The 115,343-nt window shown below is 74.0% G+C and carries 82 protein-coding genes (1 of these 82 running past the window's edge); 25 read left to right on the top strand and 57 right to left on the bottom strand.

Annotated features, from left to right (window positions below; translation table 11 throughout):
• The 4 genes from POF43_RS00410 to POF43_RS00395 form a co-directional block, all read left to right on the top strand.
• Positions 1 to 672 carry the 3' portion of a beta family protein gene (locus POF43_RS00410; protein ID WP_271322252.1) on the top strand. Its footprint begins 381 nt before the window's first position, so the window shows 672 of its 1,053 coding nt (coding positions 382-1,053); the start codon falls outside the window, past its left edge; the stop codon is at positions 670 to 672.
• Positions 673 to 1,057: 385 nt separating this feature from the next.
• Positions 1,058 to 1,978, top strand: a complete 921-nt coding sequence (locus tag POF43_RS00405; RefSeq protein ID WP_271322251.1) for an aldo/keto reductase — start codon at positions 1,058 to 1,060, stop codon at positions 1,976 to 1,978.
• A 94-nt stretch (positions 1,979 to 2,072) separates the two neighbouring features.
• Positions 2,073 to 2,807, top strand: coding sequence for a hypothetical protein (locus tag POF43_RS00400; protein WP_271322250.1), 735 nt, complete (start codon positions 2,073 to 2,075; stop codon positions 2,805 to 2,807).
• Between the two features lie 45 nt (positions 2,808 to 2,852).
• Positions 2,853 to 3,749 carry an aminoglycoside phosphotransferase family protein gene (locus POF43_RS00395; protein ID WP_271322249.1) on the top strand — a complete coding sequence of 299 codons (897 nt, stop codon included), beginning with the start codon at positions 2,853 to 2,855 and terminating at the stop codon, positions 3,747 to 3,749.
• Between the two features lie 99 nt (positions 3,750 to 3,848).
• On the opposite strand, the gene POF43_RS00390 is transcribed toward POF43_RS00395, so the two are convergent.
• Complete coding sequence (locus tag POF43_RS00390; RefSeq protein WP_271322256.1) at positions 3,849 to 4,268, bottom strand: VOC family protein; 420 nt, start codon at positions 4,266 to 4,268, stop codon at positions 3,849 to 3,851.
• A 359-nt stretch (positions 4,269 to 4,627) separates the two neighbouring features.
• On the opposite strand from POF43_RS00390, the gene POF43_RS00385 reads away from it, so the two are divergent.
• A complete protein-coding gene (locus tag POF43_RS00385) occupies positions 4,628 to 6,394 on the top strand; it encodes a right-handed parallel beta-helix repeat-containing protein (protein ID WP_271322248.1) in 1,767 nt (588 codons plus the stop codon).
• 115 nt (positions 6,395 to 6,509) lie between these two features.
• Here the strand turns inward: POF43_RS00385 and POF43_RS00380 are convergent, their stop codons facing one another.
• Both POF43_RS00380 and POF43_RS00375 read right to left on the bottom strand, forming a co-directional pair.
• On the bottom strand, positions 6,510 to 7,400 hold the full coding sequence (locus tag POF43_RS00380; protein ID WP_271322247.1) for an LLM class flavin-dependent oxidoreductase: 891 nt from the start codon (positions 7,398 to 7,400) through the stop codon (positions 6,510 to 6,512).
• Positions 7,401 to 7,804: 404 nt separating this feature from the next.
• Complete coding sequence (locus tag POF43_RS00375) at positions 7,805 to 8,755, bottom strand: alpha/beta hydrolase family protein (RefSeq protein ID WP_271322246.1); 951 nt, start codon at positions 8,753 to 8,755, stop codon at positions 7,805 to 7,807.
• A gap of 322 nt (positions 8,756 to 9,077) precedes the next feature.
• On the opposite strand from POF43_RS00375, the gene POF43_RS00370 reads away from it, so the two are divergent.
• Complete coding sequence (locus POF43_RS00370; RefSeq protein ID WP_271322245.1) at positions 9,078 to 9,668, top strand: TetR/AcrR family transcriptional regulator; 591 nt, start codon at positions 9,078 to 9,080, stop codon at positions 9,666 to 9,668.
• A gap of 64 nt (positions 9,669 to 9,732) precedes the next feature.
• Here POF43_RS00370 and POF43_RS00365 read toward each other — a convergent pair whose 3' ends face one another.
• From POF43_RS00365 to POF43_RS00315, 11 genes are read right to left on the bottom strand one after another with little or no spacing between them, the layout of a single operon-like run.
• Positions 9,733 to 11,592 carry an ABC transporter ATP-binding protein gene (locus POF43_RS00365; RefSeq protein ID WP_372515734.1) on the bottom strand — a complete coding sequence of 620 codons (1,860 nt, stop codon included), beginning with the start codon at positions 11,590 to 11,592 and terminating at the stop codon, positions 9,733 to 9,735.
• On the bottom strand, positions 11,589 to 13,376 hold the full coding sequence (locus POF43_RS00360; protein WP_271322244.1) for an ABC transporter ATP-binding protein: 1,788 nt from the start codon (positions 13,374 to 13,376) through the stop codon (positions 11,589 to 11,591). The genes POF43_RS00365 and POF43_RS00360 overlap by 4 nt, the downstream gene beginning before the upstream one ends.
• A 36-nt stretch (positions 13,377 to 13,412) precedes the next feature.
• Positions 13,413 to 14,609: a nucleotidyltransferase family protein gene (locus tag POF43_RS00355; RefSeq protein ID WP_271322243.1), complete on the bottom strand. Its 1,197-nt coding sequence runs from the start codon at positions 14,607 to 14,609 to the stop codon at positions 13,413 to 13,415.
• A 47-nt stretch (positions 14,610 to 14,656) separates the two neighbouring features.
• Positions 14,657 to 14,926 (bottom strand): phosphopantetheine-binding protein, encoded by a 270-nt coding sequence (locus tag POF43_RS00350; RefSeq protein ID WP_271312705.1) that lies wholly within the window; start codon positions 14,924 to 14,926, stop codon positions 14,657 to 14,659.
• A gap of 47 nt (positions 14,927 to 14,973) precedes the next feature.
• Positions 14,974 to 16,161 carry an acyl-CoA dehydrogenase family protein gene (locus POF43_RS00345; protein WP_271312706.1) on the bottom strand — a complete coding sequence of 396 codons (1,188 nt, stop codon included), beginning with the start codon at positions 16,159 to 16,161 and terminating at the stop codon, positions 14,974 to 14,976.
• A complete protein-coding gene (locus POF43_RS00340) occupies positions 16,158 to 17,423 on the bottom strand; it encodes a type III PLP-dependent enzyme domain-containing protein (protein ID WP_271322242.1) in 1,266 nt (421 codons plus the stop codon). Before POF43_RS00340 ends, POF43_RS00345 begins: the two co-directional genes overlap by 4 nt.
• On the bottom strand, positions 17,420 to 18,919 hold the full coding sequence (locus tag POF43_RS00335) for a class I adenylate-forming enzyme family protein (protein ID WP_271322241.1): 1,500 nt from the start codon (positions 18,917 to 18,919) through the stop codon (positions 17,420 to 17,422). Before POF43_RS00335 ends, POF43_RS00340 begins: the two co-directional genes overlap by 4 nt.
• On the bottom strand, positions 18,916 to 20,016 hold the full coding sequence (locus POF43_RS00330; RefSeq protein ID WP_271312709.1) for a pyruvate kinase: 1,101 nt from the start codon (positions 20,014 to 20,016) through the stop codon (positions 18,916 to 18,918). Before POF43_RS00330 ends, POF43_RS00335 begins: the two co-directional genes overlap by 4 nt.
• On the bottom strand, positions 20,013 to 20,798 hold the full coding sequence (locus tag POF43_RS00325) for a hypothetical protein (RefSeq protein ID WP_271322240.1): 786 nt from the start codon (positions 20,796 to 20,798) through the stop codon (positions 20,013 to 20,015). The genes POF43_RS00330 and POF43_RS00325 overlap by 4 nt, the downstream gene beginning before the upstream one ends.
• Positions 20,799 to 20,814: 16 nt before the next feature.
• Positions 20,815 to 21,540: an adenylate kinase family protein gene (locus POF43_RS00320; protein ID WP_271322239.1), complete on the bottom strand. Its 726-nt coding sequence runs from the start codon at positions 21,538 to 21,540 to the stop codon at positions 20,815 to 20,817.
• Positions 21,530 to 22,639, bottom strand: coding sequence for a hypothetical protein (locus POF43_RS00315; protein ID WP_271322238.1), 1,110 nt, complete (start codon positions 22,637 to 22,639; stop codon positions 21,530 to 21,532). The genes POF43_RS00320 and POF43_RS00315 overlap by 11 nt, the downstream gene beginning before the upstream one ends.
• A gap of 537 nt (positions 22,640 to 23,176) precedes the next feature.
• Here POF43_RS00315 and POF43_RS00310 point away from each other — a divergent pair.
• Entirely contained in the window at positions 23,177 to 24,565 is a 1,389-nt protein-coding gene (locus tag POF43_RS00310; protein WP_282704348.1) for a condensation domain-containing protein, read from the top strand.
• 203 nt (positions 24,566 to 24,768) lie between these two features.
• Here POF43_RS00310 and POF43_RS00305 read toward each other — a convergent pair whose 3' ends face one another.
• From POF43_RS00305 to POF43_RS00290, 4 genes are all read right to left on the bottom strand, one after another.
• On the bottom strand, positions 24,769 to 26,559 hold the full coding sequence (locus POF43_RS00305) for a pectate lyase-like domain-containing protein (protein ID WP_271325798.1): 1,791 nt from the start codon (positions 26,557 to 26,559) through the stop codon (positions 24,769 to 24,771).
• Between the two features lie 543 nt (positions 26,560 to 27,102).
• Complete coding sequence (locus POF43_RS00300) at positions 27,103 to 27,225, bottom strand: hypothetical protein (RefSeq protein WP_271323833.1); 123 nt, start codon at positions 27,223 to 27,225, stop codon at positions 27,103 to 27,105.
• Between the two features lie 52 nt (positions 27,226 to 27,277).
• The gene (locus POF43_RS00295; protein ID WP_271323834.1) at positions 27,278 to 27,697 is read right to left on the bottom strand and encodes a hypothetical protein; all 420 of its coding nucleotides are present in this window, start codon (positions 27,695 to 27,697) and stop codon (positions 27,278 to 27,280) included.
• A 256-nt stretch (positions 27,698 to 27,953) separates the two neighbouring features.
• Complete coding sequence (locus tag POF43_RS00290) at positions 27,954 to 29,504, bottom strand: ArnT family glycosyltransferase (protein ID WP_271323835.1); 1,551 nt, start codon at positions 29,502 to 29,504, stop codon at positions 27,954 to 27,956.
• Positions 29,505 to 29,815: 311 nt separating this feature from the next.
• On the opposite strand from POF43_RS00290, the gene POF43_RS00285 reads away from it, so the two are divergent.
• Positions 29,816 to 30,553 carry a class I SAM-dependent methyltransferase gene (locus tag POF43_RS00285; protein ID WP_271323836.1) on the top strand — a complete coding sequence of 246 codons (738 nt, stop codon included), beginning with the start codon at positions 29,816 to 29,818 and terminating at the stop codon, positions 30,551 to 30,553.
• 182 nt (positions 30,554 to 30,735) lie between these two features.
• On the opposite strand, the gene POF43_RS00280 is transcribed toward POF43_RS00285, so the two are convergent.
• The 18 genes from POF43_RS00280 to POF43_RS00195 all read right to left on the bottom strand — a co-directional run bounded on the left by POF43_RS00280 (position 30,736) and on the right by POF43_RS00195 (position 52,743).
• Positions 30,736 to 31,227: a hypothetical protein gene (locus POF43_RS00280; protein ID WP_271323837.1), complete on the bottom strand. Its 492-nt coding sequence runs from the start codon at positions 31,225 to 31,227 to the stop codon at positions 30,736 to 30,738.
• A gap of 642 nt (positions 31,228 to 31,869) precedes the next feature.
• Positions 31,870 to 32,949, bottom strand: a complete 1,080-nt coding sequence (locus tag POF43_RS00275; protein WP_271323838.1) for an NADase-type glycan-binding domain-containing protein — start codon at positions 32,947 to 32,949, stop codon at positions 31,870 to 31,872.
• Positions 32,950 to 33,528 (bottom strand): phage tail protein, encoded by a 579-nt coding sequence (locus tag POF43_RS00270; protein WP_271315362.1) that lies wholly within the window; start codon positions 33,526 to 33,528, stop codon positions 32,950 to 32,952.
• Entirely contained in the window at positions 33,525 to 35,480 is a 1,956-nt protein-coding gene (locus POF43_RS00265) for a putative baseplate assembly protein (RefSeq protein WP_271323839.1), read from the bottom strand. The genes POF43_RS00270 and POF43_RS00265 overlap by 4 nt, the downstream gene beginning before the upstream one ends.
• Complete coding sequence (locus POF43_RS00260; protein WP_271323840.1) at positions 35,480 to 35,905, bottom strand: GPW/gp25 family protein; 426 nt, start codon at positions 35,903 to 35,905, stop codon at positions 35,480 to 35,482. The genes POF43_RS00265 and POF43_RS00260 overlap by 1 nt, the downstream gene beginning before the upstream one ends.
• Positions 35,902 to 36,213, bottom strand: coding sequence for a PAAR domain-containing protein (locus POF43_RS00255; RefSeq protein WP_271323841.1), 312 nt, complete (start codon positions 36,211 to 36,213; stop codon positions 35,902 to 35,904). The genes POF43_RS00260 and POF43_RS00255 overlap by 4 nt, the downstream gene beginning before the upstream one ends.
• Positions 36,214 to 36,275: 62 nt before the next feature.
• The gene (locus tag POF43_RS00250) at positions 36,276 to 38,099 is read right to left on the bottom strand and encodes a VgrG-related protein (protein WP_282704347.1); all 1,824 of its coding nucleotides are present in this window, start codon (positions 38,097 to 38,099) and stop codon (positions 36,276 to 36,278) included.
• Positions 38,096 to 38,818 carry a CIS tube protein gene (locus POF43_RS00245; protein ID WP_271315357.1) on the bottom strand — a complete coding sequence of 241 codons (723 nt, stop codon included), beginning with the start codon at positions 38,816 to 38,818 and terminating at the stop codon, positions 38,096 to 38,098. The genes POF43_RS00250 and POF43_RS00245 overlap by 4 nt, the downstream gene beginning before the upstream one ends.
• A 66-nt stretch (positions 38,819 to 38,884) precedes the next feature.
• A complete protein-coding gene (locus POF43_RS00240) occupies positions 38,885 to 39,313 on the bottom strand; it encodes a phage tail protein (RefSeq protein ID WP_271315356.1) in 429 nt (142 codons plus the stop codon).
• 127 nt (positions 39,314 to 39,440) lie between these two features.
• Complete coding sequence (locus tag POF43_RS00235; protein ID WP_282704346.1) at positions 39,441 to 39,647, bottom strand: hypothetical protein; 207 nt, start codon at positions 39,645 to 39,647, stop codon at positions 39,441 to 39,443.
• Positions 39,648 to 42,700: 3,053 nt separating this feature from the next.
• The gene (locus tag POF43_RS00230) at positions 42,701 to 42,859 is read right to left on the bottom strand and encodes a DUF6760 family protein (RefSeq protein ID WP_271318023.1); all 159 of its coding nucleotides are present in this window, start codon (positions 42,857 to 42,859) and stop codon (positions 42,701 to 42,703) included.
• Positions 42,856 to 43,332 (bottom strand): hypothetical protein, encoded by a 477-nt coding sequence (locus tag POF43_RS00225; RefSeq protein ID WP_271318024.1) that lies wholly within the window; start codon positions 43,330 to 43,332, stop codon positions 42,856 to 42,858. Before POF43_RS00225 ends, POF43_RS00230 begins: the two co-directional genes overlap by 4 nt.
• Complete coding sequence (locus tag POF43_RS00220) at positions 43,329 to 43,769, bottom strand: phage tail protein (protein WP_271318025.1); 441 nt, start codon at positions 43,767 to 43,769, stop codon at positions 43,329 to 43,331. The genes POF43_RS00225 and POF43_RS00220 overlap by 4 nt, the downstream gene beginning before the upstream one ends.
• A gap of 39 nt (positions 43,770 to 43,808) precedes the next feature.
• Positions 43,809 to 45,365: a phage tail sheath family protein gene (locus POF43_RS00215; protein WP_271318026.1), complete on the bottom strand. Its 1,557-nt coding sequence runs from the start codon at positions 45,363 to 45,365 to the stop codon at positions 43,809 to 43,811.
• Between the two features lie 432 nt (positions 45,366 to 45,797).
• A complete protein-coding gene (locus tag POF43_RS00210) occupies positions 45,798 to 47,906 on the bottom strand; it encodes an ATP-binding protein (RefSeq protein ID WP_271325718.1) in 2,109 nt (702 codons plus the stop codon).
• Between the two features lie 2 nt (positions 47,907 to 47,908).
• Positions 47,909 to 48,694: a Pvc16 family protein gene (locus POF43_RS00205; protein WP_282704345.1), complete on the bottom strand. Its 786-nt coding sequence runs from the start codon at positions 48,692 to 48,694 to the stop codon at positions 47,909 to 47,911.
• Complete coding sequence (locus tag POF43_RS00200; protein ID WP_282704344.1) at positions 48,691 to 51,855, bottom strand: hypothetical protein; 3,165 nt, start codon at positions 51,853 to 51,855, stop codon at positions 48,691 to 48,693. Before POF43_RS00200 ends, POF43_RS00205 begins: the two co-directional genes overlap by 4 nt.
• A gap of 168 nt (positions 51,856 to 52,023) precedes the next feature.
• Positions 52,024 to 52,743, bottom strand: a complete 720-nt coding sequence (locus POF43_RS00195; protein ID WP_271315172.1) for a LuxR C-terminal-related transcriptional regulator — start codon at positions 52,741 to 52,743, stop codon at positions 52,024 to 52,026.
• A 534-nt stretch (positions 52,744 to 53,277) separates the two neighbouring features.
• Between POF43_RS00195 and POF43_RS00190 the strand changes: the two genes are divergently transcribed.
• The 8 genes from POF43_RS00190 (at position 53,278) to POF43_RS00155 (ending at position 66,936) form a co-directional block, all read left to right on the top strand.
• Positions 53,278 to 54,597 (top strand): COG1470 family protein, encoded by a 1,320-nt coding sequence (locus POF43_RS00190; protein WP_271315173.1) that lies wholly within the window; start codon positions 53,278 to 53,280, stop codon positions 54,595 to 54,597.
• A gap of 1,419 nt (positions 54,598 to 56,016) precedes the next feature.
• Positions 56,017 to 57,438, top strand: coding sequence for a cytochrome P450 family protein (locus POF43_RS00185; RefSeq protein ID WP_271315174.1), 1,422 nt, complete (start codon positions 56,017 to 56,019; stop codon positions 57,436 to 57,438).
• Between the two features lie 108 nt (positions 57,439 to 57,546).
• A complete protein-coding gene (locus POF43_RS00180; protein ID WP_271315175.1) occupies positions 57,547 to 58,893 on the top strand; it encodes a cytochrome P450 in 1,347 nt (448 codons plus the stop codon).
• A 379-nt stretch (positions 58,894 to 59,272) separates the two neighbouring features.
• Positions 59,273 to 60,391, top strand: a complete 1,119-nt coding sequence (locus POF43_RS00175; RefSeq protein WP_271315176.1) for a selina-4(15),7(11)-diene synthase — start codon at positions 59,273 to 59,275, stop codon at positions 60,389 to 60,391.
• A 241-nt stretch (positions 60,392 to 60,632) separates the two neighbouring features.
• On the top strand, positions 60,633 to 61,871 hold the full coding sequence (locus tag POF43_RS00170) for a cytochrome P450 family protein (RefSeq protein ID WP_271325070.1): 1,239 nt from the start codon (positions 60,633 to 60,635) through the stop codon (positions 61,869 to 61,871).
• A gap of 324 nt (positions 61,872 to 62,195) precedes the next feature.
• Positions 62,196 to 63,416: a cytochrome P450 family protein gene (locus POF43_RS00165; RefSeq protein WP_271325071.1), complete on the top strand. Its 1,221-nt coding sequence runs from the start codon at positions 62,196 to 62,198 to the stop codon at positions 63,414 to 63,416.
• An 866-nt stretch (positions 63,417 to 64,282) separates the two neighbouring features.
• The gene (locus POF43_RS00160; RefSeq protein WP_282704343.1) at positions 64,283 to 65,920 is read left to right on the top strand and encodes a serine/threonine-protein kinase; all 1,638 of its coding nucleotides are present in this window, start codon (positions 64,283 to 64,285) and stop codon (positions 65,918 to 65,920) included.
• Positions 65,917 to 66,936, top strand: coding sequence for a hypothetical protein (locus tag POF43_RS00155; protein WP_282704342.1), 1,020 nt, complete (start codon positions 65,917 to 65,919; stop codon positions 66,934 to 66,936). The genes POF43_RS00160 and POF43_RS00155 overlap by 4 nt, the downstream gene beginning before the upstream one ends.
• A gap of 150 nt (positions 66,937 to 67,086) precedes the next feature.
• Here the strand turns inward: POF43_RS00155 and POF43_RS00150 are convergent, their stop codons facing one another.
• Together POF43_RS00150 and POF43_RS00145 are read right to left on the bottom strand one after the other, a co-directional pair.
• Complete coding sequence (locus POF43_RS00150) at positions 67,087 to 67,824, bottom strand: hypothetical protein (protein WP_271325036.1); 738 nt, start codon at positions 67,822 to 67,824, stop codon at positions 67,087 to 67,089.
• A 58-nt stretch (positions 67,825 to 67,882) separates the two neighbouring features.
• Positions 67,883 to 68,788: a LysR family transcriptional regulator gene (locus tag POF43_RS00145; RefSeq protein WP_271325035.1), complete on the bottom strand. Its 906-nt coding sequence runs from the start codon at positions 68,786 to 68,788 to the stop codon at positions 67,883 to 67,885.
• Between the two features lie 148 nt (positions 68,789 to 68,936).
• On the opposite strand from POF43_RS00145, the gene POF43_RS00140 reads away from it, so the two are divergent.
• Complete coding sequence (locus tag POF43_RS00140; protein ID WP_271325034.1) at positions 68,937 to 69,755, top strand: inositol monophosphatase family protein; 819 nt, start codon at positions 68,937 to 68,939, stop codon at positions 69,753 to 69,755.
• 42 nt (positions 69,756 to 69,797) lie between these two features.
• On the top strand, positions 69,798 to 70,394 hold the full coding sequence (locus POF43_RS00135) for an NADPH-dependent F420 reductase (protein WP_271325033.1): 597 nt from the start codon (positions 69,798 to 69,800) through the stop codon (positions 70,392 to 70,394).
• 371 nt (positions 70,395 to 70,765) lie between these two features.
• On the opposite strand, the gene POF43_RS00130 is transcribed toward POF43_RS00135, so the two are convergent.
• The 5 genes from POF43_RS00130 to POF43_RS00110 are packed head-to-tail and all read right to left on the bottom strand — an operon-like array spanning position 70,766 to position 87,907.
• Positions 70,766 to 73,777, bottom strand: coding sequence for a type I polyketide synthase (locus POF43_RS00130; protein WP_282704341.1), 3,012 nt, complete (start codon positions 73,775 to 73,777; stop codon positions 70,766 to 70,768).
• A 4-nt stretch (positions 73,778 to 73,781) separates the two neighbouring features.
• Positions 73,782 to 77,048, bottom strand: coding sequence for a non-ribosomal peptide synthetase (locus POF43_RS00125; protein WP_271323480.1), 3,267 nt, complete (start codon positions 77,046 to 77,048; stop codon positions 73,782 to 73,784).
• A gap of 49 nt (positions 77,049 to 77,097) precedes the next feature.
• On the bottom strand, positions 77,098 to 81,690 hold the full coding sequence (locus POF43_RS00120) for a non-ribosomal peptide synthetase (protein ID WP_271323481.1): 4,593 nt from the start codon (positions 81,688 to 81,690) through the stop codon (positions 77,098 to 77,100).
• A complete protein-coding gene (locus POF43_RS00115) occupies positions 81,687 to 82,742 on the bottom strand; it encodes a MupA/Atu3671 family FMN-dependent luciferase-like monooxygenase (RefSeq protein WP_271314689.1) in 1,056 nt (351 codons plus the stop codon). The genes POF43_RS00120 and POF43_RS00115 overlap by 4 nt, the downstream gene beginning before the upstream one ends.
• Positions 82,733 to 87,907: a non-ribosomal peptide synthetase gene (locus POF43_RS00110; RefSeq protein ID WP_282704340.1), complete on the bottom strand. Its 5,175-nt coding sequence runs from the start codon at positions 87,905 to 87,907 to the stop codon at positions 82,733 to 82,735. Before POF43_RS00110 ends, POF43_RS00115 begins: the two co-directional genes overlap by 10 nt.
• A gap of 779 nt (positions 87,908 to 88,686) precedes the next feature.
• On the opposite strand from POF43_RS00110, the gene POF43_RS00105 reads away from it, so the two are divergent.
• The 3 genes from POF43_RS00105 to POF43_RS00095 all read left to right on the top strand — a co-directional run bounded on the left by POF43_RS00105 (position 88,687) and on the right by POF43_RS00095 (position 91,702).
• Positions 88,687 to 89,457: a DeoR/GlpR family DNA-binding transcription regulator gene (locus POF43_RS00105; RefSeq protein WP_271316470.1), complete on the top strand. Its 771-nt coding sequence runs from the start codon at positions 88,687 to 88,689 to the stop codon at positions 89,455 to 89,457.
• A 428-nt stretch (positions 89,458 to 89,885) separates the two neighbouring features.
• The gene (locus tag POF43_RS00100; protein WP_271324487.1) at positions 89,886 to 90,812 is read left to right on the top strand and encodes an SIS domain-containing protein; all 927 of its coding nucleotides are present in this window, start codon (positions 89,886 to 89,888) and stop codon (positions 90,810 to 90,812) included.
• A gap of 44 nt (positions 90,813 to 90,856) precedes the next feature.
• Positions 90,857 to 91,702 (top strand): class II fructose-bisphosphate aldolase, encoded by an 846-nt coding sequence (locus POF43_RS00095; protein WP_271324486.1) that lies wholly within the window; start codon positions 90,857 to 90,859, stop codon positions 91,700 to 91,702.
• A gap of 372 nt (positions 91,703 to 92,074) precedes the next feature.
• On the opposite strand, the gene POF43_RS00090 is transcribed toward POF43_RS00095, so the two are convergent.
• The 12 genes from POF43_RS00090 to POF43_RS00035 all read right to left on the bottom strand — a co-directional run bounded on the left by POF43_RS00090 (position 92,075) and on the right by POF43_RS00035 (position 106,263).
• Positions 92,075 to 94,054, bottom strand: coding sequence for a B12-binding domain-containing radical SAM protein (locus tag POF43_RS00090; protein WP_271323345.1), 1,980 nt, complete (start codon positions 94,052 to 94,054; stop codon positions 92,075 to 92,077).
• A gap of 91 nt (positions 94,055 to 94,145) precedes the next feature.
• A complete protein-coding gene (locus POF43_RS00085) occupies positions 94,146 to 95,516 on the bottom strand; it encodes an MFS transporter (protein ID WP_271323344.1) in 1,371 nt (456 codons plus the stop codon).
• 67 nt (positions 95,517 to 95,583) lie between these two features.
• A complete protein-coding gene (locus POF43_RS00080) occupies positions 95,584 to 96,711 on the bottom strand; it encodes an inosamine-phosphate amidinotransferase 1 (RefSeq protein WP_271323343.1) in 1,128 nt (375 codons plus the stop codon).
• 46 nt (positions 96,712 to 96,757) lie between these two features.
• Positions 96,758 to 97,987 (bottom strand): MFS transporter, encoded by a 1,230-nt coding sequence (locus POF43_RS00075; RefSeq protein WP_271323342.1) that lies wholly within the window; start codon positions 97,985 to 97,987, stop codon positions 96,758 to 96,760.
• Positions 97,984 to 99,309, bottom strand: coding sequence for a pyridoxal phosphate-dependent aminotransferase (locus POF43_RS00070; protein ID WP_271323341.1), 1,326 nt, complete (start codon positions 99,307 to 99,309; stop codon positions 97,984 to 97,986). Before POF43_RS00070 ends, POF43_RS00075 begins: the two co-directional genes overlap by 4 nt.
• Positions 99,306 to 100,181 (bottom strand): class I SAM-dependent methyltransferase, encoded by an 876-nt coding sequence (locus POF43_RS00065; RefSeq protein ID WP_271314454.1) that lies wholly within the window; start codon positions 100,179 to 100,181, stop codon positions 99,306 to 99,308. The genes POF43_RS00070 and POF43_RS00065 overlap by 4 nt, the downstream gene beginning before the upstream one ends.
• 80 nt (positions 100,182 to 100,261) lie before the next feature.
• Positions 100,262 to 101,299 (bottom strand): adenine nucleotide alpha hydrolase family protein, encoded by a 1,038-nt coding sequence (locus POF43_RS00060; protein WP_271323340.1) that lies wholly within the window; start codon positions 101,297 to 101,299, stop codon positions 100,262 to 100,264.
• An 11-nt stretch (positions 101,300 to 101,310) separates the two neighbouring features.
• Positions 101,311 to 102,351 (bottom strand): S66 peptidase family protein, encoded by a 1,041-nt coding sequence (locus POF43_RS00055; protein ID WP_271314452.1) that lies wholly within the window; start codon positions 102,349 to 102,351, stop codon positions 101,311 to 101,313.
• Positions 102,348 to 103,898 (bottom strand): methionine--tRNA ligase, encoded by a 1,551-nt coding sequence (locus tag POF43_RS00050; protein WP_271323339.1) that lies wholly within the window; start codon positions 103,896 to 103,898, stop codon positions 102,348 to 102,350. The genes POF43_RS00055 and POF43_RS00050 overlap by 4 nt, the downstream gene beginning before the upstream one ends.
• Positions 103,898 to 105,154: a hypothetical protein gene (locus tag POF43_RS00045; RefSeq protein ID WP_271323338.1), complete on the bottom strand. Its 1,257-nt coding sequence runs from the start codon at positions 105,152 to 105,154 to the stop codon at positions 103,898 to 103,900. Before POF43_RS00045 ends, POF43_RS00050 begins: the two co-directional genes overlap by 1 nt.
• A gap of 1 nt (position 105,155) precedes the next feature.
• Positions 105,156 to 105,605 (bottom strand): hypothetical protein, encoded by a 450-nt coding sequence (locus POF43_RS00040; RefSeq protein WP_282704339.1) that lies wholly within the window; start codon positions 105,603 to 105,605, stop codon positions 105,156 to 105,158.
• Positions 105,606 to 105,726: 121 nt separating this feature from the next.
• Positions 105,727 to 106,263 carry a hypothetical protein gene (locus POF43_RS00035; RefSeq protein ID WP_271325938.1) on the bottom strand — a complete coding sequence of 179 codons (537 nt, stop codon included), beginning with the start codon at positions 106,261 to 106,263 and terminating at the stop codon, positions 105,727 to 105,729.
• Between the two features lie 2,330 nt (positions 106,264 to 108,593).
• Between POF43_RS00035 and POF43_RS00030 the strand changes: the two genes are divergently transcribed.
• From POF43_RS00030 to POF43_RS00020, 3 genes are all read left to right on the top strand, one after another.
• A complete protein-coding gene (locus POF43_RS00030; RefSeq protein ID WP_271314704.1) occupies positions 108,594 to 109,598 on the top strand; it encodes a hypothetical protein in 1,005 nt (334 codons plus the stop codon).
• A 459-nt stretch (positions 109,599 to 110,057) separates the two neighbouring features.
• Positions 110,058 to 111,359 carry an ATP-grasp domain-containing protein gene (locus tag POF43_RS00025; protein WP_271324376.1) on the top strand — a complete coding sequence of 434 codons (1,302 nt, stop codon included), beginning with the start codon at positions 110,058 to 110,060 and terminating at the stop codon, positions 111,357 to 111,359.
• Positions 111,356 to 112,588 carry an ATP-grasp domain-containing protein gene (locus POF43_RS00020; RefSeq protein WP_271324377.1) on the top strand — a complete coding sequence of 411 codons (1,233 nt, stop codon included), beginning with the start codon at positions 111,356 to 111,358 and terminating at the stop codon, positions 112,586 to 112,588. Before POF43_RS00025 ends, POF43_RS00020 begins: the two co-directional genes overlap by 4 nt.
• Before the next feature lie 218 nt (positions 112,589 to 112,806).
• Here the strand turns inward: POF43_RS00020 and POF43_RS00015 are convergent, their stop codons facing one another.
• Positions 112,807 to 113,235: a nitroreductase family deazaflavin-dependent oxidoreductase gene (locus tag POF43_RS00015; protein WP_271324378.1), complete on the bottom strand. Its 429-nt coding sequence runs from the start codon at positions 113,233 to 113,235 to the stop codon at positions 112,807 to 112,809.
• Between the two features lie 216 nt (positions 113,236 to 113,451).
• Complete coding sequence (locus POF43_RS00010; protein ID WP_271324379.1) at positions 113,452 to 114,387, bottom strand: NADP-dependent oxidoreductase; 936 nt, start codon at positions 114,385 to 114,387, stop codon at positions 113,452 to 113,454.
• 85 nt (positions 114,388 to 114,472) lie between these two features.
• Between POF43_RS00010 and POF43_RS00005 the strand changes: the two genes are divergently transcribed.
• Entirely contained in the window at positions 114,473 to 114,976 is a 504-nt protein-coding gene (locus POF43_RS00005; protein ID WP_271324380.1) for a MarR family winged helix-turn-helix transcriptional regulator, read from the top strand.
• The last annotated feature ends 367 nt before the right edge of the window (positions 114,977 to 115,343 follow it).

Here is a 115,343-nt window from a genome sequence, read left to right as displayed (position 1 = left end):
CGGGTCCGGGTACCGGGGGAGTGGGACTTCGCGGTGACCGAACAGGTGCGCGACCTGCTCGGGAGGGCGGGGCCGACCCTGCGCGTGGACCTTCTCCTGGACATGGCGGGTGTCCTCGCCGATCGGCCTGATGCCGGAAAGGAGGCGCTGCGGGCCCTGGACGCCCTCGTCCCCCTCGCGCCCTGGCGGACCGTCGCCACCATCGCCGGTGGAGTCCGCCCGGCCACCCTCGACATGGTGGACCCGGGGTTGCGCGAGGAGCCGCGCACGGAGTGGGAGATGTGGCGTGAAGTGGCCGACAGCGGTCGCGCCTGTCTGCCCCTGCTGACCTACGGTGACTACGGCGTTCTCTCCGCCGCGGCCCTGGCCCGTGATGCCCGGTCGGGGAACGGCGGACCGCCCTGGGGTGTCCTGCGCTATACCACCGAGCGGTCCCACGTCCTCGTCAAGACGCTGGCGAAAGGTGAAGGCCGTATCGCCCACAACCGCGCGGCGGCACAGCAGTTGACGGCGTTGCCTGATTTCCGCGGGGCGGTCGCCGGAGCCGCTGAAGTGTGGTTGCGCGATTGCGCGTCCGGCGTCGGCGGAACGGGAAACTTCGGGACCTGGAATTGGGTCGGCAACGCCCAACACATGACGTACGTCGTCAACAGCCTGCGCTTTGAGCAGTAGTAATCCTGCGGGCCCGCCGGCGCGGACGGGGCCGGCCGCCCGAGATGTGCTCACCGCGCTTCTCCCCCCACGGTGGGAGTCCGGCACACGGTCTCCTGCGCGGCGGTTCCGCGGCGCCGCCGACTCGCGGAAAGCCTGTCTTCGGTCCCCGGCGGAACAGGCGGTGCGACGCCGCCGGTCAACGGCAGAATCGCGACCCGCGACACCAGTTCCAACTCCCCCGGACACCTCCCGTGTTCCTGGCTTCGCTGTGACATTCCCACCAGCCTCCACACCTTTCGCTCCAGGCCGTCGCCTCTGCATAGTTCAGGGCCGCGTCACCTCGCGAAGAAGATGAACGAGAACGACGAACGAGAACGACGAACGAGGATGAGGAACGAAGAGGATGAACGGTGAGAGGGAACCGATGGACAGGGCGCCCGGGACGAGCCCCGCGGCTGCGGCGGGCAGTTGGCGGCTCGGCGACATGGAGGTCAACCGGATCGGCTTCGGCGCGATGCGTCTGACCGGGAGCGCGGCCTTCCATCTCGGCACCCCCAGCGACCGCGACCGGGCGCTGGAGGTGTTGCGCCGGGCCGTCGAACTCGGCGTCAACCACATCGACACCGCGGCGTTCTACTTCTCGCGGCTCCGCTCCGCCAACGAGCTGATCAACTCGGCGTTGTCGCCCTACCCGGACGACCTCGTCATCGCCACGAAGGTCGGGCCGGCCCGGACCGCCTCGGGGGAGTGGGCCGCCCCGGCGCGGCCCGACGAGCTGCGCGGCCAGGTCGAGGAGAACCTGCGCCAGCTCGGGCGCGACCACCTCGACCTGGTCAACCTGCGCGTCATGGGCCAGGACTCCGTCGCGGAACACTTCGGCGCCCTGGCCGACCTGCGCGAGGCCGGCCTCATCCGTCATCTCGGCGTCTCCGGCGTCCGGCCGCACCACCTCGCCGAGGCCCGGGCGATCGCGCCGGTGGTGTGCGTCCAGAACCAGTACGGGGTGGGCTCCCGGGACGCCGAGGAACTGGTGCGGCTCTGCGCGGCGCAACGCATCGCGTTCGTACCGTTCTTCTCCATCGCGGGGGACGGGCGCGCGGCGGGGGCGACCGGCACCGAGAGCGGTGAGGTGCTCGCGGTGGCCCGCGCGCACGGCGTGTCGCCCGCCCGGGTCCGGCTGGCATGGACCCTCCGGCAGGGCGACCACGTGCTGCCCATCCCCGGCACCGGCAACCCGGACCACCTCGTGGACAATCTCGCGGCGGCGACCCTGCACCTCACCGATGAGGAGGCGGCGCTCCTGTCCGCCGTTCGCGCGGCCTGAACCGCGCCCCGCCGACCCCTGATTGCCGAGCGCCGACCGGCTGGAGGTGCGAGGGTGGGCAGGAGTTCCGCCCATGGGTCGCAGGAGGTCGTTCGTGAGTACGCGTAGGTTGCGCCGGTCGCGGTGGGGAGTGCTCGTCGTCGCCGGTGCGGTGTCCTGTGCGGTGGCGGTCGCGCAGGCACCGCCGGCGGACGCACAGCCGGCCGGTGCCGGCGCGCGGGCGGAGTCCGGGCCTCCGGCGGGGCCGACCGGTCCCGGAGTGCCGATCCTGGAACCCGTCGTTCCGCCCGAGCAGGCAGGTGCGTTGATCGGCGGAGCCGTCCGGGAACTCGACTCCCGCCTGCCGCTCCGGGTACCGCAGCCGGACCCCGCTGATTCCTGTGCGGTGGTCGGCGCTTTCGGCGGCCGGGTGCAGCACGTGTCCGCGCTGCCACTGCTGCCGGAGCTGCTGTTCCTCCGCCCCGGGTACGAGTTCGGCCTGTCGGTGAACCTCACGATCGACTGCGAGGGCTTCAAGGCCGGGACTCCGCTCAGCGAACTTGCGGGCGATGTACGCCTGATCTGCCCGCAGCTGACGGCTCGTTACACGGTGGTCGTCAGCGACGGCACCGGGCGGGTCGTCAAGGGGGACACGCAACCGCCCACGCCGCAGGTGTGCCGGCTGACTCCGCACGGCTCGGCCGACTTCGACATCGCCGCAACCCGTGCCCACCAGGCCGGAGCGGACCTGGCGATTCTCACCGCGACCATGACGGCGCTCATCCCGGCCGCACTCAACCAGATCCTCCAGGACGAACCCGGCGTCTTCGCACCGCAGGCCCGAGGCTGATGGCCGGGCGGGGCATTCCGAGGGCACCGAGGAGTCGGAGAGTACATGGGCATGCACGATGACCAAGTGGACGTGACGGCGGAGACCGTGGCCGTCCTGGTCCAGGAGCAGTTCCCCCAGTGGGGCGACCAGGAGATCCGGCTCCTGAAGTCGTCCGGAACGGTCAACACGATCTTCCGTATCGGGGACGGCCTCTCGGCGCGTTTTCCGCTGCGCCTGGCCGACGCCGCCGAGAAACGGACGGTGCTTGAACAAGAGGCTCTGGCGAGTGCGGAGTTGGCACGGGTCTCGCCGTTCCCCACCCCGGAACCCGCGGCACTGGGGGAGCCCGGGGCCGGTTACCCCATGCCGTGGTCGGTCCAGACGTGGCTGCCGGGAACGGTCGCGTCGGAGGCCGATCCGAGCGGGTCGAACGCTTTCGCACGCGACCTCGCCACGTTCATCGCGGCCCTGCGGAAAGCCGGGACGCGGGGTCGGCGGTTCGGCGGCGAAGGCCGTGGCGGCGATCTCACCCACCATGACGAGTGGATGGCGGAGTGCTTCGAGCGGAGCGAGGACCTGCTCGACGTGCCCCGGTTGCGCCAGGTGTGGTGCCGGCTGCGGGAGTTGCCACGTAAGGGCGATGACGTGATGGCTCACGGTGACTTGATTCCGGGCAACCTACTGGTCACCGGCGGCCGGCTCAGCGGTGTACTCGACGCCGGCGGCTTCGGCCCGGCGGACCCCGCGCTGGATCTGGTCGGCGCGTGGCACCTGCTGGAACGGGGGCCGCGTGAGGTGCTGCGACGGGCCCTGGGCTGTGACGACCTGGAGTGGGAGCGCGGGAAGGCCTGGGCCTTCGAGCAGTCGATGGGTGCCGTCTGGTACTACGTTGAGAGCAATCCGACGATGAGCACGATGGGGCGGCGGACGCTCGACCGAATTCTGGGGTCGATGGAGTGATGGCGTCCCCGGGGTTCCCGTCGGGCCGGCCGGCCGTCCGGGGCGATGGAGCGATGGCGGTCGGTAACCGGCAGTACCGGCACGGCATATGACGCAGCGTCAGGCATCTGGTGCCGCATCGATGGCGACGAGTTCGACCTCGAAGCCGTCGTCGTTCTCCAGGTAGGCGGCGCAGTGCCCGGCGCCACCGGCGTGCGGGTGCCGGTCGGCGAACATCAAGTGCCATCCGTGGTGCACCGCTTCGGTGGCCAGCGCGTCGACCGCCGTCCTGTCCTCGACGTGGAACGCGAGGTGGTTCAGGCCCGGGCGGCACCGCTCGTGCCGGTCCGAGGTGAGGGCCGGGGACTGCTCGACGACCAGGTAGGCCGTTCCCAGCAGCCAACTGCGGCCGCCGTCCCACTCCTGGTGGAGCGTGTGCCCCAGGGCCTCCAGCAGCCAGCCGAAACTCACCACGGCACGGTCGAGGTCGGGCACCCACAGCTCGACATGATGCAGCGTCCCTGCGCGCGGACGACTCACGCCGCCGCCGCCACCACCCCCACCGCCGTTGCCGCCGCCAGCGCCGCGTCCGGCTTCCCCCGCGCTCCCGCGGGCCATCCCGTCGAGCAGGGAGCCGTCCCGCCCGGAGCTGTCGTCGTTGCCTGCCGTGTGCACGGGCGTGCCTTTCCTGGCCGGTGCTGCGAACGCCGGCCTGCTCGGTGATCGTCGGACGAAGTGCAACGCAGCCCTGTACGACCGCGTTCGCGGAGACACGCCGTTCGCAGCAGCCTCCGCCTCCATGGTTCCGTGCTCCAAAAGGGCGGAATCCCGGGGCCACGGTTTTCCCCGGACCACCGAAGGGGACACAAGCGGCCCGAGACCTTCAAGGACGGTGCACCGTGGCTCCACGACTGCCCGCGCAGGCGACGTTCGCGATGGGGGTGGCGGTGGCGATCCTGGCGGTCGGTGCCTGCGTCCCCGTCGCCGCGGCCCCGGGCGACCTGGTGGTGGGAACCGCCGGGCCGACGTGTGCGAACCCGCAGTTCGCGACGATCCAGGCGGCGGTGAACGCCGCCACCGCGGGCGCGACGATCCGGGTGTGCGCCGGAACGTATCCGGAGACCGTCGTGGTGGACAAACCACTGATCTTCCTCGGGGCCCAGGCCGGCGTCGACGCCCGTACCGGCCGTACGGTGGTGGGCGACGAGTCGGTGGTCGATTCCCCCACCGGTGACTTCAGCGTCCAGCCCGGCGTCGGCAACGTGACCATCGACGGATTCACCATCCGCGACGCCGGCACGCCCGTCCAGGACGCGGACGGCATCAGCGCCTTCCAGGGCGGCGGCAGCGGTTTCTCGTTCCTCGACAACATCATCGCCAACAACACCTACGGCATCAACTTCCAGTCGACCGGGGCGAGTCCGACGCTGGTGGAGCACAACCGCTTCGTGAACGACAACCAGACGGGAGCCGCCGGCGGAACGGGTGTCTTCGTCTCGAACGGGCCCGCCAACGAATCCACCATCACCCAGAACAGCTTCTCCGGCCACAGCTCCGCGGCGGTGAACACCACCGGAACCACGACGAACTTCTCCCGCGACCTGCTCATCACGGACAACACCAGCGTGGACGACGGCAACTTCGCGGTGGTGGTCAACACCACCGGCGGCGGTGTCGAGGGGAACACCATCACGCACACGGACCCCAACGACCCCACAGCGGGCAGTGCCGTCTTCATCGGCGGCAACACCGACGGACTGGTGGTCGACAGCAACACCATCGTCGGCGGTGCCGCGTCCGGCGTCCGGGTGACCAGCCTGTTCGGGGCACCGAGCACGGGTCTGAGCATCACCCGCAACAGCATCACCTCACGGCTCAACGGTGTCCGGGTCAGCGGCGGCCAGACCTCCGGACTGATCGACGGCAACTCCGTCACCGGCAGCAGCAACGACGGAATCCTGATCGACGCCGGCAACAGCGGACTGCGGGTCACGCGCAACACCGCCCACGCCAGCACGGTCTACGACTGCCAGGACAATTCCACCGGGACCGGCACGGCCGGCACGGCGAACCAGTGGACGGGCGACATCGGCGACACGAGCCTGCCGGTCGGCCTGTGCGCGGACCCGCCCGTGCTGACCATCGCCAAGACCCACAGCGGGGACTTCCGCCAGGGCCAGCGAGGTGCCACCTACACCCTCACGGTCGCCGACACCACCGGCGCGGGCCCGACCAACGGCACCACCGTCGCCCTCACGGACACCCTCCCCGCCGGGCTGACCGCCACCGCCGTCAGCGGCCCCGGCTGGACCTGCACGCTCGCCCCGCCGACCTGCTCACGGCAGGACGTCCTGGCCCCCGGCGCGGCGTACCCGCCCGTCACCCTCACCGTCCGCGTCGGGCGGCACGCACCCCGTCGGGTCATCAACACCGCGACGGTCTCCGGCGGCGGTGCCACCGCGGCCCGTACGGCACTGGATCCCACCACCGTCGAGCGCGACCGCCACCACCCCGACCATCACCGGCCCCAACGTCCGCGCCGCCGCCCGCACCACCACCCGGCCCGGCATCCGCACCGCCACCCGGTCCGCCGTCCGCACCGGCACCCGTACGGTCACCGACCCCACCGACTCCACCGACCCCACCGGCGGTCCGCGGGTGCGTAGCCGCCCTGGTCCGGGCTCCGTCGGATCGGTCCGAGCCGGGTTCGTCCGCACCCCGCCGGCGCCGGTTGCCCGGCAGGTCGTCCGGGGCCGCGGTGGCGTTCTTCGGGCTTCGGGCTCACGCCGTGTGGTGTGCGCGTGAGGGGGTGATCAGTTCCTCGGCGACCCACCGGGCCACGTTGTCGGGGTAGGGCGGTGCCAGTCCGAGGATGACGTGCGGGAAACCGGCGTCGAGCGCTTCACCGATCGCGTTCCGGGTCGCGCCGGGGTCGTCGTAGGAGACCGGCAGCACGATCGAACGGGTGATGGCGGCGGGGTCGCGCCCGATCTCGGCGCAGTAGCGGTCGAGCAACGCGCTGCGCTCGACGGCGTCGCGGATGTCGCCGCCGGGGATGTTCCACAGGTCGGCGTGCTCGGCGACCACGCGCAGCGTCGAGGACGCCCGTCCGCCGATGAGGATGGGCGGGTGGGGGCGCTGGACCGGCTTGGGGTTGCCGAACGCGCCGGTCAGCCGGACGTGGGTGCCGTCGAAGTCGAACGGCGCGGCCTCGGTCCACAGCCGCCGGATCACCGTGCACGCCTCGGCGAGGTCGCCCACCGCGTGCGCCGTGTCGTGGAAGGGCAGACCGTGGGCCGCGTACTCGCGCCGGGCGACCGGGTGGCCGGGGCGCGAGCCGACGCCGATGCCGAAGTCGAGCCGTCCGCCGGAGACGACGTCGACGGTCGCGGCGATCTTGGCCAGCACCGCGGGCGGCCGGAAGCGGTTGCTGGTCACCAGCACGCCCAGACGCAAGCGCCGGGTGTGCGCGGCGAGGGCCGACAGCAGCGTCCAGCCTTCGTAGGCCACCCCGTTCGGGTCGCCGCCGATCGGCATGAGGTGGTCGAACAGCCACGCGTGCTCGATCTCCGGGATGGCGTCGGCCTCCCGCCAGACCCGCAGGATGTCGTGGTAGTCGACCTGCGAGGGAGCCGTCATGATCCCGAAGCGGGGAGTGAGGGATGGCGTCATGGAAATGTGGGTCCTTCCAACTCGATGCCGGCGGTGCCGGACAGCACTGCGCCGCCGCCGGTGAGCGCGGTACGGCAGGTGTACGGGTCAGGCTTGATGTGAGTGGCGGGGGGAGGACGGTCGCCGCCTCGTAGCGGGTTCGGCGGAGGCCGTCCGGTGCGCGTAGGCGCGGGGGCCGCGCACCGGTATCGCGGCCGTACCGGCGCGGCCCACTCGCACCGCGCCCCCACGCCGTCTGCCGCCACCGTGCATCCCGCGCCGTCTGCCAGTACCGCGCACCCGCACCGCACCGCACCGCGTACCGTCGCCTCCGGCCCGCGCCGCGCATCCGCAGCGCACACCGTCGCCTCCGGCCCGCTCCGCATCCGCGCCGTGCAACGGCCCCCGCTCCCGGCCATACCCGCCTACTTGCTGTGCAGCGTTCCCAGCGCGTCGGGGTCCTCGTGCAGCGCGGTGGCCGCCGCCTGCCAGCCGGTGTCGCCGGGGGTGAGGGCGCTGCGCAGGAAGGCCGAAGTGAGTCGCTGGATCAGCGCGACGCGGGCGGGGCTCTCGTCGGTCGTCGCGGCGGCCTCGTAGCCGTTGACGCCGCCGAGCGAGTGCTCCGCCCCGAACAGCGTGAGCAGGCTCTTCCTGCCCGGGCTGTGGGTGTAGGCGTCGGTGAACCAGTCGGGTCCGCGGGTGGACAGCGCGGACTGGTCGTGGTCCCCGGCGACGATGAGAGCCGGCGCGGTCATCCGGTCGAAGGACGGCTTCATGAAGGAGAAGTTCTCCGCGGCGAACGGGGTCAGGTCGTCGCCCAGGCCGGGCAGGGCGAGCAGTACCCCCGCCGTGACGCGGGGGTCGGACATGTCCTCGCCCGGAACGCCGTCGGAGCCGAGGACGCGCGCGCCCAGCAGCGTGCTCGCCGTCTGGGCTCCCCAGGAGTGGCCGGCCACCGCGACGCGACCGTGGTCGAGGCGTCCGCCGAGGCCCGGTACGCGGGCCTGGAGAACGTCGAGTGCGTCCAGTACGCGCCGGAGGTCCTCGGTGCGGTAGCGCCAGATCCGCGGTGTGCGGGGGTCCTCGGCGGGCAGGGCGAGCGTCCTGGAGTCGAGGTGGGTGGGCCGCAGGACCACGAAGCCGTGTGCGGCCCAGAAGTCCGCGAGCGGCGCGTAGTCGTTCATCGACGAGCCGAAGCCGTGCGAGAAGACGACGACGGGCAGGTCACCGCCGGTCGCGGGGGCGGATACGCGGACCTGGAGCGCCTCGCCGCGGCCCGGCGCCGACAGGACGATCGGCCCCGCGGACACCACCGTGGCGGGTGCGTCCACGCTCTGCGGTGTCACGTGCGAAGGCGCGGTGTTCGATGCGGACATGGGAGTGCCTTCCGTAGCTTCGTTCTTCGTTCTTCGGCCCGGTGGTCCGGAAGTCCGGGGGGATCGCCGGCGTCCTGGGCCGGGCAGGTGCTGGTTCGGCGGTCGTTCCGACACCGGTCGTCGCCGGCCGCGGGTGTGCTGCGCCCGTGCGGAGCGGGACGGCGATGGCAGCGCGGTACCCCGGTCTGCCATCATGGGCGAAACGGAACCGTGTTCCACTAACAATACGGAACAGCGTTCCGCTTTGCAACGTCGTGGAGTGTGCGACGTCGCGGAGCGTGCGACAGCACAAAATGCGCAGCGTCACGGAAGGAGCGTCGCGGTGGACGACAGCGGGCGGGGTGCGGGAAGCGACGCCGGATCACGGCGCAAGGACGCCCGGCGCAACCGCCAGACCCTGCTGGAGGCGGCCGCCACGGTCTTCGTCGCCTCGGGCGTGGAAGCGCCGGTGCGCGACATCGCGGCCGAGGCCGGCGTCGGGATGGGCACGATCTACCGCCACTTCCCCACCCGGGCGGACCTCGTCATCGCCGTCTACCGCCACCAGGTCGACGCCTGCGCCGAAGCCGGCCCGGTCCTGCTGGCGGCCGGCCCGACACCGCACGCCGCGCTCGGACGCTGGGTCGACCACTTCGTGGACTTCCTGGTCACCAAGCACGGCCTCGCGTCGGCACTCCAGAACGACAACGCCGGCTTCGAGACGCTGCACGCCTACTTCCTCGACCGGCTCGTGCCGGTGTGCGCCCAGCTCCTCGCCGCCGCCACCGCCGCCGGTGAGATCCGCACCGACCTCGACGCCCTGCACCTCATGCACGGCATCGGAAACCTCTGCATCGGCGCCGACACCGACCCCCACTACGACGCGCGCCGCCTGGTCGCCCTCCTCATCGCCGGGCTGCGCCAACCGTGTTGAACGCGGCGCCGGCCAACGACGGTGCCCGACCGATCCGTTGCCCGGCCCGGCAAGCCGGTGCCGGTCAGCCCGTGCCCGTCCCCCGGCCGGCGTGGGCGGCGTGCAGGCGGGCGTACAGGCCGCCCAGGGCGAGGAGTTCGGCGTGCGTTCCGCGTTCGACGACGGCACCCTCGTCCATCACCAGGATGAGGTCCGCCTTTCTGATGGTGGACAGCCGGTGGGCGATGACGAACGTGGTGCGTCCCGCGCTCAGCCGTTCGGTGGCCCGCTGGATCAGCAGTTCGGTGCGGGTGTCGACGGCGCTGGTGGCCTCGTCCAGCAGCAGGATGGGCGGGTCGGCCAGGAACGCCCGTGCGATGGTGAGGAGTTGGCGCTCACCGGCGCTGACTCCGGCGCCGTCGTCCGCCAGGACGGTGTCGTAGCTGTCCGGCAGCGTGCGGATGAAGTGGTCGGCCGCCGCCGCCCGGGACGCCGCCTCGATCTCCTCCCGCGTCACCAGCCGGGAGACGCCGTAGGCGATGTTGTCGGCGACGGTGCCGGCGAACAGCCAGGTGTCCTGGGGCACCGTGCCGAAGTGGGAACGCAGCGCGTGACGGGTCATCGCGGCGGCGTCCGCGCCGTCGATCAGGATGCGTCCGCCGGTCACCTCGTAGAAGCGCATGAGCAGGTTGACGAGCGTGGTCTTGCCCGCGCCCGTCGATCCGACGACGGCGACGGTGCGGCCCGCCGGGACGTCCAGGTCGATGCCGCGCAGCAGCGGGCGCCCCGGTTCGTAGCCGAAGGAGACGTTCTCCAGGGTGACGCGGCCGCGCGGCTGCGGCGGTGCCGTGCTGGCGGGCGGGTCCGGGGTCTCCTCCGGTGCGTCGAGGAACTCGAAGATCCGCTCCGCCGAGGCGACACCGGACTGCATGACGTTGCCGAGCGCGGCCAGTTGGGACAGCGGGCCGCTGAACTGCCAGGCGTACTGGATGAACGCCTGCACCTCGCCGATGCTCAGGGTGCCGGAGGCCACCCGCAGCCCGCCGACCACCGCGATCAGCACGTAGTCGACGTTGTTGACGAAGCTCATCACCGGCTGGGTCAGACCGCTCAGGAACTGCGCCCGGAAGCCGGCGAGCAGCAGGGCGCGGTTGCGTTCGCCGAACTCCCGCACCGCGTCGGGCCCCCGGCCGGAGGACCTGACGAGGGCGTGGCCGCTGTACATCTCCTCGACGTAGGCGCTCAGTTCGCCGGTCGACTGCCACTGGCGGGCGAACTGCGGCTGGGCCCGGCGGCCGACCGCGAGCGCGCCGAGCAGGGCCAGCGGCACGGTGACCAGCGCGATCACCGCCAGCAGCGGGGAGATCCACATCATCATGACGATGATGCCGAGCACCAGCAGCAGGGAGTTGGTGACCTGGCTGAGGGTCTGCTGGAGCGACTGGGAGAGGTTGTCGACGTCGTTGGTGACCCGGGCGAGCACCTCGCCGCGCTGCTGCCGGTCGAAGTAGGACAGCGGCAGGCGCGACAGCTTCGTCCCGGCCTCCTGGCGCAGGGCCGACACGGCGTGCTGGATGACCCGGGTGGTCAGCCGCCCCTGGAGGATCCAGCACAGCCCGGAGACCGCGTACACCGCGAGCGTGACCGCCAGCGTCACGGTCACCGCGTGGTAGTCGATGCCCCGGCGGCGGTCGCCGCCGAGGGTGCCGGAGAAGATCAGGTCCGTGGTGTGGCCCAGCAGGCGCGGACCGCACACGTTGAGCAGGATGCTGGTCAGGCCGAGGGCCGCGATGCCGGTGATCAGCCGCCGGAAGGACACCAGGCGCCGCAGCACCCGGGCGGCCGACGGGCCGAAGGCGGCCGGCCTGGTCCGCGGCGTGCCGGTGGCGGGCCCCTTCGCGGGCACTGCGGGCGCCGCGGGCGCCGTGGCGCGTGGCCGTCTCATCGTGACACCGGCTCACCGGGACGCGACGGGTCCCCGTCGGGGAACTGCGAGACGACCATCTCGCGGTAGGTCGCGTTGTGCTCCAGCAGCTCGCGGTGCGTTCCCGCACCGCTGACGCGGCCCTCGTCGAGCACCACGATGCGGTCGGCCGCCATCGCGGCGCCGATGCGCTGGGTGACCAGCAGAACGGTGCCGTCGCCCACCTCACGGGCGAGCGAGGCGCGCACCGCCAGCTCGGTGGCCTGGTCGAGCGCGGAGAAGGGGTCGTCGAGCAGGTAGACGCGGGGCCGCTGCACCAGGACCCTGGCCATCGCCAGGCGTTGCCGCTGACCCCCGGAGAAGTTCGAGCCCCCCTGGGCCACCGCCGCGCCGAGTCCGCCGTCCAGCGCCCGCACGAAGTGCTCGGCCTCCGCCGCCCGCAGCGCCCGCCACAGGTCCTCGTCGGTGGCCGCGGGCCGTCCGTAGCGGAGGTTGGACGCGACCGTGCCGGACAGCAGCAGCGCGCCCTGCGGTACGAGCCCCACCGTGCGGGCCAGTACGGCCGGGTCGATGTCGCGCACGTCCTGACCGCCGACCAGCACCTGTCCGGACGTGACGTCGGCGAGCCGGGCGACCAGGGACAGCACGGTCGACTTGCCGCTGCCGGTCGATCCCACGACGGCGACGGTCCTGCCGGGTTCCGCGACCAGGTCGATGTCGCGCAGCACCGGCTCCTGGGCGCCGGGGTGGGTGAAGACCGCGCCGGTGATCCGTACGCCCCGGCCGGGATCGAGGTCGCGCACCGGGACCGCCGGGGGCGTGAGCTCCGGCGCGGTCGACAGCACCTGCGTGATCCGCTCGGCGCACACCTGGGCGCGCGGCAGCATGGCGAACGCGGTGGTGGCGGAGACGACCGCCACGAGGATCTGCGTGAGATAGCTGAGGAACGCGGTGACCGCGCCGAGCGGCATGCTGCCGGAGCCGACCCGGTGGGCCGCCCACAGCAGCAGCGGCACCGCGGTCAGGTTCACCAGCGTCTGGGCCAGCGGGAACATCAGCGTGGTGAGCCGGCCGGCCCGCAGCGCGGAGTCGGTGAGCGCGTCGTTGGCGGCGGCGAACCGGGCCCGCTCGACGTCCTCCTTCCGGAAGGCGCGGACGATCCGCAGGCCGGTGATCTGCTCGCGCAGAATCCGGTTGACCGTGTCGATGCCGCCCTGAAGGACGCGGAAGACCGGCTGCATCCGGCGCACGATCGCCAGGATCACCACCGTCAGCACCGGGACCTCGACCACCAGGACGCAGGCGAGCGGCACGTCCTGGCGCAGTGCCATCAGGATGCCGCCCACGCAGGTGACCGGCGCGGACAGCGCGACCGCCAGGCAGGTCTGGGTGAAGACCTGGACCTGCTGCACGTCGTTGATCGTGCGGGTGACCAGCGACGGGATGCCGTGCCGGGCGAACTCCCGGGTGGAGAAGGCGTGCACCAGCCCGAAGACCGCCTCGCGGATGTCGTGCCCGACGCAGCCGGAGATCCAGGAGCTGAGGCCGGCCACCGTGACGAGCGCCGCCATCTGCACCAGGGCCAGCGCGAGCATGAGCGGCAGCTGGGCGGTGATGTACCCCGTGTCGCCCCGCAGCACGCCGTGGTCGATCAGGTCGGCGTTGACCGCCGGCAGGTACAGCATGCAGGCGCACTGGAGCAGCTGCATGGCCAGCAGGGCGGCCAGCGGCAGCCGGTGGCGGCGCAGCAGCCGGCGCAGCAACGTGCCCAGCGGCGTGCCGGCGGCGGGGGGAGCGGTGGTCATGGTCTCCGTCAGGGCTCTCGTCTCCTCGTACCCGGCTCAGACGGCCGCGCGGGGACCGGGGACGTTGCTCCGCGCGGTGACGTCCTTGTTGCGGGCGGGGTCGAACAGCCGGGTGGTGAAGTCGCTCTCCCAGCGGTGGACCTGTCCGTCGAAGGCGCCGTACTCGTCGAGGGTGGCGGCGTCGGCCACCGGGAAGCCGTCGGCCAGGGCGGCGGGCACCGCGTCCGGGTACAGCAGCGCCGTGTGGTGCAGGGCCCAGGCGACCGACCCGGCGCAGTCGTAGACGTCGACCCGGCGCCGGAACTCCTCGGCGACGTCCTCATCCGCGGCGCGCAGCAGTTCGGCCAGCTCCAGGAACTTCAGCAGCGTCAGGTCCTTGCCGATCTCGATGTAGTACAACGTGGTGGCCTCGACGTGCAGTTGCACGCACGCGTCGATCAGCTGGTCGGTGCGGTCCATCACGAACGACGGCTCGCCGTAGACCGTGCGCCGCACCCGCCGGTCGAGGAAGTCGCCGACGTCCGCCTCGACGCCCGAACTGACCTGGAACAGGCTGGTGCACGGGTCGATGATGAACAGCTCGACGTCGTCACGGTGCGAGAGCTTGACGAACGGCAGGGCCACGTTGGTGAGTTTGGTGCGCCAGAACAACTGCGTCCTGCGGTCGAACGGTTCGATCCGCTCACCGTTCTGCGACTGGCGCCCCTGCGCGTAGCCGAGGTCGGTGAGCGCGTCGGCGACCCGGGCGAGGGTGTCGCGGCGCAGCAGCAGGTCCAGGTCCCCGACCCGCCGGGCCCCCGGGTCGCCGTACACCGTGTCGACCAGCGGCTGCCCCTTGCGGATGGCGTAGGCGATCCCCGCGTCGTCGACGGCGCGCAGCACCTTGGCGTACTCGTCGGCGAGGGCCTGGTTGCGGCGCCGGTTGCCCTCGTAGGCGTACGAGTAGATCCACCGGTAGGGGGCCAGCGGCCGGCCCTCGTCGGACTGGGCGAGCCGGTGGCGGATCAGGTTGCGGCCCACCAGCGGCAGGACGCCGTGCCGCCCGGCGAGGTCGACGAAGCGGCCCCAGTCCAGGCCGGCGCCGTGCGTGCCCAGGACGTCGCGCACCCGCGCGCACACCTCCTGGGTCAGGCGGGGCCGGGCGAGGGCGAGCAGCAGCTCGTCGGCCAGGCGTTCCGGGGAGGAGTCCGCGCGGAACGCGGGGACGGGCGGCTGGTCGGGGCGGACGGCCATGTGCGGTTCCGATCGGTCGGGGTGGACGGGGCGGGGCGCGGCATCCGTCACGCGGGGGCGGCGCCGTCGCCGGCGGCCGAGGCCATCAACTGCCAGACGGCCAGGGGGTCCTGGAAGCTGGTCTGCTCGAGCAGCTCGTCCGGGATGGTGACGCCGAGCAGTTCCTCCAGGTCCATCAGCAGGCCGACGGTCGCCAGCGAGTCCAGACCGTGGTCGGCGAGGTTCAGGCCGGGGTCGAGGGGCGCGTCCGCGTCGAGCAACGGCAGGTTGGCGCGCAGCAGCTTCTCGAACTCCGGGGGCCAGGGGGCTTCCCGCACAGGTGCTCCTTCGGTGGTGGGCGCCCGCGCGGGGCGCCGGGGGACGGTTACGCCAGCCGGACTGACCGGTCGAGCAGGGCGAGCGAACCGGTCGCGGTCAGCAGCCGGTCGTTGGAGTAGTTGAGCGCGGCCGAGCGCAGGTCGCGCAGGTGGCGTTCCAGCGGAACCGCCGAGTCCTTGCTGTAGCCGACGGACAGCCCGCACAGCTGGACCAGCCGGTCGACCGCCGCGTACGTCAGCTCGGCGGCGGTGACCTTGAGGGTGTTGAGGTGGATCTGCACCGGCGGGGTGTCGATCGACAGGCCCTGCTCGCGGTGGCGCGCCACCTCCGCGGTCACCTGGTGCAGGTAGGCGCCGACCAGTTCCAGGTCCATGCGGGTACGGCCGAGCCGTTCGGTGGTCAGGTCGGACCTGGGGTCCACCGAGCGCGGCCGGTTCGGCGACCTGAGCAGGGAGACGACCTGGCCGAACGCCGACTGGGCGGCGCCCAGCCAGCAGGCGGCCCAGGCGATGTGCCCGACGGCGATCATGCTGTCGGTGGCGACCGCGCGGAAGGCGCCGGGCCCGCCGACCACGTTGCGTACCGGGACGTTCGCCGACAGCCGCATGCCGACGCTGCGGGTGCCGCGCATGCCGAGGGCGTTCCAGGAGCCGTACACCTCGGTCTTCGTCAGGTCCCGGTCGGCGTACACCAGGCTCACCCGGCTGTCGGGCGCGTCCGGTGCCTCGCGCATGGTGACGAGGTAGCCGTCGGCGTGTTCGCCGCCGGTCACCACGGGGGCGTCGCGGTGCAGCGCCAGGGTCGCTCCGGTGTGCTCCAGGGCGGCCTCGGCGCTCGTCAGCCGGCCGCCCTTGCCCGCCTCGGTCGTCACCGAGGCGATGTAGACCTCGCCGCGCGCCACCCGCGGCAGCAGTTCGTCGCGCAGTTCGGGGGTGGCGTGCCGGACGAGGGCGTCGACCTGCTGGCAGTGCATGGCCCAGATCATGGCCGTCGACAGGCAGCCGCCGGCCATGATCCGGGCCGCCTCCGCCAGGTCGCCGACACCGCCGCCCCCGCCGCCGTACCCGGTGGGGACCAGCAACCCCATCAGCCCGCTGGCGCGCAGGGCGTCGAGGTTGTCGGCGGGGAAGTCGCCGGCGGTGTCGACGCGGCCGGCCCGTTCGGCGAACAGCGGGCGCAGTCCGGCCGCGAGGTCGGCCGCCCCGGAGGCGGGCGCCGTCGGCTGTGGCGTCATGCGGGGACGTCTCCTGTCGTCGTCACCGGAACGGGCAGGTCCACCCCGGTGTCCAGCGGGGTGCGCGAAAGGGTCAGCCGGGAGGCGGAGACCACCGTCCGGCCCCGCACGAAGACCTCCGCGGGGGCCGGGCGGCTGAGGAAGCCCAGCAGGCTGGCGGTGAGCCCGTAGGCGCCGGTGTTGGGTACCACCAGCACGTCGCCCGGACCGGCCGCGCAGACCGGCACCTTGCTGCCCAGCACGTCGGCGGGCGTGCACAGCGGGCCCACCAGGTGGCTGGTCAGCGCGGGGTGCGCGGCGCCGGGTTCCGGGGTGGCCGCCGGGCGCACCAGCCGGCCCAGTCCCGCCATCCCGCCCAGGTGGTGGATGCCGCTGTCGACCAGCACGAACCGGCCGCCCTCGTTCTCCTTCACCTCCGCCACCGTGCACACCAGGGCGCCGCAGCCGCCCACCAGGTGGCGGCCCGACTCGAACGCGACCGCGGGCAGGCCGTCGCGCCAGCCGGGCAGCCGGGAGGACAGCAGGGTCTCCAGCGCCTCCCGCAACCGCGGGTAGTGCGGTCGTTCGCCCGGCTCGGCGTAGGGGGCGGCGAAACCGCCGCCGAGGTCGAGGTGGGCCAGCGGCAGTCCGGCGTCCCGCAGCCGGCGGGCCGATTCGATGCTCGCGGTGAACTCCGCGATCAGCGCGTCCTCGCTGCGCGCGGTGCTGATCGGGAAGTAATGCGCCCCGACCACCCGGGCGCCCGGCCGGTCGGCGAAGCGCTCCGGCCGCGCGAGGACGTCGGCCTCGTGGACGCCGAACTTCGACGGGCCGCTCATGCGCAGGCCCGACGCGCCGCTGCGGGCCGAGTTGATCCGCAGCAGGCACTCCGCGGTCCGGCCCTGCGCGGCCGCGGTACGGGCGACCCGGTCCAGGTCCGCCGCCGACTCGACCGAGAAACGGCGCACCCCGCGGCCGAGCGCCTGCGCCACCTCCCCGGCCGTCTTGGCCGGTCCGGTGTACAGGCAGTCCTCACCGGCCCAGCCCGCCTCCAGGGCGGCGGCCAGTTCACCGGTGGAGGAGATCTCCGCCCGGCAGCCGCCGGCCCGCAGCACCTCGCCGAGTGCCGGGTGCGGATTGGCCTTGAGGGAGTAGTACAGGGCGGCGCCCCGCGGCAGTTGGCCGCGCAGGGAGTGCGCGGCGTCCTCGGCGGCGTCGAGCCGGTAGAGGTACAGCGGGCTGCCGAACGCCGCCAGCAGGTGTCGGGGCAGGTCGTCGCTCATCGGCTCTCCTGTCGGGTGCGCAGGGCCGCACGGTCGATCTTCCCGTTCGGGCCGTGCGGAAGCGCGGGGGCGACCAGGCAGCGGGCGGGCGCCTTGTCGGGGCCGAGGAGCCGGCGCACCGCGCGCAGCACCGCCTCGGGGGTCAGGTCGGTCACCGCGTACAGCACGGCGGGGCCCCCGGCGCCGGGCGGGAGGAAGGCGGCCTCGGTCACCCCAGGCACGTCCCGGGCCGCCGACTCGATCTCGGCGACGCTGGTGCGTACCCCGTTGGACTTGAAGACGTCGTCGCGCCGGCCGGCGAAGTAGAGGTAGCCGTCCGCGTCGAGCCGGCCGAAGTCCCCGGTGTGCAGGCGTACCCGGCCACCGGGGCCGTCCGGGCGGAAGGTGCGCCGGGTCAGTTCCGGCGCCCGCCAGTAACCGGCCATCACGTGCGGTCCCGTGACGGTGATCTCGCCGGTCTCCCCAGTTGGCAGCGGTTCCCCGCCGGGGCCGAGGATGTCGACGGTCGTGCCGGTCAGCGGCCGGCCGACCGCGTGCGGGCGCGCCAGGTCGCCGTCGGGCTCCATGATCGCGACGCGCTTGCACTCGGTGATGCCGAACATCAGCTGGACGCGCGCGCCGGCGAACCGCTCCCGCAGCGCCGCACGGGCGGCCGGGGCCAGCGCCTCGCCGGTGTTGGTGAACAGCCTGATCCGGGTGGGGCCGGTGTCCCGCCGGGCCAGCCGCAGCAGCAGGTCCGCCAGGGAGGGGACCAGCGGCACCACGGTCACCCCGGTGCGCCGGGCGGTCGCCAGCAGGCCCAGGTCGCCGCCGGGGCCGGCCAGCACCAGCCGGCAGGCGGCCAGGGCGCACAGCAGGACCTGGTAGAGGCCGTAGTCGAAGGAGAGCGGCAGCCGGCACAGGACCACGTCGTCGGCCTGGTAGCGCAACCGTTCCGCGATCGCCGAGCACGCGGAGAGCACCTGGGGGTGCGGGCAGACCACGCCCTTGGGCGAACCCGTGCTGCCCGAGGTGTAGATGAGCAGCGCGGGGCCGTCCTGGTCCGCTTCCGGCCCGGCTGCGGGAGTCGGCGGCGGGGGAGTCGCTGGCGGGGGCGCGGGCGCTTCGGCGGCGGTGAGCAGGGCGTGCGGCGGCAGTGCGTCGGCGTCGGTCAGGACGAGGTCCGGCCCGCAGTCGGCGACGACCTGCCGCCGGTAGCGCTCACCGGAGTCCGGGGCCAGCGGCACGAAGCAGGCGTCCAGCACGGAACAGGCGTACAGCAGCGCCACCACCCGGCGGTCGGTGGCGGCGACGACCACGACGCGGCTGCCGGTGCCCACTCCGCGCTCCGCCAGCCACCCCGCGCAGCCGCGCACCGCCCCGGACAGCTCGGCCCAGGTCCAGGTACCGGCCGGGTCGGTCACCGCCGCGGCCTGCGGACGGGCCGCCACCGCGGCGTCCAGCAGTTCGTGCACGCGGCGCGGCCGGGCGGGTGCCGCGTCCCGCCCCTCGCTCACCGGGCGCCCCGCGGCTGCTCCGCGAGATGGCGCTCGGCCCGCTCGACGACCTCGCGCAGGGTCCGCACGGCCGCCACCGGATGCCTGCCGTAGCCCGTCTCCCCGGTGAGCACCAGGCAGTCGGCGCCGTCGAGCACCGCCTGGGTGATGTCGGCGACCTCGGCGCGGCTGGGCAGCGCGCTGTCGCGCATCGAGTGCAGCAACTGGGTGGCGACCATGGAGACCTTGCCGTGCCCGGCGCAGGCGCCCACCACGGCCTTTTGGAGGAACGGCACCTCGGTGTACGGCAGTTCCACCGCCAGGTCACCGCGCGCGACCATCAACCCGTCGAAGGCGGCGGCCAGTTCCTGCATCCGCTCGACGCCCTCGTCGTGCTCGATCTTGCCGATGACCTCGACCCCCGGCGCGAGGTCCCGGATGCGTGCGGCGGTCTCCGGTCCGGCGGCGAACGACAGCGCCACCGCGTCGACCCCCAACTCCCGCACGAACAACAGGTCGTTGACGTCCTTGTCGGTCAGGTCCGCCGGGCGGGCGCCGGCGCCCTGCACGGCCACCCCGCGACCGGTGCCGACCCGGCCGCCGGCCACCACGGTGCAGCGCAGCACGTCCGCGTCGGCCTGCTCGACGCACAGCTCCAGCAGGCCGTCGTCGATCAGGACCCGGGTGCCCTTCACCGCCCGCCCCGCCGCCCAGCCGTGGCTCAGCCAGGTGCGGTGCGAGGTGAACTCCCCGCGGCGCGCGGTCAGTTCCACCGTCTGCCCGGGCTGCCACTCGGCGGTCCCGTCCGGCAGCCCGCCGAGCCGGTTCTTGCGGTCCTGCAGGTCGGCCAGCAGCCGCACCGGGCGGCCCCCGGCGTCCGCCGCCTCGCGTACCGCCCCCACGACGCGCCGGTGCCACGCGTGGTCGCCGCTGTTGAGGGCGAGCCGGACGACGTCGACGCCCTCGGCCACCATGCGGCGCACGCACGAGGGGCTCTCGCTGGCCGGGCCGAGGGTGACCGCGAGCGCGGTACGCCGCCGGGCGCCGCCGGGCACCACCGGCGGGTACGGTCCCCAGCCGGCGGTCCGGTTCCCCGCGGCGCTGTCCGAAACGTTCACTGCCCGTCCTCGATCCGTTTGACGCTGCACCGGTGGAAGACCCGGACGAGGGGTTCGGTGCCGGTGGGCACCACCGGTGTGACCCCGTGCAGGATGCCCGCCGCGGGCAGGTTGTTGACGAAGACCGCCCGGTCCGGTCCGATCGGACCGAGGTTCACGCCGAACCCGGCGCGGGCCTCGGCGTGCCGCTGCTCGCGCAGCATCGGCTTGCTGCCCTCGGTCGGCTCCTGGGACCACTCGAAGGCGTCGTCGAACCCCAGACCGTGCCGCGCCAGGTAGGCCCGCGCGTCGACCAGCAGCATGCCGCCGCCGGTGAACCCGGCCAGCGGGCCGTACAGGTGGGAGAACAGCAGGGCGTCCCGGTCGATGTGCAGCGCCTTGAAGCTCCACGCGCTGCCGTACAGCTCGACCGGGATGGCGCCGTCCGACGTCGTGCCGGTCTTGACGCGGTACACCGCCGCGGCGTCCAGCTCCCGCGACGCGTCGCGGAACGCCTCCCACACCGCGCCGAAGAGCCGTTCGTGGAGGTCGCGGACCCCTTGCGGGCTCGCGGTGCGGGGCAGTCCGGTGACCACGGCGGCGCCCGGGCCCGGCTGTTCGCCGTCCCGCAGCAGCAGCCGCACCGTCCCGGCGACGAGCGTCTGCGGGATCGGCGCGTCGGCGTCGCCCAGGTACGGGCCGGCGTCGATCTCCAGATCACCGGGGCCCGACCACGCCTTCGGCGGCACGGCGTACCGCATGGCGTCGATCGCCGTGCGGCGCACGTCCATCATCCTGGTCACGCCAACCTCCTCGTGTTCACCGGGCCGCGGCCCCGCCGCCGGCCCGGTCGGCGGCCGGCTCCGGCCGGGCCGGGCCGGCGAGCAGCAACTCCTGCAACCGGGTACGCACCGCCTGCGGATCGCGGGTGCCGTCCACGGTCCGCACCAGGTCGCGGGCCGCGAAGTGCCCGCGCAGCCGGGCGGCGACCCCGTGGTACTCCGCGAGCCGCTCGGCGAACCGCGCCGCGGTGTCGTCGCGCCGGGTGACGACGCGGCCGCCGCACTGCTCGCACCCGGCCCGGCCGGCGGGGGCGGGCGTGCCGCAGTCGGCGCAGATGCGCCGGCCCGAGACCCGTTCGAAGGCGACGTCGTCGGGCACCTCCACGATCACCAGGCCGGCGATCCGCTCCCGTTCGCGGCGACCCACCGCCTCGTCGAGGTCGGCGCACTGCCGCGGGCTGCGCGGGTAGCCCTCGACGACCACCACCCGGTGCGACGGGTCGAGCCGGTCCAGGAAGTGCGTGAACTGGTCGCGCACCAGGGCGTCCGGCAGGATGCCCTGCCGCAGCAGGGTCTCCCGCGCGGCCAGGCCCAACGGGTCGCCGAGCGCCGCCAGTCGCAGGCCGTAGTCGCGCACCCCGAACCGGGCCAGCCACGGGTGCAGCCGGGCCAGCGCCGACAGCGCGGTGGTCTTGCCGCACCCCGGCGGGCCGATGACGAGGTGCACGGGTACCGGCCCGCCGGCCGGGAAGTCAGCCGCCATCGGACCCGGCGACACCCTCGGCCCGCAGCAGCGCCCACGCCGCCTCCACCGCACCCTCCGGCGCCGTCACCCTGCCCTGCTCCTGGTGGAGCCGCAGCGTGCGCAACGTCGCGTAGAGCCGTTTGGCGGGGGTGTCGAGCAGCAGCTCGGTCAGGTGGTAGAGCTGGTTGGTGTCCGCGGCGATCCGCACGGACTCCGGGAAGGCGTCCGATATGAGGGCGGCCAGCGCCTGCGGACCCTCGTCGACGAGGAAGACGGTGACCGGGTCCGCGTACAGGTACTCGATCGCCTCCTGCCACGTCCGGTGCTCGCGCACGTCGGGCGACCGGGTCGGGTCGTTGCCCTCCAGGATGCGCACCTTGCCGCTGTCCTCGATGAGGCAGGCCAGGCCGTCGAGGTGTTTGACCTGCGGCCCGTTGTAGACCCGCGCGGGCACGTGCTTGCCCTCGCCGTCGAGGAACCGCTGCCCGAAGACGTCGGCCCGCGACGCGGTGGGGATCGTCACCGGCAGGCGGGAGAGCTTGCGGTCGTTCATCCGGCCGTCGACGATGAGGTTCTTGTGGTAGACGAGCACCGAGCGCCCGTCCGGCAGCCGGATCTCCTGCTGGTAGTCGCTGATCGGGGTCAACTCACCGCCAAGCGCCTCGCTGAGCTGCTCGAACGTGGTGTCCTTGTCGAGCAGTACCGAGCGCAGGTAGCAGTTCACCTCCCGCATGTCGTCCTCGCCGAGCATGCGGATGACGCGGGCCGCCGGCTCCACCCCGATGCGCTGGGCGTGGAACCAGTCCAGGCTGATGCGGACCGAGAACCGCGCCTTCGCCAGCCCGGCCCCGCGGGTGCGCCAGGCGTCGACCAGCCGCCTGAGGCGGACCCGGGTCTCCTTCTCGTCGGAGGCGAAGTGCGCCGCGGTGATCAGCTCGATCTCCTCCAGCGCGGGGGAGTCGATCTCGTGGACGAAGCGTTCGCAGAACTCCGGCTCGATCATCGGCTCGCCACCGCCGGACAGTACGGCCTTCCACAGGCCCATGCCGTTCATCACCCGCAGGACGGGCCCGGGGTCGCGGGCGACGCTGTACGGGCGCAGGCCCCCCAGCGACATGGGAGCCGCGTAGTTGCAGTGTCCGCAGCCGACCGGGCATTCCGAGGAGGGCCACACATAACACGTCGAAGCGTGCACCGGCCCGTGCGAGGTGTACGAGGAGAGCGAGCCGATAACGTCGTCACGGGCCTGGTCGGCGGCAGCGCGTGTCGCATTCCGCTTCGTTGACGCGTTTTGCCGGAATAATGAATCGGGCACGGAACTTCCTCCCTCGGGCAATTCGGGCGAGTTGTCGCCGGACGCCAGCAGTGGAAACCGGCCGGACGGTTTACGGGCGCCGCCATTCCTTTTGCGACAACCGCCGGTCCCTGGTGCGCCGTTGGCCCTCCCATCGCACATCAGCATACGTGCCTGTTAGTTTTTTTCAACGAGTTGACGGGTAGTTGCTGTCGTGCGGAAGCGCATGCACACCAGGTGCGTGGAAGCGTCACGTATCCGTGAGTTCTCACCCGAGGAAGGGATGCGTTCTTGCCATCCGGGCTCTCCCCCGTCGGTCAGGTCAGTGCCCCATTCGGCGGCTCGGCCGGTTCCGCTCCCTTGACCTGGGGCCAGACCGCCATCTGGGATGTCCTGCGCTGGCTTCCGGCGAACGACGCCTCCCTCAATCTCACCGTGACGCATCCGGTGCACGGCACGCACGGCGTGGCGAGCGCCGCCGCCGCCCTGTCCGCGCTGCTGGAACGCCACGAGGCGCTGCGCACCCTCTTCCGCGACGAGGACGGCGCCGGCGCCGGCGCCGGGACGGCGAACGGGCGGGGGACGCGTCCGGTGCAGCAGGTGCGGGCGGACGGCGAACTGCCCGTCGCCGTGGTCGAGTCCACCCCGGCCGGTGCGCAGCAGGCGGCCCGCGCGTGCGCGGCGCGACTGCGGGCCGAGCCGTTCGACACCGCGGCCGACCTGCCCGTCAGGGCCGCCGTGGTGGTCGCCGGCCCCCGCGTCACCCACATCGTCCTGGTGTTCAGCCACATGGCGGTCGACGGCTGGAGCGCCGCGATCGTCCTCGACGACCTCGCCGCCCTGCTGGACGGCACCCCCGGCCCGCCCGCCCAGCAACCCCGCGAACGCGCCCGGTGGGAGCGGTCGCCGGCCGGCCTGCGGCGATCCGCGGCGGCCCTGCGCCACTGGAGCCGCAACGCCAAGGAACTGCCCGCCGACTGGATGCAGGACGTCCGCGCCGGCGCCGGCCCCGACGCGAGCTGGGCGGACCAGACCTCTCCCGCGATGGCGGCGGCGGCCCACAGCCTGGCGGCCCGGCACCGCGTCGCACCGGGCCTGGTGCTGCTGGGCTCGGTCGTGCTCCTGCTGGGGCTGTACCGGGAACGGACGGCGGTGGGCGTGCGGCTGCTGGTGGCGACCCGGTTCCGGCCGGAGAACCGCCGGCTGGTCGGCGCGTTCAACCAGAACGCCCTGCTGAGCACCGAGCTGGTCGACGAGCCGTTCTCCGCGTTCCTGCTGCGGCTGCGCCCGGACAGCCTGCGCGCCTACCGGGCCAGCGAGTGCGACCCGCGCGAGGCGGAGGCGGCGGTGCGGTCGGCCGTGGGCCGGCGGGGATTCACCTCCGGCGGCAACTGCTTCTACAACGACGCCCGTTACCACGAGGACGGCACCCCGGTCCCCGGCGCGCTCACCGGGCTGAACGCCGATCAGGTGCGGGAGATGCTGCCGCGGTCCCGCGTGGCGGAAGCGGTGCCCAAGGGCGACCAGTACGCCTCGAAGTTCTTCCTCTGGCTCTACGGACTCGCCGACACCGCCCGGTTGTCGGTGTGCGCCGACCGCCGGTTCCTGGCCGCGGGGCGTACCGCGTCGGACTTCCTGACCGACCTGGAGTGGCTGCTCGTCGAGGCGCTGGACGGCGACCCCGCCCTGCCCGCGCTGCGGACCGCGTTCGCCGGCCGCCGCGCCCGGGTGGGCCCCGGGGCCGGGTGACCGCGCGGCCGGCGGCGTCGAGCACACCGCCGGGCGGCCCTGACGCGGAACGGGTGGGCCGAACGCGGAACGGGTGGGCCGGACGCGGAACGGGTGGGCCGGACGCGGAACGGGTGGGCCGGACGCGGAACGGGTGGGCCGGACGCGGAACGGGTGGGCCCCGAAGGACCCACCCGACCCGGACCTCGCGTGAGCGGGAGCGGTCAGAGCGTGCCGGTGCCGTTGCTGTAGGACGTCATGTTGAACGTGCCGAAGCCGTTCTGGACGGGGTCACCGGTGTTGTTGATGCAGTGCAGGATGCCGCCGCCGCCCGCGCCGTTGAGGCAGACGGTCATCAGGTCGGTGAAGACGACGCCGGGGGTGTCGGGCACCTCGTAGGCGCGGTCGGTGTAGATGTCCGCGGTGAGGTCGAAGAAGCAGTAGCTGCCCAGGCCCCAGGCGTGGTGCTCGGTGACGTGGTCGGCGACCTTGTAGGCGGCGTAGCCCTTGGTGCCGCCGTGCACCCAGGCGGTCTGGGTGGGCACGTCGTAGGGGTGCTCGTTCTGGAAGAAGTAGGTGCTGCCGTGGTTGCCCTGCCACAGCACTTCGTACTTCTGGTAGTGCTCGACGGCCAGCGCGTACGCCGTGACGTGGTCGCCGTTGACGATGATGCCGGTGTCGGCCGGGTTGACCGACCAGCCGACGGTGTTGTCCAGGCCGTGGTCCGCGCGCCACAGCCAGAGGTTGTCGCAGATCACGTCGTTGCTGTCGAGCTGGACGCTGACGTCCGCGCCGCCGGCCAGGGCGCCGCCGATCCGGGCGTAGACGTCGAACAGCGCGGTCGGGTCGAAGGTGTGCCGCAGCCGGCTGGGGCCGTTGCCGACGCGCAGCAGCACGGGGGTGTGGGCCGAGGCGGCCTCGAACAGCAGACCGGCGACGGTGACACCGCTGACGTCGTCGACCTCGATGACGGTGTTGCCGTGCGTCGACTGGAGCGTGGCCAGGCCCAGGCCGAGCACGACGGTGCCCGGGCGGCTGACGCGCAGCGGCGAGGAGAGCGGGTAGACGCCCGGGGTGATCAGCAGGTGCTTGCCCCAGGCCAGCGCCTCGTTGATGCTGGCGGCGGAGTCGCCGGGGCGGGCCACGTGGAAGTCCGACAGCGGGATGCCGCGGCCCTCGGCCGGGCCGTGCACCCAGGTGGGGCCGGTGCTCTCCCGGCGCAGCGCGGGCACGAAGACCTGGTAGGAGCCGTGCCGGTCCACCGTCAGGAACGGCTTCTCCCGCACGACCGGCGTGCGGTCGACGGTGGTGTAGGGCGGCGTCGGGAAGGACTGGGCGGGGGCGCCCTCGACACCGACGAAGACCATGTTCCAGTTGGAGCCGGTCCAGCTGCCGAAGGAGTCGTTGCGCGACAGCCACTGCTGCTGCGAGCCGGAGTCCACCTGGCCGTCCACCACGCTGTCGGCCAGGAAGCCGCCGCTGGACCACTGGTTGCCGGGCGGGCTCGGCCACAGCGACATGTCGCCCTTGACGTGGACGCGGCGCATCGGACCGGCCTGGGCGACGGCCCAGCGCTCCAGCCCGTCCGGCGGCACGATGCTCAGGTTCTCGGCGGCCCGCCAGAAGTTCTGCGTGCCGTTGCCCTGGAGCCACTGGGCGTCGACCGTGACGTGACCGTTGATCACGACGTCGTCGGGGCTGGCGCCGAGCCCGAGGACGTGGGTGTAGAAACCGACGTTGATGTCGACGGTGTAGGTGCCCGGCATGAAGGCCAGGGCGTACCGCTCGGTGCCGAACTGGTTGGACTGCTGGGTGGTGAACACGGCGTCGACCTGGGCCTGGATCGCCGCGTCGCCCATGGACGGGTCGAAGACCAGCACGTTCGGACCGAGACCGGCGCCGTCGTGGCCGTGCGACGGCACGGCGGACGCGGGCGACGACGCGAAGGCTGATCCTGCGGAGACGCCGCCGGCCAGCGGCACCGCGACGGCGGCGGCAGCCGCTCCGCGGAGCATGGCACGGCGAGTGGGAATCACGGACACGGCTCTCCCTGGACATGGTGGATGGTGGGACCACGGCTGGTCCCCAACCGCAAGAGAGCGCTCTCAGGCACGAAGTGAATCATCGCGGGTATACAGCGTCAATAAGCGTGCGGCGGTAAGTAAGGCGGTCTCCCGCACCCCGGGTTGACCGGCCGACCGCTCCCGGGTCCGGCCAGGTGGGGACGGGTACGGGACCGGGTGGGTCGGGGCGGACTGTGCGGGGTGGGCGCGTGGTGCTCCGGGGCGCGTCCGGGACTGTGCGAGCGGGGACGGGGTGGTGCGGGGCGCGTCCGGCCTTGTGCGGATCGGCGGCTCAACGGGCCAACGAGGCGGGCGGGTTGGCGCATCGGCGGGCCGAGGTCGGGCCGGGACGCCGCGCCCGCTCCGATGCCGTTGCGCCGCCGAAGCCGAAGCCGAAGTCGCCTCCGAAGCCGAAGTCGCCTCCGAAGCCCATGCCGCCGCCGCCGATGCCGATGCCGACGTCGGGTGCGGGCCGGCGGACCGGTGTCGGGTGGCTCACCGTCCCGCGCCGGCCACCGGGCCCCGGGCGGCGGCCAGTTGGGCGGCCAGCGCTGCGAAGTCGTGGGCGGTCAGGAGGAGACCGCTGTCGACGTCGATGTCGAGGCGTTCCTCCAGCACTGCCGCCGGTTCGACGGCGGTGATGGAGCCCCCGCCGAGGGAGAAGAAGTCGTCACGGGGCCGTGGCCTCGCGCCCGAAGACCTCGGCGGCGGCCAGGACGTGGTTCAGCTCGTTGTCGGACACGGCCGCTCCAGGTGGTGTGGGGTGATGGCGCCCGGGCGGGGGTCCGGACGGCGCGGGGTCGTACCCGTTGCCCGGCCGCGCCGGACAGCAGGCGGGCGGCCATGTCGTCCAGCACCGCCCGGGCCAGCGGACGGCCGACCACGGCGCCGTTGAAGCGCGGGCCGAGGAAGAGCCGGTCGCGTGGACGCGGGCGAACCGGACCGCGTCGATGAGTTCGGCCTTCTCCGCCCCGGAGTCGGCGCCGAACATGATGTTCTCCCGGATCGAGCCGCCGAACAGGTGGGCGTTCTTGTCGACGTAGCCGATCTGCTTGCGGAAGGTGGGCCGGTCCAGCTCGGCCAGGTCCACCCCGTCAACGGCGTGGTGCCCGCGGTCGGGACGCGCAGGCCGGCCAGCGGTGGACGCGCCGGATTCCGTTGACGTGGTGGAAGCGGTGGACGGTGCCGGCGCTGCGGGTTCCGGCGACGTGGCCGACGCGCCGGATTCCGGGAAAGCCGCGGAAGCGGTGGACGCCGCGGAGCCGACCGGCGCCCTCGGCGGCTGAGCCCCGCGGGGTTGCCCGGTCTCGCGGGGCGGGAGCGTCACGCGTCGTCGCGGGCGGCCGTCACGAGTAGTCGCGCAGCTCGGGCCACATCGTGCCCCAGGGGTGGCGGGGACCGGTGCAGACGTAGACGTGGCCGCCCCATTCGATGTTGTGCACGCCGTCGGGGTTGGAGAGCGTGGCGGCCACCCGGACGTGCCGGAAGTCCCGGCGCAGTTGGGCGGCGTACCCGGGGGCGTAGTCGGGGCCGGGGGCGATGGCCACCACGGTCGTCGCGTGCGGGTTGCCCGGGCCCCACCACCAGTCGGTGTTCTGGGCGCCCGCGGCGGTGGGCAGCCCGGCGCCGCGGCCCAGTTCGTCGACCGCGCCGGCCTCGCTGTAGTCCGCCGCGAAGATCACCGCGTCCGCCCGCTGCCCGGCCGGGAGCCCGGTCCACACCTGCCGTACAGTGCCCACCAGTTGGGGCCAGCCCAGGGTCTCGCCGGATATCGCGCTGGTGCCGTACGTCCACGCCACGTCGGAGGGCGGCAGCACCGGCAGCACGACCACGGCGGACACGGCGGCCGAGATCGCGGTTGCCGTCAGCAGGCCGCGCAGCCGGCCCGGGCGGGAGTGCAGCCACCCGTCGAGCCCCACCGCCCCGGCCGCCAGCAGGCACACGTACAGCCCGCCCAGGTAGTACACCTGCGCCCCGGTCGTCACGGCGAACAGCACGAACAGCACCGCGTACGAGGTCACCAGGCACCGCCACAGCGGCCGGCCGGACCGCCACAGGAACCGCAGGCCCGCCACCCACAGCACCGTCATCGCCAGGCAGGACATGCCGAGCTGCCCCACGATCCAGGTGATGATGTTGATCGCGCCGCCGTGCTCCCCGTTGAGCGCCCGCGTCATCGCCACCATCGCCCACCCGTGCCGCGCCTGCCACCACAGGTCGGGCAGCACCAGCAGCACGGCGATCGCGGCGCCCGCGAGCAGCCGGCGGTCGGCCGTGGTCCGGCGGGCCGGGCCCAGCAGCGCGGTGGCCAGCAGGACGGTTCCGAAGATCGCCGCGAGGTGGTTGAACTCCGAGCCGACGCCGACCAGCGCGCCCACGGCGAGCCACCACCGCGTGTCGCCGGTGCGGCCGATCCGCGCGACCACGAGCGCGATCGCCGCCCACGCCAGCACTTCGTACGACGTCGTGTTGGCGATGTGCCCGCTGCCCAGCAGCACCGGCATGGTGCCGGTCGCGACCGCCGCGAGCAGCTGCGCCCGCCGTGCGCCGCCGAACTCCCGCGCGGTCAGCCCGCCCACGATCACCGTGCCCGCGCTGGCCAGCGCGGGCCACAGTCGCAGGCCCGCCGCCGAGACCCCGAACAGCGACAGCGAGACCCGGGCCAGCAGCGGAGCCAGCGCCGGCTGGTCGACGTAACTCGCCCGCAGGTGCCGGGCGCAGTCCAGGAAGTACAGCTCGTCGCGGTGGAAGCCGTAACGCGACGACAACGCCATCAGCACGGCGAAGACCACCCCCGCGACGGCGAACACCCGCCGGTCCGGCGCGGCGATCCGCCCGTCGGCCTCCCCGGCCCCTTCCGCCCGCCCCGCGTCCACCGCGTCCACCGCGTCCGTCATCCCCGCCCCCGGTCCTCGGCCCCTCGGCCGCGTCGTCGGCCCGGCCGGGGCGCCCGGCGCGCACGGCTCGCGGGCCGCTCGTACCTTACGCACCCGGTCCACGCGCGGTGAAGCGCTTTCCGACCGGTGCGTGGTGGACGGTGTTTCACGGGGGTGTTTCGCGGGGGTGCGCGGGGTGTACTTCGCGGGGGCGCGGGCGGTGTTCCGCGGGCGGCGCGGGCGGCGCTTCGCGGTGGTGGACGGCGAGCACCGGCGCCGCGGTTCGTGCCAGGATGCTTGCCATGTCCGGTCGCGCGCTGAGTTTCGGAGTGATGGCGGAAGCCTACGAACGGTTCCGGCCGGGGTATCCCGGGGAGCTGGTCGACCGGGTGACGGCCTACGCGGGCCGGCCGGTGCGGACCGCCCTGGAGATCGGCGCCGGCACGGGCAAGGCGACCCGCCTGTTCGCCCGGCGGGGGATCGCGGTCACCGCGACCGAGCCCGACGGGGCCATGCTCGCCGAGCTGCGCAAGCACGTGCCGGCGGACGTCAGGACGGTACGAGCCGCGTTCGAGGACGTACGACCGGAGGAGAGGTACGGGTTGGTCTACGCGGCGGCGGCGCTGCACTGGACGAACCCGGAGGGCCGCTGGTCACGGGTGGCGGCGCTGCTGGAGCCGGGCGGTGTGTTCGCCTCGTGCGGCGGGCCGTTCCGGCTGGCCGACCCGGCGGTGGAGGAGGCCGTTCGCGGGGCCCGGGCGCCGTTCCTGGCGAGCGATGAGATCCCGTCACCGGACGGCACCCCCGCGGGGCACGCCATGCAGTGGCCGGGTACGGAACTTCGGCGGTCCGAGTGGTTCACCGACGTTCAGCAGTCGGTGATCGAGCGCCGCTTGACGATGAGCGCCCCCGACTACGTCGGCCACCTCTCGACCGTCTCGGCCTACCTCGTCCTGCCGGCCCCGGAGCGGGAGCAGGTATTCCGCCGGATCGCGCGGGTCCTGCCTGCGACGGTCGCGATCACCGCCGACATCACGGTGCATCTCGCGCGCCGGCGCGACGAGCGGTAGTACCCCGCCCCTCGTTGGTCCGTCCCTCAGTGCTCCGCCCCGCAGTGCTCCGCGCGGTGTGGTCCGCCGCGGTCGGCGGTGGGGGCGGTGGGGTCGGCGGCGGGGCCGGTCCGCCGCCGACCGCTGGACGGCGTGGCGGCCCGCCGGGGTGCCGGCGGGCCGCCACGGCCCGGCGTACCGGGTCAGTCGCCGGTGTTGGTGGCCCAGACCGGACGGCGGGAGCTGTTGTACACGACGACGTTTCCGTCGTCCTGCACGGCGAGGTACGCACCCTCGTGATACGTGCCGGCCGCCCACACCGCTCCGCCGGCGCTGTCGTACACCACGAAGTTGCCGTCCTCCTGGAAGACGGCGCAATTCCCGCGGCTCCAGGAGTTCGGGGCCTGCCAGACGGGGCGGTTGTCCTTGTACAGCACGAAGTTCCCGTCGGACTGCATCCGCAGGATTGCCCGGCCGTTCCCGGACGTCCACGCCTGGTTCTTGCAGATCGTCGCCCGGGGGCGGATAATCGTGTCGCTGTTCGGCATCGCCTTCGCGTAACCGGCGACGGTATTACCGGGCGCCGTTCCGGGTGCGGCGGCGAGAGCGCCCGACGCCATTCCCAGCAGGGCCCCCGACACCATGACACCCCCTGCCACCAGCGCACCAACCCGGACCTTGAAGCTGTTCAGCATATTCCACTCCTCGTGCGGCAATACAGGCGCGAAAGCATGAGGACTTCCGTTCCCCACTCGTCCAGCATTGCGCAGCGAAGTGGCGACACGCAAGGAAAAAATGACGTGGAAAGTCTTCGTATTATATTCTCGGAATACCGTTGCTAAAAATGCCCGGAGGAATCGAAAAGCGAAAACGTTCGATGCGGTCCCTTTTTGATTCGTGATTCCTGATTCGTGATTCGTGTTCTGCGTTTCGCGTTTCGCGTCCCGTGTTTCGGGGGTTGGCGTTTCGGCGTCCGTGTTTCGCGAGTCCAGGGGCGGGACGCCTGCGCTCGCATGACGGAAGCGTCGCTTCTCCGGTCGTCCGTGGCCCGGCGCGGGCAGGCCACCGCTCCGGCGACCTCGCCCCGGCGGCGCCGGCCCCGCGCGCCGCGTCAGCGGGCCGACCGGAGCACGTCACCGGGCGCCTCGGCCACTTCACCGGGCGCCTCGCTTCACCCCGGCGGAGGCGTCCGCGTCCGCCGACCGGCAGGCCACCTCACGGGGCGCCTCGCTTCACCCCGGCGGAGCCGTCCCCGTTCGCCGACCGGCAGGTCACCTCACGGGGCGCCTCGGCCACTTCACCGCGGCGGAGCCGTCCCCGTCCGCCGACCGGCCACCTCACCCCGGCGTCGGTCCCGTCGCGCCGGCTCCGTGGGCCGCGCGTTCGCGGAACTCGACCTCTCCCAGGGCGATGTGGCGGCCGGGGCCGGTGCCGGCCGCCTCGCGGACGGTGAGGCGGACCTCGACGACGTCGCTGATCCCGGTCCGCACCTGTTGCGAGCCCGGGGCGTCGTTCAGCCGCAGCGTCTGCTCGTGCGGTGTCCCGTTCGCCTCGTCGACCAGGAGGTCCAGCACGGTGGCGCGGGCCTGGCTCCGGAAGGCCGCGGGGTCGGGTGACGCACCGGTGGTGATCAGGATGCCGATGAGGCGGAACGGGGTGTGGAACCGGAAGGTCACCGAGGCGCCCAGGGCGGGTGCGGCCCAGTAGCGGTTGGACTTGCCGTCGACGGTGTCGGCCGCGGGGTGCCCGGGGAGGCTGGCGCTGGCCGTGACCGAGTCCGGGGCGACGACCGACACGCCACCGAGCTTGTCCCGTGTCTTCTGGTGGAAGGCGCGGGCGGCCGGGAAGAGCCGGATGCCGCCGAACACGAGGGCCACGAGCAGCAGGAGCATCACGAGGCGGCGGACCAGGTCCCCGGAGCCCCCGGCCCTGACCCGGCGCCGGGAGCGCCGGCGGGAGCGCCACCACGGCAGCGGGGCGGCCACCGCCGTCCCGGCCAGCGGCGCGGCGCACCGCCGGCAGAAGCGGCGCCCGGACTCGTTGGGCGTGCCGCACCGCGGGCAGGGCGGACCGTTCTGGGCGGTCTCGGGGGTGAAGGGGCGTACCACGGGACGGCGGGTGGCGGGTCTGGCGGGGCGCACGGCCACCAGGTCGGGATCGGCCTGCCGCGCGCCGTCATCGGCTCCCGCCGCCGCGGCCGTTCCCGGCGGAGCCGCGTCGGCCGCGGGCACGCCGCCCTCCGGAGCGCCGGGGGCCGTGGCACCGGGGGAGCCGGTGCCCGGTGGAACGGTGCCCGGGGGGACGTCGCCGGCGGAGGCGGCGGGAGCCGGGGCGCTCCAGCCGAGGTAGGCCCCGCAGTTACCGCAGAAGTCGTCCCCCTCGGTGTTGTCCGCTCCGCATTCGGAACACGTACGCACTTATCGACTCCCTTCTGGGCCGGCGTCCACCGTGGGCGGGCCGGTGAGGACCTCGACGCGCCAGCCGAGGTGGACCGGGCACGAGGCCGCGACAACGGTTCGTACCGCCGCCTCGTCGACGGCGGCGACCCGGTCCGGCCAGACGCGCACGAGCAGTTCGCGGGACGGCGCGGGGGCGAGCGGGGCCCGGGAGGAGGCCGACCACGACGCCCCGCCGCAGTCGGTGATCCGCACGCCGACGCCGAGGGTCAGCCGCAGCCGGTCCGCGATGCCGCGCCGGGTGCCCCGCCACCGGTACAGCTCCAGCGCGCGCAGCACGGTGGCCCGCCGCAGGTCGTCCGGTCCGCGGGGCGCGGTGTCCATGCCCACCCAGGCGGCCAGCCAGTCGACGAAGTCGGCGGGCGCGAGCCGGGGGTCGAAGTAGGCGGGCAGGCTGTCGAGGGTGGCGAAGACCGGGGCGAGGACCGTGTCGAGGCCCGCGGTGAGGCGCTGGGCCAGGTCGTCGTCCGCGTAGAGCGCCGGCAGCAGCGAGCCGATCGGGTGCCGGGTGGGCAGTCCCGGCACCGCCTGCCTGCTCACCCGGCACCGCGCACGGTGACCGCCACGTGGTGCCGGTGGGAGAAGATGAGGGCGTCGGGCGCGACGGCGATCCGCTCGGCGGGGTTGCCGCGCACCCCCGAGTCCGGGTTGGCGGGGAACAGCAGCAGTTCCTCCACCACCGCCGTGCCGGCGGCCCGCTGGAGCACGGCGAACACCTCCCCGTACTGCACCGGCCGGCCGAAGGGCCACCCGCCGCCGTCGGGGCCGCCGCGCAGCGGGTTGAGGTAGCGGTACAGGGCCGCCAGCGCGCGCTGCCTGGTGTCGTCGACGTCCTCGGACCCGAGCACCTGGAGCCGGGCGACGACCGTGACACCGAGGTACTCGGCCGGATGGACGACGAGCCGGGTGCCGACCAGGCGCCGCTCGTCGAGGGCCGAGCAGATGAGCTCCAACGTCCGCTCCGCGGGGATGAGTTGCTCGAAGCGCAGCTGGTCGCCCTCGTCGGCCACCGCGTCCGGGACGACCAGGACCCGCACGCCGCCGGCCGCCTCCCCGGTCGCCGGCAGGCACTTGACCCGGGCCACGGAGGGCGCGGCCCGGGCGGCGATGAACTCGAAGTCGTCGGCCGTGACGGCCCGTTCCTGCATGCGCAGCAGATTCGGGGCGCGCAGTTTCGCGTTCTCCACCGTCTCCCCGTCGACGCCTCCCCCCGCCGCCTCGCGGTTGTCGACCCGGGCCACGTAGGGAACGGAACTGCGCAGTACCGAGATGGCGTTGCGGGCGATGTTGCCCCCGGTGCCGCCTCCGGTGCGGTAGCGCGGCACCCGCAGCACCGCGCCCTGCGGCGGGACGGCCCCCAGGCGGCGCAGCGAACCGTCGGGCTCGCGGACCGCGGGCGGCAGGAGGAACTCACCGGCGGTGGCGTCGATCACCACGTGCCGGTCGGCGGGCGACGAGCCGCCGAAGTGGTCCACGACGGTCCACCGCTGCCAGCCGTCGCCGGCCGAGACCTCCACCTCGGGCGGCTCTCCGTCGAGCAGTACCGGGGCCCGCGGCAGCCGGAAGCGCTGTCCGGCGACCCCGTCGGAGGTGCCCAGCAGGGTGTCGGTCACGGTCTCGGCGTGCGCGACGGTCGTGGTGCCGCCGACGGTGAGCACCTCGGCGCGGCTGATGGTGGGCGACTGCGCGTAGAAGGGCTGGCCCGCTTCCGGTGCGGTGACCCGGCAGCGCAACCAGCCGGCCTGGTGGCCGCTGTTGACCGACAGGGTGTGGCCGGGCGGGACGAACACCACGACCTCGCCGGGCCGGTTGAGCCCGCCGGTGCTGTCGCTGCCGGTCTCGCAGGCGGTCCACCCTCCGCCGTCCCACACCTCCCACACCAGCGGCGGCTGCCGCGGGTCCACGCCGACGCCCTCGACGCGGCTGTCGAGCCGGACGACGAGGATGCACCGCGGGACCGCGGCGGACAGGCCGAACAGCACGGCGTCGTTCACCGCCGGCCGCGCCTGGAAGCAGCGGACGTCCGAGCCCTCGCCGATCCGGGTGGTCCGGTCCTGCTGCGCGCCGCCCGCCGGAGCGGTGACCACCCTGTCGAGCCGGGACGGCACCACGGCGAGGTCCTCCACGGTGGCGAAGACCACCGCCTCCTCGGTCTCGCTGCGGACCGTGGACACCTCGGTGCCGGCGCGCAGCGACACGGTCTCCGGCTGGGCGGCCGACAGCCAGAAGTCGACCTCGGCGGTGGCCGCCGCGGGTGGGAACAGCGTGATGCCCAGCAGGTCGAGGAACGCGGTGTAGTTCTTGTCCGGCACCCGGTTGAGGCGGTAGAGCAACTGGTCGACCATGTGGGCGAACGTCTCGATCAGGGTGACGCCGGGGTCGGAGACGTTGTGGTCGGTCCACTCCGGTGCCTGCTGCTGGACGTAGCGCTTGGCCTCATCGACGAGTTGCTGGAACCGGCGGTCGTCCAGGTTCGGGGAGGGCAGTGCCATCAGCGGGATCCTCCGTCGGCGGTGGTCTCCCCGGCGGAGGGGATGGTGTAGAAGGGGAAGACCAGGTTGCGGCGGTCGTCGGTGGACCGCACGGTGTAGTGCACGTCGATGTAGAGCGTGCCGTCGTCGACGCTGTCGAAGGCGACGGCCACGTCGTCGACGTCGATGCGCGGCTCCCACCGCTCCAGCGCGATACGCACCTCGCGGGCCATGCGGCCGGCGGTGGCGACGTCGCCCGGTGCGAAGACGTAGTCGTGGATGCCGCAGCCGAACTCCGGCCGCATCGGCCGCTCGCCGGGAGCCGTGCCCAGGACGAGCCGGATGGCCTCCGCGATCTCCCGGTCCTTGTCGACCATGCCCATGCCGCCGGTGGCGCTCACCCTGAGCGGGAACGCCCAGCCCCGGCCGATGAAACCGCTGCTCACAGGACTCCTCCGATCAGGACGTTCATCGCGCCGGCCAGGATCTCGGCACCGCAGGCGGTCTGGTCACCCATCCGGGCGGCCGGCACACCGCCGATCAGCACCACGCCGGTCGCCGCGGACAGCGCGGGCAGTACGACGTCGAGCGGGCCGAGTTCCAGCTCGTGGACGGGACAGACGTGCAGGCTGCCGACGACGGCCGCCGGCCTGCCGCCGATGAGGACCGTCTCGACGGCGGGGAATCCCGGCGGCGGCAGCGTGATCACGCCGCCGTGGTCGGTGGGGTCGCCCGTCCTGGCTGCCGGGGGCATCACTCGTCTCCGTTCCGGGGTCGTCGGCGCCGCCGGCGGTGGCCGGGGCGGTGGGTCGCCGGTCAGTTGATACGCACCACGGGCGCCTGCAGGCCGACCGATGTCTTCCCGCGCAGGTTCAGCACGCCGCCGTCCAGGGTCACCGTGCCTGCGTTCACGCTCACCGTGCCGACCGCGGCGTCGAGTTCGACCTTCGTGCCCTTCAGGCGCACCGTGCCGGTGCCCGCGTCCAGGGTGATGCCGGACCGGGAGAGCTGGACGGCGCCGACCTGGCCGCCGGCCGCGTCGAGGACGGTCAGCGAGATCGCCCCGCCACCGTGGTCGAGCCGCACCTCCAGCCGGCCGTCGCCGCTGGCCAGCCGCACCCCGGCGCGGCCGGGGCCGGAGTCCTCCAGCAGTTCCAGCCGGTGACCCGAACGGCACACCAGCGAACGGCGGTTGGCCGTACCGCCGTCGCCGACCAGCCGGACGTCGTGGGCCGAGGGGTGGTCGACGCCGTTGTAGAGGCCGCCGAGCACGTAGGGGCTGTCCAGGCTGCCCTGCTCGAACCCGACGAGCACCTCGTCGTTGACCTCGGGGCCGAAGACCCCGCCGCCCTTCGTGCCTCCCCACTGGACGGTCCGCGCCCAGTCCGAGACGTAGTCGTCGTCCAGCCAGGGGAACCTCAGCCGCACCCAGCCGCGGTCGGCGCCGCCCGGCTCGCGGATGTCGGTGACGACGCCGACGGCCAGCCCCGGCATCCGGGCGCCGCGGGCCGCCGCGTTGGCTCCGGTGACCAGCCCGGTCAGGGACCTGTCGGGGGAGGCGCTGACGGTGACGGTCGTGCGGTAGCCGCGGTGCGGTTCGACGACGTGGCGCACCGAGGTGACGGTGTAGCGGCCGGAGAACGCCGGGCCCACGTTGCCCAGGGCGGCGGGGACGCCGGCGCGCAGGTGCGGGTTGCCCTCGGCGACCGCCTCCAGCTCGGCGAACCCGGCGGCCACCCCGGCGGCCACCGCCCCGGCGACGGCGGTCGTCTCGGCCTGCGTGCGGTAGGGGGAGTCGGTGACGGTCAGCCGGGCGGCGGCACCGAACGCGGCGGCGGCGGTCGAGGGGGCCAGCCCCGGCAGCGCGGTGGTGCTGCGCACCGCCGGCGCGCTGGCGGTCAGCGGCCGCTTGGTGGCGACGTCCCAGCCCCGCGCCTCGACGGTGCCCGCGCCGTCGGCGCCGGTCAGCACCCCGCGCAGCTCCAGCAGGTTGCGGCCGTACTCCAGCACCAGCGGGTTCTGCGGCGCCGGTGTCGCGGGGTCGGGGGCGGAGGAGGCCGGCTGCGGGGCGGTGAACTCCAGCAGGCCCTCGTCGTCGCACCGCAGCTGGGCCCCGCACTCGCGCGCCAGGTACTGGAGGAACTCCCAGTCCGAGACGTTGGCCTGGGACAGCTGCTGGTGGACGACGGGGAAGGAGTCGACGCGGCCGCACGCCAGCCCGGCGCCCGCCGCGACCTTGCGGACGATGTCGCCGGTGGTCATGTTGCGGAACGCGGCGACCTTGCGCCCGCGCGTCAGCCGGTGGGTGCGGGCCGACGCCCGTACGACGGTGAACGACCCGGTGCCGTCCATGTCCAGCTCCAGCGCGGTCACCTCGCCGGTGAACAGCTGGACGCGGGTGTTGCCCTGGACGGTGACCACGGAGACCGTCAGGCGGGTGCCGATGGTGATGCCGGTGGCCGCCAGCATCCCGTGGTACGGATCGCGGTAGGTGAGCACGGCGGTGTCGGGCAGCCCGACGCTCGAATCGACGTCGCAGCCCACGAGTTGGTTCGCCCACGCGGTCGGCAGCGGTCCCGGCGCCTCGACGACCGGGTCGGCTGCGAAGGCCCGCCCTCCCCGTGCTTCCGGCGTGGTCACCGCTGTCCCCCTCGCGTCGACTGCTCGGGGGCGGGCACGATCAGCTCGGTGCCGGGCGGCAGGACCATGGGGTCGTCGATCCCATTGGCCTCGGCGATCGCCCGCCAGGCCGTGGGGTCGCCGTACTCCTGCCAGGCCAGCAGCGGCAGGTTGTCGCCGGCGACCACCCGGTGGCTGCTGCGGGCGTCCACCGAGCCGGACGTCGGGTTCTGGCCGGGCGGGTCGACACTCGCCTCCTCGATCCCTATCGCACAGGTCGCGCGCAGCGGTTTGCCGTCCACGTCGAACAGGGAGTACGACACGGACAGGTCGGACAGCACCCCGTCGAACGACGTGGTCGTCGACACCCCCCAGTCCAGCCGCATCCAGGGGCTGGCCGGGGTCTTCCTGGCCAGGCTGGCCGGCGTCGGCACGCAGCAGTCCATCAGCTGCTCGACGGCCTTCTGCACGGAGTCGTCGTGGGTGGCCGTGGCGTCGAGGAACACCTCCAGGGAGAGCGACCGGGGGCCGCTGCCGACGAACTCCGGCAGCGCGGACTCGCCGGCCATCCGCGACGGGCTGCGCCGGTACTCGGTGCTCTTGCGCAACGTGAGCGTGCCGGGGTTGAACTGGAGGGACAGCCGGGCGATGGTCCCGCCGGGCCGGGCGCCGACCTCCGCCGGGGGTTCCATGATGGTCAGTTGGGCACGGGCGTGGTTCGCGGGAACCGCTGACGACAACGGGTTACTCCTTTCCGTCCGGAGTGGGTGGTCCGAAGGGCCCGCCGCGGCGGGCCCGGTCGCAGGTCAGGACGGGCGCAGACCGGCGTGGGCGATCTCCAGCGTCTCCACGGCCGCCTGGGAGCCGGCCGGATCGAAGGACGGTCCCTGCCACCTGACGGGCACGATGCCGAGCACCTGCCAGCTGACGATGCGGCTCAGGTCGGGCCGCAACGCGGCGATCTCACCGTCCTTCGGCTCCACCCGGTGCACGATCTCGTCCAGCCACCGGGCGATCTTGGCGGTGTCCGCGGTCACCGCCCTGGTCAGCGTGATGTGGGACCAGGTGATGCGTCCTGGCAGCTGCCAGGAGAAGCCGTTGTTGCCGCCCTCGGCGTAACTCTCCACCTCGACCTGGGCCCCGAGGCCCGAGCAGGTGGTGAACTCCCCCAGATCGTTGCCGCCGATGGTGAGCGTGAAGAACACGCTGGTAGCGAAGATGCCGTCAGAACTCATGCCGATCGTCTCCTTTCCCTGCCGCCGGTCGTGTTCCTGTCCCTGTTTCCGTTCGTGGCCGTGGCCGTGGCCGTGTTCCTGTTCCTGGTCCTGGCCCCGGGTGCGGTCGCCGCCTCGCGCGCGCCGGTCAGCGGCGTCCGTCGTGCGGGCGTCCGGCGCGTTCCCTGCCCCGGCGCAGGTCCGTTCGCAGTAGCCTGCTCACCGGCTCGATCAGCCTCCTGGCCAGGTCGTCGATGTCGAGGCCGGCCACCGCTCCGGCCTCCCCGCCCGCGGTGGCCGGACCCCGTTGGGGTGATCCGGCGGGCCGGGGCGCGGGCACGGCCGTCAGCGGCACGCCGGTGACTCCCGCGGCGGCGGCCGCCCGCTGCACCGCCTGCGCCGGCGGCGCGGCGGTCCGCGGGGGCGGGGTGGGCCGGGTGGTTCGCGGGAGCGGAGCGGGCTGGGCGTTTCGCGGGGCGGGCGGTGCGGCCCGGCCCGGTGCCGACCCGCTCCGGGCCGCACCGGCTGACGGCACCACAGGCAGCGGCACCGCGTCAGCCGCCGCGCCGGCGGCCGACGCCGCCCTTCCCGCGCCGGCGGGCGGGCCGGTCGCGGTACGCCGCACGGGAGCGGTCACCGGTCGCGGGGAGAGCGCGGCGGCCGGCGTCCCGGGCGGGTGCGGCTTCACGGCTACGGGGGAGGTCGCGGGCGGATGCGGTCGGACGATGGCGGGTGAGGTGGCGGATGGATGCGGTCGGGCGACGGCGGGGGACGTTGCGGGCGGCGCCGTCGGGGAACGCGGACCGGCCGCGACGCCGTGCGGGTCGCCGGGTACGGCTGTGGCACCCGGTGGTACGAACGCGCCGTCGGGCGGGCGTGGGAGGCGCCGCCGCCGGCCGGGGGACGGAGGCTGCGCGCCCTGCGGATGGCCCGCGGCCCCGGCGCGCTGCACGACCGGCCCCCTGCCGTCCGGCACGGCGCTTGCGGCGTTGCCCGGCGCGGTCCGGGGTGTGGCCAGGGGCTTCGCGGATTCACCGGAGGCGGGACCGACCGCTGGGGGGACGCGGTCGCGCAGCCACCTGGTCCGCGCGACCGGTACGGCAGGAGCGCGGTCGCCGGTCGTCGCGGGGGCGGCGAACGCGCCGCTCGGGGCGGGCAGCGCCGTCAGCGGCCGGGCGGCCAGCAGGGCCCGGGTGCGGCGCACCGGACCGGTGGGCGGCGAGTGACGGTCGGCCGAGGCAGGGCGCGGGCCGTCGTCCGGCACCGCCGCGACGCCGCTGGCTCCGGCGGAACGGCTGTCGGGCTCCGGCCTGGCGGATCGGGGTGCGGGGCCGAGGGCGGACACGGCTGCGGATGCGGGCGGCCGTGCGGGACCCTTCCGTGGCTCGGGCAGGGCCGGCGGTGTGGTGGCGGCGCCTCCGGTCGACGTTGCGGAACGCCGCAGGACCGGGGCACCGCCCTCCATTACGCCGGCGGGGAGCCGCTGGAGGGAGACGGTGCCGCCGTTTCCCGGAGCCGGTACCGAGGTGGGCGTGCCGGTGGAACCGGTGGCGGGCTGCGGGGGAGGCGCCGTCGCGGAGGCGGGGTTCGGGCCGGAGGTGATCGGGGCCGGGGTCCGGGGCCGCGTGGGGAGCGGTGGCGGCTGCGTGGCGGAGTCCGAGGTGGTTACCGGAGAAATCCGCCGGGCTGCCGACCCGGAGAGCGGCACCAGTTCCGGAGCGTCGCCCACCGCTGGCGGCGCCGCCGGGTCGTGCGGACGCGCTGCCCGTTGAACGGGGGCCGGTGCGGGCGCTGTTGCCGTTCCGGTGGTGGACGTCGGCCCAGGCGCTGACGGTGTGGGGGACCCCGCCCCGGGAACCGTCGGCGCGGCGGACGACGGCCCCGGTGAAGGCACCACCCGCTGAACGGTGACCGGTCCGGCCGCAATTCCCGTACCCGTGGCGGACGTTGGCGCCGCAGTCGGCAGTGCGGCGGATGCTGGTCCGGGAGTTGACGGTGAAGCGGATGCCGTCCCGGGAGTTGACGGTGCGGTGGACGGCGGTCCGGAGTCGGCCGGTGCGGTGGACGGCCCGCGAACTGCCGCCGACGTGGCGGACGTCGGGCCCGGCAGTGTCGGCGTCCGCTCACCCGCTGACGGATCTGCCTGCCGCGACGGCGCGGAGGCCGGCGCGGGCTGCGTGCGGAGCGGGCCGATCCGGGGTGCGGTGCGACCGGGGGCCGCGGCGGTCGGGGGCAGGGCGGGCAGCGGCAGACCCAGGCCGCCGCGCGTGCGTGCCGACGGCTGGTCGACGGGCCGTGACCCGGTCGTCCGTGCGGCGGTGGAGTCGCCGCGCGGGGCAACTCCCGCCGTGCCCCGGGCCGGTGCGCGGACGCCAGGATGCGGTACGGGGTGGACGGGCGGCGGCGTTCCGTGGGACCGGCGCTGGACGACGGGCGCCGCCTGTCCCGGTGCGGTGCCCGAGGGGTCGGCGGCGGTCCGCACCGGTGTCGCGCTCGCGGGCAGCGTGGTCAGCGGCGCGCCGAGCACGGGGCGCGGCGGCAAGGGCGTCGCGCCGCCGGCACCGGCCGGGGTATGCCCGGTGCGGGAGCCGGCGGTCGGCGTCGCCGCACCGGAGCCCGCCGGCGGCTGCGCACGACGCGTCGTCCCGGCGCCGGCAGCCCCGGCATCCGCCCCGGTCCCCGCCGCAGACGCCGCGCCCGCCGCAGACGCTGCCCCCGCAGACACCACGCCCGCCGCAGACCTCGCACCCGCCGCAGACGCCGCACCCGCGGACGCCACGCCCGCCGTAAACGCCGCACCCGCGGACCCCGCACCCCCCGCGGACCCCGGACCGGCCGAAGGCCCCCCAAGCGCGGAACCCCCGAGCGAAGCCCCCGCACCCCTCGGCGCGATCACCGTGACCCTGCGGACCGGCGTAGGGTCCACGCGCCGGGCCACGGTCAGCGGTGAGGTCAGCGGCCTGGGCCTGACGGCCCGTACGGAGGATGTCACCGGGGCGACGGGGTTGGCGGGCCCGTCCGGTTCCGTCCGGTGCAGGGTGGGGACCGGCAGGTCGGACCGGTCGTCCACCGGCGAAGGCGGCACGGGCAACGGCAGTGCCGATGTCGGTGCCGGCGGGCCAGCGACCGCGCGGAGCAGCCCGGCGGGGGCCGAGGGCAGCACGGCGTGGCCCAGGGTGCCGAGCAGGGACGGGTTCTGCCAGCCGGCCAGCCGCGACCTGAACCGCAACCCGTCGCTGACGCCGACCGCCGACCGTACGATGGTGGTCTCCGGCGCGGCGACCGCCCGCCAGCCGCCGTCCCACGCGGTGCCGGGCCCGTCCGCCCGGCCGTCGTCCGGCACGCGGTCCGCTGCGGTGCCCGGCGGGCCGGGCCGGCGCCCGAGACGTGTCCGTTTGGCCACGCGTGTCACCCGCCCTCGTTGACGCGGGTGTTGATCCTGGCGATCTCCCGCACCCAGGTGCGGCGTTCGGCGTGCGGCAGGTCGAGGATGTCGTCCCGACGCCAGTGGAAGTGATAGGCGACGTACGCGACCTCCTCGTGCAGCCGGCCGGGCGCGTACGTCACGATTCCCCCAGGCGGCCGCCCGCGAGGTCGATCTCGAAGGAGCCGTCGCACTGCGGGCAGGTGACCGCGGCACGGGTGTGGCCCTCGCTGTTGACACGCTGGTAGAAGTCCTGGAGGAACGCCACGTCGGTGGCGTACATCCGTTCCACCACGCCGGTGTGGACGTCGGTGATGTCGCCGAGCCGGGTGATGACGTGACTGAGCAGCACGACGCTCAGGTAGGCGGGGTTCTCCTTGACCCGCAGGTCGATCTGCGGCATGAGCTCGTCGCGCGCGGTGGCCAGCCGCATGGCGCCGTGCCGGTGCAGCACGCCGTCGTCGTCGAGGTAGCCGCGGGGCAGTTCGAACTCGAACTCGGTGCGCAGCAGGTGACGCCGGTCCTCCCGGGGGCCCGGCTGCCGGGCGGGCGCGGTCGCCTGCTGCGGCGCCGGGGCCTTCTCGATGAGTTCGTCCAGACCGATGCGTCGCCTCATTCGACGGTGATCTCCTCGAACGTGATGGTCACCGTCTCGGTCGCCGCGGCCGACTCGCCCGCGGACAGTGACGGGCCCTCCCACTTGCTGGCCCAGGCGTTGGACAACTGGATGCGCCGCAGGGTGGCGCCGGTGGTGTCCTTGATCTCGATCGTGAGGTTCTGCCGGGCGGTGTTGACCGCGCCGTTGTTGATGGTCTCCTTGATCCAGCTGGTGAACGCGCTGCTCTTGTCGAGGCCGCGGGTGATCGTCACCTCGCCGGGCAGCCGGGAGCCGGGCTGCTTGCGGACGATCAACTTGCCCTGCTGGGTGACCTGTTTGTACTCGACGACGTCCTGGTCGACGGTGAGGTTGCTGACCTCCTTGACCGACTCGACGTTGTAGCCGCCGAGTTGCACGCCGAAGATGTGTGTGGAGAGCGGATCGCCTTCAGCCACGGCTGTCTGCCACCTTCCGGGTGGTCCGGACCCTGCGGGTCACTCGTCTACCAGGCTCGTGCTGTCGGAGAACTGCGCCAGCCGGAACACGACGAACTCGGCGGGCTTGACCGGACAGACCCCGATCTCGCACACCACCCGTCCCAGGTCGATGGACTCCTGCGGGTTGTTCTGCCGGTCGCACTTGACGTAGAACGCCTCGGCGGCGGTGCGGCCGAACAGGGCGCCGTTGCGCCACTCCTCGGTCAGGAACGCCGTGATGTTGCGGCGGATGCTGGACCACAGGCGGTCGTCGTTGGGCTCGAAGACCACCCACTGGGTGCCCAGCAGGATCGACTCCTCCAGGTAGTTGAAGAGCCGGCGGACGTTGAGGTAGCGCCAGGCGGGGTCGGAGGAGATGGTGCGGGCCCCCCAGACGCGGACGCCGCGTCCGGGGAAGGCGCGGATGCAGTTCACCCCGATCGGGTTGAGCAGGTCCTGCTCGCCCTTGCTCAGCCGGATGCCCAGGTCGACCGCGCCGCGCACGACCTCGTTGGCCGGTGCCTTGTGGACCCCGCGTTCGGCGTCGCTGCGCGCCCAGACGCCGGCGATGTGCCCGCTGGGCGGGACCAGGGTGTTGCGCCCGGTCGCCGGGTCGAACACCGTGATCCACGGGTAGTACAGCGCGGCGTACCGGGAGTCGAAACCGGCCTCCTCGACGCGCCAGGTCCGTACCTGCTGGGCCGTGAGGTCCGGCGGGGCGTCCAGCACCGCGACGCGGTCGCCCATCTGCTCGCAGTGCGACATCACCGCGAGCTGTACGGTCTTGACGCCCTCCGCGTCGATGTCGCCGCGCCGCAGGGCGCTCATCAGGTCGGGAACGGCCACCATGGTGATCTCGTCGATGGCCTCAAGGCCGGCGAACCCGGTCCGCGCCGCCGGGTCGCCGACGTACTCCGCGGCGTCCAGCCGCACCGCGCCGGACGCGGGGTCGGCCGCCGGCGCCGGGGCGAGAGCGGTGGTCCGCCGCTCGGGACGGCCCGGCGCGGCGCCCGGCTGCTCGGTGACCCTGACGAACCGGGAGTCCTTCAGCTGGGTGAGCAGGTAGCCCTTGACGCTCTTGCGCGTCGAGACATCGAACGTCTCGACCACCCGGCCGCCCTGGCGCACCAGCAGCTTGAAGCGGTCCTCCGGGACGTTCTCCCCCTCGGCGTCGGCGATCTCCACCGACAGGTCGGCGCCGGCCTCCGGCAGGGCGGTGAAGAGGAAGCCCCCGACGGCGGTGGGCTCGGGCCGCGGCCGCTCCGGGGCGGCCCCGGCCCCGCCGTCCCCGTCCTCGCCGGCGGTACCGGCGGCACCGCCGATCCGGACGACGTAGGCGGACCCGCCGCCGTTGGCGAAGAACCCGTACACCGCGTGCGCCAGGTAGGTGCCCTCGGTGAAGCTGCCGAAGCGCTGCACGTACTGGTCCCAGTTGGTGACCAGGGTGGGTTCATGGAATGGGCCGGTCCCGGCGAAGCCGACGAAGGCGGCGACGGCCGTGCCGACCCCCTCGATGGGCCGTGCTCCGGACTGGACCTCCTCCACGTAGACACCCGGAGTGAGGTACGAAGGCATACGGGTTCTCCTTCGGCTGGTCGTTCGGACGACGCTCCGAGTCTGCTGGGACGGCCCGCGATAGGGGATGTCCCGGCAGCCCCAACGTGGGGCAGTGACGTTGCCCCGCGAGGCAGTTGGCGCGGCGCAGCGGTCCGCGTTCCGGGGACGCGGGCCGGCCCGGTCCGGGGGCTCTTCGGCGGAGGACGGGGGCGGGGGCTCGCGTGGGCGTCAACGGCTGCTCGGGCAGGGGGCGTTCACGGGTGGGCGTCAACGACCGCTCGGGCAAGGGGCGTTCACGGGTGGGCGTCAACGACCCACCGCTAAGAAGTCGTTCGCGGTCCGTAGGTCAACAGCCGCTCGGGCGGCGGTCTTTCATGGGTGAACGCCACCCGCCCTCGCGGAGCCAGCGCCCCCGCCCCCGCGGAGCGAACGCCCCTCGCGGAGCGAGGCTCACCCGCCGCTTGCGGAGTGGTCCGCGGTGAGCCAGGGGCCGAAGTCGCTTTCCAGGACCAGGCGGCCGAGCTTGCGGTACTCCGCCAGGACCGCGGCCATCACCTGGGCCATGCCGAGCGGGCCGCCGGATTCCGCGGCGCGGTAGGCGGCGGTCACCGCGCACGCGCGGATCGAGCCGCCGGCGAGTTCGAAACGCCGGGCGCAGCGGTCGAGGTCGAGGTCCGCGGCGCGCGGGATCGCGGTGCCCAGGCACCGGTCCCACAGCGCCCGGCGCTGCCCGGCGTCCGGCAGCGGGAACTCCGCGATGACGTCCAGCCGGCGGGTGAACGCCTCGTCGAGGTTGGACCGCAGGTTGGTGCTGAGGACCGCGATGCCGTCGAACGCCTCCACGCGCTGGAGCAGGTAGGCCGACTCCACGTTGGCGTGCCGGTCGTGGGCGTCCTTGACCTGGGAACGTCTGCCGAAGATCGCGTCGGCCTCGTCGAAGAGCAGGACGCCGTTCACCCGGGACGCCTCGACGAAGATCCGCTCCAGGTTCTTCTCCGTCTCGCCGATGTACTTGTCCACGACGCCGGACAGGTCCACCACATAGAGCGTCATGCCGAGTTCGGCGGCGACCACCTCGGCGGACATGGTCTTGCCGGTGCCCGACTCGCCGGCGAACAGCGCGATCACCCCGTGGCCGCGGCCGCCGCCGGGGCGCATGCCCCACCGGCCGAGCACCTGGTCGCGGTGTTTCGCGCGCAGGGCGAACTCGCGCAGTTGCCGTTCGGTCGACGGCGGCAGCACGAGGTCCCGCCATCCGACGGCGGGCTCGATCCGGCGGGCGAGCCGGGCCAGCCCGGTCCCGTTCTGCGCCCGCACGGCCGCGCGCAGGTCGCCGACGGTCACCGGACGGTCCAGGGCCGCCGCGCTGCGGACGGCGACGGTGGCCGCGCGTTCGACCTGGTCGGTGTCCAGCCGGTAGGTGGCGGCCAGTTCGGCGAGGCCGTCCGGGGCCGGCGCGGGCGGGTGGCCGTGGCGGGCGGCCGCCGCGGCCAGCGTGCGGGTCCACAGTTCGGTACGGCGGGCGGGGCCGGGCACGGGAACCGTCATCACCACCGGGCTCTCGCCCGACCACGCCGGGTCCCAGCCGTGGGCGGCGTGGGTGACCACCGGCACGCCGCGGGTGGCGTCGCACAGCTCGCGCAGCAGCCGGCTCCCGGGGGACCGGTGCGGGGACAGCCGCTCCAGCGGGCCGAGGACAAGACCGCCGCCGCTCAGCCGTGCCTCACGGGCCAGCGCCCGCAGCCGCTCGGGCTGGTCGGGCTCCCCGGTGAGCGCCGCCGCGTCCAGCACCAGGGGGAGCAGAGCGGCGGCCCGCAGCGCGTCGACGGCCAACTGCCCGGCCCGGCCCGCCTCGTCGACCAGGTGCACCGGCCCGCCGGTCGCCACCGCCGCGGCGATACGGCGGGCCGTCCCGCTGGCGGGGTCGAGCTGGTCCGGGGGACCGAGGGGGACATGGACGAAGCCGTCGAGGGCGTCGTCGAGGGTGTCGTCACCGAGGAGGTGGGCGGTGATCCGGTCCGGTGCCCGCAACTCCCTTGACAGCAGCGGCCGTTCACTGTCCAGAACGTGCAGCAGCCCGTGGGCGATCAGGGGGGACCGGGCGGCGAGGCGGAAACGCCCGGGGCCGGCCGCCGGCAGGCCGCACAGTTCCAGGGCGAGCCCGATGGTGGGCCGGCGCCGGGTGAGGTCGTCGTTGAGGTAGCCGTAGAGCCGTTCGAAGCAGGCGTCGACGTCGGGGGCCACGGCCACCAGCAGCAGTTCGACGTCCAGCGGCGACAGACCGAAGGCCGCCGCCATCCTGCCGAGCCCCGACCCCGGCGGCGCCTCGGGCGGGTCGGGCGGCGCCGCGGCCGGGCAGTGCGGGCCGGCGGGGGAGGCCAGGAGCCGCTCGGCCGCCTCCGGCGTCAGGTACTGCCCGCGGTACGGGTCGTCCGGGTCGGGGTCGACGGCCCGGCGGGCCAGGACCGCTTCCGCCACCCGGCGTTCGAGGTCCCGGAGCCGGTTCCTCACGGCGTCGGCGACGGCCTCCGGGGCCTCGGGGACGACGCCGGTCCCCACGGTCACCGCTCAGGCCCGTGCCGTCGCCGGCGGCCCGGCGGCGGCGGCCGGTCCCGGCCCGCGGCGAACCCGTCCGCCCGTGCGTCGCCACCTCGCGCGTCGCCCTTTCGTGCCTCGCCACTCCGCGCGTCGCCGGCCCCCGCCTCGCCGGCACCGGCGTACCGCAGCCGGCGTCCGGGGACCGCCTCGCCGTCGGGGGCGTCGGGGGCGCCGGGGGCGCCGGGTGGAGCGGCCCGTACGACGAGGCCGTCGGTGACCGCGGGGGCGGCCGGGGTGCGGGCGCCGGACAGCGGGGCGAGGACGCGCAGGTCGACCGAGGGTTTCAGTTCGCCGCCGAGGGCCGACCACACGTCGGAGACCGCGGGGGTGTTCTCGCCGCGCGCCGAGGTGTCGAGGGCGACGGTGAGCCCGAGTTCGGCGAGGCTGCCGGTCAGCAGCGCCGGGGGCACGCAGTCGTGGCGCACCAGGCAGCGCAGGACGTCGGACAGCAGCCGGTGTTCGTCCTGCGGGCGGTTGGTCCACGCGGTCACCAGGTAGGCCAGTTCGAACCAGCGCGGAACGGCCAGGCGCGCGGCGATCGTTCCGTCGTCGGCGAACTGCGCGCTCTCCCCGGCCTGCCGGCGGGCCGCCTCCTCGCGGATGCCGTGCAGGAAGACGCTGACGGTCGGGGCGTTGCGCCGCGCGGCCCAGTCCCGGGTGGGCGGGTCGAAGACCAGCTCGACGCCTCCCTCGCACAGCCCGGCCCCGGTCAGCAGCAGCCGCAGCGCCTCGTCGACCTCGTGGATCATCGCCGCTCCACTTCGTCCGGCGGCCCGATGCTGCCGCTGACCACCAGGAAGTCGCAGGTCACCGGGGAGAAACCGGGTCCGCGGGCGGTGATGGTGCGCGGTCCGGTCTGGTCCTTGGCCAGGATGAGCAGTTGCCCGGCGAAGGCACCGTGGCCGTCCGGGACGGTCGGCGCCGCCGCCGCGGTGATGCCCGGGTTCCAGCTGAACCGCACGGGAACGCCCGGCGGGAAGTCGGTGCCGCGTACCGAGGTGACGAACCCCGGCTTGCCGATCGGCGGTACGGCGACGATGCGCGGTTGCAGGACGCGCACCGGCGTGGTGGCCGTGTTGTCGCCGGTGTCGGGATCGGTGCCGGTGGTCGTCAGCGAACCGGTGACCGTGGTGCGCAGGGCGGCCCGGGGCTTCAGCACGACCTGGACGGCGGCCGTGGCCCCCGGTGACACGTCGGCCAGTTCGCACACGCCGGCCGCGCAGCCGGCGGGCAGCGGCTCGGTCGGCACCTTCGGCGGCAGTCCGAGGGTGAGCTCCAGCCCGGTGGCCGGCGTGCCGGGGCCGTCGCGCACGGTGTAGGTGAGGGTGACCCGGCCGCCGACGTAACCCGGATCGGGTTGCGCGGTGAGGGAGAGCGCGGGGCCCGAGGCGGGCGGCGGCGGCACCCCGATGGACGGCGACGGTGACGTGGACGGAGGTGACGTGGGCGGAGGTGAGGAGGGGGGTGGGGACGTGGGCGGTGGTGAGGAGGGAGGCGGCGTCGGGAGTGTGGCCACGACGGGCACCACTGTGGGCCCGGTGTTGTCGCTGGTCGGGTCCGGCAGGTCACCGCAGACGGTCCACACCAGTTGGTGGTCGCCGATCGTGGTACCGGTGACGGTGGCCGTCACCGGGACGCTCCGGCCGGGCGGCAGCAGTCCCAGGCGGCACTGGAGGGACGCCGCGTCGCAGGTCCCGGTCGCGGTGGTCAGCCCGCTCAACCGCACCCCGGTGGGCACCGACACCGTGAGGACGGTGTTCGGCGAGGGCAGCGGACCGTGGTTGGTGACCGTGACGACCACGGTGGTGCGGGAGCCCGGCCGGACCGGCGGGGTGGTCGGCGGGGCGCTGAGCGACAGGTCGGTGGACGGCTGGACGTCGGGCTCCTTCTGCCGGCCCGGCAGTCCGCTGTCGAGCGGGGTGAGGGTGGCCCGGGCGACGTCGTAGACCTCCAGCTCCTCGGGGGAGTCGAGCGCCTGGGCCCGGCGGGCGGTGAACACCAGCTGGGAGCCGTCGGAGGACCAGGCGACGTCCCGCGGCTGGAAGGGGCCGTCCGCCGAGCTGTCCGGCAGCTCCCGCCGGCACGCGTCGCTCCCGGTCAGTCCCAGGGGCAGTACGACGCGGCAGCCGCCGTCGCCCGACACGACGAGGACGCCGGTACGTCCGGTGCCCGGGGCGTCGGCGACCTCGCGGTTGAAGGCGAGGTCCCCGCCGGCGGGGGAGTAGGCGGGGGAGTCGTCGACCACGGCGCAGTCCCCCGGGCACACGGTGGTGCTGACGTCGGTCTGCGCCCCCAGGCCGGGGAAGGCCGCCGTCCAGATGTGCTTGCTGCCGCCCCGGCCGTCGACCGTCTCGGTCCGGGTGAAGGCCAGGTGCCGTCCGTCGGGGGCCCACGCGGGCTGGGCGTCGGAGGCGTCCGGCTGGTCCGCCGGCGGTTGCACGGTTCCCACCACGGCGCCGTCGGCCAGGTCGGCGACGACGACGCGTCCGTGGTCGGGGTCGGTGGTGGCCCTGCCCGGGTCGGTCATGGTGAAGGCGACGAGGCTGCCGTCGGGCGAGACGACCGGGTCGGTGTCCCACTCGTGCGTCCCGCGACCGGGCAGGTCCAGCGGGTGCGGGTCGGAGCCGTCGGCGTTGACCTCCCACAGGCGTTCGATCCGGTCGTCGGCCGGGCCCTCGAAGCGGGTGACCACGATCCGTTGTCCGTCGGGCGTGTACGTCTGCCGCTCGGTCCACGGGTCGTATCCGGCGGCCGGCTCGAACAGCGGGTCCTTGTCCGGGTCGGTGTTGGTGTCGGCGGCCGGGTCCTCGGTGAGGATGCTGACGCCCAGGTCGCGCGGGTCGGACCCGTCGGGGCGTACGTCCTCCAGGTCGGCGGTGCCGGGGCTGCCGGCGCTGGTCTGGCCCACGACCGGTCCGCCGGAGACCGGATCGCCCAGCCAGGTCGGCGGGCCGACCGTGCGGGGGTCGTCCAGCACGAGCTGCGTCTCGCACGAGGGCAACTGGGTCCGGTACAGGCGGGGGTAGGACGTCGGAGCGCCCCCGGAGGCGTCGGGGCTGAGGAACAGCACGTCGTCGCCGCCGGGCAGCCACGCGGCGGCGCTGGTACGCCAGCCGGCCTGCGTATCGGTGAAGAGCGGGCGGTCGGCGCCGTCCGGCGTGGTGATGCGCAACCGGGGGCCGGTGTCGCCGCCCTGGTCCCAGGTGTAGGCGATCAGGTCGCGGTGCGCGGCGTCGTCCACCGGGTTCCAGACGGGCTCGACGGCGTCGCCGACCGCGACGTCGGTGATCCGCACGGGCGTGCCACCGGCCAGCGGGCGTACGTACAGCTGCGCGTGCCGGGGGTCGGCGGTGCTGGAGTAGGCGAGGGTGCGCCCGTCCGGGGAGACCGTCGGGGACGTCTCGGCGGCCGGTGTGTCGGTGAGCCGCCGCAGCCCGGTGCCGTCGGTGCCGACCAGCCACAGGTCGCGCTGGGTGCCGCCGCCGGTGCCCCCGGGCTCCGCGGAGTCGAAGACCACGTCCCGGCCGTCGGGGGTCAGCCGGGGGTGGGCGGCGTCCATGCCGGTGGTCAGCCGGCGCACCGCCCCGGAGGCTTCGCGCAGGTAGACCTGGGGCTGCGCGGAGTCCCGCAGGCTGGTGAAGACCAGGAGGGAGCCGAGAGCCGACGGGTCCTGGTCGAAGTGCTGGGGGCCGGGGCCGAACAGCGGTGCGGTGCCGGTCGTCCCGGTGACCCGCCCCAGGCCGAGGTGGTCGGTGCCGGCGAACGCGATCCGCCCGGCGATGCCGGAGACCGCGGCGACGGCCGGCCGGGCGGCGACCGGTGCCCGGGCCGGCAGGGTCAGGGCGCCGCCGGCGAGGGCGAGCAGCGCCAGGGCGGCGGCCGGCCGGGCCGACCGCCGCGTGGGCCTCACGAAGCCGATCGTGCCGATCACGCGTACCTCACAGACCGGATGCTGGAAGAGCGGGGTGACGACCGCAGTCTTCAGGCCCGGGCGGCGGACAGCCAGGGCCGCCGGGCCCCGCGCGGGGGTAGCGGCGATGCCCGTGCGGGCAGCCGCGGAGGACCGGGCGGCGCCGCGTCAGATGAGTCCGTGCCGCATGGCGTACCCGACGGCGTGGGCGCGGTTGCGCAACCCGAAGCGGGTCGAGACCTCGTGCAGGACGTTCTTGACGGTGCGTTCGGAGTAGGCGGTACGGGCCGCGATCTGGCTGGTGTCGAACCCGTCGGCGACCAGCCGGAGCATCTCCGCCTCCCGGGTCGTCAGCGGCGACAGCGTCAGGCCGCGCGGGTCGAGCATGGTCCGCTGGAGGCTGCCGACATGGTCGAGCAGCTGTCCCAGCAGGTCGCCGGGCATGACCCCCTCACCGTTGGCGAGTGCGGTCACCAGGTGGACGAGCCGGTCCTGGTCGGCGTCGCAGCGCCGCAGGACCGCGGCGACCCCGCACTCGACCACGGTCTGGAGCCCGCTCGGTTCGAAGTGCCCGACGACCAGCCCGACCCGGACGGTGCCGCCGCGCTGGAGCCGGCGCAGGTGCTCCACCACGCTCTCGTTGAGCCGGTCGGCCACGGTCAGCGAGACCACCGCGCCGTCCGAGGCGTCCAGGGTGAGCAGTTCCACCTCCGGCCGCTGCCGCAGCTGCTGCACCAGGCCGGCGTGCAGGATCAGGTCCTCGGCGTAGACCGCGACCGGTATCCGGCGTGCCGGGGGCCGGGCCGTGGACCGTGGGGACAGCAGCGTCCCCGGACGTAAGTGCTCGACCGGTTCGCGACCGCCAGAGCTCTGCTCGAACGCCGTCATCTGGGCTCCGTTCCATTTCTTCTGTGCCGGTGGGGGGTTGGAGGTGCCGTGCGGGTCGGGACGGATCAGGGCGGATCGGGCGGCGGCGCCCGGCGCGGTGATCTGGCGCCTGCTGCGTCGCGCCGCTGGCGTTGCGGACTCCCGGCCGGAGGCTGGGGGAGCAGGGCGCCGGAGCGGCCCGGTGGTTGGGTGGCACCGGGGCGTTTCGGCGACGCCGCGACGGGCGGTGCCCGGCGTCGCGAGCCCGCCGGGGTCCACGGGACATGCCCTGGGGGCCGCGGCTCGCCCGCCGGTGCGGGGTGGGGCGGTGGCACGATCCGTGCCGCGCGGTGTCCGTGGCGCCGCCACGCTCCCGGCCGTCCGTCCGCGGCAGCGGGCCGTTCGGGGCGGCGGGTCACGGGCCGGGCCGGGGCGCCGGGGCCGTGCCGGGTGCGGCGGGGCAGCGCCGGGGTGCTCCCGCGGGCACGGTGCTGTGCCCGGGCCTTGCCCCCGGTACCCCTGCTCCCGGCCGCCCGGCGGTCCTACGGTCGCGACGTGACCGCATCTGCCGAACTCGGCCCCATCAGCCTGACAGTGCCGCCCGGAGGCGAGGCGACAACCACTCTGACGGTCCGCAACGAGACCGACATCGTCGAGGCGTACACGCTGGAGGTGGTGGGGGACTGCGCCGGCTGGACGGTGGTCGAACCCGACCACCTGTCGCTCTACCCCGGCACGTCCGGGACGGCGACGGTACGGCTGACGCCGCCCCGCTCGTTCGAGGTACGCGCGGGCGACCATCCGCTCGGCGTGAAGGTACTGCCGTCGGAACGCGCCGAACTGGTGTCGGTGCCCGAGGCCACGGTGACGGTCACGCCCTTCCGGGAGCTGCGGGCGGAACTGCTGCCCCGGCGCCGGCGCGGCTGGCTCCGCGGCCGCTACCGCACGTCCGTGCTCAACCTGGGCAACACCGACACCGGGCTCACGCTCACGTCGCGCCAGCGCGGCGAGGAACTGCGCATCGCACTGCCGGCGAGCACGCCGCCCCTGGAACCGGGCGAGTCGATCCTCCTGCCCGTCCGGGTCCGCATCCGCAAACCCGTGTGGTTCGGCAAGCCGCGGACCTGGCCCTTCGAGGTCGGCGTCGGGACCGACGCCGAGGACGGCGACCGCGCCGACCCGCCGGGCGGGAACGCACCGCACCCGCTGGACGGGGAGTTCGTCCAGCTGCCGGTCTTCCCCAAGTGGCTGCTGGCGGTGCTCGCCGCGCTCGTGGCCCTGCTCATCCTGTGGCTGGCGCTGGTGGGCCCGGCCCTGCGCTCCTACGCCCGGCAGGCGGCGAACACCGCGGTCGCCAAGAAGCTCGGCACGCCCGCGCCGACACCGACTCCGGGCGGCGGCACGGCCGGTACCGGGTCGGCGTCGCCGGGCACCGGCGGAACGGCCGGCGCGGGCGGGGGAAGCGGGGGCGCCGGCGGGTCGCAGGGCACCGGCGGCCAGCCCGTCGCGGGGACCGGCGTGCAGAGTTCCACGACGATCGACGTGGCGACGTCCGGCGGCAGCGAGAAGAAGGGGACCTACCAGGTGCCCGCCGGGAAGGTGTTCGGCATCACCGACATCGTGGCCGCCAATTTCCAGGGCGACCAGGGGCTGTTGACGATCTCCTTCGGCGACCGGACGATCACGACGATCGCGCTGGAGACCTTCCGCAACCAGGACTACCACTGGGTCACCCCGATCGAGGTACCGGGTGGTGCGACCGTGTCGGCGGACGTCACCTGCCAGAAGCCGGGCACGCCCGCCTCGGGCAAACAGGCCACCACCTGCCACGAACTGCTCAACGTCAGCGGCGAGTTGAGCGACCTCAAGCAGTGACCCCCGGTAGGTCCGTGCTCCACCCGGCGCTTTGCAGGACATCGCGCGCACCGGGCCTCCCCTCCTGGCTTCCGGCCCCCGGCTCACGGGACTGCCCACCGCGTCACCCCCTGTCACGGTGTTCCGATTCTGCGCCCCCGACGGGGACCCCGGACAAGGGGGCAAGATCGTCGAACGGCCCGCCGGTGACCGGATTCCCCTGCCCGCGACAGGCGGGTCCCGGGGCCGGTCGGGCATCGGGACCTTCACCGGACGGACACGACACGGCGCTCCGCCTGCTGAAACCCCGGTGTGCGGCGGCAGTCGGGGGTTTGCTTCGGGCCCGCGGCACGCACGCCGGCGGGCACACCGGGGGCGCCGGGGAAGCAGCGTCCCGCTCAGTTTATGACTTAAAATATCCTACGGAATGATATCTCTATATTCGAACACTTTCCTAACCCTTTTCCAACCTCGTCTCGCGCAAGGGGGCGTGGGGCGAGTACGGCTCGAACGATGCCGATGGGGCGGCTGCCGGCTCGCCGGAGCGTGCGGGGGAGCCACCACGTCTTGCGGGCGGCGGTGCCGCGTCGGCGCCGCGTCCGGGGGCTGCCGGAGAAGCGGCTGACGGAGCATCAGATGGTGGGCGATTGCCCGCAACGGGCATGGCGCGCGGGGGTGTTGTAGCGGTCGTGCGCCGGCATCGGTGATCCGCGGGGCGGTTGACGGCGTCGGCCGACGCACTCCACGGTTGACGGCGGGGTCGGCCCGGTGCTCGGTTTTGGCGGCAGTGGCTACGTGGGCGCTGCGCCGATTGACGCGCTGACGCCGGCCGGGCTGTCGATCGCGCCGGCGTCGGCGCCCGAACGCCCGGCTGTCCGCCGCGCATTCGTCACGCCGGCAACGCCGCCGCAGTGCGACCCCGCCGAACCGCCGCGCCGTCGAACAGCCGCGCCGCCGAAGCGCGACCCCGCCGAAGCGCGACCCCGCCGAACCGCCGCGCCGCCGAACCGCCGCGCCGTCGAACCGCCGCGCCGTCGAACCGCCGCGCCGTCGAACCGCCGCGCCGCCGAAGCGCGACCCCGCCGCGCCGTCGAACCGTCGAAGCGCAACGCCGCCGAAGCGCGACCCCCCGCCGAACCGCAACACCGCAACACCGCCGAACCGGAGCCGATCGCCCACCCGTTCGGCGTCGCCGTGGGCCCCGGTCGCGGGTCGTCGCGGGCTGGTGCGAACGGATCGCCGGCGACGCCGTTCGCGCCGGCGACCGGTTCTCGGGGGGCCGCCGCCTCGCCGGATCAGCGGCCGGGGCGCCGGGGGAGACGGGTATGCTGCCAACCCGCGGACGCCAATGGCAGTCAACTTGCGGATGTCGTACGGCCGTTCGGCGGGGGGAGCCATGCTCGCGACCCCACAGGATATTTCTGCAAAACCGGAGGATTCGTGTCAATCTCCCCCACCGATCCTAGCGCAGGCCCGTCCGGGGCGGCTCCTCCGCCCGGGTGCCCGGCCCACGGCCTGGACGCCGAAGGCATCAGCCGGCTCTACGGACCGGACGCCGAGGCCGACCCCATGGCGCTGTACAACCAGCTGCGCGAGAAGTACGGCGAGGTGGCCCCGGTCCTGGTGCCCGGGGACGTCCAGGCCTGGCTCGTCCTCAGTCACGCCGGGAACCTCAGGGTGCTGAACAACCCTCTGCAGTTCTCGTCCGACCCGCGCAACTTCAACCAGGTCATCGGCCCCGAGCACCCGCTGGCGCCCATCACCTTCCGCCAGTCGCTGATCAACTTCGCGGACGGCGAGGAGCACAAGCGGCTGCGCGCGGCGGTCACCGACGTGCTGGCCAAGGTGAACACCCGAGGGGTGCGCCAGCGCATCACCCAGGCGGTCAACGACCTGGTCGCCGAGTTCGCCCCCGAGGGCCGGGCGGACCTGGTCAAGGACGTCGCCGAGCACCTGCCCATGATCGTGATGAGCCGGCTGGTCGGTATCGACGACGTGCCCGCGCAGCGGCTGGCCGAGGCGTGCCGGGACCTGATGCAGGGCACCCCCACCGCGGTCGACAGCAACAAGTTCCTGCTGGAGACGCTCTACCAGCTGGTGGAGACGAAGAAGACCGCTCCCGGGCGGGACCTCGCCTCGTGGCTGCTCGAGCACGAGGCCGGGCTGGAGGACAAGGAGGTGGTGGAGCACCTGCGCCACATCCTGGTCGCCTCGAACGAGACGACGGTGAACCTGATCTCCGACGCGCTCCGGGTCGCCCTCACCCACACCGCCTTCCGCGCGCACCTGGCCGGCGGCAGCATGACCGTGCCCGACGCGCTGGACGACGTGCTGTGGAACAACCCGCCGCTGCGGGTCCTCCCGGCCCGTTACGCGGTCGGCGACATCACGCTCGGGGAGCAGGAGATCCGCGGCGGTGACATGGTCCTCAACGGCATCGCCGCCGGCAACGTCGACCCGCTCATCCGCCCGGACCTGTCGAGCCGGATGAGTGGTAACCGCTCGCACCTGGCGTTCTCCAGCGGTCCGCACGAATGCCCCGGGCAGTCGCTCGGCAAGACGATCGCCGAGGTCGCCATCGACGTCGTGCTGGCCGGACTGCCCGACCTCCAGATCGACCTCAGCGAGGGGGAGCTGACCCGCACCCCGACCTGGACGTCAAGCCATCTTGACACATTGCCCGTCGTCTTCACTCCCGTGAAGGTGCAGCGCAGGCCGACCGGCGCCATGCCGCTCGCGGGCGCGGCCATGCCGGCGGAACAGCCCGCGACGGCCGCGGTCTTCCCGCCGGCCGAGCAGCCGGCCCCGGTGGCCGGGACCCCGCGCCCCTCGTGGTGGCGCAGGCTGCTGCGCCTGAGGTAATCCGCCGAACGGCGTCGGGTCCTGGCGCACGGCGCACTACCGCGCCAGGACCGTCGCTCATGCCCGACTTCCGCAAGTGCTGCGCCCCCTCATCGGAAGGAACTTCGCGTGACCGGGTTGAGATCCATACCGCGCGCGCCAGGCTGGCTTCCCGTCATAGGTCACACCCGACCGATGGCCCAGGCCCCCTACGCCTTCATCACCTCCCTGCACACCACCGGCGACCTGGTACGGGTCGATCTGGGTCCGATGCCGGTCTACTTCGTCACCAGCGCCGAACTCGCGCACGAGGTGATGGTCACCAAGGCCCGCAGTTTCCACAAGGGCCGGTTCTTCGACCGGCTGCGCCAGCTCGTCGGCGACGGCCTGGCCACCTCCGACGGCGACCTGCACCGCGCCCACCGCCGCCTGATGCAGCCGATGTTCCACAAGCAGCGCATCGCCGGCTACGCCGAGGACATGAGCAACCGCGCCCTGGAGCTGGCCGAGTCCTGGACCGAGGGCGAAACGGTCGAGGTCGACGCGGTCATGGGCGAGTTCGTGGTCAACACCATCGCCGCGGCCCTGTTCGCCACCGACATCGGGGCGCCGGCCGCCGAGGTCGTGCGCCGCAACGTACCCGTCATCATCCAGAACCTCCTGCTGCGCACCGTCTCGCCCCCGGTGCTCGACCGGGTGCCGATCCCGCCGAACCGGCGGTTCGACCGGGCCGCGAAGGAACTGCTGAAGGTGATCGACGGCGTGGTGACCGCGGCCCGCGCGGCGGGCGAGGGCGACCTCGCCGAGGCGCCGGACCTGCTGTCGACGCTGCTCGCGGCGCGGGACGCCGACACCGGGCAGGCGCTGACCGACGAGGAGGTCCGCGACGAACTGGGCACCATCCTGTTCGCCGGCACCGAGGCGACCGCCTCCACCCTGGCCTGGGCCCTCTACGAGGTCGCCACGCATCCGGAGGTGGAGGAGCGCCTGCTGGCCGAGATCGACGCGGTCGTGGGGACCGGCCCGGTCACCTTCGAGGACATCGGCCGGCTGGAATACCTGCGCAAGGTCGTGGACGAGACGGTGCGTCTGCACAGCGTCACGCTGCTGATGCGGCGGGCCATCGAGCCGGTGGAGATCGGCGGCGTCACGGTGCCGGCCGGCACGGAGATCGCCTTCAGCCTCTACGGGCTGCACCGCGATCCGCGGGTCTTCCCGCACGCCGACACCTTCGACCCCGACCGGGAACTGCCGCGCGAGGCGTTCCTGCCGTTCGGCTCGGGCAACCGCAAGTGCATCGGCGACGCGTTCTCCTGGACCGAGATCATCATCGCGATGGCCACGGTCCTGGCCCGGTGGCGGTTGCGGCCCAGCGCCGACCACACGCCCAAGGAAGCCATCGCCGCGGTGCCGCATCCGGACCGCATGCCGATGACGGTGACCCGGCGTTCGGTGCGCGAGCCCGTCCCGGCCTGACGGCCTCCCTCGTCGTGGTGCCGGCCCGCTCCTTCGGCGGTGGCCGGCGCCGCGCGGGCCGCCGCACAGCGTTCGCACAGGCTCCGCGGGTGTCCGCCGGCTGAGACGCCGACAGCCGGTCCTCGGCCACCGACCGCTGTGCTCCGGCCAACCGTCGCGCTGTCGCGGCCGTCCGCGGCGGATTCAGCGATACGCAGGTTTGCAGTTCTCTCCGTGGCCGTTGTGCCGTACTGTGACAGATGGTCATATGACAAACGGTCAATCACAAGATCGAATCAGCTGGGTCGCCGTCGCCTCGGTCCGGTGGAGCGGTTCGCAATAGCCACCTCGGCGACGACCCCATGGGATTCGCCCCGGACGACGTGAGGTGCTTTTCATCATGACTCGTGGGCTGATAAGCGTCCCGCCCATTTATTCACCGTTCTGGCCGGCGATACATCCGCACCATGAACGCGTCGAGCGCAGAACTGCGGCGTGGGCCGAAACGTACATCGTCTCGGAGGGGCTGCGCGCGAACCTCGTGGCCCAGGGCATCGGCGGGTTCGCCGCCCGCATCCTGCCCGAGGGCGACGAGGCCGTCGTCGACATCCTCGCCGACTTCGTCATCTGGCTCTTCGGCGTGGACGACGGGTACTGCGAGGACGGCGCCCTCGGTACCCGGCCCGGCGAGTTGGCCACCACGCTCTCCCGGCTGCTGCGGGTCGCGCAGAACCCGCAGGCGCCCCTGCTGGAGGGCGACCAGCTGGCCAACGGCCTGCGGGACCTGCGGCAGCGCATCTCGGCACGGGGGGCGACCCCGGCACAGGTCGCGCGCTGGGTCGACGCGCTGCGCGAATACTTCCTGTCCGTTGTCTGTGAAGCACATTACCGCAGCCAGGGGTTGATCCCCGACCTGGACGACTACACCCTCATGAGGATCTACGACGGCGCGACCACCGTGGTCCTGCCGCTGCTGGAGCTGGGCGGCGGATACGAGCTGAGTCCGGACGAGCGGGACCGCGACGAGGTGCGCGCGGTGGCCGAGATGGCCAGCATGATCATCTGCTGGGACAACGATATCTTCTCGTACCACAAGGAGTCCGGCTCGTCGGGCTACTACCTCAACGTGCTGCGGGTCCTGACCCACCACTACGGCCTGACGCTCGACGAGGCCCTGGCGCAGGCCATCGCCCAACGCGACCGGGTCACCACGTTGTTCGTCGACCTGTGCGCCGAGCTGTACCGCAGCGCGAGTCCGCAGCTGGAACGCTACCTCGACAGCCTCGCGCACTTCGTCCGCGGCAGCCAGGACTGGGGGATCTCCAGCCGGCGGTACCTGACCCCGGGAGCCGATCCGGCCGACCTGCCCACGCACTTCCGCAGCAATCCCACGGACTCCAGCTCCCGGCCGCTGGGCATCGCGCCGATCGCCTGGTGGTGGGACCTGGTCCGGTCCGACGGGCGGCCCTCGACCCTGCCGACCTCGCGGAACCCGGGACCGCTGACCAGGACGGCGTGAGCCGGGGCGACCACCGCGAGGCCACGCCCCCAGCGCCGGGGCACGACCCATCCCCGGCCGCTACCCCACCCCAGCTCCGCTTCCACCCCTCCCGGTGCCCCGCCGTCCCGGGGGCGACCGCCGGTACGCGTAACGGCTGGCAGCCCGTCAGCCCTTGCCGCCGCCGGTGAACGGGCTCCTGGTCGCGGGGTTCACACCAGCCGGACCACGGCGCGTCCGGCCCCCACCACGCGGAGTCCACGTGCCTCGCTCCGAACCCCGCGAAAGCGGCCCCGGCGGTCCGGTCGACGCCCAACTCCCGCCCGGCCTCGCCCGGCCGCCGCTCGGCCCGGTCGTACCGGTCGCCCTCTCCGAGGACGGCCGTGCCTGGGGCTGGCTGGTCACCGGCGTACCCGAGGCCGGCCGCGTCCTGGGCGGCGAGGCGTTCACGCCCGACCCCGCCCAGTGGTCCGGCGGAGAGGACCTCGCCCGGCGCCTGCTGCCCCAGACCGCCGCGTGGTCCAGCACGCTCGCGGTCGCCGAGGACGTCCGGCGGCGGCTGGGCGCACCCGCCGCCGCAGCGCTGCGCGCCCTGGACGAGCGGGACACCCGCGGCCACGTCGAGCACGTCGCGGACGAGCTGATCGACTGGTTCGCGCCGCCGCCCCACGCCGGCGCCGCCGCCCGCCCGGGCCGCGCCGAGGTGCGGAAGGACTTCGCCCGGCAACTGCCGCGCCTGGTCATGATGCGCCTGCTGGGCATGGACGACCGGTACGCGGCGGGCATGAGCCAGTGCGTCGACGAACTCCGCGACGGCGGACCGTACGCCACGAGCGCCTCCGCGCGCCTGGACGCCAAGCTGCGGCAGTTGGTGGCGGAGAAGTCCGCCGCCCTTGGCCCGGACCTGCTCTCGCGGCTGATCGCGCGCGGTCCCGGCCTGACCGCCGACGAGGTCGCCCACCAGGCCCGGCTGCTGCTCGTGGCCGACCTGGAACGCTGCACGGCGGCGATCACCCGGGCGACCGCCGGGCTGCTGCTGTCCCCGCCCGGGTACCCGATCCGGGAAACCGCGGCCGACGCGCTGCGCCACGGCTCGGCCGGCCGGCCCCGGTGCTGGTTCGCCCGCAGCGACATCCGCCTCGGCGACGCCCGCGTCCGGTGCGGCGACCTCGTCCTGCTCGCCCTCCCGCAGCGCGGCCCGGGCGCCCTCCGCCACCGCGGACCGCGCGACCTCGTGGGGCAGTTGACCCGGGTGATCACCACCGGCGTGCGGACGGCGCCGGCCGGCGGCCCGCGGGGCCCCGCCGGTCCGGCGCGGACGCACCGCCTGGCCGAGCTGATCACCGTCACCGCGGTGCGGCGGCTCTTCCACCGGCTGTCGGCGGTCGAACTGGACGTGCCGGCCTCCGAACTCGTCACGGGACCGGCCGGGCCGACCGAACTGCCCATCCGTTTCACCCGCGCCGCCCCTGAACCCGTTACGCCGCCGCGCCACCGGTGAGTGCGGTCGAGATCGGCCAGGAAAGCTGCGACATCGGCGGATTCGGTGCCGTCGCCGTCACGCCGGGAGGTGGTCCAATTCCCGCCAGGTGGGCGAAAGCGTGAACTCGGCGGTACGGACCCGGATTGTCGCGTACGGTGTTCGATCGGGCACTTTCAGTATGCAACCGGTCTGTGGTGACGCATTGTCAGGTGATCTCCTTTTAGCCTTCTGTACGGATTGCTTGTGGTAGCGGGGAATTGCATCTTGCTATCGGCGCATTGCGCGGATTGACTCTGGCCCGGCCGATATCCGGCTGCCCGGGCGTCACTGGAGGTCTCCGCGATGGATCTCGATCACCCCTTGCTCGTCCTGGACCCGACCGCGGCCGATCCGCACGCCGAAGCACGGCGGTTGCGGCAGCTCGGCGCCTGCGTGCCCGTCGAACTCCAGCAGGGCGTCCGGGCGTGGATCACCAACGACGAGGCCACCGGCCGGGCGGCGTTCACGCATCCGGCCCTGGTCAAGGGCGTGGAGAACTGGCGGGCCTACCGCGAGGGCGAGATCCGGCAGGACTGGCCGCTGATGGCGCTGGTGGCCGGCGAGACCATGGTCAACCGGGACGGCGCCGACCACACCCGGCTGCGCAACCCCCTCAACGCCGCGTTCACCCGCCGCCCGATCCGCACCTACGCCGGGCGGATCGAGGAGATCGCCCACGGGCTGCTGGACGACCTGGCCGGCCAACCGGCGGGCAGCGTCACGGACTTGAAGGCGGGGTTCACCTTCCCGCTGCCGATGGCCGTCATCTGCCACCTGCTGGGCATCGACGACCCGGACATGCGCGACCGGTTCGGCGACGAGATCGCCACCATCCTGCGCAGCACCGCCACCCCGCAGGAGGTGGGCGCGGCCTTCGGCGCGGTGATGGAGCTGCTGGACCGCCTGGTGTCGCAGAAGGAGAGCAGACCCGCCGACGACCTGGCCACCCGCCTGCTCCAGTCCCACCGGGACGGCGAGCTGACCCGGGCCGAACTGGTCGACAGCATCCTGATCCTCGTCGTCGCCGGCCACGAGACCACCGTCAACCTGCTCGCCAACGCCGTCCGGGCGGTGCTGAACCACCCCGAGCAGCTCGCCCTGGTCCGCGACGGCTCCTACGGCTGGTCCGACGTCGTCCAGGAGACCCTGCGCCAGGACCCGCCCGTCCAGCGGATCTTCCTGCGCTTCGCCCGCGAGGACGTCCCCCTCGGCGGCGCGCTGGTCAGGGCGGGCGACCCCGTCATCGTCGGCATGACCGGCGCCGGACGCGACACCGACGTCCACCCCGACGCCGACCGGTTCGACATCACGCGCAAGCAGAGCGGCACCCCGATCCACTTCGGCCTCGGCGCCCACTACTGCCTCGGCGCCCCGCTCGCCCGGGTCGAGGCGGAGATCGCCCTCACCGCCCTCTTCGAGCGCTTCCCCGACATCGAACTCGCCGACCCCGCCCCGCCGCGCATCCTGAGCCACATCATGAACAGCGTGCGGACCCTGCCGGTGCGGTTGGTCCCCGCGGGGTGACGGGACGGGGGCGCCGGGCGGGGCGGCCGCCCGGGGGCGACTCGGCGCACGACCGGGTCGCCCGGGGCCGGGTCCGTCGGGCGGGCTTGCCGGCGGCGGCGGTTCGCGCGGTGTGCGCGGGCCGGGTGGCCGGGGCCCGCCTCGCGCAGCGTTGATCTGACGTAGCGTCAACCAGCCGCTGCCGCGCGGTGACCGGAGCCCCGGCGCGTACGGTCGGGCAACTTCCGCAAGCCCGGCGTCCGTTCGGTGAGGTCGCGGGCCGTCGGGCGCTGGAAGCAGGTGGCACCGGCCGGTTGGCCGGTGACCCGGGTCAGCGGTGGCTGCCGGGACAGCGGTCGGCCGGGGCCGGGAAGAGGCCGGCGAAAGCGCGGGACGTGGCGGTCGGAGCGTCCGTGGAGCGAGGTGAAGTCATGGCATGTCCTTCCGATGAGACGGCCGCGCGGCCGGTGGGCGCTTTCACGCCGGTTCGGCGGCGTCGCCGGTTTCCTGAGCTCTGCCCTCCTACTATCCGCCGACCCCTGGCCCGGGTTTCAACCCATCGGAGCCAGGCTTAGGGGTTTGCCTGGTCATCGCCGCGGCCCGAACCCCCGGCGCGCGCCGCGCCGCGCGGGCCCGGGCGGGGATGCGGCGTTGCCGTCGCGAGCCTTCCCGGTGGGCCGTTCGTCCGGGGGAGCGGCGGCCGTCGTCGCGCCCGGCGGGCCCGGCCCGAGGCGGCCCCCGGGCACCGGGTACGTACGGGTTCCGTCACAACCGGGCAGGCGGTCGGGTTCGGCTTTGGCGGGCCCGTCGACCTGCGCTATCTTCCGTCTGTCGTCACGGTAGGGGCTGTTCCGGCGCGTTGCCGCCGGGCGAGGGGGGCGTAGGCGATGTCATGGGTCGTACCTGGATACACCCACATACGTGAGCTGGGATCCGGCGCGGGCGGCCGGGTTCTGCTGGCGCGGCACGAGGGGACCGGCAGCGCGGTCGCGATCAAGTACCTCGGGGAGGAACTGCGCGGCAGCGAGGAGTTCCTGACCGGTTTCCGGGCCGAGGCACGACTGCTCGGCGACCTCGGATCACCGCACGTGGTGCGGCTGTGGGAGTACGTGGAGGAGCCGCGCGGCGCCGCGATCGTGATGGAGCTGGTCGACGGGATCTCGCTGCGCGCCCTGCTGCGCGCGGAGGGCGCGACCGGGCCCGAGGCGGCGCTCGTGGTGCTCAAGGGCTCCCTCCAGGGGCTGGCCGCGGCGCACGCGGCGGGCGTCGTGCACCGGGACTACAAACCGGAGAACGTCCTGGTCGCCGCCGACGGCTCGTCCAAGCTCGGCGACTTCGGCATCGCGATGGCGAACGGCGGGACCGGGCGCCTGGTCGGCACGCCGCCGTACATGGCCCCCGAACGCTGGACCGGCAGTCCCGCCGCACCGCTGGCCGACGTGTACGCGGCGACGGTGACGTTCTTCGAGTGTCTCACCGGATCGCGGCCCTACCCCGGCGCGACCACCGCCGAGCTGATGGTGCAGCACACCAGCGCGCCCATCCCGGACGACGCGGCGCCCGAGGCGTTGCGGCCGCTGATACGGCGCGGCCTGGCCAAGGAGCCCGCGGACCGGCCGGCGAGCGCCGCGCGGTTCCTCGTGGAGCTGGAGGAGGTGGCCGGCGCCGCCTACGGCGCGGACTGGCAGGAGACCGGGCAGCGCGAACTCGCCCAGCTGGCGGCGCTGTTGCTGTTCCTGTTCCCGTCCGCCAACGGGGTGGCCGAGGGCGGTACGGCGCTGGCCACCACGGTGCTCGGCGCCGCGCCGCCGCCCGCGCGAAGACCGCGCAGGCCGGCGGGCCGGGTGCTGGCCGCCGCGATCCTCGCCGTGGTCGCCCTGCTGCTCCTCGGCGGTTACGCGATGGGCGCGCTGCGGGTCGGGACGACCGCGGTGTCGAAGGCGGTGGCGATCCCGACCGGGTACGCCTCCACCGGTGTCGCGCCGGGAGCCGCGTCCGCGTCACCGTCCGCCTCCGCCGGTCCCGGCGCCTCCGCCTCCGCGTCGCCCTCGGTGTCCGCCACGCCCTCGGCCGACGTCGCCCCGTCGGCGTCCCCCGACCCGGCGCCGGACCCCACCCCCACGGCCACCCCCACCACCGCGGCGTCCGCCGGCACCACGGTCAGCGCGACCGCGCCGCCCCCGCCGCCCACCGTTCACGTGACGGACCTGGCCATCGACGTCTTCGACGTGGACACCAGCACGTATGACGGCGAGCTGTACGCCAACGCCACGACGGACGGCGTCCAGCCGGTCGTGCTGACCGCCCGGTGGTTCGTCAGCCCGGACGGGAAGTCCGACACCGTGGTGGACACCGAGAGCGTGACCGTCTCCGGCAAGACCCGCTACCTGCGGATTCCCTTCCCCGAGTACACGTTCTCCCGGCAGTACTGCGGCCGGTACTTCGGCGTCACCCTGACCTCGTCACCGGCGGCGGCCGACGGAAGTCCCTCCCAGTCCACCTACGTAGATTGCCCGATCCAGTGAACAGCCAGGAAGAGCAGCCCACTTGGCGGCTGCACAAGCCGAAGTCCGCCCCCGCCCCCGACACCACGACCCTCCGCCTGGGCGACGCCCCCGCAACCTCCCAGTCGTGGACGGCCGTTCCGCTGGTGGCCGACGACGCCCCGGAGCCGGCCAACTCGTCGCCGGACGTGGTCACCGTCGATGTGACACCCGCGCCGACGCGGTCGCTCGACGGGGTCGGGGCCGACGGGTCGACGCGGTCGCCGGCCGGTGCGGGGGCCGACGTGCCGACGCGCTCGTTCGCGGACCCTGGAGCCGACGTGCCGACGCGGTGGCTCGGCGAGGCCGGGGCCGACGTGCCCACGCGGTCGCTGCCTCGCCCCGGGGCCGACGTGTTCACGCGGGCCGAACCGGAACCTCGCCGGGACGTGCTGACGACGGTGCGGGAGGAGGTGACGGGGCCCGTGCGTACGGCACCGTCGCCGACGGTGCCGATCGGTGTGACGCGACCGGAATCCGGCCGGACGCCACCGGAATCCGCCGGGGCCCCGCCGACCGTGATCCGTTTCGGCCCCGGCGTGCCGGCCCCGGAGACGGCGGCGATCGCGGCCGTCTGGCACGGCGCTTCCCCGCCGGCTCCCCGGCGGCGCCGCAGGACCGGTTACCTGACCGGCGCGCTGGTGGTGCTGGCCGTCATCGCCCTGCTGCTCTGGCAGCGGCAGGGGCCCGCCCTCGCGCTGCGGTCCGTCGCGGTCTCCGCGCCGTCCGGCACCCTGGCGTGCGGCGGCACGGAAGAGGTGGTCGGTACCGTGCGCACCAACGGCCGCGCGGGGACGCTGCGTTACCGCTGGCACCGCAGCGACGGCACCGACACCGGCCCGACGACCCAGCACGTCGCCGCCGGCCCGACCACCCTGCGGCTCCCCCTGCGCTGGACGTTCGTGGGCCACGGCACCTTCCACGCCACCGCCTCCCTCGACGTCATCTCCCCCGATCCGCGGACCGCGTCGGTCTCGTTCACGTACGACTGCCGCTAGCCGGAGGGAAGTTCGCCGTCACGGGACCGCGCGGGGTGGTGTCGGCGGGCACGGGCGCGGGCTTTCCGGCGGCGCGGCGGTGACGGCCGTGCCGACCGGTGGTTGACGGCCCGGGGCCGGGGCCCGGGTCCGCCCGCCGTGCCCGTCGTCCTAGCTGTGCCGCATCCACACGTTGGTCTCCGCGTAGCGGCCCAGATCCCGTTCCCGGTCGATCATCACCGGATCCAGTGCGCCCGGCACCTCGTACTCCCCGGAGACCGGGAACGTCATGCCGGTCCACCTTTCCCAGTGCTCCACGTCGGCGGTCACCACCATCGAGCGCGGCGCCGGTCCCAGCACCACCGCGCCCAGCCGTTGGTGGGTGCGGATCCACGGGTCGGGGTGGAGGCCGTCGGGCCGTCGGCGTTCGGCGAACTCGGCCATGTCCGTGCGGGGGGAGTACGCCTTCGTGGGCGGACGCACCGGCACGATCACCCGTGCCAGCCCGGCGGCGGCCGCCCGTTCCCGCAGCGCGGTCAGCAGGACACCGGCCAGTCCACGGCCGGCCCGGTCACCCCGCACGGTGGCCGACATCACGCACAGGGTGTCGGCCTTCTCCCCGCGCTCACGGCCCTCGACCGACGCCGCCAGCGCTCCGTCGTAGCCGGCGGGCAGCCTCTCCGGCCGGCCGTCCCACCGCAGCGGCACCCCCCGCCCATCGGCGACCGCCTCTCCGCCGTCGACCACCACCAGGGCGAACTCCCCGAAGTACCGGACCGCCCGCTCCCGGTACCGCGCCGGTACCTCGCCCCGCAGCACGAACCCCGGCCACTGGTCGCGCATGCGTGCCGCCGACCGCTCCACCGGTTCCGGCACCTCGTCCGCCCGGACGACCCCCTCGCCCGTCATGCGCGGCAGCCCGGGGCCGGTCGGCGCGACGGGTCCTGTGGCGGTCGGACGGTGCCGGCTACGACGTTCCGCACGTGGCCAGCGCGGTTCGCGTCAGTCCGCGCAGCCAGGCGTGGGCCGGGTCGGTGTCGTAGCGCTGGTGCCACGACAGGTATATCGGCGCCGACGGCACTTCGAGCGGGAGGGGGAGCACGACCAGGCCGAGGTCGCTGACCGCCGAACGCGTGGTGGCCTCGGGGACGCTGACCAGGAGATCGGAGCCGCGCGCGAACTCCAGCGCGGCCGCTTCCGTGGGCGCGGTCGCCACCACGCGGCGGGTGAGGCCGAGCCGGGCGAGGGCGTCGTCGAGGGCGTTGCTGAGGTTTCCGCGTCGCGAGACGGTGACGTGCTCAGCGGCGGCGTACCGCTGAGCGGTGACGGTCCTGACGCGGGTGAGGGGATGCCCGCGCCTCACGACGACGACGAGGCGGGTCCCGCCCACGTTCTCGGCACGGATGTCCGCTGCTCCCGGGCGGTTGGCGTTCGCCTCCAGGTCGACCTCGCCGCGCCGCAACTCGGGGGTGTCGACGCTCGATTCCGCGACGAAGCGCAACCGCACGCCCGGCGCCTGTCCACGCACGGCCGCGAGCAGCGCGGGGCCGCTCAGGGCTACCAGGGAATCGTGCCAGCGGAGCGTGAAAGTGCGCTCCAGCGTCGCCAGATCGAGTTCGCGGCTCGGCGCCAGCACCCCGTGGACCTGGTGCAACAGCGCGTGCACCTGTGCCCGGACGGCGATCGCGTACGGCGTCGGGGTCATCGTGCGGCCGGTGCGCACCAGGATCTGATCCCCGGTCGTGCGCCGGATCCGGCCCAGGCTCCGGCTCATCGCGGGGGCGGTGACATGCAGGCGTGCGGCCGCCCCGGCCACGCTTCCCTCCTCCAGCAGTGCGTCGAGCGCGGCGAGCAGGTTCAAATCCAATTGCATGCGAGTAATTCTATCCGTGTCTTACATGCATTTGAAGTTAACTCACCGACTCCATACCGTTGAAACGCCGCCGAAACGAGAACGCGGAACAGAACGCACCGCTCGGTCCGACCGGCCTCATCCCCCCTGCTCACCCGGGAGTTCCACCATGTCCGAAACGCTTCAGACCACGGACGCCGCCGCCTGCGACGCCGACCTGCTGGGCCGGACCGCGATCGCCGTGCGCGCGGCCGGTTCGGCACTGCGCGAGCGCTTCGGTGAGGTGGTCCGTTACGGAACCCGCGAGGAGTTGATGCACGCGCTGGCCGCCAACGACGACACGGCCCTGAACATCCTGCGCCCCCGCCTCACGCGCCTGCGCCCGGACGCCGACTGGGTGGAGGCCGAGCTGGACGCCGGAGAGCTGCCGCCCGGCGAATGGTGGGTCGTGGATCCGGCCGAAGGCAACGTCAACCACCTGCACTCCCTGCCGGAGTGGGCGGTGACGGCCACCCTCGTGCGGGACAACCGGCCGGTGCTCACCGCGGTCCACCTGCCGTTGACCGGCGAGACGTACACCGCCCTCACCGGCGCGGGCGCCCACCTCGACGGCCGGCCGTTGCGCGTCTCCCGGACCGCGGAACTCGGCCTGGGCATCGTGGCCACCAGCCAGGCCCGGCCGGACGAGGACGAGACGGTCGTGCGGCGCGTCGGTTCCTCGATCACCGCGATGCTCTTGGACGCGCTCGTCGTCCGCGTCGCCGTGCCCGCGACCTTGCACCTGCTCAACGTGGCCGCCGGCCGGATCGACGCCTTCTGGCACTTCGCCGGCGCCCGCGCGGACCTGCTGCCCGGGGCGCTGCTCGTCACCGAGGCCGGCGGACGGATCTCCGACGCCGAGGGCCGCCCCTGGACCCCGCAGAGCGAGAGCTTCCTGGCCGCCGCACCAGGCGTCCATGCCGAGGCCGTCGCCACGCTCTCCCGCTGACCGCGCACCACAACCCGTACGCATGGAAAGGACCGGATCATCATGACCGCGATCGCTGTACTCGGAAAGGGCCGCGTCGGTGGCGGCCTGGCCACAGCCCTCACCCGGGCGGGGCATGAGGTGACCGTGGCGGGCCGCGCGCCGGGCGCCGCCGCCGAGGCCGCCCGCACGGCCCGGATCGTCATCAACGCCACCCCGGGCGCCGGCTCGCTGGACCGGCTCGCCGCCCTGCGCGAGGAACTGCGCGGCAAGATCCTTGTCGACGTCTCCAACGCGACCGTCGACGGACCGGACGGACTGCCCGCCGACCTGATCCACCCCGGATCGAGCCTCGCCGAGCAACTCCAGGAAGCGCTCCCCGAAACGCGCGTCGTCAAGACGCTCAACACCATGCTCTTCACGGTGATGACCGCGCCCGCCACGCTCACCCGGGCGCCCGACGCCTTCCTGTCCGGCGAGGACCCGCAGGCCAAGCAGACCGTCCGTGAACTGCTCGTCGACCTCGGCTGGCACAACGAGTGGATCACCGATCTCGGCGGGATCGAGACCGCCCGCGCCACGGAGGCCGCGATACTGTTCGTACCGCACGTGATCCGCTCCAGCGGGTTCGCGCCCTTCGCGATCTCGATCGCCCGCTGATCCGCACACGGCGCGCCCCGCCGGGTCCGCGTCCACAACGGACACGGCAGCGCGGCCCGGGTCGGCGATCGCGCGCCGGACGGCGACCCACGGCCAACCCCTGCCGGGGCCCCGCCGCGCGGCGGGCTGAAGCCGACGTCCGGACCGGGGCGCAGGCGTCGCGCTCAAGGCCGGGTTCACGGGCGCAGTACCTGCCGAAGCGGCGGATGCGCTCGGTCAGGTACGGCGAGAGGGGGCCGGGACCGACGACGTGGCCCTCCTCCTGCAACCGGCGCACGATCCCGGCGGCGCCGAGGGGATATTTCGCGGGTGCACGGCAAGCACGGGACCCCGTGCTTGCCGAGCACCCGCCCCTCGGGCCGAGCGTCGCGTCAACCCACCGCGTCCCCGCCCTCCTCCTCCAGCCCCTCCAGCAGGGAGCTGAACAGGTCGTCGGCCTCGCGGGACTCCGCCTCCGTCGCGACGACGCGCTCGACGAGTTGACGGATCGTCAGCTTCTCCAGCAGCAACGTCACCGGGATCTCGATGCCGAGGTCGTCGCGGAGGCGGCCGACGACCTGGACGGCGGTCAGTGAGTCGCCGCCGGCCGCGAAGTAGGTCAGGTCGAGGTCGTCCGGGCCGGTCAGGCCGAGGGCCTCATCCAGCAGCCGGGTCACCCGGGCCGCGAGGCCGTCGTCGAACTCCTCGGCGCAGTCGACCGGTTGGGGCTCGGCCGGGGCGGGGGCGGCCGCCTCGGCGGGGGCGGCGGGCCGGGAGGGCGCGGCCGGGACCAGCGCTCCCCACCGCCGGCCGGCGAAGGGGTGGGCCGGCAGGCGTACGCGGTGCGCGGTGGGGGCCGGCACCCCGGTCCAGTCCACCGCGTGGCCGCGCGACCACAGGTCGCCCAGCGCGCGCAGCGCCGCCGTGCTCTCCCCGGCCCCGGCGGCCGTACCGAACGTCGCGTGACCGCGCCGGCCGGGCACCGAGCGCCTGCCCTGCGCGACGAGCGCGTTGCCCGGGCCCAGCTCCAGCAGCGGTCCCGGCGCGGCCTCACCGGCGGCGGCCACCGCGTCGCGGTAGCGCACCGGCCCGCGCAACTGCCCGGTCCAGTAGGCCGGGTCGGCCGCCTCGCCGGGCGTCAGCCGGGCACCGGTGACCGTGGAGAACACCGGCAGGCGCGGCACGCCGAGCCGGACCGCGCCGACCCGGCCGGCGAACTCCGCCAGGACCGGTTCCATCAGCGCCGAGTGGAAGGCGCGGTCCACGCCGAGGAAGCGGAACGGGACCCGCTTGGCCGCCAGCCCGTCCGCGAGCGCCTCGACGGCCGCCGCCGGGCCCGAAAGGACCACCGAGCGGGGCCCGTTGACCGCCGCGAGTTCCACCTGCGGGCCGGTGAACGCCGCCGCCTCCTGCTCGCTGACGGCGACGGCCAGCATCCGGCCCGGGGCGGTGCGTTCCATCAGGCTGCCGCGCGCCGCCGCCAGGATCAGGGCGTCCGAGCGGTCCATCACGCCGCTCACCACGGCGGCCGGGTACTCCCCGACGCTGTGGCCGACCACCGCGGCCGGGGTGATCCCCCAGCCCGCCCACAGGCGGACCGCGGCCAGCTCCAGGGCGACCAGTGCCGGCTGCCAGTACCCAGTGTCCGACCGCTCCCCGGCCCGCCACGGGCGCGGGTCGGGGCCGCCGGCCGACAGCAGGACGTCCGCGCACGCGTCGAGCTCGTCGCGGAAGAGGGGGAAGTCGTCGTACAACTGCCGTCCCGCGTCCGGGTACTGGCCGGACTGGCCGGAGAAGAGGAAGACCGGCGCCGGTGCCGTACCGTCGTCCCCGACCTCGGCGGCGACGCCCGCGCGCGGCCCCGCCGCGAGCGTGTCGAGCGCCGTCAGCGCCGCCGCGCGGTCGCCCGCCACCACCCACGCGCGCCGGCCGAGGCCGGCCCGCGCGGTCTGAAGGGTCCGGGCGGTGTCGGCCAGCGACGGCGCGCCGGGGGCCCGCAGGGCGGCGGCCAGGTCGCGGGCCAGGGCGGCGACCTGCTCGCCGGTGCCGGCCGACAGCGGCAGCAGTTCGGCCCCGCGCGCCGGGGCCGCGGGCGTTCCCGGGGTGACCGGGGCCTCCTCCAGCACGACGTGCACGTTGGTGCCGCCCAGGCCCACGGAGGTGACGCCGGCCAGCCGGGTGCCGCCGGCCGGCCGCGGCCAGGGGGCGGCTTCGGTGGCCAGCCGCAGGGGGGAGCCGGGCGCGAACAGGTCGGGGTGCGGGCGGGAGACGTTGACGGTGGGCGCCACCGTGCCGTGCTCCAGCATCAGCACGACCTTGATGAGCCCGGCGACGCCGGCGGCGGCGTCCAGGTGGCCGATGTTGGACTTCACCGACCCGATGGCGCAGCCGCCCGGTGCCGCGGCGCCCCCCATGGCGTCGGTGACGCTCGCGATCTCCACCTGGTCGCCCAGCACGGTGCCGGTGCCGTGCATCTCCAGGTACTGGGCGTCGGCCGGGTCGAGCCCGGCGGCCGCCCACGCCTCGGCGATCGCCCTGCGCTGCCCCCCGGGCCCCGGCGCGGCGAAGCCGACCTTGCCGTTGCCGTCGCTGGTCAGGGCGCTGCCGCGGATGACCGCGCGGATCGGGTCGCCGTCGGCGATCGCGTCCTCCAGGCGCCGCAGCACCACGATCCCGGCGCCGTCGCCGCTGAGGGTGCCGGCGGCCGCCTCGTCGAAGGGCCGGCAGCGGCCGTCGGGCGAACCGACGCCGCCCTCCCGGTACAGGTAGCCGGTCCTGCGGATCGAGGCGATCGACACGCCGCCGGCCAGCGCGGTGTCGCACTCGCCGGCCAGCAGCGCCTGGGCCGCCAGGTGGACCGCGGCCAGCGACGTCGAGCAGGCGGTCTGCACGGTGAGGCTGGGGCCCTCCAGCGCCAGGCGGTAGGAGATCCAGGCGGCCAGGAACTCCCGGTCGCTGAGCAGGCGCACCTGCATCTCGCCGATCCGCTCCGCCAGCGACGGGTCGCCGTACGCGGCCACCGAGTGCTCGGTGAGGCTGCCGCCGACGTACACGCCGGTGCGCGCGGCCGCCGAACGCGGGGCGATCCCGGCGTCCTCCAGCGCCGCCCAGGCGGTCTCCAGCAGCACCCGGTGCTGGGGGTCCAGGGCGGCCGCCTCGACCGCGCCGAAGCCGAACAGGTCGGCGTCGAAGCGGTCGGGCTCCGCCAGTACGCCCTTGGCGGCCACGTAGTCGCGATGGCCGGACAGCGCCGGGTCGACGCCGGCCTGTGCCAGGTCCTCGGCGGTCAGGTCGGTGAGCGAGCAGACGCCCGCCTCCAGACCGGCCCAGAACTCGCCGGTGTCGCGTGCGCCGGGGAACCGGCCGCTCATCCCGACGATCGCTAGGGAGTAGTCGCTGGTCATCTGTTCACTCTCCGAGGTGCTTCACGTGGGCGAGGCGGGCGCGGCGTTCCTGCACGCGCCTGCGGCCCGCCGCCGCGGCCGGCGGCCGGCCGGCCGGGGCCTCCCGCGCGTCGTCCCCGGCGGGGCGGGCGCCGTCGAGGTGGCCGGCCAGCGTGGCGACGGTGGGATGCCGGAACAGGTCGACCATCCGCAGCCCGGGACGGTCGACCACCAGGGCGGCGTGCACGGCCAGCAGGCGCACCGAACTGCCGCCCAGGTCGAAGAAGTTGTCGTGGACCCCGACCCCGGGCAGCCCGAGGACGTCGGCCCACACCGCCGCGACCCGGTCCTGCGTCGCGGTGCGCCCCCGGGTGCCGGGCACCGGACGGTCGTCTGCCGGCGCCGGTGGCGTGGGCAGCGCCGCGCGGTCGACCTTGCCGCTGCTGTTGAGGGGCAGGGCCGCGACCGGGTTGAGCAGCTCGGGCAGGTGGGACGGCGGCAGCCGGTCGGCCAGCCAGCGGCGCAGCGGCCCCGGCTCGACCGTACGCCCCGGCGCCGCCACCAGGTGGGCGGTCAGCCGCTGTTCGCCGCGCGCGTCGGGCTGGACCGCGACGGCGGCCTGGCCGACGTCGTCGTGCAGCACGAGCACGGACTCGATCTCGGCGGCCTCGACGCGGACGCCGTGGTGCTTGAGCTGGTTGTCGTCGCGGTGCCGGAAGTACAGCCGCCCGTCGGGCCCGTGGTGCGCCAGGTCCCCGGTGCGGTACATCCGCGCGCCCGGCACGGGGGAGTGCGGATCGGCGACGAAGCGGCCGGCGGTCTGCGCCGGGTCGCCGGAGTATCCGCGGGCGGGGGAGTCGCCGCCGATGTAGACCTCGCCGGTGGTGCCCGGCAGGACCGGCTGGAGGTGCCGGTCGAGCACGTAGGCCCTGCTGCCGGGGACCGGCCGGCCGATGGGCGGCAGCTCGCCGCACGTCACCTCGGCGACCGTCGCGCAGCAGGTGGTCTCGGTGGGGCCGTAGGCGTTGAGGAACCGGCGCCCGGCGGCCCACGCGTCGCCCAGCCGCTGCGGGCACACGTCGCCACCGCTGATCAGGGTGGTCAGGTCCGGCAGCGCCGCCGGCGCGGTGGCCGGCAGGGTGCCCAGCGCGGTGGGCGGCAGCAGGGCCTTGGTGACGCGCTGCCGGCCCAGGAACTCCAGCAGGGCGGACCCGAGGCGTTCGTGGTCGGCCGCCACGCACAGCACCGCGCCCGACACCCAGGTCGCGAAGATCTCCCAGACCGACAGGTCGAAGGTCAGCGACCCGTACTGCGGCACCCGGTCGTCCGCGTCCAGGCCCAGCAACTCGCGCTGGGCGTCGACGAGATGGGTCAGGTTCCGCTGCGTGACGGCCACCGCCTTGGGCCGCCCGGTGCTGCCGGAGGTGTACAGCGTGTAGGCGAGCTGCCCGGGCCGCGTCGGTGCCGGTTCCGACGGCGGGCCGTCCGGGCGCGCGGGGGCATTGGCGTCGGCGGGGGCGTATGGGTCGAGTACCGCCAGTGCCGGGGCGAGGGCGCGCAGCCGCGGTGCCCGGGCGGCGTCGGTCAGCAGCACGACCGGCGCGACGCCCTCGACGAGCGCGGCGATCCGGGCGTCGGGATGCCCCGGGTCGAGCGGCAGGTAGCAGGCCCCGGTCCGCAGCACCGCCAGCAGCGCGACGAGGGTGTCCGCGCCCCGCGCCCGGCAGATCCCGACGACCCGCTCCGGCCCGGCGCCGTACGCCCGCAACCGGGCGGCGAGCGCGTCGGCGCGCTCCAGCAGCTCGCCGTAGCTCAGGTCGGCGCCGTCGCCGGTGACCGCCGGGGCGTGCGGGCGCCTGCGGGCCGTGCGGGCGATCCGCTCGTGCACCGGGGTGAACACCGCCTCCCGCGGCCCGGCCGGCGTGTGGCTCCACTCCCGCAGCACCGTTCCGCGCAGGGCCGGCGGCAGTATCTCGGCCCGCCCCACCGGCAGTTCCGGGCGCCGGGCGAGGTCCGCCAGGAAGACGGTGAAGCCCTCCGCCCAGCGGCGCACCGTCACGGGCGACAGCAGTTCCGTGCGGTGGGAGAAGTACGCCTCCAGCCCGCGCGGACCGTGCTTGAGGTGCAGCAGCAGGTCGAACCGGGCGTCGTCGAGGAACAGCCCCAGCTCCTCCACCTCGGCGCCCGGCAGGTCCAGGGCCAGCTCGAGCGCGTCGTCGAGGGAGAACAGCACCTGGAAGACCGGGTCGTGCCGCAGGTCCCGGCCCGGCGCCAGCGCCGCCACCACACTCTCGAACGGCGCGTCGAAGTGCGGACGGCACGCACGCACCCGCGCCTCGGTGCGCTCCACCAGCTCGCGGAACGCCGGGTCGCCGCCCAGGTCGGCGCGCAGGGCCACGGTGTCGACCAGCATGCCCACCACACCGTGCAGTTCGGCCCGTTCACGGCCGGAGACCGGGGTGCCGACGACGAGGTCGTCCTGCCCGGTCAGCCGGCCCAGGAAGGCGCTGAACGCGGCGAACAGCGTGGTGAACAAGGTGGCGCCGGCCTGCCGGCCCACCCGTTCCAGCTCCTCGACGGTCCCGGCCGGCACGGTGAAACGCTCCACGCCGCCGTCCGCGGTGCGCGCCGCGGTCCTGGGCCGGTCGGTGGGCAGCGCGGTCAGCGCCGGCGCGCCGTCGAGGTGCTCACGCCAGAAGCCGACGGACCCGGCGAACTCCCCGGCGGCGACCCGGCCGCCGTGCCAGGCCGCGTAGTCGGCGTACTGGAGCGCCGGGCCCGCGACTGTGCCCGGACCGCCCGCCCGGTAGTCCGCGGACAGCTCCCGCAGCAGCAGGTCCATCGACCAGCCGTCGCAGACCACGTGGTGCGAGGTCAGCACCAGCCGGTGGCTGCCGTCCGCCACCCGCAGCACCGCGCAGCGCAGCAGCGGCGCGAGCGCCAGGTCGAACGGCCGTCCCGCGTGGGCCGCCAGCCGTGCGGCGGCCGCCGCCACCGGCACGCCGTCCTCGACCTCGACACGGACCCGGGCCGCGGGCAGCACCGCCTGCGCCGGCCGGCCGTCCACGATCCGGATGCCGGTGCGCAGCGCCTCGTGCCGGGCCACCAGCGCGTCGACACAGCGTTCCAGCAGCGGCACGTCGAGGGCGCCGCGCACCGTGAAGGCGGCGTAGACGTTGTACTGGGCGCCGTCCGGGTGCATGCCGTGGGCGACCAGCAGCCGGGCCTGCGCCGACGAGACGGGGAACAGGTCGGCGTCGGCGGTCCCGGCGGCGGTTTCTGAACGGGTCATGCGGCAGCCTCACGGGGGAACGGGGTGCTTGCGGGGCCGGGGCGGCGGATCACGCGCCGCCCGACGGGACAGGGGGCACGGGGTCGTCGTCCCCGGCCAGCAGGCGCAGCGCGGCGAACCACCCGTCGGCCAGGTCCCGCACGGCGTCCTCGGTCAGGACGTCCTGCGGCCACGACCAGGTGACGGTCAGCCGGGGGCCGCCGGGCAGGTCCTCGGCGTAGGCGTCGATCTCCAGCGCGTGCGCCGCGGGCATCTCGCCCACCACGCCCAGCAGTTCGCCGCCCCGCGGGGTGCCCGACGGGCCGCCGCCGAGCCGGCCGAGGTAGTTGAACCGCAGCCACGGCCGGGGCAGCCGCGCCAGCAGCGGTGCCGTACGCGGGTTGAGGTGGCGCAGCTGCCCGAAGCCGAGCCCGTCACCGGGCACCGCGCGCAGCTGTCCCGCCACGTCCTTGAGCACCAGGGCGGCCGACGCGCCGTCCGCCCAGAACGCCCCCGGACCGCCGCCGCCCGCCAGGTCGACGCGCACCGGGTACTGGTTGGTGAACCAGCCCACGGTGCCGGACAGGTCGCCCGGCGCGTCGCCGATCAGGTGCCGCCCGTGGCCCTCGGTGTGCAGCACCGCGCAGCCGGCGCCGTCGCGGTCGGCCCGGGTGACGGCGGCGGCCAGGGCGGTCAGCAGCACGTCCTGCACGCCGCACCCGTGTTCCGCCGGCAGCCGGGTCAGCAGCGGCAGCGTCCAGCGCGCGTCCAGGGTGCGGGTCAGGTCGCGGCGCGGCACCCCCGGGCGGGCCTGCCCGGGTGCGGCGACGGCCCCGGCCGGGTCGAGCGCGGCCGTCCAGGCCGGCAGTTCGCTCTCGCGCCGCGCGGTCACGGCGTCCTCGTGCAGCGAGCGGGCCCACCGGCGGAACGAGGTGCCCGGCGCCGCCGGTGCGCGGTCGCCGGCCAGCAGGCGTTCCAGGTCGCGGGCGATCACCCGCATCGACACGCCGTCCACGCCCAGGTGGTGGACGGTCAGCAGCAGCCCGCCGGGGCGGTCCGGGCCCGCGTCGAGCCGGACGGCCCGCACGAGCGGATCGCGGGTGGGGTCGATGCGCATCACCGCCGCCTCCCGCCGCGCGGCCTCCCCGATCCCGGCCGCGTCCGCCCCGGGGACGCCGACCCGCTTCAGGCGGTGCGCGGTGCCGGGCGCCCCGGCGGCGGTCCGCACCGTGCCGTGATCGGCCGACAGCCGCAGGCGCAGCGCCTCGTGGCGGGCGGTCAGCCCGGTCAGCGCCGCCTCGACGGCGTCGTGGTCGGTGCCGGCCGACAGCGGCAGCAGCAGCGACAGGTGGAAGGCGTCCAGCGGACCGCCGGTCTCCAGCCACCAGCGCATGATGGGCGTCGGGGCGAACGGGCCGTCCTCGTCGCGGTCGTCGCCGTCCGCCCCGGCCGTGCGGTCCGCCTCGCGGGCCAGCGCCGCCAGCGCCGCGACCGTGCGGGCGGTGAAGACGTCGCGGCCGGTGATCTCCAGGCCGGCCGTGCGGGCGGCGGACACCAGGTTCAGCGCCATGATGCTGTCGCCGCCGAGGGTGAAGAAGCCCTCGTCGGGGCTTACCCGCTCCAGCCCAAGGATCGAGGCGGTCAGCTCGCACAGCACCGCCTCGCGCGCGGTGAGCGGGGCCCGCGGCCCGGCCGGCGCGTGCGACGGCGCGGGCAGCGCCCGCCGGTCCAGCTTGCCGCCCACCGTGGTCGGCAGGTCGTCGAGGACCACGACCGCGGACGGCACCAGGTGGGTGGGCAGCAGGCCGGCGAGGTACTCCCGCAGCACGGTGCCGTCCGCCACCGCCCCGGGCCGCGCGACCACGTAGCCGACCATCCGCCGGTCGCCCGGCCGGTCCTCGCGCACCGTCACCGCGGCCCGCCGGACCGTGGGATGCCCGGTGAGGGCCGTCTCGACCTCGCCCGGCTCGATGCGGAACCCGCGCACCTTGATCTGGTCGTCCGCCCGCCCCTCGTGCACCAACTGGCCGTCGGCCCGCCGGTGCGCCAGGTCGCCGGTGCGGTACATGCGCCCGCCCGGCACGGTGGTGAACGGGTCGGGAACGAACCGTCCCGCGGTCGCGCCGGGCCGGCCCAGGTAGCCGCGCGCCAGGCACGGACCCGCCAGGTACAGCTCGCCGACGGCGCCGGCCGGCACCGGTTGCAGCAGCGCGTCGAGCACGTGGGCGCGCACGTCGTGCTGGGGGCGGCCGATCGGCGGCAGGTCGCCGGGCAGCAGCGGATCGCTGTAGGTGACGATCACGGTGGCCTCGGTGGGCCCGTAGCCGTTGACCAGGCACCGGCCGTCCGCCCACCGCGCGGCGAGCCCGGCGCCGAGCGACTCGCCGGCCGCCAGCAGGGTGCGCAGCGCGGGCAGCCCGCCGGGCGGCATGCTGGCCAGCACCGTCGGCGGTATCAGCGCCCAGCTCACCGCGTTCCGGTCGAGGAAGTCCGCGAGCGCCTCCCCGGCGAGCGGTTCCGGGCCGGGCACGACCAGCGTGCCGCCGCAGCCGAACGCCGCGCACAGCTCGCCGATCGAGGCGTCGAAGCTGCCGGAGGCCAACTGGGCGACGCGGGAGCGCTCGTCCAGGCCGAAGCGGGCCACGGTGGAGGCCGTCAGCGCGGCCAGCCCGGCACGCGTGACGACCACGCCCTTGGGTTCCCCGGTGGAACCGGAGGTGTGGATGACGTAGGCGGCCGCGCGCGGGTCGGCGGGGGCGGCGGGCACGGCGGCGGTCGGGCCGGCCTCCTCCACCGTTCGCCACGGCAGGCACCGCACCGGCACCTGCGGCGGTTCGACGTCGTCACCGGTGAGCACCAGGGCGGGCGCCGCGTCGCGCACCAGGTAGGCGGTGCGGTGCGGCGGATGGGCCGGGTCCAGGTGCAGGTGCGCGCCGCCCGCCCGGTCGACGGCGAGCACGGCGACGACGAACGCGCTGCCGCGCCGCATCGCGAGGCCGACGACCGTCTCCGGCCCGACCCCCAGCGCCGCCAGCCGGCCGGCCGCCCGGGCCACCCGCTCCTCCAGCCGCGCGTACGACAGCGTCTCGCCGGGCGCCTCGACGGCCGGCGCGTGCGGCGTCAGCGCCGCCCGCCGGGCGACCTGGAGCGCCGGCGAGTCCGGCGCGGTGTGCCGCGGTCCGTCCTGCGGGTCGGCGGTGAGCGTGCGGCGTTCGGCCTCGGTCAGCAGGGCCGCCCGGTTCACCGCGAGGTGCGGACGGGCCAGCAGGTCCGCCAGCAGCACGGTGAAGGACCGCGTCCACAGCCCGACGGTGTCGGGGTCGAACAGCTCGGTGCGGAACTCGAACAGGCCGTCCATCGCGGCGTCGGGCGTGTCCCGCAGCACCACCACGCAGTCGTGCTCGCCGCCGGTGTGCACCCGCTCGAACCGGGCGCCCTCCGGCAGGGTGTGGATGCTGCGCTGCTGGCCCAGGTGCATGAACACCCACTGGAACAGCGGCGAGTGGTCGGCGGTGCGCTCCGGTGCCAGCTCCGCGACGATCCGCCCGACCGGCACCGCCGCGTGCGCCAGCACCTGGGGCAGCTCCCCGGCGAACTCCCCGAGCAGCTGCTCGAAGGAGCGGTCCGCGTCGATCCGCCACCGGGTCGGGACCGCGTTCATCACGTAGCCGATCAGCCGTTCCAGGCCCTGGGCGCCGCGGTTGGCCACCGGCGTGCCCAGCACGAAGTCCGGCGACCCCGACAGGCGGTGCACCAGCACCGCGAACGCGCTGATCAGCACCGCGAACACCGACGTGTCGTGCGCGCGGGCGAACACCCGCACCGCACCGGCCTCCTCGACGGTCAGGCCGAACGGCACCGACGCGGTGCCGGGCGCCGCGGCGCGCGCCGGGGCGCCCAGCCGCAGCGGGCCCGGCGGCCGCTCCAGGTGCCGCCGCCAGAAACCCAGCTGGGCGTCGAGGACCCCGGCCTCCTCCAACTCGCCCTGCCAGGCCGCGTAGTCCGCGTACTGCACCGCGGGCCGGGCCGGCGCGGGGCCGCCGGCCGCCAGCGTCGCGTACGCCTCGGCGAACTCGGTGTGCAGGATGTCGAAGGAGTACCAGTCGGTGATGATGTGGTGCAGGCTCAGCACCAGCGTCGAACGGGTCTCGTCGAGCACCACGTGGCAGGCGCGCAGCAGGTCGTCCTCGCGCAGGTCGAACGGCCGGGCCCGCACGGCGGCGACCACGTCGTCCAACGTGGTGGTGCTGCCGCGCAGGTCGAGGCGTTCGACCGCGAAGCCGTCCTCGGCGGGGAAGCCGACGCGCAGGTCGCCGACCGTGCCGCCGACCCGGCCGCGCAGCCCGTCGTGCCGGGAGCGCACCAGCCGCAGGGCCGCCTCCAGCCGCCCCGGATCGACCGGCCGCTCGAAGTGGTAGGCGCCGCACAGGTTCATCGCGGCGGAACCGGGATGCAGCGACTCGAAGACCCACAGGTCGCGCTGGGCCGGGCTCAGCGGCGCGGTGCGCCCGCCGTCGTGGACCGGTACGACCGCGGGCAGCGCCGGCAGCGGCCGGCCCGAGGCGACGAGCTTGCGCAGCAGGCCGACCCGCTGCTCGCGGGTGAGCGAGGCGAACCGGTCGGCGGCCGACCCGCGCTGTCCTGGGGTACGGGGGGCGGTCACGCGGCCACCTGCTCCTTCAGTTCGGCCAGCCGGCCCAGCGAGGCCAGGACGTCATGGCGTTCCAGGCCGAAGTCGACGAAGCAGGTGACCTCGTCGCAGCCCATCTCGCGCAGCCCCGCGAGCGCCTTCGCGCAGGTGCCCGGCGAACCGATCAGCGACCCCCACGACAGGTACCGCTCGAAGGCGAACTCCGTCATCGTCGTCACGTCCGCCTCGCTCAGCGCCGCCACGGTCCGGCCCCGCTCACCCGCCCGGTTCGACGCGGACTGCCGCACATGGGTGCGCAGATACCGCTTCAGCGGCTCCGCCACGCACCGGCGCGCCTGCGCGTCGCTCTCGCCGACGTAGGTGTGCGCCATGAGCGTGACGGTGCCGCGCCCGCCGGTACCCGGCTGCTCCGGGGCCGCCGCGTACTCCTGCCGGTAGTGGCCGATGCGCTCCGCCAGCCGGTCGGGGTCCTGCCCGACGGTGGCGCCCAGCAGCCCGGTCCGCAGCCGCGCGGCGGTGGTCCAGCTCTCCGGGCTGCCCGAGGAGGTGAGCCAGATCGGCAGGTACGGCGAGGCCGGGCGCGGCTGCGGGCGGACCGGCACCACGCCGCCGGTCCCGTCGACCAGTTCCACCGCCTCGCCCGCCCACAGCCGGCGGATCGTGGTGATGTCGTCCAGCACCCGCTGCCGGCGGTCCGCGTAGTGGTCCGGGGCGAGCACGAAGTCCGCCGAATGCCAGCCGGCCGCCGCGGACAGCCCGACCCGCCCGCCGCCCGACAGGTTGTCCAGCACGGACCAGTCCTCCACGACCCGCAGCGGATGGTGCAGCGGCAGCACCACGCTGCCGGCCCGCACCGCGATCCGCCGGGTGACCGCGGCGATCGCGGCGCCCAGGACCGGCGGACTGGGGAACGCCTGCCCGACGTCCTGGAAGTGCCGTTCCGGCGTCCACACGGCCGTGAAGCCCAGTTCGTCGGCGGCGCGGGCGATGGCCAGGACGTCCGCGTACTTGGCGGTGTGGTCGGCGACGTCCTCGGCGCCGAAGAACATGATGCTCAGGTCCACGGGTGCGACTGCCTCTCGTCGGGTGGGGCTGCCGCCCGTGCCTTCCGCGGCAGTACGGGGATCGGGGCGGGGCCGTCCGCGGCCGGGGCGGCCGGGCGGTCCAGCTCCTGCGCCAGCCGGGCGACGGTCCGCAGCGCGAAGAGCCGGGCCGCCGGCACCGGCCGGCCCAGCGCGGTCTCCAGCTGCCCGGCCGCCCGCACCGCCCGCACCGAGTTGCCGCCCACGGCGAAGAAGTCGTCGTGGACGCCGATCGCCTCCAGGTTCAGCGCCCGCGCCCACACCTCGGCGATGCTGCGCTCCAGCGCGGTACGCGGCGCGGTGGGCGCGGGACCGCCCGGCACGCTCGCCGGCGCGCCGGGCAGCGCGGCCCGGTCGACCTTGCCGCCGCTGGTGACCGGCAGCACGGCGTGCACCACGCACGCGTCGGGCACCATCACCGGCGGGAGCAGTCCCGCCGCGTGGGCCCGCAGCACGGCCGGGTCCGCGCCGGTGTGCGCGGCGGCGACCACGTGGGCCACCAGCACGCTGTCGCCCTCGGGCCCCGCACGGCGCACCACGGCCGCCTGCGCCACCGAGGGGTGGCTCAGCAGCGCCGCCTCCACCTCGGAGGTCTCGATGCGTACGCCGTGGTGCTTGACCTGGTTGTCGGCCCGGTGGTGGTAGTACAGCCGCCCGTCGGGGCCGTGGTGGGCCAGGTCCCCGGTGCGGTACATGCGCGCCCCCGGCCGCGGGCTGTGCGGGTCGGCCACGAACCGGTCCGAGGTGCGCCCCGGTTCGCCGTCGTACCCGCGTGCCACGGTGGGGCCGGCCAGGTAGATCTCGCCGGCGGCGCCGGGCGGCACCGGTTCCAGGTGGGCGTCGAGCAGGTAGACGCGGCACCCCGGCACTGGGCGGCCGATGTCCGGCGCCCGGCCCGCGGTCAGCTGTGCGGCGGTCGCGCAGACGGTGGCCTCGGTGGGCCCGTAGGCGTTCAGCAGGCGCCGCCCGTGCGCCCACCGGTCCGCCAGCCGCGGCGGGCACGCCTCGCCGGCCGTCACCAGGGTCGCCAGCTCCGGCAGGCTTCGCGGGGCGTCGGGCGGCAGGGTGGTCAGCGCGGTGGGGGGAAGGGTGGCGAGCGTGATCCGCCCCTCCCGCAGCCGGTCGGCCAGCGCGCCGCCCAGCCGGTCGGCGTCGGGTATCACGTGCAGCGCCGCGCCGGCGGCCCAGGTGGCGAAGACCTCCCACACCGAGGCGTCGAAGGTCAGCGACGCGTACTGCGCCACCCGGTCGTCGGCGCCCAGCCGCAGCAGGTGGTGCTGGGCGGCGACGAGGTGGTCGAGGTTGTCCCGGGTGACCGCCACCGCCTTGGGCCGGCCGGTGGTGCCGGAGGTGTGCAGTACGTACATCAGATGATCGGGACGGGCCGCGGGTGGGGGCGTGGTGGCGGTGGGGCGGTCGCCCGGCGTGCCGGGTGCGGAGGCCAGGTCGGGTGCGAGGGCCAGGTCGGGTGCCGCGTCGGGCGTCAGCAGGGGCGTGCCCGGTGCGGGTTCCGCGTCGGGCGTCAGCAGCGGTATGCCCGGTGCGAGGGCACGCAGCCGTGGCTCGTTCCGCGCGTCGGTGAGCAGTAGCCGGGGCGGGGTCTGCCGCAGCAGTGCGGCGAGGCGGGCGTCGGGGTGGGCCGGGTCGAGCGGCAGGTAGGCGGCGCCGGTGCGGTGCACGGCCAGCAGCGCGACCAGGGTGTCCGCGGTCCGCGGGCGGCAGACCGCCACCACGCGATCCGGTCCGGCGTCCCGGGCGGTCAGCCGGCCGGCCAGCGCGTCGGCGCGCGCCAGCAGTTCGCGGTAGCTCAGCACGCGGCCGGACTCCACGAGGGCGGGGGCGTCCGGGCGGCGGGCGGCGGCCTCCTCGATCAGGACGCCGACCGGGCGCGGCGGGGCCACCGCGCAGGGCGAGGTGCTCCACCGGGTTACCACCGTGCCGCGTTCCGCCGGGGCCAGCAGGCCGACCCTCGCGACGGGCACGTCCGCCGCCGCGGTCATCGTCTCCAGCAGCCGCCTCAGGACCCGGGCCATGCTGGCGGCGGTCGCCGGGTCCACCGCGCCGGCGCGGTGTTCCAGGGTCAGGTCGATCCCCCGGGGCGTTCCGTCGCCGTCGTAGTGGTCGGTGGCGTCCAGCACCAGGTCGAAGCGGGCCAGCGCCGGGCGGACCGGCTCGACCTCGGCGGTGACGCCGGGCAGCCGCAGTTCGGCCGCCGCGTTGTTCTGCAGGACCAGCAGCACCTGGAAGAGCGGATGCCGTCCGGACGTGCGCGCCGGCGCCAGCTCCCGCACCAGGTCCTCGAACGGCAGCCCCTGGTGGGCGTAGGCATCGACGTCGGCGGCCCGTACGCGCTCCAGCAACTGCGCGACGGTCGGTCCGCCGGAGACGTCGGTACGCAGCACCACGGTGTCGGCGAGGAAGCCGACCAGGCCGTCGAGGCCCTCCTCGGCACGGGAGGCCACCGCGGTGCCCAGGACCACGTCGTCGCCCGCGCCGAACCGGTGCAGCATGGTGACCACCGCGGCGTGCAGGCCCATGAAGAGCGTGCAGCGGCGCTCGCGCAGCCAGTCGGCCAGCCGGGCGTGGGCGGCGGCGTCGAGCCGCTCGCCGACCACACCGACCGCCGGCTCGTGGTCCGTCGCACGGTCCGGGGCGGCGGGCAGCGGCATGGCTTCGGGCAGGTCGGCCAGCGCCTCGCGCCAGTGGGCGAGCAGGCGTTCGCGGGTGCTGCCCGGGCCGCTGCCCAGCCGGGCGCGCTGCCAGAGCGTGTGGTCGGCGTACTGCACCGGCAGCGGTGTCGCGAACGCCCGGTCGCCGCCGGCCGCCCGGGCCGCGTAGGCGGTCCCCAGGTCGGCCAGCAGCGGCCGCAGCGACCAGCCGTCGACCGCGCTGTGGTGGGCGAGCAGCAGCAGCGCCTGGCGCGGCGCGGCCCGCGGGGCGTCCTGGACGTCGAACAGCGTGGCGCGCAACGGGGGTTCGGCGCCCAGGTCGAAGTGGTGGCGGGTCAGTTCCGCGACCCGGTCCGGCAGCGCGGCGGCGGTGACCGTCTCGTGCCGGAACGCGGGCCGGGCGGTGCCGGCGGCCAGGACGCGCTGGACCGGCTCGCCGTCGGCCTCGATCAGCAGGGTGCGCAGTGCCTCGTGCCGGTCGGCCAGGTCGCCGAGGGCGGCGGACATCGCCGCCGCGTCGACACCGCCGCTCAACCGCACGAGCACCGGCACGTTGTAGGCGACGCCCTCGCCGGTGCGGTCGGCGAGCCACATGGCCCGCTGGCCCGGCGAGACCGGCAGCGTCCCGGGGCGCGGCAGGGCGCCGAGCGGTGTCTCGCGGGCCGTCCGCCCGCCGTCGGCGACCGCGCGGGCCAGCGCGGCGACCGTGGGCGCCTCGAACAGCGCCCGGGAGTCCAGCCGCACGCCGAACGCCGAGTTGACCCGCGCCAGCAGCCGGGCCCCCGACAGCGAGTTGCCGCCCAGCTCGAAGAAACCGTCGTCCGGGCCGACCCCGCGCACCCCGAGCACGTGCTCGACCTGCCGGCCCATCTCGGCCTCCAGCGCGTCGGCGGGCCGCCCGCCGCCCGGCACGGGCGCGGCGGGCGCGGGCAGCGCCGCCCGGTCGACCTTGCCGCTGGCGGTCAGCGGCAGCTCGGGCAGCACGACGAACGCGAAGGGCACCAGGTGGTCGGGCAGCAGGCGGGCGGCGTGCTCCCGCAGCCGCGCCGCGGTCGGCTCCCGCCGGCCGGCCGGTACGGCGTACGCGGTCAGCCGCAGCCCGCCGGCCGGGTCCGGCCCGGCGACGACGACGGCCCGCCCGACGTCGTCGTGCTGCTCCAGGACCGCCTCGACCTCGCATGGTTCGACGCGGAACCCGCGGATCTTCACCTGGGCGTCGGCCCGGCCCGCGTAGTGCAGCGCGCCGTCCGCGTCGACCCGGGCCAGGTCGCCGGTGCGGTACATCCGGGCGCCGGGCTCGTGGCCGTAGGGGTCGGCGACGAACCGTTCGGCGGTGAGGGCGGGCCGCCCCGCGTACCCGTCGGCGAGCCCGTGGCCCGCCGCGTACAGCTCCCCGACGGCACCGGGGGCGACCGGGCGCAGGCGGTCGTCGAGGACGTGGACGCGCTTGCCGGCCAGCGGCACCCCGATGGGAACGGACGGCCCCGCGGTGTCGCGCGGCGTCACCCGGCGGTGGGTGACGAAGACGGTCGCCTCGACCGGGCCGTAGCCGTTGCCCACGGTCATGCCGGGGTTCAGCAGCGCGGCACGCCGCAGGTGGCCGGGCGACGGCGGTTCGCCGCCGACGAGGAGCTGCCGCAGACCGGTGAGCGCCCGCGGGTAGGCGTCGACGACGACGCTGAACAGGCCGGCCGACAGGTACAGGCCGGTGACGCCGTGCCGCGCGGCCAGTTCGGCGATCAGCACCGGGTCGGGGCGTTGGCCCGGCTGGAGCACGCAGGTGCCGCCGGCCAGCAGCGGTCCCCACAGCTCCAGGGCGAACGCGTCCCAGGACACCGGTGAACTCTGGAGCCACACCTCGCCGGGACCGAAGGAGAAGCAGTCCTGGCCGGTGAGGGTCGCGACCAGGGCGTGGTGCGAGGCGGTGACGGCCTTGGGCGTCCCGGTCGATCCCGAGGTGAACATCGTGCACGCCGGATCACGGGGGTCCACCCGCCGCGACGCCTCCGGGCCCGCCGACCCGGCGGCCTGTGCCGTCACGGGGTCCATGGCGGCCCCGTCCCCCTCCCCGTCCCCGTCCACCAGGACGGTGCGGACACCGGCCGCGCCGTCCAGCACGGTGGCGGCGAGCGGTGCGCGGGAGACGGCCAGCCGGGCGCCGCAGGCACGGGTCAGCCGGCGCAGCCGTCCGGCCGGGTACTCCGGGTCCAGCATCACGTAGCCGGCGCCGGCCTTCAGCACCGCGAGGGCCGCCACGACCAGCCGGGGCCCGCGCTCCAGCAGGACGCCCACCGGTTCTCCGCGCCGCACCCCGAGCGCCGTCAGACGCCGGGCCAGCCGGTCGGCCCCGGCGTCGACTTCGGCGTAGGTCATGCTCCCGCCACCGTGCACGAGCGCGACGGCGTCCGGGGTGCGCGCGGCCTGCCGTTCGAAGAGTTCGTGCAGGCACCCCACCGGCGCCGGCCCGTCGGCCGCCATCCGTCCCACCCGTCAGCCGGCCGCGGGGGAGGGCCCGTGGACCCGCGCGGCGGCCCCGGCCTCGTCGAACGGGTTGCTTGCCATCACGTTCTCCTCATCCGGCCCCGGTGGCCCGGAAACAGCGTGCGAAACATGCGCGGCGAACTGCCGGTCCCGCGTTCACCGACGGTGCCCCGGCTGCCCCGGACCACCGGCTGCCCGAGCGGCCGCTGCCGCCGGCGGGAAGCCTCCTCCGCGACGAACACCGTCGTACCGCAGGTGAGTTGACCTGGACTTCAGTTCGATGTTTCGGGAGGCTACACCAGGCGGCCGGCGGCCCGGCGTCGCGGTCGGCCGGGCACGCGGCGGGCGCGGGCCGGCCGTTCGGCGCTCGGTGCCACGCCGGGCCCCCACCGCGGGGCGGCGCGCCCGCGACGCCTTCCGCTCGCGCCGTTCCCGGCTGCCGCGGACGTCGTTTTCCGCCATCCCGTATGCCGCTTCCCGCCACGGCTTCTTGCGGGGGCCGCGGCGCGGTGCGGGGTGCGCTTGCCGGGGTGCGGGTGCGGGTGCGGGTGCGGCTGTCGGGTGCGGGTGCGGGTGCGGCGTGCGCCGGTCGTCGGTCGTCGGCGGTGGAATCCGAGGCGGTTGCTCCCGTGGGCGGTCCGGCTGTCCCGTGGGCGGTCCGGCTGCCCTGCGGGTGGGCCGGCTGTCCTGCGGTCGGTCCGGCTGGACTCGATCGATCCGTCCAGGTGTTCATTTCTGCTCGTTTCGAGCAAGCCGATGCGCGTATCGTGGAGTCCATGCGTCAAGAAGATCGCCTTGGTTCGATCCTGCGGAGACTCAACGAGCACGGTTCGGTGGGGGTCGGCGCCCTCGCGGAAGAGCTGGCGGTGTCCGAGGCCTCGGTGCGCCGGGACCTGCAACTCCTGGAGCGGCAGAAGCTGCTGACGCGTACCCACGGCGGGGCGGTGGCGTCCGGCGTGCTCTACGAGCTGCCGATGCGGTACCGGGGCGGCCAGAACTACGAGGCCAAACGGGCGATCGCCGTCCGCGCGGCCGGCCTGCTGCCCGCGGACATCGCCTCGGTCGGACTCAACGGCGGAACGACGAACACCGAGGTCGGGCGGGCGCTGGCCGAACGCGGCAACCTGCGGGTCGTCACCAACGCGCTGAACATCGCCACCGAACTCGCCGTGCGGCCCACCATCGACGTGGTCGTGTGCGGCGGCAGCGCGCGGTCCGCGTCGTACGAGCTGGTCGGGCCGCTGGCCGAGCAGACGCTGTCGAACATCAACCTCGACGTCGTCGTCCTCGGTGTCGACGGCGTGAGCCCGACCGCGGGGTTCACGACCCACCACGAGGTCGAGGCCGGCACCAACCGGGCCCTGGTGCGGGCCGCCGAACGCGTCATCGTGGTGGCGGATTCGAGCAAGTTCGGCAAGCGGATGTTCACGAAGATCGTGGACATCGCGGCGGTCTCCGACATCGTCACCGACGCCGGCGCCAGCCCCGCCGACATCCTCGCCCTGGAGAACCTCGGGCCGACCGTGCACGTCGTGCGGCCGGACTGACGCGGGTTCGCCGGGCAACGCCGGCGGCTACGGATCGCCCGCCGCCCGGGCGTACGGCGTACGGACGGGGGCGGCTCGCCTGCGTGTCGGATGCCGGTCACGGCCGGTACCGGGGTCGGCTCGCGGGCGGGAAACGATCAGAAACGTGCATGACGAGTGATCGCTGCTCGACATTCGGTGCTGGAGTCCCGCAAGATGGTCCGCATGCCATCGGACTTGTCGCCGACCCCGACCACGGCCCTGTCGCCGGTCCGGTCAGCGGTCCCGCCATCGCCCGGCCCCGACCCGACCCCGCCGACCCGCGGCGAGGACCGCACACGGAGGCGGACGGTCGACAGGCCCGCGGTTGAACCGTCGGCTCTGCCGGCACCGGCCGTCGGATCGCGTGGGCCGGCGCGTTCGCCGTCACCATCCCCGGAGGGAACCGCATGACATCGCAGCGCCCGCACGTGGTCGACGAGATCCACCGCCAGCCCGACTCGTGGGCCACGGCGCTCGGCCTGGCCGGCGACCTCGGCGGCGTGCTGCCCCGGCCGGGCGAGCGGGTGGCGGTCGTCGGCTGCGGGACCTCGTGGTTCGTGGCGATCGCCTACGCCGCCCTGCGCGAGGCGGCCGGTGCCGGAGAGACCGACGCGTTCGCCGCGAGCGGGTTCCCCGACGGCCGCCGCTACGACCGGGTGGTGGTCGTCTCGCGGTCCGGAACCACGACGGAGGTCCTGCGGGTCGTCGAGCGCACCGCCGCACCCGTGACGGTGCTGACCGCCGTCGCCGACAGCCTGTTGGCGGCCGCGGTCGCCGACCCGGTCGTGCTCGCGTTCGCCGACGAGCGGTCCGTCGTCCAGACCGTGTTCGCCACCACCGCGCTGATGCTGCTGCGCGGCTCGCTCGGTACACCGCTGGACCACGTGGTCGACCAGGCCAGGCAGGTGCTGGACACCGGCGCCGCGCTGCCCGCCGAGGTCGGGGCGGCCGGGCAGTTCACCTTCCTCGGCAGCGGCTGGGCCTACGGCGTGGCCCTGGAGGCCGGGCTGAAGATGCGCGAGAGCGCCCAGTTGTGGACCGAGGCGTACCCGCAGCTGGAGTACCGGCACGGTCCGATCTCGATCGCCCAGCCGGGCCGCGCGGTGTGGATCCTCGGCCGGCCGGCCCCGGGCATCACCGACGACATCGCGGCCACCGGCGCGGCCCTGCTCACCGGCGACCTGGACCCGGTCGCCGACCTGGTCCGGGTGCAGAGCCTCGCCGTCCGCCGCGCCCTGGCCGCCGGGCTCGACCCCGACCGCCCCCGGTCGCTGACGCGTTCGGTCGTCCTGGACGGCGTTGGCGGTGCGGGCAGCGCGGGCGGCGCGGCCTGATCCTGGCGTATACGTGCGCCGGCCGAACGAGGGGAGACGGTCCAATGGCACTGGTACCGACGGCCGAGCTGGTCGCCGGCGCGGTCCGGCGCGGGGGTGCGGTCGCCGCGGTCAACGTCGTCACGCTGGAGCACGCGGAGGCGATCTGCGCCGCGGCGGAGGCCGCCGGCATCGGGGTGATCCTCCAGATCAGCGAGAACGCCGTGCGGTACCACGGTGGCCGGCTCGAACCGATCGCCGCGGCCGGTGCCGCCGTCGCGCGGCTGGCCGCGGTGCCCGTCTCGCTGCACCTCGACCACGTCACCGACGACACCCTGGTGGCCCGGGCGGCCGAGGCGCGTTTCAGCTCGGTGATGTACGACGCCGGCGCCCTGCCGCACGGGGAGAACCTCGCGCGCACCGCCCGGGCCGCCCGGGTCGCCCACGCGAACGGCCTGTGGATCGAGGCCGAACTGGGCCACGTCGGCGGCAAGCCCGACGCGCCGCGCAGCGCGCACGCCGCCGGGGTGCGCACCGACCCCGGCGAGGCCGAGGAGTACGTGTCGCGCACGGGGGTCGACGCGCTGGCCGTCGCGGTGGGCAGCCGGCACGCGATGACCGCGCGGACCGCGCTGCTCGACACCGGGCTGATCGGCCGGCTGCGGGACCGCCTCGACGTCCCGCTGGTCCTGCACGGTTCGTCCGGTGTACCGGACGATCAGCTGCGCGCGGCGGCGGAGGCGGGCATCCGCAAGGTCAACGTCGGCACCGCCCTGGGCGTCGCGATGACGCGGTCGGTCCGCGCGGTGCTCGCCGGCGACGAGACGCTCGTCGATCCGCGGACGTATCTCGCCGCGGCGCGCGAGGCCATGTCCGGCACCGTCGGCCAGCTGCTGAGCGTGCTGCCGTGACGCCGGGCGCGGCGGCGAACGTGGGCGGCTGAGCGGCCGGGGGAGCGGTCCCACCCCGCCCCCCGGCCGATGGCCCGCACCCAGGACGCGGCACCGGAGCCGTCCGCCGCCGTTGCCGCCCCCGCCGCAACGGCATCCCCAGCAGCAACACCCCCGCGCCGCAAGGGAGTTGACCCGGCGGCGCGGAGGTGTGAAGGCGCGGAGGAGCGACGGAGCGACGGAGCGACGGAGCGACGGCACGGCGGCGCGGGAGGCCGCACCGGGCGACCCCCCGCCGGCCCGTCGCCCCGCTCCCCGCCCGGCGCGATGCCGATGGGGTGCCGACGCGAGGCCGATGCGACGCCGATGGGGTGCGCCCGGTACGCCTGCCGGTCAGACGGGGACGACGGCGGGCTGCAACGCTCGCGGTACCCGCACGCTGCCGTGGTAGATGGCCAGCAGCATGGTGTCGGCCGGGGTGCCCGCCAGGTTGCCGGAGTCCAGGGTGATGTGGACCTCGCCGTCGATGGCTGCCGCCTCGGTGACCTGGCCGGCTTCTGCCAGCAGGGTGTGCACGTCCTCCGGCAGGGACGTCTCGCGGGTGCGGTTGTCGCCGCGTACGCAGTCGGCCAGTGATTCGGCGGCCACGGCCTGGAAGGCCAGGACGGCCTCGAACTCCTGGCGGGGCACCGCGTCGTGGGAGTCCAGGCCCGCGTAGAGGTATTCGGCCGCCTCACGGGTGATGGTGGCGATGCTGTCGAGGGCGGTGAGGCGGTGCACGATGGCCTGGTAGTGCAGGTGTTCGGGGATGGCGCCGGAATCCAGGAGTTCGCCGACCAGGCTGTGGTCGAGTGCGGCCGGGTCCTCCCAGGTCACCCGCTGGTTGGCGGCCAGGCGGCGTACCGTCTCGTCGGAGCAGAGGTTCTCCAGGTAGTCGACGAGCCGCGCGTACAGGTCGACGACGCGGACGCCGGTGCGCAGGTTGAGGTAGTGCAGTACGCAGCGGTTGAGGCAGTTGTAGAAGACGGCGCCGGCCAGCCGGATGTCCAGGCCGCGCTGCCAGTCCTCCTGCGTCATGCGGGCGTGTCCGACGACGAATTCGGCCTGCATCTCGGGGTTGGAGACCTGGTAGGGCAGCACCCGGGTGACGAGTTCGTGCTCGTCACGGAACGTCTCCGTCGTGTACTCGGTGTTGTTGAGCAGCAGCAGCGGATAGACCACCGGGTGGCCGCCCGCGGTGATCGCCTCCTCGACGCTGTCGAGGTGGGTTTCCAGGGTTTCGCCGGGCAGGCCCCAGATCAGTTCGGTGTAGGTGGGGATGCCGTAGCTCTGGAACTCGCGTTGCATGGTGCGGTAGGTGGAGGTGCGGATGTTGGAGCGGTGGGCGATTTCCAGGACTTCGGGGGTGAAGGACTGCGCGGAGAGGGTCACGGCCGCGATGAGTTTGTGCGAGTACAGGATGCGTGCGGCTTCGATGACGCGTTTGCTGGTGTTCTTCGCCCAGTTGGTGTAGAGGAACATCTGCTTGTCGTGCCGGCGCAGTTCGGCGACCAGCCATTCGGCGATCTCGACGTCGCGCGGCAGGATGCCGAAGTTGGCGTCCGCGATGAACAGGGTCGCGTTCTGCGGGGCGTTCTCCACCACGTAGGAGATCTCCGCCTTGACCTGCTCCAGCGGGAAGGGGCGCACCTTCGACTTCGTCGCGCCGCCCCAGTAGCAGAACGCGCAGGAGTAGGGGCAGCCGCGGTTGGTCTCCATGATGATGGTGCGCGACGCGGCCAGGTCGGCCTTGTCGTAGACGCCGCTGAGCAGCGGGGAGGGCAGTTCGGACAGGTCCATGATGCGCGGGGCCGGCACGGTGGTCACCACCTTCTCGCCCTCGCGGTGGCTGATGCCGGCGACCCCGGCCGGCGAACCGTGCACGGCCAGGGCGCGCAGGACCTCGCGGAAGGTGATCTCGCCCTCGCCGTGCACCAGGACATCGACGGCCGGCTCGGCGAAGACCGTTTTGGTCTGGTAGCTGACGTCGTTGCCGCCGAGCACCACCACGCACCGCGGCCAGTGCCGTTTGACCTCGCGCGCGATCGACATCACCGCGGCCCGGTTCCAGAAGTACGTCGACAGGGCCACCACCGCGGGCTCCTCCAGCCCGGCCACCCACTGCGGCAGCCGGCCCATCAGCCCCGGGTCCTGGAACAGCACATGCTTGGCGAACCGGTACGCCGAGGCGACCTGCGGATCGGCCTGGGCCGAAGCCTGGAGCGAACCGAGGATCAGGCTGTAGCGCACCTCGGGCATCGCGGTGACCTCGATGAGGTGACACAGCGCGGGAGAACCGCCGGAAACCGGCTCGAAGACGTCGTCGGCTGTCATGTCTGGCCTTTCTGGCTGAGCGGGGAACGGCTGAACGGCGGTGAAGCGGGGAGTACCGGACGGGCCGGGGCGCGGCGGCGGTCGGCGGCGGTCACGGACGGCACCGCGCACCGGTGAGCACGGCGCCGGTCAGCGCGCCGGCGGCCATGAGCAGGTCGAGCACGACCAGCGCGGTCGTCGTCCCGGTCCGCGCGGCCACCGGGCCGGTCACGACCGTTCCGGCCAGCCCCACCAGCAGCGCGGTGCCGAGCATGTCGGTGATCTGCAACGCCGAGGAGGTGAAGCCGCGGTCGGCGTCACCGGCCAGCGACAGGGCCACGGCGCTGAGACTGGAGACCGCCAGGCCCATGCCGGCACCGGCGACCGCCCACACCCCGGCGGTCGCCCAGGCCGGCCCGGCGGGGAAGGCGACGGCCGTCAGGCCCGCGCTGCCACAGGCCGTCAGCACGAACCCGGCGCGTACCAGCCGCTCACGAGGGATGCCGGGATGCCGCGACTGCCACCACGACCCGGCCGCCCAGCCCAGCGCGCTGAGGGTGAGCGGCACCCCGCACTCGGGTGGCGAGTAGCCGTGCACCGTGGTCAGGGTGTACGGGATGAACGCCTCGGTGCCGAAGAACGTCCCGGCCAGCAGACCGCGGGCCAGGACCGTCACCGGCAGCCCGCGGCGCGCCCGCAGGGTCCCGGCGGGCAGCAGTACGCGCAGCGACGGCACCAGGACGGCGATCGCGGCGGCGCCGAGCAGCAGGCTCGGCAGCGTCGGGTGCTGGGCGGCCCAGCCGATCGCCGCGATGCCCGCGCTGCCGGCCAGCGCGGCGACCGGCAGCCCGCGCCGGGCGGGCGCGACCGGCGCGCCCCCGGAGGGCAGCGACCGCAGCACCGGCAGCAGCAGCGCGAAACCCAGCACCGCGAACGGCACGATCGCGAAGAACACCAGCCGCCAGGTGAACCGTTCGGTGAGCCACCCCGCCAGCGCCGGGCCGACCAGCGCCGGTACGACGTAGGCGGCCGAGAGCGTGGCGAACATCGTCAACTGGTCGCGTTCGCCGTAGACCAGGCCGATCAGCACGTAGACCGGGACGATCAGCATGCCGTCGCCGAAGCCCTGGAGGGCCCGGCCCACCAGCAGCACCGACATGGACCCCGCCGAGCCGGCCACCACCAGCCCGGCCAGGAAGAACAGCGGCCCCAGCGCCAGGGCCGGCCGGGGCCCGCGGCGGTCGCACAACTGGCCGGCCAGCACGGTGGCGACCACGCTGGAGCCGAGGAACGCCACGAACGGCCAGGTGTACATGCCGGTGCCGTGCAGGTCGGCGACGAGAGTGGGAATCGCGGTGTTGACGCCCAGCGACTCGAAGGCCATGAGCGTCACCAGCAGGAGGATCCCGGTGCTGAGGGCGCGGTGCCGCGGCGCCCAGGCGGTGCCGGGTTGTTCGGTCCGGGTGCCGGACAGCAGCGTCACGGGGTCCTCCTCCCTTGTGGTGCTCGCCTCCCGCCCCGGGCCGGGGCGGGAGTTCGGCCGTTCGGCCTCAGCCGAAGTAGTCCGCGCCGGCCGGCGCGTCCCGCACGGTGTCGAGGGTGACGCAGTGGAAACCGCCGCCCAGCGCCCGGTCGTGGCGCAGGGTGTGGGGCAGCACGGAGATGCCGTGCCGCTCCAGCCGGGCGATGAGTTCGTGCTGCGCGCTGTCGACGACGGCCAGTTCGGGGTTGACCATGAGCAGGTTCATCCCCAGCCACGGCGAGCTGAGCGACTGCCCGGTCGCCGACACGCCGGTCTCGCGCATCTCCGGGCACCAGATGCGGTCCCAGTCGCGCAGCGGGCCGGGGATGTTGTCCTCGGTGACCCGCGACGGGTTGAGCAGCACCAGCCCGGGACGCAGCAACGAGATGGTGCTGTCGAGGTGGGTGTGCGGGTAGACGTCGCGTACCGGGTGGACGCGGTAGCCCTGCGGGCCGAGCAACGACTCCAGCCAGATCCGGCCGAACTCGTTGCCGCTGGTGCTGACCTGGTAGAACAGGTCGCGGCCGCAGCGCAGCACGTTGGCCGCCTCGAACGCCGGCTCGTCCTCGGTCAGCACCGGCAGCCCGTCGCGGCCCACGCCGTAGAGCGAGTCGCGCAACTGCGGCTTGGGCGCCGAGATCCAGGCGGACCCGGCCAGCAGGTAGCCGCGGAACAGCTCCCGCAGCCCGTCGAGTTCGTGGTAGCGGGCCCGCACCGGGCTCGGCGTCTCGATGATGGTCTCGCCGACGATCAGCGTCAGGTCGCGCGGGCAGTACGAGTACATGCCGGACGCGGAGTCCCAGTGCGGCGTGGAGAACGGCGCCGCGTGGTCCACACTGGACGGCCGGTGCACGACCACCCCGAGCCCGCGCAGCGTCTCCGCCAGCGTCTCCAGGTCCTCCTCGGACTCCTCGATCACCTGCTGGGGCAGCGCCCCGCCGTCCACCGCGGCGACCTGTCCCGCGTCGAGGTGGCTGTACAGGGTCAGCCACGCCGACGGGTCGCTCGCCTGCGGGATCACCGCGCCGGCCGCCCGGCCGACGACGATCTCGCGCAGCGGGGAGAACTCGTCGGCCGAGCAGGCCCGGCGCCGGACGTCCACCGGCGGTTCCAGCGTGGCGGTGCCGAAGCCGGGGTGGTTGTTCGTGATCGTCATTGATCATCCTCACAGAAAGGGTGGTGACAGGCGCGGCGAGGTCGGGTCATGGACGAAGCCGGCCCAGTGCGGTGGCGGCCAGCGCGCACACCGCGATCAGGCAGATCCAGGGCCACTGGTGTCCCTGGGCGAGCAGCCGGGTCAGGATCGCGGGGGCCAGGGCGGTCCCCGTGCTCCACGACAGCTGGTAGAACCCGAGGTGGCGGCCCGGGGACCGCGGCGGAGCGATGGCCAGGGCCAGTGACTTGGCGGTCGGCCCATAGAGCATCTCGGCCAGTGTCAGCGCGGCGACGGCCACCGCCAGCGCCACGATCACCGTCCACCCCGGCAGCGCGGTCAGCGACCACAGCGCCGCGAAGGCCACCGCCCACGCGGCGGCCGCCGCCCGGACCACGCGGACCGGGGAGGACCAGCCGGCCCGCCGGGTCACGCTGGTCTGCGTCACGACGACGAGCACGGTGTTGGCGGCGATCGCCAGCCCGCCGAGGAACGCCCACCGGCCCAGCACCTCGGTCAGGTAGACCGTCAGCAGCACCGGCAGGACGTTCATGCACAGCACCAGGCCGAAACCGCCGGCGGTCAGCAGCAGCAGGCGCCGGTCGCGCAGCACCGTGCCGTAGCGCGGCGCCGGCTCCTGGTCCGTCGCCCGTACCGGCACCGGCGCCGCGTGGCCGGCCCCGCCGCGCCACACCAGGGTCAGCGCCGCCGCCCCCAGGTAGCTGACGGCGTTGACGGCGGCCAGCAGCAGGTAGGCCGGGTGGGTGCCGGCCGCGACCGCCGCGGCGCCGGCCAGCGCGCCGACGCCGTACCCGGCGTTGCGTGCGGCGGACTGCCGGGCGAACCAGCCGGGCCGTTCCTGCGGCGTGCTGATGCTGCCGATCAGCGCGATCGTGGCGGTCCCGAACACCGTCTGACCGGCCGCGGCGAGGAGCACCACGACCGCCAGCTGCCACAGGCTGCGGACGAACAGGTAGCCGGTGAACGCGCCGGCGCACAGCAGGTTCCCGGCCACCACCGCGGCCAGCGGACCGAAGCGGTCGATCAGCGGACCGGCCACCACGGTCGCCGGCAGCGCCAGCAGACCGGCCGCGGTCAGCGCCAGCCCCACCTGCGGCAGCGCCAGCGACGTGGTGTGCAGGAAGTACAGCACGCTGAACGGCATGAACATGCCGGTGCCGACGCCGTCGACCACCATGGCGGCGCCGAACAGGCCCCCGCGCCGGCGGACCGGGGTCCGCGGCGAGGGGGTCGGCAGCGTCTGGACGAGCGGACTCACGGTGCGGTGGGCTCCCGTTCCGGCGCCCGGCCGGCGGTGTCCGCCGGCCCCGGCCACAGCTTGGCCGCCTCCAGGCGGTCGACGGCCGCCATCAGCACGTCCAGGTCCGGGCCCAGGTACATCCGTGCGTACCCGGTGCGTTCGGTGGAACCGGTGCGTGCCAGCGGCCAGGCGTCGGACAGCAGTACGCCGCACTCCAGCACGCAGCGGCGCAGGTGGTCGCCGAGTTCCATGCCGTCCGGGACGGGGAAGAGCACGTACGGTGCCGCCGGGCCGGCGATGGCGCGGCGTGCGCTGTCGGGGGCCAGCCGGGCGAGTACCGCGGCACGCTTTTCCGCCGTGGCGGCCTGTTCGCCGCGCAGGTACTCCTCGACGGCCGGCCGGTCGGCCAGCCACTGCGCCATGGCCCACTGGAGGTGGATGGCGTAGTTGAAGGTGTGCTGCGGGCGCAGGTCGTTGACCAGGGTGTCGAGGGTGTCGGGTGCCGCGATCAGCGCGCCCAGCGCCCAGCCGTTGCAGTGGAACTGCTTGCCCAGCGACCTGACCCCCAGCCACCGGCCGCCGCGGGAGTCGTGCGGCCGCGACAGCAGGATCTCCAGCGCCGAGGTGACCGTTTCCCCGGGCGGGCAGACGCCGTAGTAGGCGTCGTCGACCAGCACGGCGGCGCCGTGCTCGGCGGCGGCGTCCAGCAGGGCTTCCACCTGCTGCGGCGACCAGTTGGCGCCGGTGGGGTTGTGCTGGGCGTTGACCACGACCACCGACAGCTCACCGGCCGGCAGTCCGGCGACCGCCGTGCGCACGTCGGCCGGTGACGGGCCGTCGGCCGCCGCCGGGTCGAAGGGCACATAGGCGGTGGTGAAGCCCAGCGGCTCGGCGAACCCGGCGTAGTCCCAGGCCGGCGCGACGGCCAGCACGGTGCCCGGCCCGAGCCCCTGCGCGGCCCGCTCCCGCGCCACCAGGACGGCGAAGTCGCGCATGGCGCTGCGGGTGCCGGTCCAGCCGACCGCCACCTCCCACTCCGCGGTGCGCGGCAGGCGCTGGGTGTCGGCCACGTACTCCTTGAGCACGTTGCGCAGCAGCGGCAGCCCGTACATGGAGATCTGGTAGCCGTGCGAGGTCGACGGGACCTCGCGCAACGCCTGAAGCAGGGCCGCGGGCGTGTGGTCCCAGGTCTCACCGAGGCTCAGCATCATCGGCTCGCCCGCCGGAGCGCCGCCCGCCAGGTATTCCTGGAGCCAGGCGACGTCCGGCAGGTGGTTGGGACGGATCGAGTCGGCCAGCAGCTCCCGCAGCGGGCCGCCCTCGCGGCGCGGCTCGTTCACGCCCGGTTCTCGTGCACGCGACGGGTGGTGTGCAGGATCGGCTCCGGGTTCGGGTGGCCGGAGCGGAAGAGCAGGATCGAGTAGCCGGCGTACGAGAGGTTCTCGTCGAAGATGTCGTAGAAGTGCGCCAGCCGCGAACGCAGGGCCGCGACCTTCTCCGCCGACTGCCTGGCCAGGTGCGACTGGTCCATGACCGTCTCCACGTACGCGTTGATGCGCTCGGGGGTCTGGCGCACGTACTCGTACGGCTCGGCCTCGATGAGGGAGACGCCCTCACGGGAGAAGATGTCGATCCAGTACTGCTCGCTGGTGATGGGCAGCGGCACGCCGATGGCCGCCTCGACGGCCTTGCGCAGCGACTCCGGCGGCGTGCTCCGGTAGTAGATCGGCACGGCCGCGAGCACGCCGCGGGGGCTGAGCACCCGGTAGTACTCGTCGCACGCCCGGCGGTGGTCGGTCATGAACGAGGTGACGTTGCTGGCGAAGACCAGGTCGAACGAGTCGTCCTCGAACGGCATGCCCTGGCCGTCGCCGAGCACGAAGTTGACGTTGTCGATACCCGCAGCCTTGGCCTTGGCCTCGGCGAAGGCGTTGGAGACGGGGTTGACGTCCAGGCCGGTGACGGGCGAGTCCAGCCAGCTGGCCATCTCGATGCTGGTGAAGCCGGTGTTGCTGCCGACCTCCAGCACCGGGCGTCCGCGCAGCGGGCCGGCCAGCTGGAGCACCCGGCGGACGGTCGCGCCGCCACCGGAGCACATGTTCGGCTCGTTGGTCAGCGCGACGACCCGGGAGAAGTCGAGCTCGTTGATCTCGGCGACCGACAGGTCGTCGATGGCCTTGGTGGCGAGGTCGGTCAGCGTGGGCGTGCTCATGATGCCCCTTCGGGTTCGTGATCAGGAGGAGAAACCGCGGAGAAACAGGGAGGAAAAGGGGTGGAACGGGGTGGAGCGGCTCAGACGGTCTGCAACGGCGAGCGGATGCCCAGTTCGACGGCGACCGGGCCCACGGAGGCGGTGGGCACCTTGGTGTGGCGCAGCTTCGCCAGCGCCTCGTCGCGGGTCATCGCCCCGAGACGGACGTGGTGCGCCATCTCGTAGACGTAGGGGTGGTAGCCGTACTTGCGCAGGTGGTCGAGGATCAGGAGGCCGTTGAGGCGGCAGTTGGTGGAGCAGGAGTCGGTGTCGCGCGGCGCCTGCCAGCCGTGCTCGGCCAGCACCGACAAGGTCTTGGCCTCGCTGTAGTCCGAGGCGTACAGCGGGTTGACCAGGCCGATGGGCAGTTCACCGGAGTCGTGGGTCCAGGTGTCGAGACCGTCCTTGAGCTCCGGTGCGGTCAGCCGGACCGGGTCGAGGTTGCGGTCGACCACCTCGCGCAGAAAGGAGGTCGGCACGAACGCCGAGGTCGTCATCTGTCCGGGGGTCCAGCCGCCGGCCAGCAGGGAGACGCCGTAGGAGGAGGCGGTGCGCATGCCCGCCGCGAAGACCATGCCGATGCACGAACCGCACGCGGCCGTGGAGTACTTCACCGTCTCCGGGCCGAAGTCCCCGGTCAGGGCGCTGCGGTAGACGCCGTGCATCAGCTTGCGCTGGGGGCGCAGGACGATGTGGTCGGCGCCGACGCTGTCGAGCACGGCCCGCATGTTGGCCGCGGTGACCTCGGCGAGGAAGCCGTTGTCGAGGGTGAGGGCCAGCACGCGCAGGCCGCGGTTGGCGACCAGGTCGATCAGCGACAGTGAACTGTCCTTGCCGCCGCTGTAGAGCAGGACGACGTCGTAGTCCGCGCCCCTGGCGCGGCTGGCGGCCAGGACGGAGTCGACCGCCTCCTGGCTGCCCTCGATCCGCTCGGCCTCGCTGCGGCAGTAGTTGCACACCCCGTCGGCGTCGAACCCGGCTTCGGGAAACGTCTCGGGCAGTACGCACCGCACACATACCCGTGCGTCGGTCTCGACGACGACGGTTCCGTCCTGATCGGTGAACAATGCGCCGCTCATACGGTCCTCCTTCAAGGCGTGGTGGTGGAGTTTTCCAGCAGGGTGAGGCCGCAGCCGGTGGCATCGAGCCGGGCGCGGGCGCCGACCGGCAGGGTGAGCCTCGGCTCGGTGTGCCCGAAGTCGACGTCCACCAGCACCGGCAGGTTCCTGCGCCCGACCACGGCGCGCACGACCTCGTCGAAGTCCCCGGACCCCCCGGCCGCGGTGCGCGGCCGGAAGTGCCGGCCGATCACCAGCCCGGCGATCCGGTCGAGCAGGCCGCTGTCCGCCCACTGCGTCAGATGGGCCCACACCTGGTCGGGTCCCATCTCCAGGAACTCCAGGCAGACGATCGCGCCCTCGACGTCCGGCAGGTACGGGGTGCCGAACAGCAGGCTCGCGGTGGGGGCGCAGCCGGGCAGCAGCCAGCCCTCGGCGGTGCCGGGCAGCAGGCAGCGCCAGGTACCCGGCACCGCGGTGCGGCGCCGGTCGTCCGTGCTGTCCCACCACAGCGACTCGTCCGTCCACTGCGGCGGCGGTGCGAGCTCCACCGGCGCGGTGCGCGGATCGAGGCACGCGCGCAGGTTGCCGACGGTGTACGGCCACGGGCCGCCGAACTCGCCCCACTCGGAGATGACCATCGGACCGTGGAAGGACACCAGCCGGGCCCGCGACAGCGTCGCCCACAGCACGCTGGTCAGGTCGCTGTAGCCGATGATCGGCTTGCCCGCCTCACGGACCAGGTCCCAGTCCACGTACCGCAGGACCGTGGAAGAGGTGTGCCCCCCGGTGGTCCCCATGATCGCCCCGACCCGGTCGTCGCGCAGCAACCGGTGCAGATCCGCGGCCAGTTCACGCGGATCGGCCGCGCCGACACCCGCGTTCGCCACCGTGGACGCGGCGGTGACCACCTCGAACCCCGCGGTGCTCAGGGCCTCCATGGCCCGGCCCCAGCGCCGCGGGAACAGCGCGGGCGCGGGAGAGGAGGGGGTCCACAGACCCAGGGCCTGCCCCGGGGCGGGAGCCGCGGGCACCCGCAGTCCCAGCCGGTTGACCACCATCGTGCCGTTCACCAGGACAACTCCAACCGGGGGAAGAGACGGGGAGGCGTGCCGACGCGCAGTCCGGTGACCACGACGCCGTCCGGCCCGTGCGCCGCGTCCCGCAGGCCGAGGACCTCCCGCAGCCGGCCGGCGGTGGCCGGCAGTACCGGGTCGATCAGCCGGGCCACGGTCGCCAGCGCGCCGGCGGCGTGGTGCAGCACGGTGTCGAGCGCGGCGGCCGCGGCCGCGTCCTCACCGGCCGACCGGGCCAGCCGCCACGGCTCGCGTTCACTGAGGTAGGCGTTGGTCCGCCGCACCAGGTCCCACACGTGGGCGACGGCCTCCCGGTGCTCGAAGCGGTCGAACGCCTCGGCGCTGGCGTGGCACGCGGTGGTGGCGGCGGCGAGCAGGCCGGCCTCCGGTGCGCCGGGCGTGCCCGGGGGCGGTACGGTCCCGCCGCGGTACCGGTGCAGCATGGCGGTCACCCGGTCGACGAGGTTGCCCAGCCCGTTGGCGAGGTCGTCGTTGTACCGGGCGACCAGCCGCGGCTCGGTGAAGTCGGTGTCGGACCAGGGGGAGAAGTCCGCCAGCATCAGGTACCGCAGGGCCTCGGCGCCGTAGCGGTCCATCAGGTCGACGGGGTCGACGACGGTGCCGGAGGTCTTGCTCAGCTTCTGGCCGGCCGAGGTGATGTGCCCGTGCACCACCAGGTCGGTCGGCAGCGGCAGCCCGGCGGACATCAGCATGGCCGGCCAGTACACGGCGTGGAAGCGCGCGACGTCCTTGCCCAGCACGTGCACCCGGCGCCGCGCGCCCTGCCAGAAGCGGTCGTAGAGCTCGCCGCCCCGCGGACCGCCGAGCGCGTTGACGTAGCTGGTGAGGGCGTCGACCCACACGTACATCACCTGGCCGGGATCGCCCGGGACCGGGATGCCCCAGCCGCCGGCCCGCTCGGCGGACCGGGAGACGCTGATGTCCGCCAGGCCGGCCCGGGCCATCGCCAGCATCTCGTTGGCCCGCGGCGCCGGGGTGACGCGCGTGCGCCCGTCGGTGAGGGCGGCGATCACCTCGTCCTGGTAGCGCGAGAGCCGGAAGAAGTAGTTGCGCTCCCGGACCGCGACGGGCTGCTCACGGTGGACCGGGCAGCAGCCGGAGACCAGGTCGGCCGAGGTGAGGAACTGCTCGCAGCCGACGCAGTAACTGCCCTCGTAGAACCGGCTGTAGATGTCGCCGCGGGCCGCCATCCGCTCCCACACCGCCGTGGCGCCCGCCGCGTGGTCGGCGTCCGCGCTGGTGCGCACGAAGCGGTCGGGGACGACACCGAGGGCGGACAGCAGCGCGGTGAAGCCCGCGGCGTGCCGGTCGACCAGGTCGCGCACCGGCTCGCCGCCGGCGCGGGCGGCCCGCACGTTCTTCAGGCTGTTCTCGTCGGTGCCGCTGGACAGGAAGACCTGCTCGCCCCGGCTGCGGGCGTGCCGGGCGTAGACGTCGGTCTGCACGTACTCGAAGGCGTGACCCAGGTGCGGACGGGCGTTGACGTAGGGGATGGTGGTGGAGACGAAGACCGGCGCGGTCATCAGTAGAACCTGCCTTCCTCGCTCAGGAACAGCGGCTGCCCGGCCTCGTCGCCGCACTCCTGGCAGTCGCCGGGCTTCGCCGGCACGACGTGGCCGAAGACCGCGACACCGGGCCGGGCGGCGCAGGGCGGGCACAGGGTGCGCAGGTGGCCGTTGCGCTCGACGGTGGTCTCCAGCAGGCGCCGGGAGCGGGAGCGCAAGGTGGTGTCGTGCCGGTCCAGCAGGTCGCGGACCCGTTCGGGGGCGGGCAGTTCGCCCAGCGGTACGCGGTGCAGCGGGAACCGGGTGCAGAGCGTCACCGCGTCGGGGGAACGGTCCAGACCGATCACCAGCGGGGTGCCCGTGCGGTGCCAGTACTCCTCGGCCCGGGCCCGCGACCGGCTGCTGCCGCCCGCCTGCCGCACCTCGCACCGCAGGCCGGCCGCCCGCAGTCCGGTCAGCCACCGTTCACAGGTCGCCGGATCGCTCTGCGGCGCCGCGGTCACGCCGAGTTGCACCGGCGCGATGGTGCTGGGCAGCGCCAGGCCGCGGGCGTCCATGTGCAGCATCGCCGCGGTCGCCAGCACCTTGCCGGTGAAGCCGATGTCGATGATCTCGCGCCGCGGGCCCAGCGCGGAGCGCAGGCCGTCGGCCAGGACGTACAAGGTGGCCAGCACCGTGGGCCGCCGGTTCGGCAGCGCGGTGACCACCAGGTAGGTGACCTTGCCGTAGCCGGCCAGCTCGTCGGTGCACACGGTGATCGAGGGGATGCCGATGTCCCACAGCATCCGTTCGACGACCGAGCGGTGGAAGTCCAGGACGCTGTCGGCCTGTTCGGCCTCCACCAGCTGGTTGAGCTCGACCACCGGCCACACCAGCCGGTCGCGGAAGAGCGGCGGCGTGCTGCCGGGGAAGTGCCGCATGATCGCCCCGATGGCCACCAGCGGCCCCGCGCTGCGGTCGCGCTCCAGCCGGGCGATGGAGGCGACGATGTTGTCGGAGCGGAACTGCGCGTCGGGATCGCCCGGCACGTCGGTGAGTTCGTAGACGTTCCCGTACTCGCCGAAGACCCGCCGGTTGTCGGCCTGCGAGGCGAGGAAGCCGTGCTCGACGACCTCGGCCGGAAAACGTTCGCGGACCAGGGCCAGGTAGTCGTCGACCAGCAGCCGCACCGCGTCGACCCCGCGACCGCGCCACATCGGGGTGCCCTTGACCGTGGGCGGGCCCATGATGAACTCGGCGGCATCCAGGGCCCGCACGTACGGCTGTGTCGCCATGTCAGTCCCGTCCCTCGGGTACGGGGCCGAGCACCGCGGCCATCCGCAGCGTCGCGCCGCGCCGGCCGGGCTCCACGCTGTGGGTCCAACAGCTGGAGCGGCCGGCGACCGCCCCGGCCAGCACGCCGACCAGCCGGTCGGCCTCCGCGTCCTCGATTCCGTCCGCCTGGACCAGCAGCAGTTCGTCGGCCTGGCGGGAGCCGACCATGCCCCAACCGAGGGAGTACCAGCGCCCGCACAGGTCGCGCCGTGACGGGTCGACCAGGTCGAACCCGGTGCCGTACGAGCGCACGGCCCAGCGGCTGCCGTCCCGGCGCGCGGTGACGTGGGTGCCGTAGCGCACCCGGCGGGCGTTGCCGGCCGGCACCGCGTTGAGCGGGAACAGCTCCTCGAACCCCGATCCCCGCAGCACGGCTGTCACCGACTTCGCGGTGGTACTGGCGTACAGCACGGTGACTCCTTTCTGCGACGGGTGGGCCGGGGAGTTGGGGAAGTTGGCGAAGCCGGAGGGTGTGGGACGGGTGAGGTGGGGGGTGGGAGTTGGGGGGTGCGCAGCGTCTCGTGGCGCCGGGTCAGGCGGGGTTGAGGACGCCGTCGGGCGCTTCCTCGAAGGTCGTGCGCGGGGTGCGTGGGGTGGTCGCACCGGGGAACGTCTTGATGTGTGCGGTCCGGCCGGCCGTGCGGCGCGGTTCGTCGCAGGGAACGGTCATGACGGCGGACGCCGGACGACGTACACCCGCTTCGGCGGCGGCCACCACGTCGTTCGACGTGTCGTTGACCGCGATCTGACGGTGGAAGAGCCGGCCGGGGTGCGTGGCGTCTGCATTCTCACCGACAAAACCCGGCGTGCGGTGGTGACCGTCGGCCGATGTCGGGTGAGTTCCGTATTCCAGCGGGAAACGCGCGGAGTTCGCGGGATATACCTGAATGTCGAAAAGGTTGATACGCACCGGCTGCGATTCGCTGCCCGGGCCCAGGGGCGAGGAGACCGATCCGGCGATGTCCGCCCGACGTGCCGACCGGATGCCGCGAGCACGCCGGAAGCAGGCGGTTTCGTGGCCCACGAGGTCCTGCGGGCCGACCGGGAGGTCGTAGAACGGCAGGTCCATGATGTCCGGAGAGCACGGAACACCCTTGGCGGAGGCGGGTGCCGGGACACGTGTCTGCGAATTGAGCATGAGGGCCGTCCTACGGTGCGATCTTACATGCCGGGATGAGGTACGCGCAGCCAGGAAGGGATGGTTCGGACACGGGACTCGAAAGGTCACCAGTGATTGTGGGGCGGTAATTCGCACCGAGAAGAAAAAAGTATCAGACCTGCCTTCCTGCGCCGTACCGACCGTCCAGGACGGCCGCATTTCTCTCTTGCCGTGGAACACACATTCGGCAGCCCACATGGCTTGGTCCCATCGCTCCGCCCCCTCCGCCAGGACGAGTTGAGCCAGGTCGCGCAGCGGTCGGGCGGCTTGGATTCGCCGCCACGACGGCGATGCTCTTCGCGGCCGGCCGAGGCGTCCGAGGACGTGACGGATCTGCAATTACGCCTAGCGAGGCGCTTGATGGGGCATGAGCGTACACGACCTCTGAGACAGGGCGTCAGGGGTCGCGTGTCGGTTTTGATTTCCCTTGACGGGGCCGCGAACGACCCCCGAGCGCACTGTGTCCTATCGCTCCCACGTGGGGTTCGGGCAGCAAACGGGCACGCGTCAAGCCTGTTCGGGCGCGAATCGCCCGCCGTTTCAAGCCATCGGACATGATGGAGTGTGGCCAATTGCTGGAATCTGTTCGAGGGGCTTTTCGTCTCCACCCCCGCAATACCGTTCCCAGATGCCATGGAACGGGCATAGTAGACCAGGGCGCCCGTTCGAGGCGCTTGGTACTAGTATTTTCCCTAGAAATATTCTGGGAAGAGAGGATGCGGGGCGGGAAGAGAAATCGCAAAAAGCGTGACGATCTCCCGGCGCGGGTGCTCCCTTTACCGCCTCTCGTTGCCCAGCATGCTTCACCCCGCAAGGCGATTCCGGAAGACGGGATGGTCGAGGGGGAGGGGTTGCCCCCGGGATGGGTTGTTGTCGGGGGCGGGGTGTCGGCGGGGTGATGGCCCCTCCGTGCGGTCGGCCGGGGCGGATGTCCGGGTGCCGGCGGTCCGTCATCCCTCTGTCGGATCGCTGTGGCGTGCCGCTTTCCGCGTAGTCCTGCCCGGTCGTGGCCGCGCCGTCGGCTCGTCGAACGCATCGTGACCCGACCGCAGTTGTCGCGTGGGCGTCGCGTTCGCGCGGGACGCCGGTCATGATCACGCCGCCGGTGAGGCGCTGGTCCGTGGGCGTCGCGTTCGCGCGGGGCACCGGAGGTCGGGGTGCGACGACGCGCGCTCGGCCCGCCACGGGAACAACGGCTGCCGAACAGGGCCCCGGGGCCAACTCCGGTCGCCCGAGCGGGTGTCGGCGCCTCTCTCGGCACGTCTCCCGGTGCGACTCCAGGCGCTCTCGCGGTCCGCTGACCGGTCGCCGCAGGTCAGCGCGTGCCCCGGTCGGGATTGCTGACAGGGGGGCGGGTGGTGGCGGGGGCGAGGGCGGTGTGTCGGCACCCGTTCCGTCAATGTCCGTGCCCTGCTGCCCCGTTGCCTTTCTCTACACCCCTCTATTGCCCTTCCGTACTCCTCTCTGTACTCCTTCGTGCCCCGCTACGTCGCCGTCCGCGTGCCACCGCATCGCACTCGTCCGCCTGTTGCGCGACCGCCGCGCACGCGACCACATCTCCGCGGCGTCGTGCGGGGCCGGTGGAAGAAGGACGGCCGCGGCCCGTGCGACACCGGAACCCGTCGTGCCGGGCGACGGCCGTGGCCTCGTCGCCGGCGGGCGCCACCTCAGGGTCATCCTGGTCATACCCCCATGGTCATCGCGGCGCCGTCGGAGTAAGGTCCGGTGCCGCGACCTCAGTCGACCTGGCGTATCGGCGTGGGTCGCGATCGAGTCGGTGCCGTCGGCGGGATGCGGTGGCGGCCGGATGCCGCGCGGCTGCCCGCGGTGCGGGCGGTGGCCGGGACGGCGAGTTCGGGCCGCGACCCGGTAGTGTGCCCCCGAAAAGTGCATTCCGACCGGGACGACAGAGACCTTTGGCGAGCCTGTCTCCCCGGTTCAAGTGGCGCTTTCACTTTTCCAGCCCCGGCCGGCACACCGCGCCGAGCAAACACCCGGGACAATCAAAGCGGGCAATCAGGACTCTTGCTGGTGACGTGAGGATACTGGGCAATCGGGACTTCCGTCGCGGGACTTGAGGACGTATGCGTCCTGTCCGCTACGGTGGAAGTCAGTGGATCGCGTGCTAGGAAAGGCTACGGTTGATGACTGCCGGCTGGCTCAACTCTGAGAACTCCGAGGGGCCGACACTGGTCAGCTCGCGTGACGCGTTGTCATCGGGGTACTGCGATGACGAGACCGTGGAATCGATCACGAATATCCTCGCCGAATCCGAGCAGGGTGTGACCGACGCGACCGAGACGCTGGAGAAGCTGCAAGGGTTGCTCGAACAGATCCGGCACACGCCGGAGGGTGCCGACCGCATCTCGCGGATGAACGCCTTCGTCCGCACTCTCGGCCGGGCGGACAATCTCGCCGCCTTCCTCGAACTGATGCGGACGTCCCTGAAGTCCGGCCGCCCGTCGGAACACGACATCGCGGAGCGTTCCCGCGCCGGTCGGGCGCACTGCATCTACGGCTGGGCGGGCCAGTCACTGGTGCTGGCCTCGGAGAACAAGGCGATCGCCAGCACGACCCCCGCAGGCGCCGGGGTCGAGGAGTTCATGGGCTACCCGGTCGCGGAATGGCATGCCAGCATTCACATCTGGCAGCCGAATCCCGAGGCGCAGGGCTTCGAGTCGACCAAGCGACTCGAACCCGGTGCGATCGTTGAACCGGCGCATTCTCACCCTTTCGCGTTCGTGTCGTACGTGTCGGTCGGAGAGATGCGGCAGTCGATTTACCAGGAGACTTCCGAGGCGATGCCTGCCGGGGCCACCGACCGTTATCAGGATGTCGCTCTTGAGCGCGTTGACGGAGTGTGGCCGCCGCACCAGGAGTATGTGTCCAGCCGTCTTCGCACCGCCGAGGAACGCGTTCTCCTGAAGCAGGGAGAGAGTTACTTCATGTCGAACGACCAGATCCACGACGTGGAGGTGGACCGGAAGACCGCCGCCGACCGGCCGACCATCACGCTGTTCCTGTGCTCGGAGACCACTCGCATCGCGAATTCCTACATGGTGCCGTCGATGGCGGAGTTCCACCGTGACAACCCCGAACTGACGAGCCGGGCGAAGGCGCTCGATCCGGAGGAATGGGACGCCAAGCTCGACGCGACGGCCCGTTACCTACGCGGGGAAAGCGACCACCTGCGGCTGGGCGAGGTATTCGAGTGCGGTAGCTCGTACGCGTTCATGAACGTCTAGCGCGGTCCTGCTTCTGTCGGCCGGGCGTGGTCGCGACCGCGGTCACGGCCCGGCGAAGCCGTGAGTGAGGACATCAGCGACGGCGCCATGGGACGGGTCGTCGAAGCCGTCACCGAACGGGTCGGCGAGCGCGTCGGACACGTCGCCGTACTGGCGTGGCCGACCCGTCGCAGCTTCGGGAGCGGGCCGGCGTGCCGTTCCCGGCGTCACCGTCCGCCGGTCCTACGGACGTTGACGCGGTCGACATGGCCGTCAGCATCGCGGCCGGACAGGCGGTCACCCGAGCCGACGCGGTGACCGCCGCCGATCCGGCCTGTCCGGCCGCGGACGGGACCCCACGCCTCGCACCGCACACCGCCGCGCCCCCGCACGCGACTCCCGTCATCACCTGCACTCCCGTCATCACCTGCCTCCCGTCAGCACCAGGAAACTGTCCTCTTCACTTGAACGGATGGATGCGTGAACTCAACTGGCGGCCTCAGAACCGGTGATCCGCACGGATCGTCGGCCGTCCAGCAATCGATCGTGATGCTCAAGTGGCAACCGGAGCTCGCGAGGGAACTGCTCGAACGAACCCGGGTGCACGTCGTCCTGGACGAGTTCGACGTCGCGTACGCCGGTATCGACGAAAAACTGCTCTCCCGGGCGCTCTCGGTCCAGACGGTGAGTACGTTCTCCGCCCTGGAGGAGCTCGCGACCGTGGCGGTCTCGATCCGGTTGCAGGATCCGCACGTCGCCAAGGTCGTGAGTTATGCCGAGTTCTCCCAACTCGGCGCCGGGTACATCGCGGAGCTGCTGGGACTTGGGACCCCGGTCACCGCCTCGGTCGCCGCGCGCGACAAGCGGCTGATGAAGGACCTGCTCGCCGCCGCCGGGGTCGCGACGCCGGACTTCTTCTCCCTGCCCGATCCGTCGGACGCAGAGGCCGTGGCGGCGTTGGCGGAGCGCCTCACCTTCCCCGTCGTGGTGAAGCCGGCCGCCGGTTTCGGGACGATGAGCACCCACCGGGTGCGGGACGCGGCGGAGTTCCGCGAGGTCTGCCGGTCCTTCACCTACGAGCCGGTGCTGTTCTCCCGGCAGCTCATCGTGGAGTCCTTCGTGGACGGCGAGGAGTTGCACGTCGACGCCTACTGGGGCGCGGACGGGCCGCACTTCTCCTTCATCTCCCGCTACTTCGCGCCCCGCCTGGCGGTCCAGCGCGGTGAGTGCCCCCAGGACGGCGGCGAACTGCTGTCGCGTGAGGCGCACCCCGGGCTGTACGCCGGGATGGAACCGTTCGTCGAGCGTGTCATGGGCGCCCTCGGGGTCGTCGACACGATGATTCACCTTGAGGTGTTCCGGCAGCCGGACGGGCGCATCGTGTTCTCCGAAATCGCGACCCGGGTCGGCGGCGGATGGATTCCCGGCCTCATCAGTCAGGCTCTGGGGCGAAGCGTCTGGAAGGTCATCGCCGATCTGGCCATCGACGGCCGGACCGAGGCCCCGCGTCCGGTGGCGCCCTACATCGGCATGGTGCACCTGCGGCCGGACGCGCCCGGCCGCATCGTGCGGATTCCCGGCGTCGAGGACGTGATGGCGGTCCCCGGGGTGTTCGAGGCGCAGGTGTGGCACGCGCCGTCGGACGTGCTGGAGATGCGGCATCCCTCGGAGTGGGTGGTGTTCGCCTTCTTCGGCGCCGATACGTTCGAGGAGTTCGAGGCGCTGGTGCAGGAGATCCCGCGGCGGCTCCCCGTGGTCACCGTTCCGGTGGTGGGAGGATGACCGAGCCGTACCGAGTGGCGGACGGGCAGGTCCGCACGACCCTGCTGCTGTCCGAAATGCTGGCCGGCGGCGTCGCCCGGCTCAGTCCCGCGCTGCGGCAGCGGGGCTGGCGAGTGGTACTGGTCTCCGAGGTGGCCGACGATCCCAACGCCGCGGCGTGCGACGGCCACGTCGTCGTCGACTGGAACGGCACCGATGAGGACATCGCGGCGGCCGTGGAACGGGCCGGGGTCCGGCCAGCCGCGATCGTCAACATGGTGGAGTCGCTGATCCCGCGCCGCGACGCGCTCCTGGGGCACTTCGGCCTGGCGAACCCCAGTCCCGGCCTCGCCGCCCTGACGGACAAGGCCGCGGTCCGCCGGGCCGCGGACGCCGCCGGGGTCTTCCCCCTGCGGTGGACCGACGGTTCGATCGCGGAACTGGCGTCGGCGCCCCCGCGGGAGTACCCGGTGGTGCTCAAGCCGGCCGTGGTGAGCGGCGCCTCGCGCGACGTGCGGCTCGTCCACTCCCGGGAGGAGTTCGACCACGCCGTCGCCGGGCTGCGGGACGCACCGGTCCCGCTCCGCTTCATCGCCGAGGAGTTCCTGACGGGGGAGGAGTTCTCCGTCGACGGGTACGTCCTCGGCGGCAGGTTCACGACGGTCTTCGTCGCCGACAAGCCCGACCACGACTCGGTGCGGCTGCGTGACCGCGGCCTGCGGACGTCCCCGCCGGCGAGAGTGCCGGACCAGGCCGTCACCCGCTTCGTCGGAGAACTCCAGGTACTGGTGACCCGGCTCGGTCTCGACGGGGTGTGGCTGCACGTCGAAGGACGGGTGGCGGACGGGGGACGGGTGGGGCTGATCGAGATCAACCCCCGGCCCGGCGGCGGCCTGTACACCGCGGCGATCAAGCACCGTACCGGGATCGATCCCATCGAGGTCTCCCTCGACATGGCCCTCGGCGCCGCACCCGCGCCGGCCGAGGGCGTGCGGAACGCCGACCCGATCGCGATCGTCCCGGTCGGGGCCGAGGCGCTCGGCGTCGTCCACTGCCGAACGACCGCCGCCGAACTGCGGGAGGTCGAGGGCGTCCTCGACGCCTACGTCATCAACGGGTACCGCGTCTCCACCCTGGCCAAGGAGAACTTCTTCGCGGCGGTCATGGTCACCGGACGCGACGAACAGCAGTTGCGCGAGCGCGTGGCCGACGCCCTCGCGATCCTGACGTACGAGGTGTCACCGAGCTGAGGGCACCGGGGGTCGCTTCTCCGCTCCGGGAACCGCTGCTCCGGATTTCCCCGCTCCGGGGGCCGCTTCTCCGGGGGCGTCCTCCTGGGCGCACCCCGGTCCGGCGTACGCTCGCCTGACGTTGGCCTGTTCTCCGTACGCCCCGGCCCCGCGTCAGCCGAAGGACGAGGGGTTGCGGGCCGAGAGGAGGACGATGCCGCCCTCGGACAGTTCCATGCTCACGACGAGGTCCCTTCGAGCGGGGTCAGGGCGATGACGGGAATGACGCGTTCGGTCGCGCGCTGGTAGCCGGCGAAGCCGGGGTAACGACGGGCCTGTTCGGCGAAGTGGGCGTCGCGTTCGGCGCCGAGCAGTTCGACGGCGCGTACGGCGAGGGTCCGGTCGCCGACCTCGATCCGTACGTCCGGGTGGGCGATCAGGTTGTGGTACCAGTCCGGGTTGCGGTCGGATCCGGCCTTGGAGGCGAACACCAGGTACCGGCCCTGGTCGGACAGGTACATCATCGGGTTGATCCGGGGCGCCCCGGAGCGGGCCCCGACGGTGTGCAGCAGAAGCAGCGGCGCCCCCGCGAAGTTGCCGCCGACCTGTCCGTGGTGGGCGCGGAACTCGGCGATGGTACGGGCGTTGAAGTCGTTCGTGTCCGACATGGGTGTTCTCCGTTCCGGCCCCGGCCCACCCCGGCGCCGGGCGGCACCGGGTGAGTGGGTCAGGGGTGAGGGGAGCAAGGCGTGCGTGGTTCGGCGGTGCGCCCCTGAGCGGGGCCGGGGCGCGAACGGTTCAGGGTGCGGGAGGTTCAGGGCGCGAGCGGTTCGGCGTGCGAGCAGTCCGGTCGGCACCGGGTGCGGTGCGGACCCCGGGGTCGTTCAGTCGGTGGGAGTCAGGACGACCTTGCCGCTGATCAGGCCGGCCGCGCTGCGCTCGTGCACCAGGGCGGCCTGCGACAGCGGATGGCTGGCGGTGACCCGGACGTGGAGTTCGCCGGCGTCGACCTTCTTGGCGAGCGACGTGAGCTGGTCGGCGTCGGCCCGCAGTTGCATGCCCAGCGCCCGTACGCCACGGGCCGGATCGGCGACGGCGGGCGACGCGGTGCTGACGACGACCCCGCCCGGCCGGGTCAGCGCGGTCAGCTCCGCCATACGCGCTTCGGGGGCGCCGACCAGGTTGAGTACCACGTCGACCGGCTCGGTGAGCGCCTCGGCGGGGCCGGTCACGGTGTGGTCGACGAGCTGGTCCGCGCCGTCCGCACGGACCGCTTCGGTGCTGCGCGGGCCGGCGGTGGCTATCACGAACGCCCCGGCGCCCTTGGCCAGTTGCACGGCGAACCCGCCGACGCCGCCGCCCGCGCCGTTGACGAGCACCCGCTGGCCGGGTCGCAGCCCGGCGTGCTCGAACAGCGCCTGCCAGGCGGTGAGCGCGGTGGCGGGCAGCGCCGCGGCCTCGGTCAGCGGGATCGTGGTGGGCGCGGGCGCCAGCAGGGCGGCCGGGACCGTGACGAACTCGGCGGCGGCCCCGTCGAGCAGCATCGGCAGGAAGCCGACCACCTGGTCCCCGGCCACCCGGCCGGTCGCGCCGGCGCCGAGCCGTACGACCGTTCCGGCGACGTCGATGCCCGGGACGTGCGGGAGCGCGACGGGGAAGACCTGCCGCAGCAGGCCCGCGCGGATCGCGGCGTCGACGGGGTTGAAGGAGGTCGCCGCGACCTCGATCAGCACCTCGCCGGGCGCCGGCTCCGGCCGGGCGGTGTCCTCGTAACGCAGGACGTCCGGGGCGCCGTACTCGTGGAACCTCAATGCCTTCATGGGAAGCCTCCTCAGATGCTGCGAATTCGAAGCATGTTGCGACCCTACTCCTGCTTTGAATTCGTAGCAAGTAGGATCTGCCCTCATGTCTCCCACCTCGCCCCTCGATCCCGAGCAGCTGGCCGCCTACTTCGCCCTGATGGAGGTCAGCAGCCTGCTCCAGCACGCCGTCGACCAGCAGCTGCGCGAGGAGGGCGGCCTCAGCTACACCCAGTTCCAGATCCTCGCCACGCTCGGTGAGAACCCCGACGGCCGCCGGCGGATGACCGACATCGCCGACCGCCTGGTCCACAGCCGCAGCGGACTGACCTACCAGGTGGCCCAGCTGGCGAAGGCCGGCCTGGTCACCCGGGAGTCCTCCAGCGACGACGAACGCGCCGTGATCGTCGCCGCCACGCCGCAGGGCCTGGCCCTGCTCGGCCGCGTACTGCCCGGTCACGTCGACCTGGTCCAGCAACTCCTGCTGGCGCCCCTGACCGCCCGGGAGGCCACCGTCCTCGGGGGCCTGCTCGGGCGCATCCGCACCCACATGACCGCCATCCCGCCCCGCTCGGCGGCCCCGCGCCGCAAGAACGCGCCCAAGTCCTGACCGCCCGGCGCGCGCAGGGCGGCGGCCGGCCCTGAAGGCCCGCCGCCGCAGGGCCACGCCAAGCCCTGACGGTCCCGAGCCGCAAGGTCGTGCCGACTTCCGACGGTCCCGAGCCGCGAGATGCGCCCAAGCCCTGAAGGCTCGCTCGCGCCGGGCTGCCGGGCCCCTGCGCCGCCGGAGCGCCGGATCGCTGGGCCGCCGCGCCGGAGGGCCCCAAGCCCTGACGACCCGTCGCCGTGGGGACGTCCAAGCCCTGTCGGCCTCGCGCCGCAAGCCCGCGTCAAGTCCTGCCGGCCCGGCGCCGCAAGACCGCCCCGGCCCCTGACGCCCCCGCCCGCGCCGCGCCCCCGCGCCGTCGGGTCAACTC

Origin of the sequence: Streptantibioticus silvisoli, from assembly GCF_027947535.2 — a bacterium.
Classification (GTDB): domain Bacteria; phylum Actinomycetota; class Actinomycetes; order Streptomycetales; family Streptomycetaceae; genus Streptantibioticus_C; species Streptantibioticus_C silvisoli.
This window is presented reverse-complemented; position numbering and strand designations above follow the sequence as displayed.

Coding starts and splice junctions, on each gene's coding strand:
- POF43_RS00195 (WP_271315172.1), bottom strand. CDS start 52,743: ATGACGGCGTTCGAGCAGAGCTCTGGCGGTCGCGAACCGGTCGAGCAC.
- POF43_RS00020 (WP_271324377.1), top strand. CDS start 111,356: ATGACCGAGCCGTACCGAGTGGCGGACGGGCAGGTCCGCACGACCCTG.
- POF43_RS00225 (WP_271318024.1), bottom strand. CDS start 43,332: ATGAGGCGACGCATCGGTCTGGACGAACTCATCGAGAAGGCCCCGGCG.
- POF43_RS00080 (WP_271323343.1), bottom strand. CDS start 96,711: ATGACGATCACGAACAACCACCCCGGCTTCGGCACCGCCACGCTGGAA.
- POF43_RS00005 (WP_271324380.1), top strand. CDS start 114,473: ATGTCTCCCACCTCGCCCCTCGATCCCGAGCAGCTGGCCGCCTACTTC.
- POF43_RS00285 (WP_271323836.1), top strand. CDS start 29,816: ATGGCGGAAGCCTACGAACGGTTCCGGCCGGGGTATCCCGGGGAGCTG.
- POF43_RS00305 (WP_271325798.1), bottom strand. CDS start 26,559: ATGCTCCGCGGAGCGGCTGCCGCCGCCGTCGCGGTGCCGCTGGCCGGC.
- POF43_RS00290 (WP_271323835.1), bottom strand. CDS start 29,504: ATGACGGACGCGGTGGACGCGGTGGACGCGGGGCGGGCGGAAGGGGCC.
- POF43_RS00160 (WP_282704343.1), top strand. CDS start 64,283: ATGTCATGGGTCGTACCTGGATACACCCACATACGTGAGCTGGGATCC.
- POF43_RS00240 (WP_271315356.1), bottom strand. CDS start 39,313: ATGAGTTCTGACGGCATCTTCGCTACCAGCGTGTTCTTCACGCTCACC.
- POF43_RS00340 (WP_271322242.1), bottom strand. CDS start 17,423: ATGAGCGACGACCTGCCCCGACACCTGCTGGCGGCGTTCGGCAGCCCG.
- POF43_RS00355 (WP_271322243.1), bottom strand. CDS start 14,609: ATGGCCGTCCGCCCCGACCAGCCGCCCGTCCCCGCGTTCCGCGCGGAC.
- POF43_RS00150 (WP_271325036.1), bottom strand. CDS start 67,824: ATGACGGGCGAGGGGGTCGTCCGGGCGGACGAGGTGCCGGAACCGGTG.
- POF43_RS00135 (WP_271325033.1), top strand. CDS start 69,798: ATGACCGCGATCGCTGTACTCGGAAAGGGCCGCGTCGGTGGCGGCCTG.
- POF43_RS00010 (WP_271324379.1), bottom strand. CDS start 114,387: ATGAAGGCATTGAGGTTCCACGAGTACGGCGCCCCGGACGTCCTGCGT.
- POF43_RS00280 (WP_271323837.1), bottom strand. CDS start 31,227: ATGCTGAACAGCTTCAAGGTCCGGGTTGGTGCGCTGGTGGCAGGGGGT.
- POF43_RS00065 (WP_271314454.1), bottom strand. CDS start 100,181: ATGAGCACGCCCACGCTGACCGACCTCGCCACCAAGGCCATCGACGAC.
- POF43_RS00050 (WP_271323339.1), bottom strand. CDS start 103,898: ATGACCGCGCCGGTCTTCGTCTCCACCACCATCCCCTACGTCAACGCC.
- POF43_RS00105 (WP_271316470.1), top strand. CDS start 88,687: ATGCGTCAAGAAGATCGCCTTGGTTCGATCCTGCGGAGACTCAACGAG.
- POF43_RS00145 (WP_271325035.1), bottom strand. CDS start 68,788: ATGCAATTGGATTTGAACCTGCTCGCCGCGCTCGACGCACTGCTGGAG.
- POF43_RS00315 (WP_271322238.1), bottom strand. CDS start 22,639: ATGTCGCTGGGGGGCCTGCGCCCGTACAGCGTCGCCCGCGACCCCGGG.
- POF43_RS00395 (WP_271322249.1), top strand. CDS start 2,853: ATGGGCATGCACGATGACCAAGTGGACGTGACGGCGGAGACCGTGGCC.
- POF43_RS00060 (WP_271323340.1), bottom strand. CDS start 101,299: ATGAGCGGCGCATTGTTCACCGATCAGGACGGAACCGTCGTCGTCGAG.
- POF43_RS00015 (WP_271324378.1), bottom strand. CDS start 113,235: ATGTCGGACACGAACGACTTCAACGCCCGTACCATCGCCGAGTTCCGC.
- POF43_RS00205 (WP_282704345.1), bottom strand. CDS start 48,694: ATGATCCACGAGGTCGACGAGGCGCTGCGGCTGCTGCTGACCGGGGCC.
- POF43_RS00095 (WP_271324486.1), top strand. CDS start 90,857: ATGGCACTGGTACCGACGGCCGAGCTGGTCGCCGGCGCGGTCCGGCGC.
- POF43_RS00140 (WP_271325034.1), top strand. CDS start 68,937: ATGTCCGAAACGCTTCAGACCACGGACGCCGCCGCCTGCGACGCCGAC.
- POF43_RS00375 (WP_271322246.1), bottom strand. CDS start 8,755: ATGTCCGCATCGAACACCGCGCCTTCGCACGTGACACCGCAGAGCGTG.
- POF43_RS00125 (WP_271323480.1), bottom strand. CDS start 77,048: ATGACCCGTTCAGAAACCGCCGCCGGGACCGCCGACGCCGACCTGTTC.
- POF43_RS00100 (WP_271324487.1), top strand. CDS start 89,886: ATGACATCGCAGCGCCCGCACGTGGTCGACGAGATCCACCGCCAGCCC.
- POF43_RS00090 (WP_271323345.1), bottom strand. CDS start 94,054: ATGACAGCCGACGACGTCTTCGAGCCGGTTTCCGGCGGTTCTCCCGCG.
- POF43_RS00255 (WP_271323841.1), bottom strand. CDS start 36,213: ATGCCCCCGGCAGCCAGGACGGGCGACCCCACCGACCACGGCGGCGTG.
- POF43_RS00045 (WP_271323338.1), bottom strand. CDS start 105,154: ATGGCGACACAGCCGTACGTGCGGGCCCTGGATGCCGCCGAGTTCATC.
- POF43_RS00165 (WP_271325071.1), top strand. CDS start 62,196: ATGGATCTCGATCACCCCTTGCTCGTCCTGGACCCGACCGCGGCCGAT.
- POF43_RS00380 (WP_271322247.1), bottom strand. CDS start 7,400: ATGACGCCATCCCTCACTCCCCGCTTCGGGATCATGACGGCTCCCTCG.
- POF43_RS00215 (WP_271318026.1), bottom strand. CDS start 45,365: ATGCCTTCGTACCTCACTCCGGGTGTCTACGTGGAGGAGGTCCAGTCC.
- POF43_RS00035 (WP_271325938.1), bottom strand. CDS start 106,263: ATGGACCTGCCGTTCTACGACCTCCCGGTCGGCCCGCAGGACCTCGTG.
- POF43_RS00345 (WP_271312706.1), bottom strand. CDS start 16,161: ATGACGCCACAGCCGACGGCGCCCGCCTCCGGGGCGGCCGACCTCGCG.
- POF43_RS00405 (WP_271322251.1), top strand. CDS start 1,058: ATGAACGGTGAGAGGGAACCGATGGACAGGGCGCCCGGGACGAGCCCC.
- POF43_RS00175 (WP_271315176.1), top strand. CDS start 59,273: ATGACTCGTGGGCTGATAAGCGTCCCGCCCATTTATTCACCGTTCTGG.
- POF43_RS00365 (WP_372515734.1), bottom strand. CDS start 11,592: ATGAGACGGCCACGCGCCACGGCGCCCGCGGCGCCCGCAGTGCCCGCG.
- POF43_RS00360 (WP_271322244.1), bottom strand. CDS start 13,376: ATGACCACCGCTCCCCCCGCCGCCGGCACGCCGCTGGGCACGTTGCTG.
- POF43_RS00320 (WP_271322239.1), bottom strand. CDS start 21,540: ATGGCGGCTGACTTCCCGGCCGGCGGGCCGGTACCCGTGCACCTCGTC.
- POF43_RS00130 (WP_282704341.1), bottom strand. CDS start 73,777: ATGACCAGCGACTACTCCCTAGCGATCGTCGGGATGAGCGGCCGGTTC.
- POF43_RS00265 (WP_271323839.1), bottom strand. CDS start 35,480: ATGGCACTGCCCTCCCCGAACCTGGACGACCGCCGGTTCCAGCAACTC.
- POF43_RS00110 (WP_282704340.1), bottom strand. CDS start 87,907: ATGGCGGCCGACGGGCCGGCGCCGGTGGGGTGCCTGCACGAACTCTTC.